Source organism: Actinomadura madurae, assembly GCF_900115095.1.
GTDB classification, from domain to species: Bacteria; Actinomycetota; Actinomycetes; order Streptosporangiales; family Streptosporangiaceae; genus Spirillospora; species Spirillospora madurae.
This window is the reverse complement of the sequence record NZ_FOVH01000002.1, coordinates 395085-509625: the sequence shown is the minus strand read 5'-3', so window position 1 is coordinate 509625 and position 114541 is coordinate 395085. Positions and strand designations below refer to the sequence as shown.

100 protein-coding genes (2 of these 100 only partly in view) are annotated in these 114541 nt (G+C 73.4%); 47 read left to right on the top strand and 53 right to left on the bottom strand.

Features of this window, described 5'->3' with window-relative positions; all coding sequences use genetic code 11:
- The 11 genes from BM339_RS08125 to BM339_RS08075 all read left to right on the top strand — a co-directional run.
- A protein-coding gene (locus BM339_RS08125; RefSeq protein ID WP_075020394.1) for an ABC transporter substrate-binding protein crosses the window boundary here: on the top strand, window positions 1-1175 show its 3' portion. It extends 85 nt beyond the left edge of the window; 1175 of the gene's 1260 nt are visible here — the last part of the coding sequence; its start codon lies beyond the left edge, outside the window; its stop codon occupies window positions 1173-1175.
- A 73-nt stretch (window positions 1176-1248) separates the two neighbouring features.
- Window positions 1249-2532 (top strand): Gfo/Idh/MocA family protein, encoded by a 1284-nt coding sequence (locus BM339_RS08120; RefSeq protein WP_075020393.1) that lies wholly within the window; start codon window positions 1249-1251, stop codon window positions 2530-2532.
- A gap of 130 nt (window positions 2533-2662) precedes the next feature.
- Window positions 2663-2881 (top strand): hypothetical protein, encoded by a 219-nt coding sequence (locus tag BM339_RS08115; protein WP_075020392.1) that lies wholly within the window; start codon window positions 2663-2665, stop codon window positions 2879-2881.
- Complete coding sequence (locus tag BM339_RS08110) at window positions 2878-3960, top strand: AAA family ATPase (protein ID WP_075020391.1); 1083 nt, start codon at window positions 2878-2880, stop codon at window positions 3958-3960. Before BM339_RS08115 ends, BM339_RS08110 begins: the two co-directional genes overlap by 4 nt.
- Window positions 3957-4910 carry a DUF58 domain-containing protein gene (locus BM339_RS08105; protein WP_024936333.1) on the top strand — a complete coding sequence of 318 codons (954 nt, stop codon included), beginning with the start codon at window positions 3957-3959 and terminating at the stop codon, window positions 4908-4910. Before BM339_RS08110 ends, BM339_RS08105 begins: the two co-directional genes overlap by 4 nt.
- A complete protein-coding gene (locus BM339_RS08100; RefSeq protein WP_024936334.1) occupies window positions 4907-5854 on the top strand; it encodes a VWA domain-containing protein in 948 nt (315 codons plus the stop codon). Before BM339_RS08105 ends, BM339_RS08100 begins: the two co-directional genes overlap by 4 nt.
- 57 nt (window positions 5855-5911) lie before the next feature.
- Complete coding sequence (locus tag BM339_RS08095; protein ID WP_083597421.1) at window positions 5912-6889, top strand: S1C family serine protease; 978 nt, start codon at window positions 5912-5914, stop codon at window positions 6887-6889.
- Window positions 6890-6959: 70 nt separating this feature from the next.
- Window positions 6960-7688: a response regulator transcription factor gene (locus BM339_RS08090; RefSeq protein ID WP_075020390.1), complete on the top strand. Its 729-nt coding sequence runs from the start codon at window positions 6960-6962 to the stop codon at window positions 7686-7688.
- A complete protein-coding gene (locus tag BM339_RS08085) occupies window positions 7685-8917 on the top strand; it encodes a sensor histidine kinase (protein WP_218163592.1) in 1233 nt (410 codons plus the stop codon). Before BM339_RS08090 ends, BM339_RS08085 begins: the two co-directional genes overlap by 4 nt.
- A gap of 40 nt (window positions 8918-8957) precedes the next feature.
- A complete protein-coding gene (locus tag BM339_RS08080) occupies window positions 8958-10802 on the top strand; it encodes a bifunctional sugar phosphate isomerase/epimerase/4-hydroxyphenylpyruvate dioxygenase family protein (RefSeq protein ID WP_075020389.1) in 1845 nt (614 codons plus the stop codon).
- 38 nt (window positions 10803-10840) lie between these two features.
- On the top strand, window positions 10841-11503 hold the full coding sequence (locus BM339_RS08075) for a TetR/AcrR family transcriptional regulator (protein ID WP_021594837.1): 663 nt from the start codon (window positions 10841-10843) through the stop codon (window positions 11501-11503).
- Here the strand turns inward: BM339_RS08075 and pqqE are convergent.
- From pqqE to BM339_RS08045, 6 genes are read right to left on the bottom strand one after another with little or no spacing between them, the layout of a single operon-like run.
- A complete protein-coding gene (gene pqqE, locus BM339_RS08070) occupies window positions 11476-12567 on the bottom strand; it encodes a pyrroloquinoline quinone biosynthesis protein PqqE (RefSeq protein ID WP_021594836.1) in 1092 nt (363 codons plus the stop codon). The genes BM339_RS08075 and pqqE overlap by 28 nt on opposite strands.
- A complete protein-coding gene (gene pqqD, locus BM339_RS08065) occupies window positions 12564-12839 on the bottom strand; it encodes a pyrroloquinoline quinone biosynthesis peptide chaperone PqqD (RefSeq protein ID WP_075020388.1) in 276 nt (91 codons plus the stop codon). The genes pqqE and pqqD overlap by 4 nt, the downstream gene beginning before the upstream one ends.
- Window positions 12829-13521 carry a pyrroloquinoline-quinone synthase PqqC gene (pqqC, locus tag BM339_RS08060; protein ID WP_021594834.1) on the bottom strand — a complete coding sequence of 231 codons (693 nt, stop codon included), beginning with the start codon at window positions 13519-13521 and terminating at the stop codon, window positions 12829-12831. Before pqqC ends, pqqD begins: the two co-directional genes overlap by 11 nt.
- Window positions 13518-14408 (bottom strand): pyrroloquinoline quinone biosynthesis protein PqqB, encoded by an 891-nt coding sequence (pqqB, locus tag BM339_RS50610; RefSeq protein ID WP_075020387.1) that lies wholly within the window; start codon window positions 14406-14408, stop codon window positions 13518-13520. The genes pqqC and pqqB overlap by 4 nt, the downstream gene beginning before the upstream one ends.
- Window positions 14409-14419: 11 nt before the next feature.
- On the bottom strand, window positions 14420-14521 hold the full coding sequence (gene pqqA, locus BM339_RS08050) for a pyrroloquinoline quinone precursor peptide PqqA (RefSeq protein WP_021594832.1): 102 nt from the start codon (window positions 14519-14521) through the stop codon (window positions 14420-14422).
- A gap of 55 nt (window positions 14522-14576) precedes the next feature.
- Window positions 14577-16736, bottom strand: a complete 2160-nt coding sequence (locus tag BM339_RS08045) for an outer membrane protein assembly factor BamB family protein (RefSeq protein WP_075020386.1) — start codon at window positions 16734-16736, stop codon at window positions 14577-14579.
- A gap of 191 nt (window positions 16737-16927) precedes the next feature.
- Between BM339_RS08045 and BM339_RS08040 the strand changes: the two genes are divergently transcribed.
- Window positions 16928-17920, top strand: a complete 993-nt coding sequence (locus BM339_RS08040) for a ThuA domain-containing protein (RefSeq protein ID WP_052357918.1) — start codon at window positions 16928-16930, stop codon at window positions 17918-17920.
- Between the two features lie 74 nt (window positions 17921-17994).
- On the opposite strand, the gene BM339_RS08035 is transcribed toward BM339_RS08040, so the two are convergent.
- The 7 genes from BM339_RS08035 to BM339_RS08005 form a co-directional block, all read right to left on the bottom strand.
- Complete coding sequence (locus BM339_RS08035) at window positions 17995-18714, bottom strand: ABC transporter ATP-binding protein (RefSeq protein WP_021594828.1); 720 nt, start codon at window positions 18712-18714, stop codon at window positions 17995-17997.
- Window positions 18714-20552, bottom strand: a complete 1839-nt coding sequence (locus BM339_RS08030) for a branched-chain amino acid ABC transporter ATP-binding protein/permease (protein WP_021594827.1) — start codon at window positions 20550-20552, stop codon at window positions 18714-18716. Before BM339_RS08030 ends, BM339_RS08035 begins: the two co-directional genes overlap by 1 nt.
- Entirely contained in the window at window positions 20549-21418 is an 870-nt protein-coding gene (locus BM339_RS08025; RefSeq protein WP_021594826.1) for a branched-chain amino acid ABC transporter permease, read from the bottom strand. Before BM339_RS08025 ends, BM339_RS08030 begins: the two co-directional genes overlap by 4 nt.
- Window positions 21419-21434: 16 nt before the next feature.
- Complete coding sequence (locus BM339_RS08020) at window positions 21435-22592, bottom strand: ABC transporter substrate-binding protein (protein WP_075020385.1); 1158 nt, start codon at window positions 22590-22592, stop codon at window positions 21435-21437.
- A gap of 62 nt (window positions 22593-22654) precedes the next feature.
- Window positions 22655-24454 carry a thiamine pyrophosphate-binding protein gene (locus BM339_RS08015; RefSeq protein ID WP_083597417.1) on the bottom strand — a complete coding sequence of 600 codons (1800 nt, stop codon included), beginning with the start codon at window positions 24452-24454 and terminating at the stop codon, window positions 22655-22657.
- Window positions 24451-25452 carry a zinc-dependent alcohol dehydrogenase gene (locus BM339_RS08010; RefSeq protein ID WP_075020384.1) on the bottom strand — a complete coding sequence of 334 codons (1002 nt, stop codon included), beginning with the start codon at window positions 25450-25452 and terminating at the stop codon, window positions 24451-24453. Before BM339_RS08010 ends, BM339_RS08015 begins: the two co-directional genes overlap by 4 nt.
- On the bottom strand, window positions 25449-26930 hold the full coding sequence (locus BM339_RS08005; protein WP_075020383.1) for an aldehyde dehydrogenase family protein: 1482 nt from the start codon (window positions 26928-26930) through the stop codon (window positions 25449-25451). The genes BM339_RS08010 and BM339_RS08005 overlap by 4 nt, the downstream gene beginning before the upstream one ends.
- 345 nt (window positions 26931-27275) lie before the next feature.
- On the opposite strand from BM339_RS08005, the gene BM339_RS08000 reads away from it, so the two are divergent.
- The 3 genes from BM339_RS08000 to BM339_RS07990 are packed head-to-tail and all read left to right on the top strand — an operon-like array spanning window position 27276 to window position 30151.
- Window positions 27276-28082 (top strand): IclR family transcriptional regulator, encoded by an 807-nt coding sequence (locus BM339_RS08000; protein WP_075020382.1) that lies wholly within the window; start codon window positions 27276-27278, stop codon window positions 28080-28082.
- A gap of 45 nt (window positions 28083-28127) precedes the next feature.
- Window positions 28128-29345, top strand: a complete 1218-nt coding sequence (locus BM339_RS07995; protein ID WP_021594820.1) for a CaiB/BaiF CoA transferase family protein — start codon at window positions 28128-28130, stop codon at window positions 29343-29345.
- Window positions 29342-30151 carry a citryl-CoA lyase gene (locus BM339_RS07990; RefSeq protein WP_021594819.1) on the top strand — a complete coding sequence of 270 codons (810 nt, stop codon included), beginning with the start codon at window positions 29342-29344 and terminating at the stop codon, window positions 30149-30151. Before BM339_RS07995 ends, BM339_RS07990 begins: the two co-directional genes overlap by 4 nt.
- Before the next feature lie 45 nt (window positions 30152-30196).
- Here the strand turns inward: BM339_RS07990 and BM339_RS07985 are convergent, their stop codons facing one another.
- Window positions 30197-31198, bottom strand: a complete 1002-nt coding sequence (locus tag BM339_RS07985; RefSeq protein WP_218163591.1) for an SMP-30/gluconolactonase/LRE family protein — start codon at window positions 31196-31198, stop codon at window positions 30197-30199.
- Between the two features lie 105 nt (window positions 31199-31303).
- Between BM339_RS07985 and BM339_RS07980 the strand changes: the two genes are divergently transcribed.
- Both BM339_RS07980 and BM339_RS07975 read left to right on the top strand, forming a co-directional pair.
- A complete protein-coding gene (locus BM339_RS07980; protein WP_021594817.1) occupies window positions 31304-31756 on the top strand; it encodes a MarR family winged helix-turn-helix transcriptional regulator in 453 nt (150 codons plus the stop codon).
- 35 nt (window positions 31757-31791) lie between these two features.
- Window positions 31792-32160, top strand: a complete 369-nt coding sequence (locus BM339_RS07975; RefSeq protein WP_021594816.1) for a PH domain-containing protein — start codon at window positions 31792-31794, stop codon at window positions 32158-32160.
- A 12-nt stretch (window positions 32161-32172) separates the two neighbouring features.
- Here BM339_RS07975 and BM339_RS07970 read toward each other — a convergent pair whose 3' ends face one another.
- Both BM339_RS07970 and BM339_RS07965 read right to left on the bottom strand, forming a co-directional pair.
- On the bottom strand, window positions 32173-35196 hold the full coding sequence (locus tag BM339_RS07970; protein WP_075020381.1) for an AAA family ATPase: 3024 nt from the start codon (window positions 35194-35196) through the stop codon (window positions 32173-32175).
- A complete protein-coding gene (locus BM339_RS07965) occupies window positions 35193-36320 on the bottom strand; it encodes an exonuclease SbcCD subunit D (protein WP_075020380.1) in 1128 nt (375 codons plus the stop codon). The genes BM339_RS07970 and BM339_RS07965 overlap by 4 nt, the downstream gene beginning before the upstream one ends.
- A 117-nt stretch (window positions 36321-36437) precedes the next feature.
- Between BM339_RS07965 and BM339_RS49690 the strand changes: the two genes are divergently transcribed.
- Window positions 36438-37124: a RibD family protein gene (locus BM339_RS49690; protein WP_075020379.1), complete on the top strand. Its 687-nt coding sequence runs from the start codon at window positions 36438-36440 to the stop codon at window positions 37122-37124.
- Window positions 37117-37545 (top strand): cytidine/deoxycytidylate deaminase family protein, encoded by a 429-nt coding sequence (locus tag BM339_RS49685; RefSeq protein ID WP_075020378.1) that lies wholly within the window; start codon window positions 37117-37119, stop codon window positions 37543-37545. Before BM339_RS49690 ends, BM339_RS49685 begins: the two co-directional genes overlap by 8 nt.
- A gap of 589 nt (window positions 37546-38134) precedes the next feature.
- On the opposite strand, the gene BM339_RS07950 is transcribed toward BM339_RS49685, so the two are convergent.
- The gene (locus BM339_RS07950) at window positions 38135-38731 is read right to left on the bottom strand and encodes a mycothiol-dependent nitroreductase Rv2466c family protein (RefSeq protein ID WP_075020377.1); all 597 of its coding nucleotides are present in this window, start codon (window positions 38729-38731) and stop codon (window positions 38135-38137) included.
- 117 nt (window positions 38732-38848) lie between these two features.
- Here BM339_RS07950 and BM339_RS07945 point away from each other — a divergent pair, with 117 nt between their 5' ends.
- The 6 genes from BM339_RS07945 to BM339_RS07920 all read left to right on the top strand — a co-directional run bounded on the left by BM339_RS07945 (window position 38849) and on the right by BM339_RS07920 (window position 49827).
- A complete protein-coding gene (locus tag BM339_RS07945; RefSeq protein WP_021598091.1) occupies window positions 38849-40291 on the top strand; it encodes an aldehyde dehydrogenase in 1443 nt (480 codons plus the stop codon).
- 566 nt (window positions 40292-40857) lie between these two features.
- The gene (locus BM339_RS07940; protein ID WP_021598093.1) at window positions 40858-42069 is read left to right on the top strand and encodes a hypothetical protein; all 1212 of its coding nucleotides are present in this window, start codon (window positions 40858-40860) and stop codon (window positions 42067-42069) included.
- Window positions 42066-42749, top strand: coding sequence for a hypothetical protein (locus BM339_RS07935; RefSeq protein ID WP_021598094.1), 684 nt, complete (start codon window positions 42066-42068; stop codon window positions 42747-42749). The genes BM339_RS07940 and BM339_RS07935 overlap by 4 nt, the downstream gene beginning before the upstream one ends.
- Complete coding sequence (locus BM339_RS07930) at window positions 42742-43398, top strand: DprA-like winged helix domain-containing protein (RefSeq protein ID WP_021598095.1); 657 nt, start codon at window positions 42742-42744, stop codon at window positions 43396-43398. Before BM339_RS07935 ends, BM339_RS07930 begins: the two co-directional genes overlap by 8 nt.
- Window positions 43395-46472, top strand: a complete 3078-nt coding sequence (locus tag BM339_RS07925) for a coiled-coil domain-containing protein (RefSeq protein ID WP_083597410.1) — start codon at window positions 43395-43397, stop codon at window positions 46470-46472. Before BM339_RS07930 ends, BM339_RS07925 begins: the two co-directional genes overlap by 4 nt.
- Window positions 46473-46491: 19 nt before the next feature.
- Window positions 46492-49827, top strand: a complete 3336-nt coding sequence (locus tag BM339_RS07920; RefSeq protein WP_075020376.1) for a hypothetical protein — start codon at window positions 46492-46494, stop codon at window positions 49825-49827.
- 3 nt (window positions 49828-49830) lie between these two features.
- On the opposite strand, the gene BM339_RS07915 is transcribed toward BM339_RS07920, so the two are convergent.
- The 9 genes from BM339_RS07915 to BM339_RS07875 form a co-directional block, all read right to left on the bottom strand.
- Complete coding sequence (locus tag BM339_RS07915) at window positions 49831-51198, bottom strand: MFS transporter (RefSeq protein WP_021596316.1); 1368 nt, start codon at window positions 51196-51198, stop codon at window positions 49831-49833.
- A gap of 111 nt (window positions 51199-51309) precedes the next feature.
- Window positions 51310-52194, bottom strand: coding sequence for an ATP-binding cassette domain-containing protein (locus BM339_RS07910; RefSeq protein WP_075020375.1), 885 nt, complete (start codon window positions 52192-52194; stop codon window positions 51310-51312).
- The gene (locus BM339_RS07905; RefSeq protein ID WP_075020374.1) at window positions 52191-53288 is read right to left on the bottom strand and encodes an ABC transporter permease; all 1098 of its coding nucleotides are present in this window, start codon (window positions 53286-53288) and stop codon (window positions 52191-52193) included. Before BM339_RS07905 ends, BM339_RS07910 begins: the two co-directional genes overlap by 4 nt.
- Window positions 53285-54274, bottom strand: coding sequence for a sugar ABC transporter substrate-binding protein (locus BM339_RS07900; RefSeq protein WP_021596319.1), 990 nt, complete (start codon window positions 54272-54274; stop codon window positions 53285-53287). The genes BM339_RS07905 and BM339_RS07900 overlap by 4 nt, the downstream gene beginning before the upstream one ends.
- Window positions 54275-54319: 45 nt before the next feature.
- A complete protein-coding gene (iolD, locus tag BM339_RS07895) occupies window positions 54320-56185 on the bottom strand; it encodes a 3D-(3,5/4)-trihydroxycyclohexane-1,2-dione acylhydrolase (decyclizing) (protein ID WP_021596320.1) in 1866 nt (621 codons plus the stop codon).
- Entirely contained in the window at window positions 56182-57039 is an 858-nt protein-coding gene (gene iolB, locus BM339_RS07890) for a 5-deoxy-glucuronate isomerase (RefSeq protein WP_021596321.1), read from the bottom strand. The genes iolD and iolB overlap by 4 nt, the downstream gene beginning before the upstream one ends.
- The gene (gene iolC / locus BM339_RS07885; protein WP_021596322.1) at window positions 57036-57971 is read right to left on the bottom strand and encodes a 5-dehydro-2-deoxygluconokinase; all 936 of its coding nucleotides are present in this window, start codon (window positions 57969-57971) and stop codon (window positions 57036-57038) included. Before iolC ends, iolB begins: the two co-directional genes overlap by 4 nt.
- The gene (locus BM339_RS07880; RefSeq protein WP_075020373.1) at window positions 57968-58819 is read right to left on the bottom strand and encodes a TIM barrel protein; all 852 of its coding nucleotides are present in this window, start codon (window positions 58817-58819) and stop codon (window positions 57968-57970) included. The genes iolC and BM339_RS07880 overlap by 4 nt, the downstream gene beginning before the upstream one ends.
- Window positions 58816-59826, bottom strand: a complete 1011-nt coding sequence (locus BM339_RS07875; RefSeq protein WP_021596324.1) for a Gfo/Idh/MocA family protein — start codon at window positions 59824-59826, stop codon at window positions 58816-58818. The genes BM339_RS07880 and BM339_RS07875 overlap by 4 nt, the downstream gene beginning before the upstream one ends.
- A gap of 166 nt (window positions 59827-59992) precedes the next feature.
- On the opposite strand from BM339_RS07875, the gene BM339_RS07870 reads away from it, so the two are divergent.
- On the top strand, window positions 59993-61513 hold the full coding sequence (locus BM339_RS07870; protein WP_075020372.1) for a nitroreductase family deazaflavin-dependent oxidoreductase: 1521 nt from the start codon (window positions 59993-59995) through the stop codon (window positions 61511-61513).
- Here the strand turns inward: BM339_RS07870 and BM339_RS07865 are convergent.
- The 5 genes from BM339_RS07865 to BM339_RS07845 all read right to left on the bottom strand — a co-directional run bounded on the left by BM339_RS07865 (window position 61500) and on the right by BM339_RS07845 (window position 66276).
- Complete coding sequence (locus tag BM339_RS07865; protein WP_235206509.1) at window positions 61500-61922, bottom strand: VanZ family protein; 423 nt, start codon at window positions 61920-61922, stop codon at window positions 61500-61502. The genes BM339_RS07870 and BM339_RS07865 overlap by 14 nt on opposite strands.
- A gap of 194 nt (window positions 61923-62116) precedes the next feature.
- The gene (lon, locus tag BM339_RS07860; RefSeq protein ID WP_075020371.1) at window positions 62117-64513 is read right to left on the bottom strand and encodes an endopeptidase La; all 2397 of its coding nucleotides are present in this window, start codon (window positions 64511-64513) and stop codon (window positions 62117-62119) included.
- 104 nt (window positions 64514-64617) lie between these two features.
- Window positions 64618-65613: an NAD(P)-dependent alcohol dehydrogenase gene (locus BM339_RS07855; protein ID WP_075020370.1), complete on the bottom strand. Its 996-nt coding sequence runs from the start codon at window positions 65611-65613 to the stop codon at window positions 64618-64620.
- A 16-nt stretch (window positions 65614-65629) separates the two neighbouring features.
- Window positions 65630-65860, bottom strand: coding sequence for a helix-turn-helix transcriptional regulator (locus BM339_RS07850; protein ID WP_021596329.1), 231 nt, complete (start codon window positions 65858-65860; stop codon window positions 65630-65632).
- The gene (locus tag BM339_RS07845) at window positions 65854-66276 is read right to left on the bottom strand and encodes a hypothetical protein (RefSeq protein WP_075020369.1); all 423 of its coding nucleotides are present in this window, start codon (window positions 66274-66276) and stop codon (window positions 65854-65856) included. Before BM339_RS07845 ends, BM339_RS07850 begins: the two co-directional genes overlap by 7 nt.
- A 326-nt stretch (window positions 66277-66602) precedes the next feature.
- On the opposite strand from BM339_RS07845, the gene BM339_RS07840 reads away from it, so the two are divergent.
- Window positions 66603-67865, top strand: coding sequence for an MFS transporter (locus BM339_RS07840; protein WP_075020368.1), 1263 nt, complete (start codon window positions 66603-66605; stop codon window positions 67863-67865).
- On the opposite strand, the gene BM339_RS07835 is transcribed toward BM339_RS07840, so the two are convergent.
- A complete protein-coding gene (locus tag BM339_RS07835) occupies window positions 67843-68487 on the bottom strand; it encodes a TetR/AcrR family transcriptional regulator (protein WP_024936049.1) in 645 nt (214 codons plus the stop codon). The genes BM339_RS07840 and BM339_RS07835 overlap by 23 nt on opposite strands.
- Window positions 68488-68599: 112 nt before the next feature.
- On the opposite strand from BM339_RS07835, the gene BM339_RS07830 reads away from it, so the two are divergent.
- The gene (locus BM339_RS07830) at window positions 68600-70036 is read left to right on the top strand and encodes a DHA2 family efflux MFS transporter permease subunit (RefSeq protein WP_075020367.1); all 1437 of its coding nucleotides are present in this window, start codon (window positions 68600-68602) and stop codon (window positions 70034-70036) included.
- A gap of 644 nt (window positions 70037-70680) precedes the next feature.
- On the opposite strand, the gene BM339_RS07825 is transcribed toward BM339_RS07830, so the two are convergent.
- From BM339_RS07825 to BM339_RS07815, 3 genes are all read right to left on the bottom strand, one after another.
- Window positions 70681-71604, bottom strand: coding sequence for a bifunctional helix-turn-helix transcriptional regulator/GNAT family N-acetyltransferase (locus tag BM339_RS07825; protein ID WP_075020366.1), 924 nt, complete (start codon window positions 71602-71604; stop codon window positions 70681-70683).
- 72 nt (window positions 71605-71676) lie between these two features.
- Complete coding sequence (locus BM339_RS07820) at window positions 71677-71988, bottom strand: DUF3817 domain-containing protein (protein WP_235206511.1); 312 nt, start codon at window positions 71986-71988, stop codon at window positions 71677-71679.
- Between the two features lie 54 nt (window positions 71989-72042).
- Window positions 72043-72399 carry a hypothetical protein gene (locus BM339_RS07815; RefSeq protein WP_021599811.1) on the bottom strand — a complete coding sequence of 119 codons (357 nt, stop codon included), beginning with the start codon at window positions 72397-72399 and terminating at the stop codon, window positions 72043-72045.
- A gap of 136 nt (window positions 72400-72535) precedes the next feature.
- On the opposite strand from BM339_RS07815, the gene BM339_RS07810 reads away from it, so the two are divergent.
- The 4 genes from BM339_RS07810 (at window position 72536) to BM339_RS07795 (ending at window position 77789) form a co-directional block, all read left to right on the top strand.
- On the top strand, window positions 72536-73906 hold the full coding sequence (locus BM339_RS07810; protein WP_021599812.1) for an SWIM zinc finger family protein: 1371 nt from the start codon (window positions 72536-72538) through the stop codon (window positions 73904-73906).
- Window positions 73903-76539 (top strand): DUF6493 family protein, encoded by a 2637-nt coding sequence (locus BM339_RS07805; RefSeq protein ID WP_075020365.1) that lies wholly within the window; start codon window positions 73903-73905, stop codon window positions 76537-76539. The genes BM339_RS07810 and BM339_RS07805 overlap by 4 nt, the downstream gene beginning before the upstream one ends.
- Before the next feature lie 74 nt (window positions 76540-76613).
- A complete protein-coding gene (locus tag BM339_RS07800) occupies window positions 76614-77156 on the top strand; it encodes a methylated-DNA--[protein]-cysteine S-methyltransferase (RefSeq protein WP_075020364.1) in 543 nt (180 codons plus the stop codon).
- Window positions 77157-77195: 39 nt separating this feature from the next.
- Window positions 77196-77789 carry a TetR/AcrR family transcriptional regulator gene (locus tag BM339_RS07795; RefSeq protein ID WP_024936051.1) on the top strand — a complete coding sequence of 198 codons (594 nt, stop codon included), beginning with the start codon at window positions 77196-77198 and terminating at the stop codon, window positions 77787-77789.
- Here the strand turns inward: BM339_RS07795 and BM339_RS07790 are convergent.
- The 6 genes from BM339_RS07790 to BM339_RS07775 all read right to left on the bottom strand — a co-directional run bounded on the left by BM339_RS07790 (window position 77768) and on the right by BM339_RS07775 (window position 81582).
- On the bottom strand, window positions 77768-78682 hold the full coding sequence (locus tag BM339_RS07790; RefSeq protein WP_024936052.1) for an oxidoreductase: 915 nt from the start codon (window positions 78680-78682) through the stop codon (window positions 77768-77770). The genes BM339_RS07795 and BM339_RS07790 overlap by 22 nt on opposite strands.
- A gap of 131 nt (window positions 78683-78813) precedes the next feature.
- Window positions 78814-79302 (bottom strand): glutathione peroxidase, encoded by a 489-nt coding sequence (locus BM339_RS07785; protein ID WP_021597680.1) that lies wholly within the window; start codon window positions 79300-79302, stop codon window positions 78814-78816.
- A gap of 106 nt (window positions 79303-79408) precedes the next feature.
- The gene (locus BM339_RS49680; protein WP_021597681.1) at window positions 79409-79567 is read right to left on the bottom strand and encodes a hypothetical protein; all 159 of its coding nucleotides are present in this window, start codon (window positions 79565-79567) and stop codon (window positions 79409-79411) included.
- 183 nt (window positions 79568-79750) lie between these two features.
- The gene (locus BM339_RS49675) at window positions 79751-79909 is read right to left on the bottom strand and encodes a hypothetical protein (RefSeq protein ID WP_177287643.1); all 159 of its coding nucleotides are present in this window, start codon (window positions 79907-79909) and stop codon (window positions 79751-79753) included.
- Window positions 79910-79994: 85 nt separating this feature from the next.
- A complete protein-coding gene (locus BM339_RS07780) occupies window positions 79995-80288 on the bottom strand; it encodes a hypothetical protein (RefSeq protein WP_075020363.1) in 294 nt (97 codons plus the stop codon).
- A gap of 121 nt (window positions 80289-80409) precedes the next feature.
- Window positions 80410-81582 carry an LCP family protein gene (locus BM339_RS07775; RefSeq protein WP_075020362.1) on the bottom strand — a complete coding sequence of 391 codons (1173 nt, stop codon included), beginning with the start codon at window positions 81580-81582 and terminating at the stop codon, window positions 80410-80412.
- Between the two features lie 157 nt (window positions 81583-81739).
- Between BM339_RS07775 and BM339_RS07770 the strand changes: the two genes are divergently transcribed.
- Complete coding sequence (locus BM339_RS07770) at window positions 81740-83731, top strand: ABC transporter ATP-binding protein (RefSeq protein ID WP_083597408.1); 1992 nt, start codon at window positions 81740-81742, stop codon at window positions 83729-83731.
- A 7-nt stretch (window positions 83732-83738) separates the two neighbouring features.
- On the opposite strand, the gene BM339_RS07765 is transcribed toward BM339_RS07770, so the two are convergent.
- A complete protein-coding gene (locus BM339_RS07765; protein WP_075020360.1) occupies window positions 83739-87368 on the bottom strand; it encodes an AAA family ATPase in 3630 nt (1209 codons plus the stop codon).
- Window positions 87369-87564: 196 nt separating this feature from the next.
- Between BM339_RS07765 and BM339_RS48500 the strand changes: the two genes are divergently transcribed.
- Complete coding sequence (locus BM339_RS48500) at window positions 87565-87915, top strand: STAS domain-containing protein (protein WP_033333085.1); 351 nt, start codon at window positions 87565-87567, stop codon at window positions 87913-87915.
- Here BM339_RS48500 and BM339_RS07755 read toward each other — a convergent pair.
- From BM339_RS07755 to BM339_RS07735, 5 genes are all read right to left on the bottom strand, one after another.
- Window positions 87912-88685, bottom strand: coding sequence for an SGNH/GDSL hydrolase family protein (locus tag BM339_RS07755; protein WP_420866772.1), 774 nt, complete (start codon window positions 88683-88685; stop codon window positions 87912-87914). The genes BM339_RS48500 and BM339_RS07755 overlap by 4 nt on opposite strands.
- Before the next feature lie 110 nt (window positions 88686-88795).
- Window positions 88796-89416 (bottom strand): GTP-binding protein, encoded by a 621-nt coding sequence (locus BM339_RS07750; RefSeq protein WP_024936053.1) that lies wholly within the window; start codon window positions 89414-89416, stop codon window positions 88796-88798.
- Window positions 89417-89450: 34 nt separating this feature from the next.
- Complete coding sequence (locus tag BM339_RS07745) at window positions 89451-89921, bottom strand: DUF742 domain-containing protein (protein WP_033333087.1); 471 nt, start codon at window positions 89919-89921, stop codon at window positions 89451-89453.
- A gap of 30 nt (window positions 89922-89951) precedes the next feature.
- Window positions 89952-90404, bottom strand: a complete 453-nt coding sequence (locus BM339_RS07740; protein WP_021597692.1) for a roadblock/LC7 domain-containing protein — start codon at window positions 90402-90404, stop codon at window positions 89952-89954.
- On the bottom strand, window positions 90401-93547 hold the full coding sequence (locus BM339_RS07735) for a sensor histidine kinase (protein ID WP_218163589.1): 3147 nt from the start codon (window positions 93545-93547) through the stop codon (window positions 90401-90403). The genes BM339_RS07740 and BM339_RS07735 overlap by 4 nt, the downstream gene beginning before the upstream one ends.
- Window positions 93548-94387: 840 nt before the next feature.
- On the opposite strand from BM339_RS07735, the gene BM339_RS07730 reads away from it, so the two are divergent.
- The 8 genes from BM339_RS07730 (at window position 94388) to BM339_RS07695 (ending at window position 102278) form a co-directional block, all read left to right on the top strand.
- On the top strand, window positions 94388-95368 hold the full coding sequence (locus BM339_RS07730; protein WP_021597312.1) for an ABC transporter substrate-binding protein: 981 nt from the start codon (window positions 94388-94390) through the stop codon (window positions 95366-95368).
- A gap of 21 nt (window positions 95369-95389) precedes the next feature.
- On the top strand, window positions 95390-96199 hold the full coding sequence (locus BM339_RS07725; protein WP_021597311.1) for an ABC transporter permease: 810 nt from the start codon (window positions 95390-95392) through the stop codon (window positions 96197-96199).
- Window positions 96196-97047 carry an ABC transporter permease gene (locus BM339_RS07720; protein ID WP_075020358.1) on the top strand — a complete coding sequence of 284 codons (852 nt, stop codon included), beginning with the start codon at window positions 96196-96198 and terminating at the stop codon, window positions 97045-97047. Before BM339_RS07725 ends, BM339_RS07720 begins: the two co-directional genes overlap by 4 nt.
- Window positions 97044-98648, top strand: coding sequence for a benzoylformate decarboxylase (gene mdlC / locus BM339_RS07715; RefSeq protein WP_075020357.1), 1605 nt, complete (start codon window positions 97044-97046; stop codon window positions 98646-98648). Before BM339_RS07720 ends, mdlC begins: the two co-directional genes overlap by 4 nt.
- A gap of 216 nt (window positions 98649-98864) precedes the next feature.
- A complete protein-coding gene (locus BM339_RS07710; protein WP_021597308.1) occupies window positions 98865-99848 on the top strand; it encodes an ABC transporter substrate-binding protein in 984 nt (327 codons plus the stop codon).
- A complete protein-coding gene (locus BM339_RS07705; RefSeq protein WP_075020356.1) occupies window positions 99845-100621 on the top strand; it encodes an ABC transporter permease in 777 nt (258 codons plus the stop codon). Before BM339_RS07710 ends, BM339_RS07705 begins: the two co-directional genes overlap by 4 nt.
- On the top strand, window positions 100618-101421 hold the full coding sequence (locus BM339_RS07700; protein ID WP_021597306.1) for an ABC transporter permease: 804 nt from the start codon (window positions 100618-100620) through the stop codon (window positions 101419-101421). Before BM339_RS07705 ends, BM339_RS07700 begins: the two co-directional genes overlap by 4 nt.
- Before the next feature lie 56 nt (window positions 101422-101477).
- The gene (locus BM339_RS07695) at window positions 101478-102278 is read left to right on the top strand and encodes an ABC transporter ATP-binding protein (RefSeq protein WP_075020355.1); all 801 of its coding nucleotides are present in this window, start codon (window positions 101478-101480) and stop codon (window positions 102276-102278) included.
- Between the two features lie 73 nt (window positions 102279-102351).
- Here the strand turns inward: BM339_RS07695 and BM339_RS07690 are convergent, their stop codons facing one another.
- Complete coding sequence (locus tag BM339_RS07690; RefSeq protein WP_075020354.1) at window positions 102352-102963, bottom strand: TetR/AcrR family transcriptional regulator; 612 nt, start codon at window positions 102961-102963, stop codon at window positions 102352-102354.
- Between the two features lie 115 nt (window positions 102964-103078).
- Here BM339_RS07690 and BM339_RS07685 point away from each other — a divergent pair, with 115 nt between their 5' ends.
- Both BM339_RS07685 and BM339_RS07680 read left to right on the top strand, forming a co-directional pair.
- Window positions 103079-104464: an MFS transporter gene (locus tag BM339_RS07685; protein ID WP_021597303.1), complete on the top strand. Its 1386-nt coding sequence runs from the start codon at window positions 103079-103081 to the stop codon at window positions 104462-104464.
- 11 nt (window positions 104465-104475) lie between these two features.
- The gene (locus BM339_RS07680) at window positions 104476-105162 is read left to right on the top strand and encodes an SGNH/GDSL hydrolase family protein (RefSeq protein ID WP_075020353.1); all 687 of its coding nucleotides are present in this window, start codon (window positions 104476-104478) and stop codon (window positions 105160-105162) included.
- On the opposite strand, the gene BM339_RS07675 is transcribed toward BM339_RS07680, so the two are convergent.
- The 5 genes from BM339_RS07675 to BM339_RS07655 all read right to left on the bottom strand — a co-directional run bounded on the left by BM339_RS07675 (window position 105144) and on the right by BM339_RS07655 (window position 112214).
- Window positions 105144-106820, bottom strand: coding sequence for a bifunctional 3'-5' exonuclease/DNA polymerase (locus tag BM339_RS07675; RefSeq protein ID WP_075020352.1), 1677 nt, complete (start codon window positions 106818-106820; stop codon window positions 105144-105146). The two genes, BM339_RS07680 and BM339_RS07675, sit on opposite strands and share 19 nt — an antisense overlap.
- 310 nt (window positions 106821-107130) lie before the next feature.
- Window positions 107131-107643, bottom strand: a complete 513-nt coding sequence (locus BM339_RS07670) for a DUF4234 domain-containing protein (protein WP_021598998.1) — start codon at window positions 107641-107643, stop codon at window positions 107131-107133.
- Window positions 107644-107796: 153 nt separating this feature from the next.
- Window positions 107797-109311: a metallophosphoesterase family protein gene (locus tag BM339_RS07665; RefSeq protein WP_075020351.1), complete on the bottom strand. Its 1515-nt coding sequence runs from the start codon at window positions 109309-109311 to the stop codon at window positions 107797-107799.
- Between the two features lie 402 nt (window positions 109312-109713).
- Window positions 109714-110607, bottom strand: coding sequence for a diacylglycerol/lipid kinase family protein (locus BM339_RS07660; RefSeq protein ID WP_075020350.1), 894 nt, complete (start codon window positions 110605-110607; stop codon window positions 109714-109716).
- Between the two features lie 5 nt (window positions 110608-110612).
- The gene (locus BM339_RS07655) at window positions 110613-112214 is read right to left on the bottom strand and encodes an FAD-binding oxidoreductase (protein WP_033333563.1); all 1602 of its coding nucleotides are present in this window, start codon (window positions 112212-112214) and stop codon (window positions 110613-110615) included.
- A 64-nt stretch (window positions 112215-112278) separates the two neighbouring features.
- Between BM339_RS07655 and BM339_RS07650 the strand changes: the two genes are divergently transcribed.
- The 3 genes from BM339_RS07650 to BM339_RS07640 all read left to right on the top strand — a co-directional run.
- Window positions 112279-112887: a TetR/AcrR family transcriptional regulator gene (locus BM339_RS07650; RefSeq protein WP_021599003.1), complete on the top strand. Its 609-nt coding sequence runs from the start codon at window positions 112279-112281 to the stop codon at window positions 112885-112887.
- The gene (locus BM339_RS07645; protein WP_075020349.1) at window positions 112884-114437 is read left to right on the top strand and encodes a glycerol-3-phosphate dehydrogenase/oxidase; all 1554 of its coding nucleotides are present in this window, start codon (window positions 112884-112886) and stop codon (window positions 114435-114437) included. Before BM339_RS07650 ends, BM339_RS07645 begins: the two co-directional genes overlap by 4 nt.
- Window positions 114438-114537: 100 nt before the next feature.
- Window positions 114538-114541, top strand: the 5' end (the start) of a protein-coding gene (locus tag BM339_RS07640; RefSeq protein WP_021600083.1) for a sucrase ferredoxin. The gene runs 902 nt beyond the window's last position; 4 of the gene's 906 nt are visible here — the first part of the coding sequence; its start codon is at window positions 114538-114540; its stop codon lies beyond the right edge, outside the window.

Here is a 114541-nt window from a genome sequence, read left to right as displayed (position 1 = left end):
ACGAGAACCAGATCGTCTTCTCCTACTGGGGCAGCGACTCCCGTCAGAAGCTGACCGAGGCCGCCATCGCCAAGTTCGAGGAGAAGAACCCGTCGATCAAGGTCGAGGGCGACTTCTCCGACTTCGACAGCTACTACGAGAAGCTCGCCACCAAGACCGCGGCCGGGGACGCGCCGGACGTCATCTCCATCGAGATCCGCGCGCTGGCGGAGTACTCCGGCCGGGGCACCATCACCGACCTGACCGGCAAGATCAACACCACCGACCTCGACCAGAGCGTCCTCAAGGCGGGCCAGGTCGACGGCAAGCAGTACGCGATCCCCACCGGTGTCAACGCCTTCCCGATGATCGTCAACAGGAAGGCCGTCGCGAAGGCCGGCCAGAAGGTCCCCGACGACAAGACCTGGACCTGGGACGACTACATCGCCCTCTCCCAGAAGATCACCGAGAGGAACGGCGGCAAGCCCTGGGGCACCGAGTACAACGAGAACCCGGCCTTCCTCCAGATCTACGCCGCCCAGCGGGGCGAGCCGTTCTACAAGGACGGCAAGCTCGGCGTCTCGGAGCAGACCGTCAAGGACTGGTGGGCGCTGCTGCAGAAGATCATCGACACCAAGGCGGGCCCGGGCGCCGCCAAGATGCTGGAGACCGGCACCAAGCCCGACCAGGCGCTGCTCGTCACCAAGGAAAGCGCTTTCGGGAGCTGGTGGAGCAACCAGCTCGACGCGCTGACCAAGGGCTCCGGCGAGGAGCTCGACCTGCTGCGCATGCCGAGGATCCCGGGCGCCGCCACCTCCGGCATGTTCCTGCAGCCGGCGATGTACTACACGATCTCGGCCCGGACCGAGAAGACCGCCGCCGCCCAGAAGTTCGTCGACTTCCTGGTCAACGACCCGGACGCGGGCGCCATCCTGCTCAGCGACCGCGGCCTGCCGACCAACGGCACGGTCATCGCCGCGATCAAGGACAAGCTGACCCCGGCCGACCAGAAGGTGCTGGCCTTCATGGAATCGATCAAGAACGATCTCAGCCCGGTGGTCGTCCCGCCGAAGGGCGCGACGGAGATGGAGGACATCCTCAAGCGCGCCACCGACTCGGTGCTGTTCAAGAAGGCCACGCCCGACGCGGCGGCCAAGGCCTTCATCACCGAGGCCAACAACACCCTGTCCCAGTGAGTTCGTGACGTGCCGTGCGGCCCCCTAGGCGGCCGGGCCGCACGGCACCCCCACCACCCTGGAGTCCCGCACCATGCGATACGCCTTCGTCGGGCTCGGCCACCGGGCGCAGATGTACGTCGACGCGCTGCTCGGAGCGTGGCGCGACACCGGTGAGATCGTCGCGCTCTGCGACCCCAACCGGACGCGCCTCGGCTACCACCTCGACCGGATCGGCCGCGCCGTGCCCTGCTTCGCGCCCGAGGAGTTCGGCAAGGCGCTCGACCTCGCCGACGCCGTCGTCGTCACCACCGTCGACGCCGCCCACGCCGGCTACGTCCTCGCCGCCCTCGACGCGGGCAAGGACGTCGTCGTGGAGAAGCCGCTGTGCACCACGGCCGAGGACTGCGCGGCGATCCTCGCGGCGGCGGAGCGCGGCGCCGGCCGGCTCGTCGTCACGTTCAACTACCGCTACTCGCCGCGCAACAGCGCCGTCCGCCGGCTGATCGCGGACGGCGCGATCGGCGACGTCACCTCGGTGCACTTCTCGTGGGCGCTCGACACCATCCACGGCGCCGACTACTTCCGCCGCTGGCACCGGGACAGGGCGAACTCGGGCGGGCTGCTGGTGCACAAGGCCGCCCACCACTTTGACCTGGTCAACTGGTGGATCGACGACGCCGCCGCCTCGGTCTACGCCCAAACCTCCCTGCGCTTCTACGGCGCCGCCAACGCCCGCGCCCGCGGGCTCACCGACCGTCCCGCCCGCGCGCGGCACGCGCCGGACCTCGGCACGGACCCGTTCCTGCTGGACCTGTCCGCCGACCCCCGGCTGAAGCGCCTCTACCTCGACGCCGAGCACGAGGACGGCTATTTCCGCGACCAGGACGTGTTCGGCGAGGGCGTGACCATCGACGACAACATGGCGGTCCTCGTCCGCTACGAGCGGGGCGCGCTGCTCACCTACTCCCTCAACGCCCACGCGCCCGCGGAGGGCTACCACGCGGTCTTCAACGGCACCGCCGGGCGGCTGGAGCTGGAGGTCGTCGAGCGGGCGTGGACGCCGCCGCACGCCGCGATCGACCCGACCGCGGCCGGCAAGGAGCACGCCGCCGGCGCGTCCGAGCGGCTGGTCCTGCACCGGCACTGGCGGGAGCCGGAGGAGATCCCCATCGAGGGCGGCGCGGGCGCGCACGGCGGCGGCGACGCCCTGCTGCTCGACGACGTGTTCCGCGGCCCGGCGGACGACCCGCTCGCCCGCCAGGCGGGTCACCGCGCGGGCGTCGCGAGCGTGATGATCGGCATCTCCGCCGGCCTGTCCGCGGAATCCGGCGCCCCCGTCGCCCTCACGGCCGGCGGCACGCGCCTGGCCGGCTGATGCCCGGGGAGTTCCCGGGCCTGGCGGAGACCCTCGCGGGTCACCTTTAAGTCCGCTTTCGCCCTCGCCTGTTGTGATCGTCGCGTGCCGTCCCCACGGCGGGCGGCCGGACGACGAAGGGGGAGGGAGCATGGCGCTCCGCCGACGCACGAAGCTGCTCATCATGGCGGTGGGACTCGCCGGGGCCGGCACGGTGGCCGCCGGCGGCGCCGCGATGGCCGATCCCGGGCCGGAGCCGGTCCGCACCCAGTTCCAGATCGTCGAGCACCAGGCGCACGGGACCGCCGGCGCCCCCGGCACCGACTGCCCGGACAAGACGGCCCGGAGCGCGGCCGAGGGGACGCGGTGAGCGGCGGCCTCGACGCCGCCCACGTCCGGCCCGCGGCGAGCACCCTGGCCGAGCGGGCCCTCTTCGAGGTCAAGCGGGTCATCGTCGGCCAGGACCACATGCTGGAGCGGATGCTCGTGGCGGTCCTGGCCGGGGGCCACTGCCTGCTGGAAGGGGTGCCGGGCGTCGCCAAGACGCTCGCCGCGCAGACGCTCGCCACGGTCGCGGGCGGCTCGTTCGCCCGGCTCCAGTTCACCCCGGACCTGGTGCCCGCCGACATCGTCGGCACCCGCATCTACCGCCCGTCCACCGAGAGCTTCGACATCGAGCCCGGCCCGGTGATGGCCAACGTGGTGCTGGTGGACGAGATCAACCGCGCGCCGGCCAAGGTCCAGTCGGCGCTGCTGGAGGTGATGGGCGAGCGGCAGGTCAGCATCGCCGGGCGGACGTTCCCGGTGCCCTCGCCGTTCCTGGTGCTGGCCACCCAGAACCCGATCGAGTCGGAGGGGGTGTACCAGCTGCCCGAGGCGCAGCGCGACCGGTTCCTGCTGAAGATCGACGTGGGGTACCCGACCGAGGCGCAGGAGCTGGCGATCGTCTACCGCATGGGGACGCGCCCGCCGACCGCGAGCCCGATCCTCGGCACCGCCGAGGTGGAGGCGCTGCGGGAGGCGGCGGCGGACGTGTTCGTGCACGACGAGGTGGCGCGGTACGCGGTCCGCCTCGTGGCGACCACCCGCGACCCCGCCGGCCACGGCGTTCCGAAGCTCGCCGGCATGCTGGCCTACGGCGCGGGGCCGCGCGCGACGCTCGGGCTGGTCGCGGCCGGGCGCGCGCTGGCGCTGCTGCGCGGGCGGGAGTACGTGCTGCCGGGCGACGTGCGGGACCTGGCCGGTGACGTGATCGCCCATCGCCTGGTGCCGTCGTTCGACGCGCTCGCCGACGGCGTCGGCGTGCGGCCGATGGTCGACGCGATCGTCGCCGCGGTGCCCGCGCCGCGGATCGCGCCCGCCGAGGCCCTCGACGGGGACGGCGGCGGGGACCTCGACGGCGGGGACGTCCCGGCGCGCCCCGACGGCGGCGAGGGCAGGGCCGCGTGAACGGCCCCGGCCTGCGCGACCTGGCGCCGGAACAGGCGCTGCGCCGCCTGGAACTGACCGTCACGAGGCGCCTGGACGGCCTGCTGCAGGGCGACCACCTGGGCCTGCTCCCCGGGCCGGGCTGGGAGCCCGCGGAAGGGCGCGAGTACGTCGCCGGCGACGACGTGCGCGCCATGGACTGGAACCTCACCGCCCGCATGACCACGCCGCACGTCCGCGACCGGGTCGCCGACCGGGAGCTGGAGACCTGGGTGCTGGTGGACGCCACGGCGAGCATGGACTTCGGGACCGGGCAGCTGGAGAAGCGCGACCTCGCGGTGTTCGCCGTCGCCGCCGCCGGGTTCCTGACCGAGCGGACGGGCAACCGCCTGGGCGCCCGGATCGTCCGCGACGGCGGCACCCGCCACGTCCCGGCGCGGACCGGGCGGGCGCACCTGCTCGCCCTGCTCGGCACGCTGCTGGCGGAGCCGCGCGGCGCGACCGGCCGCGCCGCGCCGTCCCTCGGCGCGGGCGCCGACCTGCTGCGGCGCACCGGGCCCCGGCGGCGCGGGCTGATCGTCGTCGTCTCCGACTTCCTGGAGGGGGTGCGCGAGTGGGAGCGCCCGCTGCGGTTGCTCGGCGCGCGCCACCAGCTCCTCGCCGTCGAGGTCGTCGACCCGCGGGAACTGACGCTCCCGGACGTCGGCATGCTCACCCTCGTCGACCCCGAGACCGGGCGCCGGCGCGAGGTGCCGACGGCGAGCCGCCGCCTGCGCGAGCGCTACGCCGGCGCCGCGGCGCGGCAGCGCGAGGAGATCGCGGCCGGGCTGCGCCGGGCGGGCGCGGCGCACCTGCGGCTGCGGACCGACGGCGACTGGGTGCGCGACCTGGTGCGGCACGTCCTGGCGCAGCGGCGGGTCGCCCTGGCCGCGCCCGCTCCCCCGCCTCCCCCCGCCGGAGGCGCGGCATGAGCTTCCTCGATCCGGTCCGCCTGTTGCTGCTGCTGGCGCTGCCCGTCCTCATCGCCGCGTACGTGGTGATGCAGGTGCGGCGCGGCAGGTACGCGGTGCGGTTCACCAACCTGGCGCTGCTCGACAAGGTCGCGCCCACCCGGCCCGGGTGGCGCCGCCACGTCCCGGCGGCGGCGTTCCTGCTGATGCTGGGCCTGTTCGTCACCGGCTTCGCGCGTCCCACCGCGGACGTGCGGGTGCCGCGCGAGCAGGCGACGATCGTGCTGGCCCTCGACGTCTCCCACTCCATGCAGGCCACGGACGTCGAGCCGACCAGGCTGGAGGGGGCCAAGCAGGCCGCCCGCACGTTCCTGGACCAGGTGCCGGACCGCTTCAACGTCGGCCTCGTGTCGTTCTCGGGGTCGGCGTCGGTCATCGTCGCGCCGACCACCGACCGCCAGGCCATGCGCACCGGCATCGACGGGCTGCGCCTCGGGCCGCGCACCGCGATCGGCGAGGGCGTGCTCGCCTCCCTGGACTCGATCGCCGGGTTCGGGGCGCAGTTCGGCGAGGAGGCGCCGCCGGCGCACGTCGTCCTGCTCTCGGACGGGACGAACACCGCCGGGCGGAGTCCCGAAGAGGCCGTCCAGCGCGCCACGCAGGCCCGCGTGCCGGTGTCGACGATCGCCTACGGCACCCCGGAGGGCGTCATGCACCAGAACGGGCAGGCGATCCCGGTGCCGGTCGACGGACCGGCGCTGGAGCGGCTGGCGCGGGACGCCGGCGGGCGCCACTACCAGGCCGCGTCCGGCGACGAGCTGCGCGGCGTCTACGAGGACATCGGCAGCAGTATCGGCTACCGCGTCGAGCAGCGGGAGATCTGGACCTGGTTCGTCGCCGCGGGGCTGCTCCTCTCGTGCGCGGTCGCCGCGGGATCGCTGCTGTGGTTTTCGCGGCTCCCGTGAACGAACCACAGGGCGGCGGAGTACTGAACGGTGAGAGAGAGCGTGGAGGAGAGCCCCATGAGTTATCCACCGCAAGCCGACCCCCGGTACGGCGGCAGGCACGACACCCTTCGGTACGACCTCGCCGACGACGCCCGGTTCGGGCTGGGCGAGCCGCGCGGCCCCGACTTCCGGTCTCCCCCGCCCCCTCGTACGTGGCCGCCGGACGAGGCGTTCACACGCCCGGCGCCGCGCGACCCGTGGGCGACCCCCGACTACGGCGAGAACCGCCGCGACCGCGGCGGCCGCTCCGGCCGCGCGGTGGTCGCGGCCGTGATCGCCGCGCTGCTGGCCGGGGGCCTGGCCGGCGGCGTCGCCGGACGCGTGACCGCCGGCGACCCGGCGTCCACCGCGCTCTCGCAGTCCGGCGCCGGCCCGGTGAACGGCGGGACCGGCGACCTCAGCGAGGTGGCGGCGCGGGTCCAGGCGAGCGTGGTGTCGATCGAGGTGCGGTCGGGGAACGGGCGCGGCACCGGCTCGGGGTTCGTCATCGACCGGCAGGGGCACGTGCTGACCAACGCGCACGTCGTCGAGGACGGCGGCCAGGTCACCGTGACGCTGGCGGACCGGCGCCGCATCCCGGCGCAGGTGACGGGCTCCGACCCCGCCCTCGACCTGGCGGTGCTGTCGATCCCGGCCGGGCAGAGCCCGGCGCCGCTGACGTTCGGCCGGTTCTCCGACGTCCGGGTCGGCGACCCGGTCCTCGCGCTCGGCTCCCCGCTCGGCCTGCAGGGGACGGTCACCGGCGGCATCGTCAGCGCGCTGAACCGCGAGGTGCGCATCGGCGACGGCGGGGCGAGCACGGCGCTGCAGACCGACGCGTCGATCAACCCCGGCAACTCCGGCGGGCCGCTGGTCAACGCGCGCGGCGAGGTCGTCGGCGTGAACACGGCGATCGCGACGCTGATGCGCGGCGGGGGCGGCGGCTCCATCGGCATCGGGTTCGCGATCCCCGCGGACAGGGCGCGGCAGGGGGCCCAGCGGCTCGCCCGCTGAGGCCGCCGGCCCGCGTACGGTCGTAGCGAGGGCCTTCGGGCCCGCACTGCCAGGAAAGGGGGCGGTCCGGATGCGGGTGCTGGTGGTCGAGGACGAGGAGGACCTGGTCGAGGCGCTGCGGTACGGGCTCGCCCGCGCCGACTACGCGGTCGACTCCGCGGGCGACCTGGAGGAGGCCACGCAGAAGCTCTACGCCTCCGCCTACGACCTGATGATCCTCGACCTCAGCCTCCCCGACGGCGACGGCTTCGACCTGTGCCGCGCCGTCCGCCGCGGTCGCCTGGCCGGCGAGAGCGGCCCGGACCTGCGCATCCTGATGCTGACCGCGCGGGACCGCCTCGCCGACCGGGTCCGCGGCCTGGACGAGGGCGCCGACGACTACCTGGTCAAGCCGTTCGCGTTCCCCGAGCTGCTGGCCCGCGTCCGGGCGCTGCTGCGGCGCGACAGCGGCGGCGGCTCGGCGGTGTGGACGGTCGGCGACCTGCGGCTCGACACCGGGCGGCGGGAGGCCTTCCGCGGGGACCGGCTGCTGCGGCTCACGCCCAAGGAGTACGCCGTGCTGCGCTACCTGATGAGCCGCCCCGGCCAGGTCGTGTCCGCGGAGGAGCTGCTGGAGCACGTCTGGGACGAGAACGCCGATCCGTTCACCAACACCGTCCGGGTCACCGTGGGGACGCTGCGCCGCAAGCTCGCCGCGCCGGACGAGGAGCAGGTCATCGAGACGGTCGTCCGCCACGGCTACCGCCTCCGCGAGAACGGCGCGGTCGCGGCGGCGGCCGGGGAGCGGGGGCCGGCGTGAGCGTCCACTCGATCCGGTTCCGGCTGACGGTCATGTACTCGACGCTGCTGTTCGTCCTCGCGGCCGTCATGCTGGGCGGCGTCTACCTGGCCGTGGCGCGCAGCACCGGCGCCCAGCCGATCACCAAGACGTTCAACGCCGAGAAGATCGTCCAGATGCCGGACGGCACCCAGCAGAGCCTCGGCCAGGTCGAGGTCGTCAAGGTGCAGCACGTCGAGCAGGCCGTCAACTACGAGACGCGGCAGACCATCAAGCACTACTCGCTCATCATGCTGGGCGGGCTGTTCGTGGCGAGCCTCGGCATCGGCTGGGTGCTGTCGGGGCGGGCGCTGAAACCGGTCGGCGCGATCGCCCGCGCCGCCGAGGAGATCCAGGCGACCGACCTGTCCCGCCGGATCCGGCTGGCGGGCCCGCGGGACGAGCTGCGCTACCTCGCCGACACCATCGACTCCATGCTGGACCGGCTCGACTCGGCGTTCCGCGCCCAGCGCCGGCTGATCGACGACGCCTCGCACGAGCTGCGGAGCCCGCTGGCGATCATCCGGGCGAACGTGGACACCGTGCTCAGCGAGCCCGACGCCGGCGCCGAGGACCGCCGCCGCGCCGTGCAGGTGGTCGACCGCGCCACCACCCGGATGACGCGGCTGGTGGAGGACCTGCTGGCCACCGCGCGCCGCTCGGCGCCCGCCCTCGACGACGCCGACGTCGACCTCGGGCTCGCGGCGCGCGAGGCGGCCGAGGAGTTCGACCCGCTCGCCGCGGCGCGCGGGCTGACGATCGAGCGTCGGCTGCGGGACGGGCTGCCGATGATCGGCGACCACGACGCGCTGCGCCGCGCGGTGGGCAACCTGCTGTCCAACGCGGTGCGGCTGGCGCCCGCCGGCACCGCGATCACGGTCGCCGCCGACCGGTCCGGCGGGTGGCAGTGGATCGCCGTCCGGGACGCCGGCCCCGGCATCCGCGCCGAGGAGCAGGACCGCGTGTTCGACCGGTTCTGGCGCGGGACGGAGTCGCGCCGCTCCCGGGACCGCCGCACGGGCCTCGGGCTGGCGATCGTGCGGAGCATCGTGGAGGCGCACAACGGGCACGTCCGGCTGTTCTCCGCACCGGACGCCGGCGCCACCTTCGTCCTGTGGTTCCCGGTCGCCCCCGGCGGTGCCGGACCCGCGGCCCCGCCGGCCGCCGACCCCCTCACCGTGGACGAGGCCCCGACGCGGCCGCTAGGCTAACGTACTAGTTCGTCCATACCGAGGAGGGGCGTGCCGCGCCATGCGCAGATCGATCGCCACGGTGTCGCTCAGCGGCTCGCTGGGCGACAAGCTGACCGCCGCCGGCGGCGCCGGGTTCGACGGGGTCGAGATCTTCGAGAACGATCTGGTCGCCGCCGACCTCGGCCCCGAGGACGTGCGCCGCCGCGCCGCCGACCTCGGCCTCGCGATCGACCTCTACCAGCCGTTCCGCGACTTCGAGGCGGTGCCGCCCGCCGTCCTGGCCGGGAGCCTGCGCCGCGCGGAGCACAAGTTCGCCCTCATGGAACGGCTCGGCGTCACGCTGCTGCTCGTCTGCTCGAACGTCTCCCCGGCCGCCGTCGACGACGACGCCCTCGCCGCCGAGCAGCTCCGTCTCCTGGCCGAGCGCGCGGCCGAGCACGGGATCCGGATCGCCTACGAGGCGCTCGCGTGGGGCACGCACGTCAGCGACTACCACCACGCGTGGCGCATCGTGCGTGAGGCCGGCCACCCGAACCTCGGGCTGTGCCTGGACAGCTTCCACATCCTCGCGCGGGACACCGACCCCTACGCCATCGAGACCATCCCCGGCGAGAAGATATTCTTCCTGCAGCTCGCCGACGCCCCGGCGCTGCCGATGGACGTCCTGTACTGGAGCCGGCACTACCGGTGCTTCCCGGGGCAGGGCGACCTCGACGTGGCGGGGCTGGTCGCGAGCGTCCTGCGGACCGGTTACGACGGGCCGCTCTCGCTGGAGGTGTTCAACGACATCTTCCGGCAGGCCGCGGCCATGCGCACCGCGCAGGACGCCATGCGCTCCCTCATCGCCCTGGAGGAGCAGGCCGGCGCGCGCCTCGGCGGCTCTGACCGGGCGGCGGCGCTCACCCTCCCGCCGCGGCCGGTGGTGCCGAGCGGGTTCGCCTTCGCCGAGCTCGCCACCGCCGACACCGGCCCGCTGGGCCGGCTGCTGGAGGGCCTCGGCTTCACCCGCACCGGGACGCATTCCGGCAAGCCGGTCGAACTCTGGGAGCAGGGGCGGGCGCGGATCCTGCTGAACCGCGGGAGCGCGGAGAGCCAGGACGGCCCCGCCCTCGGCGCGATCGGGCTGGAGTCCCCGGACCCCTCCGCGTCCGTGAAGCGGGCCGAGGCGCTGCGGTCCCCCGTCCTGCCGCGACTGCGGGCCCCGCACGACGCGCCGCTGGACGCCGTGGCCGCCCCCGACGGGACCGAGCTGTTCTTCTGCCGGACGGGACATCCCGACCACACGAGCTGGACGGACGACTTCTCCATCGGGCGGCGGGCGCCCGCGGGCACCGGCGAGATCACCCACATCGACCACGTGGCGCTCACCCAGCCGTGGCATCACTTCGACGAGGCGTCCCTGTTCTACCGCAGCGTCCTCGGGCTGCGCCCGCACGAGAGCCTTGAGCTGCCCGACCCGTACGGCCTGATGCGCAGCCGGGCCGTGTCCACGGAGGACGGCGCCGTCCGGGTCGCCCTGAACGTCGCCTACGTCGGAGCGCACGACGGCGCCCCCGGCGTGGCGTGGCAGCACGTGGCGCTCGCGAGCCGCGACATCGTGGCCAGCGCCCGCCGGCTGCGCGCCGCCGGGCTCACCCCGCTGGCCATTCCGGCGAACTACTACGACGATCTGGAGGCCTGGCACGACCTGGGCGCGGAACGGCACCGGCTGCTGCGCGAGCTCGACCTCCTCTACGACCGGGACGAGAACGGCGAATTCCTCCATTTCTATACCGCCACCACCGGGCGGATGTTCATCGAAATCGTGCAGCGGATCGGCGATTACCGCGGATACGGCGCCGTCAACGCGCCGGTCCGGCTCGCCGCCCAGCACGCGCGCGCCCATCGCGCGCCGTCGCCATAAGATGAGTTCCCCTTCGCTGATCGCCTCCGTGGAGTCACATGTCGTCGCAGCCCGCCACACCCGCCGCCGGAGAACGTCAGCGTGACGCCGACAGGACCCGGGCGGAGATCCTGGACGTCGCGCAGCGCGAGTTCGCGCGGCACGGATTCGCCGGCGCCAGGGTGGACGAGATGGCCGCGCTCATGCGCACCACCAAACGAATGATCTATTACTACTTCGGCGGCAAGGAAAAGCTGTACATCGCCGTTCTGGAAAAGGCCTACGGCGAGGTCAGGGCGCTGGAGTCGACCATCGACGTGCACCATCTGGCACCGGTCGAGGCCATCCGGACGCTGGCCGAGCTGACCTTCGACCACCACGAGGCGCACCAGGACTTCATCAAGCTCGTCAGCATCGAGAACATCCACCAGGCCGAGCACCTGCGCAAGTCGGAGCTGCTGGTGAACCTCGGCGGGCCGGTGTCGGACCTGATCTCCCAGATCCTCGCCGCCGGCCGCGCCAACGGCGACTTCGTCGTGGACGTCGACGCCATCGACATGCACATGATGATCAGCGCGTTCTGCTTCTTCCGCATCGCCAACCAGCACACGTTCGGCGCGCTGTTCGGCCGGAACATGATCGCGCCCGAGCACCGGGCCAGGCACCGCGAGATGATCGGCGAGATGGTCGTCGCCTACCTGACCGGCGGCGGGCGCCGGTAGTCGAACGCGGCCCCGGCCTCGCGGCCGGCGGCGATCGCGGGCTCACGCACCAGGTGGTGGTCGGGTGAGAGGCCGCAGGCGGGATCGGTGCGCGCGGCGTCCCCGGTGAGGGCGTACGCCTGGCAGCGGCAGCCGCCGAAGTCCGTCTCCCGCCGGGGGCACTCCCGGCACGGGCCGGTCATCCAGCCGGTTCCCCGGTAGGCGTTGAAGGCGGGCGACTCCGCCCAGATCCAGGCGAGGGAGTGGTCGCGGACGTTCGGGGGCGACAGGTCCGGCATCGCGTACGCGGCGGGGCACGGAAGCGCGGTGCCGTCCGGGCCGACCGTGATGGAGCGGGCTCCCCATCCACCCATGCAGGGCTTCGGCACGCCCTCGTGGTAGTCGGGCATCACCCACACGATCTCGGGCTTCGGTCCCGGCCGCTCCCGCCACGCGGCGACGGTCTCCCTCGCTCGGTCGAGGTGCTCCCGCGCGGGCAGCAGGGCGGCGCGGTTGCGCAGTGCCCACCCGTGGAACTGGGTGTTCGCCAGCTCGATCCGGTCGGCGCCCCAGCGGGCGCCGAGGTCGAGGATCTCGTCCAGGTGGCCGAGGTTGTGCCGGTGCAGCACGACGTTCAGCCCGAACGGGAGCCCGGCCGCGGTGATGACCCCGGCGGCGCGTTCCTTCGCCCGGAAGGACGTCCGGCCGGCGATGAGGTCCGAGGACTCCGGGCGGGCGTCCTGAACCGAGAGCTGCACGCTCTGCAGCCCCGCCTCGACCAGATCGTCCAGGCGGCGCGCGGTCAGCCCGAGCCCGCTCGTGACGAGCTGGGTGTAGACGCCGGCCTCGTGCGCGGACTCGACGATCCGTACGATGTCTCGGCGCAGCAGCGGCTCGCCGCCGGACACGTGCGCCTGGACGACCCCGAGACCGGCCGCCTCGGCGAACACGCGTGCCCACGCGGCGGTGTCCAGCTCGGCGTCCCGCCGGATGAGTTCGAGCGGGTTGGAGCAGTAGGGGCAGTGCAGCGGGCAGGCGTGGGTGACCTCCGCTAGCAGGGCCCACGGCGCGGGCACGTCCGTCATCGCAGCCATCCTTCCGCCCGGATCCGGTCGAGGAACCCTGGCACGTCGTCGGCCAGCGGCGCGCCCGGGTAGGCCGCGCCCAGCTCGGCGATGATGTCGCCGACCGTCCGGCTGCCGTCGCAGAGGCGCAGGATGGCGCCTCCGGTCTCGCTGAGCCGCACCGCACGCTCGGGCATGAGCAGCAGGTCGGCGCCGCGTACCGTGTCGTGCCGCAGCACGATGGAGCGCGCGAGGGCCGGGCGCCACTCCCCTTCCGGCCGGTCAGCGGGCATGGACGGCCTCCTCGGTACGGGACGCGTGCTCGACCGCGTCCAGCAGCGACCAGAGGACGTCGCACTTGAAGGTGAAGGCGGCCAGCGCCCGGTCCTCGTCCTCCGGGGTGCGCGCCCATTCACGGACGAGGGCCAGCGCCTCGGCGGCGTCCCGGCGTCCCTGCGACACCCGGACCTGGAAGTAGCGCAGCCCTTCCGGCTCTATCCACGGGTAGTGACGCTCCCAGGAGCCGATCCGGGTGACCATCAGGTCGGGGGCGAACAGTTCGGTGAGCGAGGACGCCACGGCCTCAAGGCGCGAGCCGTCCCGGCAGAAGTTCACGTAGCCGTCCACGGCGAACCGCACCCCGGGGAGGACGCCCTCACCGGACAGGAGAAGCGTCCGGTCCAGGCCGACGGCCTCGCCCAGGCGGAGCCACCGCTCGATGCCGCCGTCCTCTCCGGGCCGGCCGTCATGGTCGTGGATGCGCCGGATCCAGCTCTGCCGCAGTTCGCGGCTGCCGAGCTTGGCGAGGATGTAGGCGTCCTTGACCGGGATGTGCCGCTGGTAGTGGAACCGGTTGAGCACCCAGCGGCGCAGCTCCTCCGGGGACAGCAGCCCCTCGTGCATGCGCGCGTTGAACGGGTGGCGGTGGTGGTAGCGGTCGGCCGCGAGCACGCGGAGCCGGTCTTCCAGGTTCACAGTTCGATCACCGCGCCCTCCGGGGCGACCTCGATCCCCAGGGCGGCCAGCGCGCGGTGCCCGTCCGCGTCCGGGTCGACCAGGGGGTTGGTGTTGTTCAGGTGGGTGTACAGGCGCCGCGTGGCGGGCAGCGCGGCGAACCTCTCGGACGTGCCGTTCGCGCCGGTGATCGGCAGGTGGCCCATCTGCGTCGCCGTCCGCTCGGAGCAGCCGGAGCGGCGGGGTTCCTCGTCGTCCCAGAAGGTGCCGTCGAGGAACACGCAGGCGGCGCCGCCGAGCGCGTCGTCCAGCTCGGCGGGCCATCCGGCCAGGCAGGGAGCGTAGACGGCGGTCCTGCCGTCGCGGCGGTCGGTGACGCGCAGCGCCACGGACCAGGCGTCACCGTGGCCGTCGAGGCCGGCGGCGTAGCGGGGGCGCTTCCCCGAGACCCGGACGGTGCGGACCTCCAGCTCACCGAACACCGCGGGCTCCTTCTCCGGCAGTTCCGTCCAGGTCAGGGCCGCGTAGGGGGCGAGGACGGCGTCGAGGCGCAGGCCGTCGGCGAGCGCCCGCCGCACCGTGGCGGTCGCGAGGACGTGCAGGCTCGGCGCCTCCCGCAGCCGCGGCAGCCCGAGGACGTGGTCGAGTTCCGCGTCGGTGAGGACCACGCCGGCGGGCGGGCTCCGCCGCGCGCCCGGCCCCGCGCGCGGCTCCGGGCTCGCCTCGATCTGCTCGGCGATGTCCGGTGTCGCGTTCACGACGAGCCACCGGCCACCGGCCTCGACGGCGATCGAGGCGTGCCGGCGGCGCAGCCCCGGGCGGGCACGGGCGGCGGCGCACCCGGTGCAATCGCAGTTCCACTGGGGAACGCCGCCGCCCGCCGCGGTGCCGAGAATCCGCAACCGCATGCGCGCCCTTCTCAGTCCTCGGCGCGGTAATAGGCGGTGACCTCCAGGGAGGTCTCGATGATCTCGTAGTCGGGCTTCACCCAGTGGGTCGCCTGCTCCTGCGACGCGGCCATGCGTGCTCCTTTCCCTCGTTGCGGAACGATCCGGTGCCGCTTGCTCACCGGAAACTCACTGAACGACGATCTTTCCGGTGCTCTGCGGGAAGACCGGGTCGTTGTAGAAGAACTCGCCCTTCTTGGTGAAGGTGTGCCGGAACGACTCGCCGGGCTTCAGCCGCCCGGTGTTGAACTCGTGCTCGAAGAACGACGCGGCGCCGTGCGAGTGCTCGTTTCCAGACGGGTTGACGAACGTCACCTCGGTGCCGGCCGGAATCGTCATGTTCTGCGGCGACATGGCGTTCTGGGAGACGAAGTTCTCCTCCTCTCCCGGGGCGCCCTTCGAGGCGTCCCAGATCCGGCCGAGGGTGACGGTGTTGTCCGCGGTGGCGCCCGTGACCGCCGCCGCGCGGATCTGGTTGCGCTTGGACGGCGGCTTGGGCGCGGGCGCGGGCCCGACCTTGCCGTGCAGCTTGAACGCCCACAGGTGGTCGCCTTTGGGGATGTCGGGGTAGGGCAGCCAGCTGCCGCCGGCGAGGACCGCGACGTACTGCTCGCCGTCGATCTCGTAGGTGATCGGGCTGGTGTGCACGCCGGCGCCGCACTGCCACGTCCACAGCTCGCTGCCGTCGGTGTCGTCCATCGCGACGAGCACGCCGTCCGGCCGTCCCTGGAACATGACCCGCCCGGCCGTGGTCAGGATCCCGTTGCCGTGCGCCAGGGACCATTCGCCCTCCCTGCGCCACGCGGGCTTGTTGGTGCGCGGGTCCACGGCGACGATGCCGCCGGAGAAGTACTCGCCGAGGGGGCGCGCGGTGTTGACCCGTCCGCCGTTGGTGTTGGAGTAGGCCGAGTTGACGAGCCCGTACCCGACGTAGACGAACCCGGTGTGCGGGCTGAAGGACAGGTACGACCAGTCCGCGCCGCCGCCCGCGCCGGGGAAGAGAATCGTCGCGTCGTCCCAGAACGGCGTGTAGATCTCGCCGGTCGGGTAGTACGGGACGGGCCTGGTGGTGTCGCGGTAGCTCGGCGACTGGTGGACGAACGGCTCGCCGCCCGGGAACGGCTGGGTGGGCCACGTCTTCTGCCGCGGCTCCTGCGGGACGGGCCGCTCGGTCATGCCGTGGACGGGCTTCCCGTTCTCCCGGTCGAGGATGTAGTACATCCCGGTCTTGCTGCCGTACACGACGACCTTGCGCCTGCGGTGCCCGATCCGCAGGTCGCACAGCACGGGCGCCATCACGTTGTCGAAGTCCCAGATGTCGTGGTGCACCGACTGGAAGTGCCAGCGCCGCTTCCCGGTCTTGGCGTCGATGGCGACCAGGCAGTTGGAGAACAGGTTGGTCCCGCCGCGGGTGGAGCCGTTGGTGCGCGGGTAGGGGTTGCCGAACGTCCAGTAGACGAGGCCGAGCTCGGGGTCGATCGCGGGGTGGATCCAGCAGACGGCGCCGCCCGTCTTCCAGGTGTCGCCCTCCCAGGTGTCGTTGCCGAACTCGCCGGGGCCGGGCGGGCCCCAAAAGGTCCAGGCGACCTCGCCGGTCCGCGCGTTGAGCGCGTACCCCCGGCCGCGCGCCCCCGCGGTGCTGCCCTCGGTGCCGACGTAGATCAGGCCGTCCCAGTAGACGATGGCGCCGGCGAGCCCGCCGCGGTTGCCGCCGCACTGCCCGGTCTGCGGGTCGCAGTCGGGGTCGCCCTCACCCGCGATGAGCAGTTCCCGCTGCCAGACGACGGCGCCCGTCCGCTGGTCGAGCGCGTAGACGATGTTCGCGCCGGACGTGGTGAAGACAAGCCCCTCCCCGAGCCCGACGCCGCGCATGTTGGTCTGCTCGGAGCCGACGTTGGTCTTCCACTTGACCTCGCCGGTGCGCCCGTCCACGGCGAAGACGTTCTGCTGGACCGTCTGGACGTACAGCACGCCGTCCTGGGCGACGATCGTGCTCTGCTGGGAACGCCCCTGGGTGCTGCCGCCCTCCAGGTTGACGTGCCACGCGCCGCCGAGGTGCCGGACGTTGCCGCGCGTGATCTCGTGCAGCTCCGAGTGGTTCTGGTTGCCGTAGTCTCCGCCGACCTTGGGGAAGTTCCGGGCGGCCCGGCCGAGGCGGCGCGGCTGCTCGGGCACCGGGAGGGCGAGCCGGGGGCGGGCCGCCGCCTCGGCCTCCGGCGCGCGGAGCGGGGTGAAGGCGGCCGTTCCGCTGATGACGGCGGCACCGGTCAGGAAGTTCCGACGTTTCATGCTGCTCCCAACTCACGGTCCGCTAGATGGACGCGTTGGTCCGAGTAACGGACGACACGGTAAGCCGCGGCAGCGGAATTGACAAGGGTATTGCCGCTTCGTCGTCCTCGTGAGATCGTCCTACAACCTCTGCGCGGTACATCTGGACCGCTAGATGGACCAGAGCGCTAGCATGTCAGGGAGGAACCCCCATGAGAAGACCCTCGTCCCACCTGGTGACCGCGGTGACGGCGGCGACCGGGACCGCCGCCGCGCTGGTCGCGGCCACGCTGCTCACCGGCCTGCCCGCCTCGGCCGGCGGCACCCACGCCAAGCCGGCGAACCGCGGCGCGCAGCAGCTCGGCGACCCGGAGTACGGCGTCTGCCGGGGTACCGACCCGCGCTGCTACCACGACTGGGGCAACTTCGACCCCGCCCAGGGCTACCGGGTGCTGGTCTACAGCCGGACCGCGGGGCCGCGGCACGCCAACCTCGGTCCCGCCCTCGCCGCCGGGCTGAACCCGCCGCTCGCCGACGCGAACGTCGCCCAGAAGGCCCTGGTCAAGATGGGCGAGGACAACGGGTTCGGGGTCGACTGGACCGAGGACGTCACCCAGTTGTCCAGCCCCGGGAAGCTGTTCCGGTACAACGCCGTGATCTTCATGAGCAGCACGCGCGACACCCTGGACGACGCGGCCCAGACGTCGCTGCGCCAGTACGTCCGGGGCGGCGGCGGGTTCGTGGGCGTGCACAACGCGTTCGGCACCGAGTACAACTGGCCGTGGTACGAGGGGCTCCTCGGCGGCGCGAACTACTACGACCACGGGCACGCGCAGACCGGGACCGTCCAGACCGTGGACCACAAGGACGTCTCCACCGCCGGCCTGCCGAACCGCTGGACGTTCAGCGACGAGTGGTACAACCTCGTCCCGTTCCCGTCCAAGGTGCGCTTCCTCGCGACCGTGGACGAGAAGTCCCTGGCGGAGGGCGCCGAGGGCGGGCAGGGGCACCCGGGCCACGGGTCCTTCCATCCCGTCGCCTGGTGCCAGTACTACGACGGGGGACGGGCCTGGCTCACCACGCTCGGTCATGACGCCAAGGCCTTCACCGACGACGGGACGAACTTCGCCGGCGCCCCGCGGTTCCGGAGCCTGCTGCTGAACGGCATCGAGTCGGCCATGGGCAAGAAGCCCTTCTGCCGGTGACGGTGGTTCCGATCGCGGGCCACGCCCGCCGGCGGCCGGGGCCTCCCCCGGCCGCCGGCGGGCGGCGCCGCCCGCTACAGCCCCAGGTAGATGCGCCGGACCTGGACGTCCTCGCGCAGCGCCCGGGAGGTGCCGGTCATCGCGACCTCGCCGTTCTCCATGACCACGCAGTCGCTCGTGGCCTCGAACGTCAGCTTGGCGTTCTGCTCCACGAGGAGCAGGCTCAGCCCCTCCTCGCGCAGCCGCACCAGCACCGCGAGGATGTCCTCGACGAGCTTGGGCGAGAGCCCCATGGACGGCTCGTCCAGCAGGATCAGGCGGGGCCGCGACATCAGCGCGCGGCCGACGGCCAGCATCTGCTGCTGCCCGCCGGACAGCGCCCCGGCGAGCCGGGACCGCATCTCCTTCAGCACCGGGAACAGCTCGTACACCTCGGCGAGCGCCTCCCCCGTCTCGGCGCCGCGCCACGACCGGGCGTAGGCGCCGAGCATCAGGTTCTTCTCGACGGTGAGGCCGGGGAAGACGTGCCGCCCCTCGGGGACGTAGCCGATCCCGTGCCGCACCACGTCGCGCGCCTTGACCCTGGTGAGGTCGGTGTCGCCGAACCGGACCCGGCCGCCGCTGCGGGGCACGAGGCCCATCAGCGCCTTGAGCGTGGACGTCTTGCCGGCCCCGTTGGCGCCGATGATGCCCACCGACTGCCCCGGCGCCACCGTGAACCCGATCGACCGGACCGCGCAGACGCCCCCGTAGTGGACGGAGAGGTCCTCCACCGTGAGGGTTTCCGCCTTCATCAGCTCACCTCCGTGGTGTCCGGCAGCGGCATGTCCGCCATGGCCGAGTCGCCGAGGTAGGCCTCGATCACCGCGTGGTCGCCGGCCACCTCGGCGGGCGTGCCCTCCGCGATCACCTCGCCGCCCGCCAGGACCGTCACCCGCTCGCACAGCGACATCACGAGGCCCATGTTGTGCTCGATGAGCACCACGGTGACCCCGCTGTCGCGGATGGACCGGACGATCTCCGACAGCTGCCGGACCTCCTCGCCGTTCAGCCCCGCCGCGGGCTCGTCCAGCAGCAGCACCCGCGGCGAGCCCGCCATGGCGCGGGCGATCTCGATGCGGCGCTGGATGCCGTAGGGCAGCGAGCCCGGCGGCGCCCCGGCGAACTCGCCGAGCCCGAACCGGTCGAGCAGCTCGTCCGCCCGGACGTGCAGCCGGCGCTCCTGCCGCCAGATCCCGACCGGCCACAGCACGTACCGCCAGATGGCGTACGTGCGCGACCGGTCGAGCGCGACGAGCAGGTTGTCCCGGACCGACAGCTCCCCGAACAGGCGCAGGTTCTGGAACGTGCGGGCCAGGCCGAGCATGGACAGCCGGTAGGGCCGTCCGCCCGAGACGACCCGGCCGTCCATCAGCACCCGCCCGCCGGACGCCTTGTAGAAGCCGCTGATGACGTTGAACAGCGTCGTCTTGCCCGAGCCGTTCGGCCCGACGATGCCCCGGATCTCACCGCGCTCCACGGTGAGGGAGACCTCCTTCAGGGCCTTCAGGCCGCGGAACTGCTTGGAGACGCTCTCGATCTCCAGCATCGGCCGCCCGTCCGCCTTCGTCCCCGCGTCCCCGCCGGGCTCGTACGGCTGGAACGGCCGCAGCACGGCGCGGTCCACGGACCTGCCGCGGCGCCGGTCGACGACGGCCTTCACCCTGGCGGGGACGCCCGCGAGGCCGGTCGGCGCGAAGACCACCATGAGCACCACGACCACGCCGAACCCGAGCTGCGCGTAGGTGGGGTAGTCCACCAGCTGCTCGCGGATCAGCGTGAGGCCGACCGCGCCGACGACGCAGCCGGTCAGGCTCTGCCGGCCGCCGATCACGACCATCGCCAGCAGCAGGAACATGTTGGCGATGTTGAAGGTGTCCGGCGCGATGTAGCGGATCAGCCCCACGTACAGTACGCCGGCGAGGCCGCCGAACACGCTGGACAGCATGAACGCCGTCATCCGCAGCAGCGGGATCTCCGCGCCGACCGCGCCCGCGGCCAGCGGGTCGTCCCGCATCGCCATCATCCGGCGGCCGAGGCCGGTCCGGACGACGAACTGCCCGAACAGCAGCGCGAGCGCGAACACCACCACTTCGAGGTAGTAGTACAGGTACTCGCTGGACAGGTCGATGCCGAACATCGGCGGGACGGGGATGGCCGAGATGCCCTCCGCGCCGCCGGCGATCTCGGCGTTGGTCGTCCAGTTGATGAACCCGAGCGCGAGCCCGAGCGTGACGATGCCGAGGTAGTGCGACTGCATCCGCAGTGCCGGGATGCCGACCAGCAGCCCGATCACCGCGGACGCCAGCATCGCCAGCGCGGCGGCCGGCCAGAACCCGAGCCCGTTGTGCGTGGTGAGGATCGCGGTCGCGTAGGCGCTCACCCCGAAGAAGGCGACCTGCGCGAGGTTGATCTGGCCCGCGATGCCCATGGCCAGGCCCATCCCGATCGCCAGCAGCGCGAACACCAGCGCGATGTTGACGACGTGGATCGCGTAGCTCCCGACCTGGTACGGCAGGATCCAGGCCGCGACCACGAGCACCGCGATCCCGCCGAGCCGCGGGGTACGGGGATGTTTGAGCAGGTCCGTCATGCGCGGCTCACCGTCATCTCGCCGAACAGCCCGGTGGGCCGGATCATGATCGCCACCGTGAACACCAGGAACACGACCAGCTCGGAGTAGCCCTGGAAGTGCCCGGCGGCGAAGGAGTCCAGGACCCCGATGGCGAAGCCGCCGGCGATGGCGCCGGGGATGTTGCCGCAGCCGCCGAGCATGGCGGCCGCGAACCCCTTGATCCCGATCGTCCCGCCCATCGTCGGGTTCACGTACAGCAGCGGGCCGACCAGCCCGCCCGCCAGCGCGGCGAGACCCGCGCCGATGGCGAACGCGATGGCGTTGCTGCGGCCGACGTGGATGCCGACGGCGGTGGCCGCCTCGTGGTCCATCGCGACCGCCTGCATCGCGGCGCCCATCTTGGTGCGCTGCAGGAACCCGACCAGCAGCACGACCGCGACGGCCGCGATCAGGAGCACGACCAGGTCGTAGGTGCGGACCCGCAGCCCGGCGAACTCCAGCGGCGCGCCGCCCACCGGGGACGACACGGCGCGTCCGGTCGCGCCCCAGATCAGCACGGCGACCGCCTGCAGGACCATCCCGAAGCCGATCGTGCCGATCAGCATCAGCGTGAAGTCCTTGTTCTCCAGCGGGCGCAGCACCCGCTCGATGAACAGGCCGATGAGCCCGGTCACCGCGATGGCCAGCGCCATCGCCAGGGCGAACGGCAGCTTGGTGGACATGTAGAAGGTGGACGCGGCATAGGCGCCGATCATGAGCACGTCGGCGTGCGCGAAGTTGACCAGCCCCATGGTGCGGTAGACCAGGCTGAACCCCATCGCGACCAGCGCGTAGATGGCACCGAGGCTCAGCCCGCCTATCAGCGTCTGAAGGAAGACCTGCATCGTTCCGCTTCCCCGGTCAGCCGCCGGCCTTGACGAGCTTCCCGTTCTTGATGATGCCGATGGAGGTGGTCTTGATGCCGACCCCCGTCTCGTCGTAGGCGAAGTTCCCGAGCAGCCCCTGGTACCGCACCGCCCGGATCGCGTCGGCCAGCTTCCTCCCCTTCGCGACATTGCTGTTCTTCAGCGCGGTGAGCAGGATCTGCGCGCCGTCGTAGGCCTTGGCGCCGTGCATCTCGGCCTCCTCGCCGTAGGCGGCCTTGTACGCGGCGGCGAACTTCTTGGACGCCTCGCTGATGTCGTTGCCGAGGTAGGGCGAGCTGACGATGGTGCCCTCGGCGTTCTGCGCCCCGGCGGTGTCCAGGTAGACCGGGGTGCCCTGGGGCGCGGCGCCGGCGAACGGCGCGTCGATGCCGAGGTCGCGGGCCTGCTTGACGATCAGCCCGGACTCGACCTCCTCGGCGCCGAGGAAGACCACCTGCGGCGACTTCTGCCGGATCTTGGTCAGCTGGGCGCTGAAGTCCTTCTGGTCGGTGGTGACGACCTGGTCGGCGACCGGCTTGACGCCCCGGTCCGACAGCGCCTTGAGGAAGGCGTCGTGCTCGCCCTTCCCGTACGCGCCGTTGTTGGTGATCATCGCGACCTTGGTCAGCTTCTCGTCGTCCACCACGTACTTGGCGAGCGTCTCGTCGTAGGTGGTGCTGGTCGGCCCGTTGAGGAACAGGAACGGGCTCTTCAGCGCCACCATCCCCGGCGACTGCCCGGAGGCGATGTTGGGGATCTCGGCCGTGCGCAGCGTGGGCGCCATCGCGATCGTGACGGCGCTCTCCGCCGTGCCCAGCATCGCGATGTAGTCCTGGCTGTCGATCTTGCGGGCGATGTTGGTCCCGACCGTCGGGTCGCCCTGGTCGTCGAACACGTCGAGCTGGACCGTCCGGCCGCTGATCCCGCCGGCCTTGTTCCACTCGTCCACGGCGAGCTTGGCGCCCTTGTACTCCCACTTGCCGAGCGAGCTGAGCTGGCCGCTCTGCGCGTCGACCAGGGCGATCTTGATCGGGCCGGTGCCGCCGGAGCCGGAGTCCTCCGACTCGCCGGGGGCTGCGCAGCCCGCGGCGAGGCCGGCGGCGAGCGCGCCGGCGGCGAGCGCGGACAGGCGGAGTCTGGAACGGTTTCGCATGATGTCACCTCGGGGGGTGGAACAACGGGGTGGGCGGTGTCGGAGAGGGCGGGGCGCGCGGGTCATCGCGTCCCCTGTTCCGGGAAGACACCCTGGTAGATGTCGTTGATGTTCCAGTGCCCGGGTGTCGGCACCGGCTCATTGACCATGGGCACGTCCAGCACGGCGGGTCGCCGCCTGGCCGCCGCCGACCGCAGCGCCGGCAGCAGGTCCGCCGGCGCCGGGACGTCGTATCCGTCGGCTCCGCACGCCCTGGCGAGGGCGGCGAAGTCCGGGCTGTAGGGGCGTCCGGCGGGGTCCCGGAACTCGCATCCGTAGCTCGCGCCGAAGTTGGCCGCCTGCAGGTCGGCGATCGTGCCGTGGGCGCGGTTGTTCATCACCACGAAGATCACCGGCAGGCCGCGCTCGACGGCCATCGGGACGGCCGGGAGCTGGGCGCTCATGCCGCCGTCGCCGACGAGCGCGACGACGACGCGGTCCGGCTGCGCGATCTGGACGCCGACCGCGGCGGCCGGCCCGAAGCCCATCGTCGAGGCTCCGCCGGGGGTGATGAAGCGGCCCTCGGCGGGCAGCTCGTAGCACTGGGCGACGCCGTTCTTGTTCCAGCCGACGTCGGTGACCAGCACCGCTTCGGCCGGGAGGGCGTCGCGCAGGTCGGCGAGGATGCGCTCCGGCCGGAGCGGGAAGTCGTCGCCGCGGCCCCGTTCGCGGCTCTCGGCGAACAGGCCGGTGCGGGCGGCGCGGATCCGCTCGCGGAGGGCCGGGCGGTCGGCCGGCGGGGCGGCCCGCACCTGCGTGGCGATGGCCTGCACGGCCAGCGTCACGTCGGCGACGGCGCCGATCTCCACCGGGTAGTTGCGCCCGATCTCGGCGGCGTCGATGTCGATCTGGATCAGCCGGCCGGACGAGGGGCCGCCACCGAGGTTCCAGGTGTACCGCTCGTCCCACGAGCTGGCGTCGGTCTCGGCGAACCGGGTCGCCAGCGCGAGGACGACGTCGGCGTGGCGGGCGTAGTCGTTGGTGGCTTCCAGCCCCCAGAAACCCGGCATCCCGAGCAGCAGTGGGTGATCGTCGGGGACGGCGCCCTTGCCCATCAGCGAGTGCACGATCGGGATGTCCAGGTGCTCGGCCAGGGAGAGCAGCGCGTCGCGTCCCGGCCCCTCGCGGAGCCCGCCGCCGAGGTAGATCAGCGGCCGCTCGGCCTCGGCGAGCATGCGGGCGATGCGTCCGGCGACCGGCGCCGGGAGATCGGGCGGCGCCGTGCTCGCCGGCAGCGGGTGGTCGTCCGGCGCGACCGTGCGGGAGAACAGGTCCATCGGGACGTTGAGGAGGACCGCACCGGGACGTCCCGACGTGGCGGTCCAGAAGGCCCGCTCGGTGAACCGGGACAGGTCCTCGGCGCGGTGCACGTGCCAGGCGCGCTTGACGAACGGCCGGTAGATGGCGGTCTGGTCCGCGTCCGCGTGGAGGTTGACCTCCTGGTGCGGGTGGCGGCCGTGGTAGTAGGACGGCACGTCGCCGGAGATCGCGACGAGCGGGACCGAGTCCATCGCGGCCGTGGCCACGCCGGTCACGGCGTTCATCATCCCGGGCCCGACGTGCAGCAGCAGGACGCCGGGCCTGCCGGACGCGCGGGCGTAGCCGTCGGCGGCGTGCGCTGCGGCCTGCTCGTGCCGGGCGATGACGAACTCGATGGGGCTGCGGCCGAGCGCGTCCAGCAGCGCGATGTTGGTGTGCCCGCAGGTGCCGAACACGTACTCGACGCCGAAGGACTCCAGCCGGCGGACGAGCGCCTCGGCGGCCGGCACCGGCGCGGCCCCGTCCGGCGCCTGGTCGGTGCGGGGCTGGGCGTCCACGGTCATGAGGCCATCTCCTCTGCTCGGGGCAGGCTGATCCAGGTCTTCCCGGCGATGTCGGCGGCGCGGGCGAACGCGCTCGGCGCCTGGTCGAGCTCGAAGCGCTCGCGCAGCACCTGGCCGGGCCGCAGGTCGTGCTCGCGGAGCGTCGCGATCGTGTGGGCGAAGCCCGCGGGGTGGTCGTAGATGAGGCATCCGCGCAGGGTCAGCCGCCGCTGCACGAGCGCGAAGGTGGGCAGGCGGGCGGGGCGGGTGTTCTGGCCGACGGCGATCAGGGTGCCGCCGTCGGCGGTGCGTTCCACGGCGCGCTCGAACGCCTCGGGCACGCCCGAGGTCTCGATCACGACCGGGAAGGTGGTCCCGTCCGGGAGCGCCGAGGCGTCCTGCGCCCCCATCCGGAGGGCGAGCGTCCTGCGGCCGGCCTGCGGCTCGGTCACGAACGGCACCCCGCCGGCGTGCAGAACGGCCAGGGAAACAAGGAGGCCCTGCGAGCCCGCGCCCACGACGAGGCAGTGGTCCCCGGGGGCCAGCCCGCTCATGCGGACCGCGTTGAGCGCGACGGTGAACGGCTCGACGCAGACGACGTCGGCGTCCTCCCACAGTTCGGGGACGGGCCAGGTGAAGCGGGCCGGCACCGCGGCCCGCTCCGTCAGCAGGCCGGGCTCGGAGATCCCGACGACCCGACGGTTGCGGCAGCCCGCCGTGGCGCCGGTGCGGCAGGGGCCGCAGGCCAGGCACGCGTAGTTCGGCTCGACGACGACCCGCTGGCCGGGCGTGCGGTCGGTGACGCCGGCGCCGACGGCGAGGACGATGCCGAACGCCTCGTGCCCGAGCACCCAGGGCAGCGCCGGGACCTTGCGGCGGCCGGAGACCACCGCGAGGTCGGAGCCGCACAGCCCGACCCCGTGCACCTCGACGATGACGTCGCCCGGCCCGCACGACGGCTCGGGCCAGTCGTCCACGACCGCCACGGTGTCCGGCGAGACGAGCGTGACGGCCCTCATCCGCGCGCTCCCCAGAGCGGGGTGCCGCGCAGCAGCATCGTCTTCACGACCGTGAAGTCGTCGATCATGCAGCGCGGCGACTCCCGGCCGAAGCCGGAGTCCTTCATCCCGCCGAACGGGACGTGGTCGAGACGGTAGTTGGAGGAGCCGTTGACGATGAGCCCGCCGACGTCCAGGTCCCGCCAGGCGGTGATGATCCGGTCGAGGTCGCGGGTGAACAGACCGGCCTGCAGGCCGTACCGGCCCTCGTTGCAGTGCTCGATCACCTCGGAGAGGTCGTCGAACGGCAGCACCGCGACCAGCGCCCCGAAGATCTCCTCTATGACGACCGAGGCGTCCCGGGGCGCGTCGGCCACGATGGTCGGCGCGGCCGTGGCGCCGTCCCGCTTCCCGCCGAGCAGGACGCGCCCGCCCCCCGCCGCGGCCTCCGCGCTCCAGCGCACGACCCGCTCGGCGGCCTCCTCGTCGACCATCGAGCCGACGTCCGTCGCCGGGTCGAGCGGGTCGCCGACGGTGAGCGCCGCGACCTGCCCGGCGAACAGGTCCAGGAACTCGGAGTACCTGGAGCGCTGGACGTAGACGCGCTGGACGGAGATGCAGCTCTGGCCGGAGTTGCTGTACCCGGTGCGGGCGCAGACGCGGGCCGCCTCGGCGATGTCGGCGTCCTCGCACACGATCGTGGCGGCGTTGCCGCCGAGCTCCAGGACCAGCCGCTTCGCGCCGGCGGCGCGGGCCACCGCGGCCCCGGTGGCGGCGCCGCCGGTGAAGCTGATGACCGCGACCTCCTCGGCCGCGCACAGGGCCGCGCCGACGGAGCCGTCCCCGTGCAGCAGCTGGACGGCCTCGACCGGCATCCCGGCGTCGACCAGCAGTGCCACGACGGCGGTGGAGACGGCGGGTGCCTGCGGCGGCGCCTTGACGATCGTGGTGTTGCCGGCCGCGAACGAGGCGCCCAGCTTGTGGGCGAGCAGGTTGGCCGGCGCGTTGAAGGGCGTGATGGCCAGCGCGACGCCCGCCGGGGCGCGGTAGGTGAAGGCGGTGTCACCGGCGCCCCGGGCCCATCCGGCGACGGGGAGCGTCTCGCCGCCGATCTGCCGTGCCTCGGCCGCGCAGATGGCGAAGGTGTCGGCGACCCGGTCGATCTCACCGCGCCCGTCCTTGACGGGCTTGCCCAGTTCCAAAGCGAGCAGGCGGGCCAGGTCCTCGCGGTTCTCGGACGCGGCGGCCGAGGCGCGCTCCAGCACGTCCGCCCGGACCGCCGGGGCCAGCCGCCCGACCACCCGCGCCGACGTGCGCGCATAGGCCCTGACGGCGGCGATGTCGGCCGGGGACGCGGCCGGCGCCCGGCTCACCGGACGACCCAAATATGGTCCGATCCGTTCACTCTGCGGACCATCCGTAACCCATCGGCCACCGATGAGCGCCGCCGCATCAACCGGTCTGACCTCGGCTGCGGATGCGAGCAAGGCGTCCAGCATCAAGCTCCTCCAGGACCACTCAGCGGTCTTTATGTTCCGTCATGTGGACTGCGAGTCAACGTACGGGGCGGTCCGGGACGCTGACAAGGGGCCGCGGCCGGAAAAGTTTCGATCGATCCGGCGGCGCGCCCGCCGCGGACGCCCGTCACCTCCACCGATCCGCCTCCGCTCCTAATGTTCGAACCAGTGAGTTAGTTATAGGTGACCTCGCTCACCAGGGGAAGGGCAGACGGGCGATTTTCCGGCCGATGAGGGCGACAGACCGACTGACGGTCCAACTAGACCACTGTGTGGACTGCGTGTAACGTACGGACCGCAGCCGCCCGAGCACGAGAGCGAGAACCAGTGAGTCCAGCGAAGCGACCGGAGACCGAGACCCCCGGCACCCCGCCGTCCGGCGACGGCCAGGGCGTTCGCAGTGTTCAGCGCGCCATCGAGATCATGTCACTGCTGAGCGAGGAACGTCCCGTCGTCTCCATCCGGGACATCGTCGAGGCGACCGGCCTGGCGAAGACGACCGTCATCCGGCTCGTCCAGACCCTGGAGCAGAACGGCCTGCTGTGGGCCGCGCCCAACGGCTACCTGCCGGGCCCCGGCCTGTGGCGCTGGGCGCACCTGGCGCGCAGCAGCTGGGAGCTGCCGCCCGAGACCCGCAAGGCCATGCGCGACCTCGGCGCGCGGCGCCGGGAGACGGTGAACCTCTACATGCTCCGCGACATCTACCGCGTCTGCGTCGCCCAGCAGGAGAGCCCGCAGCCGCTCCGCCACGTCGTGCACGTCGGGGACGAGCTTCCCCTCTGGGCCGGCGCGTCGTCCAAGGCCCTGCTGCGGGACGCCCCCGACGCGCTGCTGCGGCGCGTCGCCCTCAGCTCCCCCTACGGAGAAGGCCACGTCAAGAGGCTCAAGGAGTGGATCGACGAGGCCGCCCATCAGGGCTGGGCGGTCAGCCACGGGGAACGTGAGGACGGCCTGTCCGCCGTCGCCGTGCCCGTCCTCGGCCGGTCGGGCACGGTCGTCGCGGCGCTGTCGCTCAGCGGCCCCACCGTCCGGTTCCCCGACGACACCGTCCGGGAGTACGCCGACGACCTGCGGCAGGTGGCCCGGGAGATGTCCGAACGCGGCTTCGACCACCCGCTCAGCCCCACGCACTGACCACGCGCCCGGCCGTCCGCGCGGCGGGGCAGAAGGAGCACGCGCATGCAGGAGCGACCGCTCAGCGGCATCCGGGTCCTCGACCTGACCAACGTTCTGGCCGGGCCGTACTGCAGCTACCAGCTGATGCTGCTGGGGGCCGAGGTCGTCAAGATCGAGGTCCCCGGCCAGGGCGACCTCGCCCGGCACCTCGGCCCGGACCCCGAGCTGAACCGCGGCGGCCTCGGCGCCTCGTTCCTCGCCCAGAACGCGGGGAAGAAGTCCGTCGAGCTCGACCTGAAGGACCCCGCCGACCGCGCCGACTTCGCGTCCATGGTCCGCGGCGCGGACGTCCTGCTGGAGAACTTCCGGGCCGGCGTGCTCGACCGGCTCGGCTTCGGGTGGCCCCGGCTGCGGGAGCTGAACCCGCGGCTCGTCTACTGCGCCATCTCCGGGTTCGGGCAGACCGGCCCGATGAGCCAGGCGCCCGCCTACGACCAGATCATCCAGGGGCTGTCCGGGATGATGAGCATCACCGGGACGAAGGAGACCGCGCCGCTGCGGGTCGGCTTCCCCGTCTGCGACACCATCGGCGGCCTCGCCGCCGCCCTGCACATCGCCGCGGCCCTCGCCGGCCGGTCCCGCACCGGCCGGGGGACGTTCCTGGACGTGTCCATGCTGGAGGCGGCCGTCTCGGCGATGGGCTGGGCGGTCTCCAACTACCTGGTCAGCGGGGTCGCGCCCGAGCCGATGGGCACCCAGAACGCCACCGCCGCGCCGTCCGGCACGTTCGAGGCCGCCGACGGGCCGCTGAACATCGCCGCCAACCGGCAGCGGCAGTTCGAGACGCTCTGCGACCTGCTCGACCGTCCCGACCTCCTCGACGACCCCCGGTTCGCCGACCGCGAGGCGCGCAAGCTGCACCGCGACGAGCTGACGGACGAGCTGAACCTCGCGCTGCGGAACCGGACCGCGGCCGAATGGGAGGAGCTCCTCTGCGCCGCCGGCGTGCCCGCCGCCCGGGTCACCGACGTCCCGCAGGCCGTCCGGCTCGACCAGCTCGACCACCGCGGCTTCTTCACCGACCTCCCGTTCCCGGACGGCTCCGGGCGCGTCCTACGCGTCGCCGGCAGCGGGATCCTGCACGACGGCGAGGCGCTGACGCCGACCGCCCCTCCCCCGACGCTCGGCCAGCAGAACGACGAACGCGCGAGCCTCATGGCCCGCTGGAACGGCCATGACGACGACACCGTCATGAACGGCACCCGGCGGGAGGCCCCGTGAGCGGCACCGACATGAGCGGCACCGACCCGACGGGTGCCGTCGGCGAGTGGTGGGCCACCGGCATCACCCGCATGGAGCCTGGCGTCATCGAACTGCGCGGGCGCCCCGTCCAGGAGCTCATCGGCACCACCGGCCTCACGTCGATGATCTGGCTGATGCTGCGCGGCGACCTGCCCGGCCCGCGGCAGGCCGCGCTGCTCGAAGCGGCCCTCGTCGCGGCCGTGGACCACGGCCCGCAGGCACCGTCGATCGCCATCGCCCGGATGGCGGCGACCTGCGGCGTCGGCCTCAACGGCGCCGTCGCGAGCGCGGTGAACACCCTCGGCGACGTCCACGGCGGGGCCGGGGAGCAGTGCGTCCGGCTGCTGGAGGAGATCCTCGTCCGGGAGGCGGAGGGGGTGGACCTGGACGTCGCGGCGGCGGAGGTCATCGCGGCCTGGCCCCGCTACCTGCCGGGGTTCGGCCACCGGTTCCACCCGGTGGACCCCCGCCGCGACCCGCTGCTGTCGCTGGTGGAGGCGGCCGTCCGGGACGGGGTCGTCCCGGGCGGCCACCTGCGCGCCGGCCTGGCGGTGGAAGCCCACCTGGCGAAGGGCCGCGAGAGGCCGGTGCCGATGAACATCGACGGCGCCACCGCCATCATCTACGCCGAACTCGGCTTCCCGGCTCCCCTGGCCCGCGGCCTCTTCGTGCTGAGCCGCAGCATCGGGATCCTCGCGCACGCCTGGGAGGAGACCCAGAGCGGGCAGCGCAACAAGGGGCCGATACCGCGCTCGGTGCTCCCCGCCTACCACCCTCCGTCCTGACCGGCCAGAGCCGCCCGCGGGGGACGCCCGGGTCGCTCCCGCCTTTCAGAGCCCCCGGACGGCGGCGATGGTGAAGGGGATCTCCGGGGTGCCCTCGCCGAGCGGGCCGCCCTTGTCGAACTGCGAGCGGACCACGTAGAGGGTTCCGCCGCGGCGGACGAGCGTCGTCGGGACCTGGAGGGACGGGTCCGCCAGCGTGCGCTCAAGGCGGGCCCGCGTCCCGTCGGCGGCGACACGCCAGCGGGTGACCTCGTTGTCGAGGTTGTCGGCCGTCCAGAGCCGCCCGTGCTGGAGTTCGAGCCCATCGGTGTTGTGCATGTCGCCGCCGTACAGGGCGACCTTGCGGACGGCCCCGGTCCCGATGTCCAGCCGGTAGAGGTCGCCGCCGCGCATGTCGTCGGTGAGCAGGAACCGGCCCGTGGGGTCGGCGACGATGCCGTTCAGCGTGAAATCGCCGGGCTCGTGCGGTTCGAGGACGCCGTCCAGGTCGAACCGGGTGGTCAACGTGGCGTGTCCTCCCCGGGCGTCCGCCAGGTCCTGGGGCGTGACCTGGTAGACCACCGCGCGGGACGTGTCGGTCAGGTAGGCGGTGCCGTCCGGGGCGATGGCGAGGTCGTTGACGAACCGGGCCCCGTCACCGGGGACGGTGAACCGCGCCAGCAGACGGCGGCTTCGCGTGTCGTACGCCGCGACGCCGGACGTGGAGTCGGTCACCCAGAGCCGTCCGGCACGGTCGACCTTCATCCCGTTGGCGGTGTGGCGGCCGTCCGCGCCGGCCGGGAGGAACACCTCGGCCACGCGGTGGCCCGGACGCATCCGGTAGACGGTGCCGTCCTCGAAGGAGCCCGCGTACATGGCGCCACCGCGGGGATCGGCGGCGATCCCCTCGGGGTACACGCGGTCGCCGGGCAGGACATGGGCCGTTGAGATCGATACCCGCTGTTCCCGTGCGGAGGCAGCGGACGCTGCCAGGGCCACGGACGCGGGGAGCACGGCGACGGCGAGGGCGGCGGCCATCGCCGCGGAGGAGCGCTGGATGCGCGACATGGGCGTCTCCGTTCGAGTTAACTTCTTAGAACGCGTCCATACGATAGTTAGAACTCTAATGCTCGTCAACGACCTTCCCCTTGGACGGCTCGATATCATGCGGGAATGACCTCGATGCCCGTCCCGGAGCGGATCGGCTCCCACCTCAAGCGCGCGGAGCAGGCGCTCAACGGGGCCAAGCACGCCGCACTGAAGCCGAGCGGGCTGACCGTGCCGCAGTACGCGGCGCTGCTGCACCTGTCCGACCACCCGGGCATGTCGGCCGCCGCCCTGGCGCGGGCGTGCGCGGTCACCCCACCGACGATGAACACCGTCCTCAAGAACCTCCAGGAGCGCGGGCTGATCGAGCGCACCCCGCACGAGTGGCACCGCAACATCCTGGAGACCCGGCTCACCGCCGAGGGCGAGGCGGTGCTGCGGGCCGCCGACGACCGGGCGGTCCGGGTCGAGCGGGGGCTCGCCGCCGAGTTCACCGACGCCGAGCGGGAGACGCTGATCGAGCTGCTGGGCCGGTGCGTCGGCTTCCTGGAAGCCGCGCGGTCCGCCCCCGGAGGCTGAGACACTCCCCGGGGAACCGACAATCGGGAGGAACCATGGGCGACCGGATCGAACACGACAGGTCGGGCCAGCTCAAGCAGATCGAGAGCGGGCTGCTGCCCGGCGAGCAGATCATCGCCGTCTACGACGCCATCGGCGCCGGCACCGGGTTCATCGGCCTCACCGACCGCCGCGTGATCGTCCAGGACAAGAGCTTCGCCGGCAAGCGGTACGCCATCACCAGCGTGCCCTACTCCAAGATCACCTCGGTCAGCGTGGTCAGCAACAAGTCATGGGCCGGGTCCTACTTCTCCACCGGGTCGATCGCGATCAACGTCGGCACGCACACCTACGAGGTCGAGTTCCGCGGCGCCGACAAGAGCCACCACGTGCACAACGTGATCCTGCAGTACATCTCGGGCTGACCCCGCCGCGGGTCAGGCGACGACCGTGGTGGTGGAGCCGGCGCGGTCCTTGGTGACGCGGAGCTGCGCGGGGACGCGGGCGCGCAGTTCCGCGACGTGGCTGACGATGCCGACCGTCCGGCCGCCGTCGCGCAGGCCGTCCAGGACGTCCATGACCTCGTCGAGCGTCTCCTCGTCGAGCGTGCCGAAGCCCTCGTCGACGAACAGGGTGCCGATCTCGGTCCCGCCCGCCTCGGCGGTGACCACGTCGGCGAGGCCGAGGGCGAGGGACAGCGAGGTGATGAACGACTCGCCGCCCGACAGCGTCACCGGGTCGCGTTCCAGGCCCGTCCAGGCGTCGGCGACCCGCAGGCCGAGCCCGCCGGCGCCCTTGGTGCGGTCGCCCGCCGCCTTCTCGGTCGTGTGGACGAGCGCGTACCGGCCCCCCGACATCCGGCGCAGCCGCTCGTTCGCGGCGGCGACCACCTGTTCGAGGCGGGCCGCCAGCACGTACGCCGACAGCGCCATCGCGCGCCGGTTCGCCGCGTGCTTGCCCGACGCCAGTCCGGCCAGCCGCTCCGCCACCTCGTACCGCCGCGCGGCCGGACGCCACGCGCGGACGGCCCCGTCCAGCTCGGCGCGCAGCTCGGCGAGCCGGTCGCAGCGGCGCCGGGCACGGGCGGCGGCGTTCGCGGCCTCGGTGCGCGCGGCCTCCGCCGCCGCCACCGTCGCCTCCAGGCCCGGCAGGTCGGGGGCGGGCTCGGCGGCGGCCGCCTTCAGCGCCGGGTCGCCCAGCAGGGCGCGGACCTCGGCCTCCTCGTCGTCGAGCCGCCGGATCCTGTCGCGCAGGTCGCCCTGGTCCTCGTCCGGGAGCACGGCGGCGAGGACCTCCTCGGGGGTGCGGAACCCTTGCTCCTCGCCCCCTTGCCTTGCCTTCGCCCGCGCGGCGGCCAGCTCCCCGTCGGCCCGCGCGTACACGCGCAGCGCCTCGACGGCCTCGGCGAGCGCGTCGGCCTCCCCGCCCAGCCGGGCGATGCGCGCTTCGAGCGTCGGGTCGTCGCCGCGCGCCTCGTCCAGCTCCGCGGCCAGCCGGTTCTGCTCGGCGGCCAGCTCCCCGTCCTGGACGCGGTTCGCGGTGAGGTCGCGCGACACCCGCTCGTGCTCGGAGCGGACCTGGTCGAGTTCCCGCTCGTGCCGGTGAAGGGCCGCCTCCAGGCGTTCGGCCTCCGCGGCGCGGGCCTTCGCCGCCTCCCACTCGCGCTCGGCGTCGGCGAGTTCCGCCGCGAGGACACCGGCGGCCGTCTCCCCGGCGATCTCCAGGAGCTTGTCGCGCTCGGTGCGCAGCTCCCCGACGAGCGTCCCGGCCCGCTCGCGGACGTCCTGGGCCGCGTCGGCCTCGTGCTGCGCCCCGTCCACCTGCTCCTCGGTCGGGATCAGGGCGAGCGACGTGACCGGCGCCGGATGCTCGGTGGAGCCGCACACCCGGCACGGCTCGCCGTCCTCCAGCTCCTCGGCGAGCACGGCCGCCATCCCGTCCAGGCGCGCCTGCCGGAGGTCGAGGACGCGCTGCCGCGCGTCCTGGGCCGCATCGACCGCCGCGCGGTACTCCGCCTCCGCGCCGGCGAGCCGCTCCACCACCTGGTCGCGGCGCAGTGCCGCGTCGAGCCGGCGCCCGGCCTCGTTGACCGCGGCCTCCGCCCCCGACCGCGCCGCCGCCGCGAGGTTGGCCTCCTCCAGCTCGGCGCGGCGGGCGTCCACCACTCCCGGCAGGTCCGCGAGCGCCGCCGCGAGCCGCGCCTCCTCCGGCTCCAGCCGCCGCAGGTCGTCCGCCAGCCTCTCCCGGTCGCGCCCGATCTGCCGGAGCCTGGCGGCGGTGCCGCGCCTGCCCTCCAGCGCCGCGGCCTCGTTCCGGCGGTCGCGCTCGGCCTTGGCGATCACGTCCTCCGGCGCCTTCGGCGGCAGCAGCGCCGCCACCCGGGACCGGGTCTCCTCGGCCCAGCGGCGCGCCCGCACCGCCTCCCCGTGCCTGACCTCGACGTCCCGCACCAGCGGGGCGACCCGGTCGGCGCGGGCGGCGGCGTCGAGCCGGGACGCGAGCCGCGACTTCTCCTCGGCCCGCTCCGCCAGCGCGTCCCGCCTGGCGACGGCGGCGGCGTGGCGGCGCTGCCGCTCGGCGAGCCCCTTCGCCTCTTCCAGCGCCGCGCGCACCCCGCGCAGCGTCTCGCCGACATCCGCCGCCAGCTCCTCCACGACCGCGCGGACGTCCTCGTGCCCGCCCGCCAGCTCGGCGGCCCACGCGGGCAGCACCGCCACGTCGCCGAACGGCTCCACGACCGGCTCCCCGCGGCGCGGCGCGGGAACCAGTGAGGGCGCCTCGCGCGGCGTCGCGGCACCGGTCGTCTCGGCGATCCGGTCCGCGATCGAGAACGTCCGGGCGCCCAGCTCGGCGGCCTCCCGCCCGGTCGCCGCGCGCCGGTCGGCGAGCCACTTCTCGACCTGCGTGAACACCTCGGCCGCGAAGAGCCGCTCCAGCACCTTGCGGCGCTCGTCCGCCCCGGCGCGCAGGAACCCGGCGAACTCGCCCTGCGGCAGCATCGCCACCTGGCAGAACTGGACCGCGTTCATCCCGAGCATCCGCGACACCAGATCGCCGGCCTCGTCCAGCCGCGTGGTGAGACCGACCCACTCCCCGTGCTCGCACTCCTCCAGGACGACCTTCGCATGCTCGGTCGTCGTCCCGGACCCGCGCAGCTTCGGCCGCTCCCAGGCCGGCGACCGCGTGATGCGGAACCGGCGGCCCCGGATCGTCGTCTCCAACACCACACGCGGCCCGGCCCCGGGCGGCGCATGGTCACTGCGCAGCCCCTTCACCGCGTTCCGGGCACCGGGCACCTGGCCGTAGAGCGCGAAGCACACCGCATCGAGGATGCTCGTCTTACCCGCGCCCGTCCGCCCCTGGATGAGGAACAGCCCCGCCTCCGACAACGCGTCGAAGTCGACGACCTCCACCCCGGAGAACGGCCCGAACGCCGCAACCTCCAACCGATGCAACCTCACGCCAGGGCCTCCTTCTGGCGGCAGGCCTCGAACGCCTCGTGGAGGAGGGCGCGCTCGGCGTCGGTGGCGGGGGCCTCGGTGACCTCGGCCACGAAGTCGCCCGCGATGTCGAGGGCGCTGCGCTCGCGGACGCGGTCGGTCCAGGTGCGGGTGTTGTCGGTCCCGCCGCCTTCGGGGTCGTAGCCGAGGACGAGCGTGTGCGGGAACCGGCGGCGCAGTCGTTCCATCGCGGCGGACGGGCGGCTTTCGTCGGTCAGCGTGATCTGGAGCCAGCGGTCCTCGTACTTCTCGTAGGCCGCGCCGGTGAGCAGGTCGTCGAGGCGGCCGCGGACACGGGCGAGGCGGCGCGGGACGGGGGCCTCCACGAACTCCGCCGACACGCCGTCCGCGTGCAGGTCGATGAGCCAGGACCCCTTGACGTGCCGCTCCTCCGAGAACGAGTACGCCAGCGGCGAGCCCGAGTAGCGGACCCGGTCGGTGACGGGCCAGGCGCCGTGCAGGTGGCCGAGCGCGGCGTAGTCGACGCCCTCGAAGACCGATGCCGACACCTGCGACGACCCGCCGACCGAGATGTCGCGTTCGCTCTCGCTCGACTCGCCACCCGTGACGAACGCGTGTGCCAGCACGACCGAGTGCTCCGGCCGGGTGGCCGCGTCCTCCCGGACGCGCCGCATCGCCTCGGTGAGTGCGGCGGCGTGGCTGCGCTCGTCCAGGTTCCACGGGTGCCGGACGAGTTCGGGCTCCAGGTACGGGATGCCGTAGAACGCGGCGTCCCCGATGACGACGGGCTCCCCCGCACTCGCGAAGTCGGTGCGGACGTGCACGCCGGCGGCGTCCATCAGCGCCGACCCGAACCCGAGGCGGCGCGTCGAGTCGTGGTTGCCGGCGATGAGCACCACCCGGGTGCGTTCGGCCAGCCGCCGCAGCGCCTCGTCGCACAGCCGGACGGCGTCCACAGCGGGCAGCGCCCGGTCGTAGACGTCCCCGGAGACGAGCACGCACTCGACCCGCTCCGCCGCGACCGTCTCGACCAGGTGGTCGACGAACGCCGCCTGCGCGGCCAGCAGGTCCTCGCGGTGGAACGATCTGCCGAGATGCCAGTCGGAGGTGTGCAGGAGTCGCATGTCGCAGCAACCATAGGCACCCCCTCCGACACATCCCGCGCAGAAACGCCGGGGCGCCCCAGACGATCTTCCGGGATCGGGAGATCGCCGGCTCGCGCGCTCCCGTAGGGTTGCGACGTGAGCGAGCGTCCCTACGTGCTGCTGAGCTGCGCGATGTCCGCCGACGGCTATATCGACGACGCGACCCCGGAGCGGCTCCGGCTGTCCAGCGCGGCGGACTGGGACCGGGTCGACGCGGTGCGGGCGAGCTGCGACGCGATCCTCGCCGGCGCCGGGACGCTGCGCGCCGACGACCCCCGGCTGCTGATCCGGTCGGCGGTGCGGCGGGAACGGCGGGCGGCGCGGGGCCTGCCCGCCGACCTGACCAAGGTGACGCTGACCTGGAGCGGCGACCTGGACCCGGGCGCCCGGTTCTTCACCACCGGCGAGGCGCCGAAGCTCGTGTACGCGCCGTCCACCACGGCCGTCGAGCTCGCCCCTCGGCTGACCGGCGTCGCCGAGGTCATCGACGCGGGCGACCCGCTCGACCTGTCCACGGTGCTCGGCGACCTTGCGGCACGCGGCGTCCGTCGGCTGATGGTCGAGGGCGGCGGCGGCGTGCACACGCTGTTCCTCACGGCCGACGTGGTGGACGAGATCCAGCTCGTCGTGGCCCCGTTCTTCATCGGCGACCCCTCCGCGCCCCGGTTCGTCCGGTCCGGGGTGTTCCCGCAGTCGCCGGAGCGGCCGATGCGCCTGGACGAGGTGACCCGCATCGGCGACCTCGCGCTGCTCCGCTACCTGATCGGAGCCGCGCGTGGATGACCTCGGCTGGCTGGCGCTGGCGTGCGACCTGGCGGAACTGTGCCCGCCGTCCGGCACGGCGTTCTCCGTCGGGGCGGTCATCGTCGGCGAGGACGGGCGGGAGATCGCGCGCGGCTTCTCGCGGGAGAAGGACCCGCACGACCACGCCGAGGAGGCCGCCCTGGCCAAGGCCCCCGTCCGCCTCGAAGGCGCCACCGTCTACAGCTCACTCGAACCGTGCGGCCACCGCGCGTCCCGCCCGCGCACCTGCGCCGAGCTGATCGTGGCCTCGGGCGCCCGCCGCGTCGTCTTCGCCTGGCGCGAGCCGGTCCTGTTCGCCGAGGGCGCCGGCGCCGAAATCCTAGCGGCGGCGGGCATCGAACTAGTCGAACTCCCAGACCTGGCCAACCGCGCCCGCCACCCAAACACCCACCTCCTCTAACCCCCGCACGCAACAACCCCTTAACTCGTAAAAGCCGGGAACCTCCCGCAACGAGAAGAGTCCGTCTCGAAGCCTCCCGCCTCCTCGCCTGGCGGAATCCACAAGAACACCGGACCGAAACCGAGCACCGCGTGCGGTCGCCCCTCCAATTCCTGGAAGCCGAGCGTCCCCGCAACAGGAAGCGTCCCGTTCCACACAGCCATCCCGCCTCCTCCCCGCGCGAAACCCGCGAGAGCACCAGACCGAAGGCGGGCGCCGCGTGGAGGTGGCCCTTGAGCTCGTGGAAGCCGGGTGGCTCACAACGAGGAGCAGGCCGCCACATAGCCGCTTGAACGCGCAGCTCCTTGAGCTGGCGTCAGCAGCAGTTGGGGGGCGGTGGCGGCGGCCCTTGAGCTCGTGGAAGCCGGGTGGCTCGCAGCGAGGAGTGGGCCGCCACATAGCCGCTTGATCGCGCAGCTCCTTGAGCTGGCGTCAGCAGCAGTTGGGGGGCGCGGTGGCGGCGGCCCTTGAGCTCGTGGAAGCCGGGTGGCTCACGACAAGGAGTGGGCCGTCACCAAGCTGCTTGAACGCGCAGCTCCTTGAGCTGGCGTTAGGTGACGTTGGGAGTTGTGTGTGGTGGGCCCTTGAGTTCGTGGAAGCCGGGGGTTTTTGTGACGAGGAGGGTTCCGTCCCATAGGCGTCCTGCCTCTTCGCCGTGTGGGATTTGTGAGATGACCGGGCCGAAGTATGCTCGGTCGCCGACCTCGATCACGGGGGTGCCGATGTGCGGGCCCACCTTGTCGACGCCCTCGGTCGTTGACGCGCGGATCGCGTCGTCGTGGTTCGGCGTGTCGGCTGCCGCGGCGAGGCTCTCGGGCAGGCCGGCCTCGGCGAGCGCGTCCTGGAACGTCCGCGGTCCCATCTCGCCCCGCTCGTGGACGCGGGTTCCGAAGGCCGTGTAGAAGCGCCCTAGCGCCTCCTGCCCCGCCGTCGCGGCCACGGCGGCGCAGACGCGGGCCGGCAGCCAGACGTAGCCGCCGGGGTCGTCCTCCGGGTCGTCGTCCCGGTCCTCGTTGAGGGCGGCCAGGCTCAGCAGGTGCCAGCGCGGTTCGATCGGCCGGACCTTCGCCGCCTCCAGGAGCCATCGGGACGTGATCCAGGTGTACGGGCAGGACGGGTCGAACCAGAAATCGGCGATCTGGGACATGTTCCGGGTTATATCGGAATTGGATGAGACGCGAGTCTCATTGCTCTTGCCAACGCCCCGGGACGGCATGCGATGCTGTGCCCAAGCAAGCATTCGGTCAGCGGGAGGCACGGCAGCATGCGCGAGCACGATCGGCTGTTCATCGGCGGCGAGTGGACCGCTCCGGCCGGCACCGGCACCATCGACGTCATCTCCCCGCACACCGAGGAGGTCATCGGACGGGTGCCCGAGGGGACCGAGGGCGACATCGACGCCGCGGTCGCGGCGGCGCGGCGCGCGTTCGACGAGGGGCCCTGGCCGCGGATGTCGCCCGCGGAGCGCGCCGAGATCGTCGGGCGGCTGTCGGCGATCTACGCCGAGCGGCAGCAGGAGATGGCCGACCTCGTCACCGCCGAGATGGGCTCGCCGATCATGTTCTCGGTGTTCGGGCAGGCCGCGATCCCGCAGATGGTGCTGCAGTACTACGTCGACCTCGCCGGCACCTACGCGTGGGAGGACGAGCGGCAGGGCATGCTGGGGCCGGTCACGGTCACGCAGGAGCCCGTCGGCGTCGTCGCGGCGATCGTCCCGTGGAACGTGCCCCAGTTCACGCTGATGCTCAAGCTCGCGCCCGCCCTCATCGCCGGGTGCACGGTGGTCGCCAAGCCGTCTCCGGAGACGCCGCTCGACTCCTACCTGCTCGCCGAGTGGATCCGCGAGGCCGGGCTCCCGGAGGGCGTCGTCAACATCGTCCCGGCCGGGCGGGAGGTCGGCGCCTACCTGGTCGCGCACCCCGACGTCGACAAGGTGTCGTTCACCGGCTCCACCGCGGCCGGCCGCAAGATCGGCGCGGTCTGCGGCGAGCAACTCAAGCGGGTGACGCTGGAGCTCGGCGGCAAGTCGGCCGCGATCATCCTGGACGACGCCGACCTGGGCTCGGCCGTCGAGGGGTTCAAGCTGGCGTCGCTGATGAACAACGGCGAGGCGTGCGCCGCGCAGACCCGCATCCTCGCCTCCCGGCGCCGCTACGACGAGGTCGCCGACGCGCTCGCGACCATGGTCGGCGGCCTGAACGTCGGCGACCCCGCCGACTACGGCACCGAGATCGGCCCGCTGGTCGCCCAGCGCCAGCAGGAACGCGTGGAGAACTACATCCGGATCGGCCAGGACGAGGGCGCCAAGCTGATCACCGGCGGCCTGGACCGGCCGCGTGACCGCGGCTGGTACGTGGCCCCGACCGTGTTCGGCGGCGTCGGCAACGACATGCGCATCGCCCGCGAGGAGATCTTCGGCCCGGTGCTGGTCCTCATCCCCTACGAGGACGAGGACGACGCCGTCAGGATCGCCAACGACAGCGACTACGGCCTCGGCGGCTCGGTCTGGACGTCCGACGTCGACCACGGCGTCGACGTCGCCCGGCGGATCCGCACCGGAAGCTGCGGCGTCAACATGTACACCCTCGACCCGAACACCCCGTTCGGCGGCTACAAGAACAGCGGTCTGGGCCGCGAACTCGGCCCTGAGGGCCTCCACGCCTACCTGGAGCACAAGTCCATCCCCCACCCGGCCCCCACCAACTGACCCCGTCGGCCTACCCATAAGCGGCACGCGCCCGCCCCACGCGCCAGTCCGGCGGCACCAGCACGACGTCGCGGATCTGGCGGGCGGCCATGGGCGTGGCGGCTGCGCGCACCCGGGCCTCCAGCTCCCCTGCGGCCACTCGGATGCTTGGTCGCCGCGGCGTGCTGGATGCCGTCGGAGAAGGCGGTGAGCTGGCGCGGCTACTTGGTTGTGCCGTTTAGCCGCCGCTGCGCGGCGCGGTGATGTCGGCGGCTCCGGCGACCCGGCGCCAGCCGACCTGAGTACCGTCGTCGTGCCGTCCCACCTCCTAGATGGGACGGCACGCCCAATACCGACCTCACCCTCAGCGGCACGTCTCCCAGCCCTTGCCAGGAACGACTCACCGGCGACAGCCCTCATCCTCACCGAGCCCTCCACTGAGACGGCCCAGCGGCGATGGCCCTGGTCCCTGGGACGGCGTGGCGGTACCCGGCCTCGCTTGGGGTGGTGTGTGGTGCCGCGGTGGCGGGGTGAGGGGTCGTGGTCGATTCCACGTTGGGGGCGCGGGGGCCGTACCGTAGTGCGCCGTGTCCCCCACCTCCGAGAACGCACCCGCCAGTCTCGACGACGTCCTGGTCGGCGAGGCCGTGCTGGGCGTGTACCGGCAGATGTTCGCCGCGCTGGCCCGCGACAGCGGTGCCGTGGTCGACGACCCGGAGCTGGTGGACGTCGCCGAGACGCTGCTCGCCGCCTTCGCCGACGCGGGCGAGGACGGGCTGAGCCGTGAGCAGATGCGGTACGTGTGCCGCCGCTACCCGGCCGAGGTGTTCGAGAACCGGCTGCGGGTGCTGAAGGGGCTCGGCGCCGTCCGCGAGGTGTTCCCCAAGCCGAACCAGCTGCGCTACCGGGCGTCGTTCACCAGCGTGGTCGGGTTGATGTTCGTCCGCCGGATGATGCTGGACGGCGGCCAGAGCGAGATGCACCGGCTGCTCGCGCTGGAGCAGCTCAACGTGGCCGACCCGCGCATGACGCCCGAGCAGGCCCGGGACGGCGCGGACGGTCTCGCCCGCGCGTTCCGGCTGTGGAGCGTCGAGCTGGTCACGCTGACGAACGGGACCATCGAGGAACTCCGCGAGCAGGCGCCGAAGCTGTGGGGCACCGAGGAGATCCTGCTGCGCGCCGAACGGCTGCACGGCGCGATCCTGCGCCGCTGGCCGCAGCTCGACCGCACCTGCACCGACCTGCGCGCCGCGATCTACGCCTACGGCGACGCGTCCAGGCGGGCCGCGGCGCGGCTGTCGGACTCGGCGGGCACCACCCGGAACCTGACCCTCCTGCCGCCGGAGACCTGGCGGACCTTCACCCGGACCGCGTCCCGCGAGGACCTCGCCGCCGTGCTGGACGGGTTCGTCTTCGACGCGGCGGCGCCCTGGCACGAGCCGTCCGCGGTGGTCACCGCCGTGGAGGACGGCCCGCGCGCCACGCCGCCCCGCCCGGCCCCGCCGCGCCCGTCCGTGCCCGACCCCGGCCTGTCGGGCGACACCGGCTCGGACACGGCGGCGGTCGAACGGCTCCGCGGCATCGCCGAGCAGATCCTCCGCGGCGCGGACCGGGTCGCGGTCGAGGACGTTCTCGCCCAGGACTGGACGACCGCCCGCCGCGTGCTGGCCGACCTGTCGTCTGTGCATCTGCACCCGGAGCTCCCCTATCGCCTCACGTGGTCGGACGGCCTGACCGTGCGCCCCGAGGGCACCCCGACGTGGGTGTCGCCGGGCTGGTTCGAGAGGACGGGCGCGTGACCGTCGACCCGCACGTGCTGGCCCGCGCACGCGCACGCGTGCTGGGCGGGCCGTCCGTCTCCGCGTCCGATCCCGTCCCGCCGGGCCTGGCGGCGGCCACGGACGGCACCCGCGTCTGGCTGCTGCCCGAATGGCCGGACGGTGCGACGCCCGCGCTGCTGGAGGAGTACGAGACCGCGCCCATGCCCCTGGACCGTGCGGGCCAGGCCCGCCGCGTCCTCGCCGCCGCCCTGCGCTGCTGCTGGACGCGTCTGGACGACGCCCCCTGGCCGGGATCTGCGTCCACCGTCGCGGACGTCCTGGAGGTCTACGCGAACATGTCGCGCGGCGATTCGGACCTGGCGCGCCGCTGGGCCACCGGGGAACTCCGCCGCCTGTCCGACACCGGCTGGCTGCTCCTGGACGAGGCCGAAGGCACGGTCCGCCCCGGCCCCCGCGTCGCCCTCTGGCCGGAAGGATCGCTGGCGTCCCTGCGGGACCTTCTCCACCGCCTCCCCGAGCCCCCGCGCCCGGACCCCGCACCGGCCGAACCGAGCGAACCTGTCCCGTCATCGCTGCCTCCCGCAGATCCCGGCTCCGACGTCGAGAGCAACTCTGCCGAGGCGGCCGGGGACCCCGCCGCCGATTCCGAACCTGTGGATAACTCACCCGACCCGTCTCGGGAGGGGCCCGGTGAGTGAGCTGTTCGAGCCGCTGCTGCGGTCCTATGACGAGCGGCGGCGGGCGGAACTCGTCGCGGCCTACATGGCGGTGGAGCACGCGGCCGAGCCGGTCTCGGAGGTGCGGTTCGCGGCCCTGCGGGAGCCGGCGCTGCGCAGGACGGTCGAGGCGATGCTCGCGCTCAACGGGCGGACCCTCGTCCGGTCGGAGCGGAAGCACTGGATCTCCGGATACCGGGACGACGTCGCGGCGGAGCTGGCGAAGGAACCCGGGTGCGTGCCGCCGGCGCGGGAGCGGGCCGTGCTGACGCTGGTGCTGATCCACTCGGTGGCGATCCCGAGGGCGGCGGGGCTGCTCGCGGACGACTCGTGGCTGTCGCCGCACCCGACACCGGTGGACGAGCTGCGCCGCCGCACCCAGCTGCCCGTCGGGGAGCTGGAGGCGTCGCTGCGGCGGCTGCGGCTGGCCGGGCTCGTGTCGCAGGTCAAGGCGGGCGCGGACGACGCCGGGGGCTTCGTCCCCGGGCCGCAGTTCCACCGGCTGACCGATGCCGCCCGGAGGCGGCTGCAAGAGGAGCTGATCCTGGCCGCCGGGCCGGACTCGCCGCTCGCCGCGGCGATCCGGGCGCGGCGCAGGGGCCGGGAGCGCGAGCAGGGGGAGAACACGTGACGGCCGTCCTCGAACCGATGGTGACCGCGCGCGACACCGAGAACGTCGTCGGCGACCGGACGCTGGTGGCCGTGCAGGCGGTGAACATCTCGCGGCTGTCGACGCATCCGGTGCCGACCGTCCCCGGCACGCTCATCGTGGTGGCCGGGCAGGGTCCGAAGGACTCCAACGGCGCGGGCAAGTCGTCGTTCATCGCGGCCATCACCGCGCTGCTGGGCGACGAGCAGTGGCGGTTCGCGTCGGGTGCGCGGGCCGTGGCGGAGCTGCTGTTCAACGCGGAGCTGGCCGCGCAGGGCGACAGCCAGTGGGCGAGCGCCGACCACGGCTACATCGTGGGCGTCTTCGACTACGCCGAGCCGGTGGAGGAGGACGGCGAGACGGCCGTCACCGTCTGGCTCCGGGTGAACGCGGACGCGCCGCATCTGGAGATCCGGTGGCGGCAGGGCGTCTACCTGGCGTCGGCGCCGTCCGAGGCCGATCGGGTGTCGCTCGCCGACCGGCTCTGGGCGAGCCTCCCCCGCAGTGCGGGGCGCCGCGACCTCGTCGCGAAGGATCTGTCCCGCGTCCTGTACGGCGGGCAGGTCAGGTGCGTGTCGTTCCTGTCCACGTCGGTGCGGTCGAAGGTCGCGACGAACCTGCTGTCCCAGCCGCTGAACGAGATCAGCCCCGAGCGGATCTTCAGCGCGATCGCGGCGCTGACCGGGCTGGACCGGGAGCTGGAGGCCGAGCGCACGTCCCGCGCCGAGGAGCACCGGGAGCGCGCCAAGGCGGCGGAGGCCGCCGAGCGGCTCGCCGAGTGGGAGCGCGAGGCGGCGGTGCTGCTCAAGACGTTCGACCGGCGCGACCGGGCCCGCGACGAGGTGGCGGCGGCCCTGCGGCACTGGCGGACGCGGCAGGCCCGCCTGCTGGTGGACGCGGCCGAGGCGGACGCCGCGCACGCCGCCGAGCAGGAGCGGCTGCACCGGGAGGGCGAGGAGCTCGCCGCGGCCGCGAAGGCCGCCGAGCGCGAGATCGACCAGCTGACCGGCGGTGCCCTGGACGAGCAGCTGCAGGAGGCGGGCGCGGTGCTCGCCGAGCTGAAGGGGCAGGCGGCCCAGCTCGGCGCGGACAAGGCCGTCGCCCGCGACCGCCTGGACGAGCTGCGCCGGCGGGTGTCGGCGCTGGAGGACCGCCGGCGGGAGGCGGACGGACGGGACGCCGGGAAAGCGCGCGCCGAGCTGGCCGAGGCCGAGGCCCTCCGGGACGAGGCGCAGCAGGAGTACGGGATGGCCAGGGGCGCCGTCGCGCGGGCGGAGCGGTCCCTGGCCGAGGCGGAGGCGGGCGAGAGCAGCGCCCCCGCGCAGATCCGCGCCCTGGCGGCCGAGGGGATCGCCGCGGTCGGCCTGCTGGACGCCGTGGAGCTCGCCGAGGACGTCCGGGAGCGCTGGGAGGCCGCGCTCTGGCCGTACCGGGAGGCCGTCGTCGTCGGGACGGACGATCTCGACGCCGCGGTCGCCGCGCTCAAGGACCTGCCCGGATCGATGATCGTCCCGGCGGACGGCGACGGCGCCCTTCCCGAGGGCGTGGGGTGCGAGCGGCCGCTCGGCCGGTTCTTCGGCGCCCTCGGCGGCGACGGCGCGGGCGTCGTCATCGTCGGCGGCTTCAGGGAGCCCGTCACCGGGCGGGTGGCCCGCGTCCAGGCGGCGAGGGCCGCGGTGGAGGCCGCCCGGGAGGCGCTGGAGAGCGCCCGGCGGGCCACGTCCGACACCGCCGCCGAGGTGGCGCTCGCCGCGCGGCGGCTCGCGGGCGCGCAGGCCGCCGCCGAGCTGGACGAGGTCCGCGCGGCGATGACGGAGCTGCGCGAGGGCCTGGAGGAGCTGGCGGGCAGCGAGTCCCGGCTCGGCCCGCGCCTCGGGTCGGCGGAGCAGGCGCTGCGGCGCCTGCAGGCGAAGGCCGACACGCGGGCGCTGGAGACCGACCGGCTGCGCGGGAGGCGGGAGGCGCACGAGCGCGAGCGGGACGCGATCCGCCGCACCTCGTCGGAGCTGGCGGACAGGCGTGCCGCGCTCGGGATCGGCGAGCTGGAGCAGGAGTGGGGCGGGTCCCGCGAGGGCGCCGCCGAATGGCTGTCCGGCCTGGACGACGACGAGGCCACGTGGACGCCCGCCGAGTGGTGGCACACCGCCGAGAAGCACCTGTCGGAGGCGCTGCGCCGCGTCTTCCCGGACGGCACAGCCGACGAGGACATGCCCGAGGAGGTGCGCTTTCTGCTGCGGCAGCGCGCCGAGGGCGAGGGACGCCGCACCGACCGGGAGCAGGCGACGTTCCCCCGGCTGGTCAAGGCGATGGAGGGCTACCTGCGGCAGCAGGAGGACTACGAGAGGCACCAGCGGCGGCAGATCGAGGTGCAGCTGTCGGCCCGCCGCGCGGACCTGGAGAAGGCGCAGAAGGGCGCGACGGAGGCGGCGGGCGCCGCGGAGGCGCACCGGACGGCGCTGACGGCCGCGATCCGCAGCCGGCTGCAGCGCGTGTCGGAGGAGTTCGAGAAGCTGGACGTGACGTACGGCGGCTACGGCGCGACGCTGGAGTTCCCCACACCGGAGCAGCCGGGCGATCCGGAGCAGGAGTGGCGCTGGCGCGTCACGCCGAAGTGGCGGCGCTCGGACGGACAGCGCTACGTCCCGTACAACCGGCGCGCGAACACGGCGCTCATGGACGAGAAGGCGGTCAAGCTGGTGTGCGCGGCGGCGCTCGCCAGCTCCGGCGGGGGGCGGCTCTGCCTCGTCCTGGACGAGCTGGGCCGCAACCTCGGCAAGGAGCACCGCAAGGAGGCCGTCGCGCTGTTCCGCAAGATCGGCGAGACGCACGGCATCACCGTCATCGGCGCCCTGCAGGACGACATGGAGCCGTACGCGATCGACGCGTGCGGCCAGTACGTGAAGCTGCGCCGCTCGTCCGACACGATGCCGTACAACGAGCCGCCGGTCGTGGTCGGCTACGACGAGCACGAGGCCCGCGTCCGCAAGCTCGCCGAGCAGGTCACGGCCGCGCGCCCGGAGCCCGCCCCCGGCAAACCGGATGAAAGCGGATCCTGATTCCGGCAGGATGCCCGCCATGCGCGCGGATGATCTGCTGACCGAGATCGAGCCGCTGGCGTTCCGGGACCGCTGCCGACGGCTGGCGGACCTGCGGCGCCACGCCGGCGACCCGGCCCTGGCCGCCCTGCTGGACGAGCTGGGCGGGCGCGGCCACTACGAGCGGTCGGTGGCGCTGTTCGTCGCCTCCGCCGTCCGCGACGAGGCGTCGGTGGCGCACCTCGCGGGCGCCATCGGCGATCCGGACACCGAGCTGGCCTGCCGGGCGATCACGCTCGCCGTCCGGTACGGCGCGGCTCCGCGGCCGTTCCTCGACGGGCTGGACGACGCCCCCGAAGGGGTCCGCAGGGCGCTGTACGACGCCGTCCGCAGGTGGCGGCCCGCCGGGCTCGCCGACGCGCTCATCGGCAGGGTCGCGGAGCGGTGGGGCGACCAGGAGGCGGCGGCGCTGCTGCCCGCCTGCGCACCGGAGACCGTCGCCGGGAGGATCGACGCGCTCGCCCACGCCGTCGGGAACTGGGCGTCGCTCGGGCACGCCCACCCGCGGGCCGTCCTCGACCACGCGGAGCGCGCCCTGGCCGCGCTGCCCGACGGCATGTGGAGCACCTGGTGGTTCCGGCACGAGCCCGGTGTCGCGGCGGCGGTGCGCCACGATCCCGGCCGGGTCGTCGGGCTGCTGGAGCGCCACTGCGCGGCCGCCTCCCTCCCGCACGGGCTGTACCCCGCCGCCGGGGCGCTGATGGACGCCGAGCCTGAGCGCATGCTCCGCCTCCTGCTCGCCGAGGCGCACCGGGCCGACCTGTGCGCCCTGCTGAACCGCAGGTCCTTCCGCGACCGGCTGGCGAGGTTCGGCGACGGCGACCTGACCGCCGTCGCGCGCGCCGTCCGCGAGGACGACCACGCGCTGTGCCTGCTGCTGAAGGCGTTCCCGCCGGGCCGCCGCGCGGCGGTGTTCGACGCGGCGATGCGCGGCGTCGACCTGGGCACCGCCGAGCTCGGGGAGCCGCTGCTGGACGTCCTGCCGCGCGAGGTCCGGACGCGCGAGGCCCGCCGGATGCTCGGGCTGCGCAGGGTCGCCGCCTCCCCCGAACGCGTGCGGAGCGTGACGGCGTTCCTGCCCTTCGAGGAGGCGCGGCCCGTCCTGGAGGAGCTGACCCGCAGGCCGGACGCCGACGAGCGCGCCACCGGGTACGCGCTCCTGATCCGGTGCGCCGGGCGCGAGCGCACGCCCGCCGCGCTGGCCGCGGCGCTGGAGTCGTCCGGGCGGCTCCGCAACGAGCAGGACCCCGTCCGCCTGAGCGCGCTGGACGCGCTGGCGTCCGTCCCGGAGGGCCTGCTGCGCGCCGAGCACGGCGCGGCGATCGCACGGCTCGCCGAGGACGCGCTCGGCGCCCGCGACTCCTCCCCCATGACTCGCTACGAGCTGGCCCGGCTCGCCTCCGCCCTCTGCCGCCAGGGCGCCGTCCGCGACGACGCCGCCCTGCTGGAGTCGGGGCTGGAGTTGATCGAGCGGCTGGCCGGCGGCACCGGGACGGTCCACCTCGGCCGGCTCGACCGCGCGCTGCGGCGCGGGCGGGAGCACCGGCTGGCCGAGCTGCTGGCGCCCCGCCTGGCGGCGGCGGCGCGCCGCGACGACCACCGGCTCGCGCTGATGCTCGTCCGGGCCCTCGGCCGCCGCGCCCACCGCGTCCCGATCCTGCAGGACGGCCTGGAGGCGGCCCTGGACGCCCGCGAGGACGCCGTGATCCGCGAGGCGATCAGGCTGTGGCTCGCCCCGCCCGGAACCCGCGCCGAGCGGGTCGGCCGGGTCGTGGCCCGGGATCCGTCGGCGGTCGCCGTCCCCGCGGTCCTCGCCGCCGTCGCCCGCGAGCGCACCGACCTGCTCCACCTCGTCCTGACCCGCGACACCCCGCCCGGACGGTTCCACCGCGCCGACGTCGTGTACGTGCCGCGGATGCGCCGGTCCTGGATGCGCCGCTGGACGGCCCGGCAGCGCGACGCCTACCTGGACCTCCTGGAACGGGCCGCGGCGGACGAGGAGGCGCCGAGCACCCAGCGGGGCGGTGCCGTGTCCGCCATGGCGGAGGTCCCCGGCATCGACGCGGCCCGGCTCCGCCCCCATCTCGCCTCCGGCGATCCCCACCTGCGCAGGAGGGCGCTCACCGCGCTCCCGTGGACCGCCTCCCCGCAGGACGTCCTGCCGGACCTGCTCGCCCACGCGGGCTCCGACGACGCGCACGTCGCCGTCTACGCGGCGGCCCGCGCGGCGCGGTTCGTCCCGCCGTCGGCACTGGCCGCGGCGCTCGGCCCCGTCCTGCGCGACGGCAAGATCACCGCCAGGAAGGAGGCCGTGCGGATCCTGCTGGACAACCGGGTCCCGGACGCCCTGGCGATCATCGCGGCGGCCTGGGACGACCCGGGCCAGCACCGCGACGTGCGCGCCGCGATCGCCTCGGCCGTCCGCGCCCGGCTGGACGACCCGGTCGCCCGCCGCATCCTGGCCGAGGCGGCGGAGGGTCCGCGCGACCTGGCCCGGCAGGTGCTCGGCACGCCGCCCGCGCTCGTGGAGGAGCGGTTCCGGGGCGACTACGCCGCGCTGGTGATGCGCGTGGTGCGCTCCCCCGATCCGGAGGCCCGCGACGCGGCGCTGTCCAGCGTGCCCCTCTGGGCGCGCTGGGCACCGGACGCGCCCGCGCTCCTGGCGCGCCTCGCCGGCGATCTCGGCGAGACGAGCGCGTGGCGGCCGGCGCTGTACGCCCTCGTCCGCTGCGTCACCATGGGGACCGGCGCCGCCGAACTCGGCGCCGCCGTCGCCGCCCTGGCCGCCGGGCCGGACGAGCCCGACGCCGGCCCGGAACGCGACCTGCCCGCGTCCCAGCGGCTGACCGCGCTGCTCGGGACCGTCCGGGAGTTCACCGCCCGCAACCGGGCGCTCGGTGAACGCGCCGTCCGGGCGGTGGAGGACCGGCTGCCCGAGCCGCTGGCGAGCGAACTCGCGGCGGCGACCCTCCGCTGGGACGATCCCGGAGCGGCGGACGCCGTCGACGCCCTGGCCGACCGGTGCCGGGGCGGCGGCGTCCTGAGGGCGCGGCTCGTCGCGGAGGCGCTCGCCGCCGGCCCGTCCCCGGCCGCGCTGTGGACGGCCCCCGACCCGGCGGACGTGCGCCCGCACGCCGCCCGGCTCGCGGCGCGCGGCGACCTCGCCGGCGGCCTGTTCGCCTGCGCCCTCACCGCCGCGCACGCCCCGCGGGCGGGGTGGCCCGAGGAGTGGCGCGCCCTGCTGCGCGCCCTCCGCGCCCACGCCGACCAGGACGTCGTGTTCACGGCCCGCGGGATGCTCACCGCGGGCGAGTGACCGTCAGGCCGGGATCCGCGCGTCGAGGGCCCGCCGGTCGAGGGTGAACCGGCTCTGGAACGCGATGGCGACGGCCATCAGGGCGGCGGGGATGAGCGTGACGCCGATGAGCAGCGCCAGCAGCGCGGAGTCCGACTGGGCGATGCTGCGGCCCTCGGTGGTGGACACGAAACCGCCTACGGCGAGGGCGGCGGAGTACACGTACGGGCCGATGGCCGTGCCGGTCGCGTCCGTCGCGGTCCACACGCCGGTGTAGGCGCCCGCGCGGGCCGTCCCGCGCTCCTCGGCGGCGGCGACCACGTCGGGGATCAGCGAGAAGGCGAAGAGCTGGAGGCCGCCGAAGGCGGTGCCCAGCACGGCGATCACCGCGACGGTCGGGAGCACTCCCATCGCCTGGCCGGGCCACAGGGCGAGCGGCCCCACCACGAACGTGAGCTGGCACAGCAGGAGGGCGCGCTGCTTGCCGGTCCGCCGCGACACCTTCGCCCAGACCGGGCCGGCGATCGCCGCGGGCACCAGGAACGCGCCCATGAACACCGCCGTCAGCCCCTCGTCGTCCATGACGTGCTCGGTGTAGAAGGGCACCGCCGCGAGGAACAGGTGCGCGGTGATGCTCGTGAACAGGTACGACAGGACCAGCGTCCGGAATTCGCGGTCCCGCCAGGCGATCCGGAGGTCGTCGAGGACGGAGTGGGCGTGCCCGTCCGGGATCCGGAATCCGCATCGCTCGGTCAGCCGCCGGACGTACACCAGGGCGACCAGCCCGGTGGCGACCAGCACGCCGGCCAGCAGGACGGCCATCCGGGCGTAGTCGTCGCGCCCGCCCTCGGACACCAGCGCGGGCGCCGCGACACCCGCGCCGAGCAGGCCCACCGTCAGCAGCAGCATCCGGTACATGAACACCCGGGTGCGCTCGTGGTAGCCGATCCGCAGGTCGGACGGCGTCGTCAGGTACGGCACCTGGAAGCACGCGTACAGCATGTTCCCCGCGATGTAGAAGGCGCCGATCCACAGCGCCGCCGACCAGCCCGACACGCCGGACGGGACGGCGAACAGCCCGATCCAGGCGAGCGGGAGGAGCAGCCCCCAGCGCAGCATGCCGCGGCGGTGCCCGGCACGGCGCGCCCGCCGGTCGGACAGCGTCCCGAAGAGCGGGTGGACGACGGCGTCGAGGATCTTCGGCAGCAGCAGGGTGAGACCGGCGAGCGCCGGGGAAACGCCGAGCGTGTGCGTCATGAAGTAGAGGAGCAGCAGCCCCGGGACGGTGACCCACACCCCCATCCCGAGCGACCCGGCCGCGTACCCGGTGAGGTCGCCGACGCGGGGGCGGGCCGCCGCCTCGCCCGCCCGCGCCGACTCGGTCGTGCTCATCGGCGGCCCGCGAGGCTCATGGGCGTACTCCCTGGTTGCGAGGATCCAACCCTAGATCCCTTTCCTGTAAGAGGACATGGGCCCCGGCCCGCGCACCGCCGCCGGGAGTGATCAACCGTCGGTCAGCCCCAGGTGCTCGGCCTCCTCGGCGAGGCGGCCGGCGGCGGCCCGGGAGCCCGCCGCGTCCAGTTCGTGGGCCAGTTCCTCCAGCTCGCCGCCGCCCGCCATCAGGCCGGTCAGCTCCTCGCGGGTGATCTCGTCCTTGGTGTGGTAGCCGATGCTCCGGCCCCGGTTGAGGATCAGGAAGCGGTCGCCGACCGGGTAGGCGTGGTGCGGGTTGTGGGTGATGAACACGACGGCGAGGCCCCGCTCCCGCGCCTGGACGATGTAGCGCAGCACCACCCCGGCCTGCTTGACGCCGAGGGCGGCGGTGGGCTCGTCCAGGACGAGGGCCCTGGCGCCGAAGTAGACGGCGCGGGCGATCGCCACGCACTGCCGCTCGCCGCCCGACAGGGTGCCGATGGGCTGGTTGACGTCGCGCAGGTCGATGCCCATCGCGGCCATCTCGGCGTGGGTGGTGGACCGCATGAACTCCACGTCCAGGCGGCCGAGGCCCTTGCGCTTCTCCGAGCCGAGGAAGAAGTTGCGCCAGACCGGCATCAGCGGGACGACCGCGAGGTCCTGGTAGACGGTCGCGATGCCGAGGTCGAGGGCGTCCCGGGGCGAGCCGAACGCCACCGCCCGGCCCTCGACCTCGTAGGTGCCGGCGTCGTGGCGGTGCAGCCCGGCGACGACCTTGATGAGCGTGGACTTGCCCGCCCCGTTGTCGCCTAGCACGCAGGTGACCTCGCCGGCGGACGCCTCCAGGGTCACGTCCCGCAGCGCGATGACGTTGCCGTAGCTCTTGCCGACGCGGGTCAGCCTGATCAGCGGCGCCTCCCCAGCGGGCTTCGCGGGCTCGTCCGCGGGCTTCGCGGGCTTCTTCGCGTCCGTCATGACGACCGCTCCACTCTGCGCCGCACGATCAGATTGACCACGGTCGCGATCAGCAGCATCGCGCCGAGGAAGAACCGGAACCAGTCGGGGTTCCACTCGGCGTACACGATGCCCTTGTTCGTCATGCCGAAGATGAACGCGCCGATCGCCGCGCCGATCGCCGACCCGTAGCCGCCGGTCAGCAGGCAGCCGCCGATGACCGCGCAGATGATGTACAGGAACTCGTTGCCGACGCCCTCCCCCGACTGGACGGCCGCGAACGCGAACACCAGGTGCATCCCGGAGAACCAGGCGCAGAACGCGACGGCCATGAACAGGCCGATCTTCACGCGGGCGACCGGGACGCCGACCGCGCGGGCGCTGCCGGCGGCGCCGCCCGCCGCGAAGATCCAGTTGCCGGTGCGGGTGCGCAGCAGGATCCAGGTCGCGATGGCAACGAACAGCAGCCACCAGAACACCGTGATCTTGACCCGGAAGGCCGGGGGGTCGAGGTCCGCCCAGTAGATCATTTTGGCGGCGAGGCCGGGCACGTCGATGTCGGACGCGAAGACCGCGCGGGCGCTGTCGAACCCGTCCATGTCGCGGACTGAGTCGCTGGCGACGTTGCCGGTGAGCGCCTTCGTCACGCCGAGGTTCAGGCCCGCGAGCATGAAGAACGTGGCGAGCGTGATGATGAAGCTCGGCAGCTTCGTCCGGACGTACAGGACCCCGTTCACCATGCCGAGCGCCAGCGTGAGGACGAGCGAGATGACCACGCCCGCCCACACGTTGAGCGTGAGCTGGTAGGCGGTCAGCGCCGCGATCAGCGCCGCGGACGTCACCATCACCCCGGCGGACAGGTCGAACTCGCCGCCGATCATCAGCAGCGACACCCCCACCGCCATGATCCCGAACGTCGAGCTGGCGTACAGGACGGTGGAGAACGAGCTGGTCCGCAGGAACGCGTCCGCGACGACCGAGAAGAAGACGAAGAGCGCGACCGCGCCGAGCAGCGCCCCGAGCTCCGGGCGGCCCAGCAGCCGCCGCAGCGGCGACCGCCGGGCCAGGCGCTCGTCCGGGCCGGCCACCGGCGGCCCGGCCACGGCCTGGGTCATCGCGTCCCCCGGTTGGCGAACGCCTCCAGCTGCGCGGCGTTCTCCTTGGTGACGATCGCGGGACCGGTCAGCACCGGGCGCCCGCCGCCGAGCACGTTGCCGTTGTTCTTCAGCAGCCACAGCTCGTCGACGGCCTCGTAGCCCTGCAGGTAGGGCTGCTGGTCGACGGCGAACTGGATGGCGCCGGAGGTGATCGAGGAGATCAGGTCCTTGTTCAGGTCGAACGTGCCGATCTTGGCCTTGCTGCCGGTCTCCTTCACCGAGTCGACGGCGGTCGCGGCGAACGGCGCGCCGAGCGTCAGGATCCCGTCGATGCTCTTGTCGGCCTGCAGCTTGGCGGTGATGGACGACTTCACCTCCGGCATGTTGGTGCCCTGCACGAAGAGGTTCTGCAGGTCGCCGCCGAACGTCTTCTTCGCGCCGGCGCAGCGGTCCTCCAGGCCGACGTTGCCCTGCTCGTGGATGACGCAGAGCGCCTTCTTCGCGCCGATCTCCGCCAGCTCGGTGCCGGCCGCCTCACCGGCGATCGACTCGTCCTGCCCGAAGTGCGCGATCGCGCCGAGCTTCGCCGACTCCGCCGCGCCGGAGTTGATCGACACGACCGGGATCTTCGCGGCGGTGGCGCGGGCGAGCACGTCCTTCATCGCCTCCGGCTTGGCGAGCGTGACGATGATGCCGTCGACCTTCTGGTCGATGGCGGCCTGGACGAGCTGGGCCTGCTTGCCGCCGTCCGGGTCGGCCGAGTACAGGAACTCGACGTTGTCCTTGGCGGCGGCGGCCTTGGCGCCCTTCTGCACGATGTCCCAGAAGGTGTCGCCGGCGCCCGAGTGCGTGACCATGGCGATCTTCAGCCGCGGACCGGCGCCCTCGGGCGTCTCCTCGGACTTCTTGCCGCCCTCGCTGCTGCAGGCGCTCAGCGCCAGCAGTCCCGCGGCGGCCAGCACCGCGAGGCCCTTGGACGATCCCCGCGCGAAAACGCCTCTCATCGGATGCTCTCCGTTTCTCCCCGAGTGGCCGATCAGAGAAGTGGATCACAGATGGTAGCGGCGTATGCGCCGATCCTGCTCATAGCGGGCACGAGCCTTCCGGGTGGAGTCCAGCGCCGACACCTCCGCGACCGGGACGTCCCACCATGCCGCGCTGCCGGGGGCGGCCGCCAAGGGGTCCGTCTCGACGTGGACGAGCGTGGTCCGGGCGGACTTGCGGGCGGCGGCGAGCGCGTCCCGCAGATCGCCGACGGCGGCCGCGCGGATCACGTCCGCGCCGAGGCTGGCGGCGTTGGCGGCGAGGTCGACGGGAAGCGTGGCGCCGTCCAGGCCGGTCGGGGTGCGGGCGCGGTGGCCGGTGCCGAACCGCTGCGCGCCGACCGACTCCGACAGGCCGCCGATCGAGGCGAACCCGTGGTTCTGGACGAGGACGACGACGAGCTTGACGCCCTCGGCGACGGCCGTCGTCAGTTCCTGGGCCATCATCAGGTACGAGCCGTCCCCGACGAGGACGAACACCTCTCGGTCGGGGGCGGCCATCTTCACGCCGAGGCCGCCCGCGATCTCGTAGCCCATGCAGGAGTACCCGTACTCGACGTGGTAGCCCTTCGGGTCGCGCGTCCGCCAGAGCTTGTGCAGGTCCCCTGGCATCGAACCGGCCGCGCAGACCACGACGTCCTGCGGCTCACTGGCATCGTTGACCGCGCCGATGACCTCCGCCTGAGTGAGCAGCTCACGGTTCTGCGGTGCAAACGCGCGGTCGACCGTGGCGTTCCATTCGGCCGTCAGCGTTCTGGCCTCGTCACGGTAGGCCTCGGAGACGCGGTAGCCCGCGAGGGCGGCATCGAGGCCGCGGACGGCTTCCCTGGCGTCGGCAACCACGGCCGTGCCTGCGAGCTTCACCGCGTCGGACCGGGCCACGTTGACGTTGACGAAGCGGACGTCCGGGTTGGCGAACAGACTGTGGGACGCGGTGGTGAAGTCGCTGTAGCGGGTGCCGATCCCGAGCACCACGTCCGCGCGGCGCGCGAGGGCGTTGGCGGCGGTGGTGCCCGTCGCGCCGATGGCGCCGACCGAGCATTCGTGATCCCAGGGCAGCGTGCCCTTGCCCGCCTGCGTCTCCGCCACGGGGATGCCGGTGCGTTCGGCGAACGCGCGGAGGTCGCCGGTCGCGCCCGAGTAGATGGCGCCGCCGCCCGCCACGATGAGCGGGCGTTCCGCGGCGTTCAGGAGGGCGGACGCCTCGTCGAGCGCGGCGGGCTCCGGCACCGGACGGCCTATGCGCCACACCCGGCGGTCGAACAGTTCGTCCGGCCAGTCGTACGCCTCGGCCTGGACGTCCTGCGGGAGCGCCAGGGTGACCGCGCCCGTCTCCGCCGGATCGGTGAGCACCCGCATCGCCGCCAGCAGCGCGCTGGGAAGCTGCTCCGGACGGTTGACGCGGTCCCAGTACTTCGACACCGGCTTGAAGCAGTCGTTGACGGAGACGTCGTAGGAGCGAGCGTCTTCGAGCTCCTGCAGAACCGGGTTGGCGGTACGGGACGCGAAGATGTCGCCGGGCAGCAGCAGAACGGGCAACCGGTTGACGGTCGCGAGCGCCGCCCCGGTCACCATGTTCGTCGCGCCAGGCCCGATGGACGTCGTGCAGGCGAACGTGGACAGCCGGTCGTTCATCCGGGCGTAGCCGGACGCCGTATGCACCATCGCCTGCTCGTTGCGCGCCATGTAGTAGGGGAGGTCGTCGGCGCCCTCCAAGAGGCTCTGTTCCAGGAGGGCCTGCCCGAGACCGGCGACGTTGCCATGACCGAAGATGCCGAAACAGCCTGCGAAGAAGCGCCGCCGCTCCCCGTCCCGCTCGCTGTACTGCGCCGCCAGGAAGCGGATGACCGCCTGTCCCACGGTGAGCCTCATGACCGTCCCTCCGCCGATGTCAGCGGGAGCCGGGGATCGACCGGCTGGTCCGCCCAGGTGTCCCGGACCCACGCGTGCGCCGGGTCGTCGCAGATCCGCCAAGCCCGCTCCGGCGAGGGCCCGGCCATCACGTTCAGGTAGTACAGGTCGTGCCCCGGCGGGGCCATCGACGGGCCGTGCCAGCCGTGCGGGATCAGGACGGCGTCACCGCCGCGAACCTCCGCCAGCACGTCGATCGGGCGTCCCGGAGAACCGTAGACCCGCTGGTAGGCCATGCCGTCCCGGGCGACCTCGAAGTAGTAGATCTCCTCCAGCACGGCCTCGTCCGGCGTCTCCTCGTCGTGCTTGTGCGGGGGGAACGACGACCAGCAGCCGCCCGGCGTCAGCACCTCGCACGCGATCAGCTTCTCGGCGAACGGGAACCCCTCCGGCGTCCCGAAGTTGTTGACCTGGCGGCTCGCCGCGCCCGCGCCCCGCAGTTCCACCGGAACGTCCTCGGCGGGCCCGTAGCGGGGTCCGCGCCGGCTCTCGCAGCGGGCGCCCGCCAGCGCGAACCGCCCGCGGCCCTGGAGCGTCACCCGCGCGTCGCGCGGCACGTACGCGAAGTCGGTGACCCGGCTGAAGACGTCGTCCCGCCCCCGCAGCTCGAACCGCTCACCCTCGCAGTCGACCGCGCACGACCCGGCCAGCGGCAGGACGATCGTCTCGAAGGCGCCCGTGGCGAACTCGTGCGCACCGCCGTCCGGCAGGTCGAGGACGCGCAGCGACGAGTACGTCCATCCGGCCGACTCCGGCGTGACGACCAGGCCGTACGGCTCCCCGGCGGCCGTTCCGGCGGGCAGGTGGTACTTCATCGGCCCTCCTCCAGAAGCCGGTCGACCTCGTCCTCGCCGGGCATCGCGTCGGAGCAGGCGATGCGGGACGCGACGATCGCCCCGGCGGCGCCCGCGAAGTCGACGAGCCGCCGCAGCCCCCATCCGGCGAGCAGGCCGTGGCAGAGCGCGCCGCCGAACGCGTCGCCGGCACCGAGCCCGTTGACGACGTCGACCTTGACCGGCGGCACCTCGACCACCTCGTCCGCCGTCGCGGCGAGGACCCCCTCCGGCCCCCTCTTCACGATGGCGAGCTCCGGGCCGCGGGCGAGGATCGCGCGGGCGGCGGCACGCGGCTCCCGCTCCCCCACGGCGACCTCGCACTCGTCCAGGTTGCCCACCGCCACGGAGGCCCGTTCCAGCGCGAGACCGGCCCAGTGCGGCGCCTCGCTCGGATCGTGCCAGAGCATCGGCCTGTAGTCCAGATCGATGACGGTCCGGCCAGGATGCTCGGCCAGCGCGGTCAGGGTCGCCTCGCGGCTGGGCTCCTGGGAGAGACCCGTGACCGTCGCCCAGACGATGCGCGCCGCACGGATCGCGTCCAGATCCAGCTCGTCCGGACGGATCTCCAGATCGGGCGCCTTGGGATAGCGGTAGAAGTACAGCGGGAAGTCGTCCGGCGGGAAGATCTCGCAGAACGCCAGTGGCGTCGGAAGGCCCGGCACGGCCGTGACGAACCGGTCGTCCACGCCGTAGCCCTGGAGCGTCTTGTGGACGAACCGTCCGAACGGGTCGTCTCCGGTACGGGTGATGACCGCGGCGCGGCGCCCGTACCTGGCCGCGGCCACGGCGACGTTGGTCGGGCTGCCTCCGAGGTACTTCCCGAACGACTCGACGTCCTCCAGCGGAACGCCCACCTGGTCCGGGTAGACGTCGACGCTGACCCGTCCCATCGTGATGAGGTCGAACGTCATCGGGCCACCCCGGCGAGGAAGTCCAGGCTCCGGCGTACGTCGTCGAACGGGCCGCCGCCCTCCGCGGGCTCCTCGGCCAGGACGGTGTCCTGTTCCATCACCCACCAGCCTCCGTAACCGGCGCCCTCCAGAGTGCGGATGATGGCGGGAATGTCAATGTCGCCGTCCCCGAGCGGCCGGTACAGACCGTCCCGGACCGCGTTCGTGTACGTGACGCCGCCGTCGAGCACCCGCTGGGCGAGCGCCACGTCCACGTCCTTCAGGTGGACGTGCGCTATGCGCGCCGCCGCGAACCGCGCCAGCCACACCGGATCGGTGCCGCCGACCAGCAGATGTCCCGTGTCGAGGCACAGCGGGACGCTGCATCCGCCGAGCACGCGCTCCACCTCCGCACGCTGCTCCACGACCGTCCCGACGTGCGGATGAAGCGTGGCGAGCCGGCCGCGGGCGGCGGCCCGCGCGGTGATCGCGTCCAGGTTGGCCAGCAGGGTCGACCACGCCTTGGTGTCCAGGACGGGACGCTCGTCGTACCCGTCCAGCCCGGTGGCGGCGGCCAGCACGAGCACGCCGTCGACGCCGGCCAGGGCCCGGTCTATCGCCGGCAGGGGGTCGTGCGAGGGATCGTGCAGGACGAGCGGCACGAACGCCCCGACGAGACCCAGCCCGTGGGACGCCAGCAGATCGTCCCGCTCCTGCGCGTCACCCGGAAGGAACCCCTCGGGGCCCAGCTCGGTCGCGGCGAGGCCGGCGTCGCGCATCTCGGCGAGCACCCGTGCGGGCTTCATCTGGTGGCCCCAGCCCGGCACCTCGCACACGCCCCACGAGATCGGCGCGCCCGCGACCTTCATCGCCGCACCTCCTCGGTGCCGACGATCCGCCCTTGGCGCATGGACAGCTCGCACGCCTCGGCCAGGTAGAACGCCTCCAGCGCGTCCTCCGGCGGGCACGGGTTGGCGCGGCGGCCGGCCACGACGTCCACGAAGGCCCGCAGCTCGGCGTCGTAGGCGTCGGAGAACCGGTCCATGAACCCGCTGTAGGCGGGCTCCGGTTCCTCTCCCCGCTCGGGCAGGGCGGTCACGGGCGTGCGGCCGTCCAACCCGGTGACGATGCTGTCCTTGGACCCGAACAGTTCGAGCCGGGCGTCGTACCCGGCGGCGTTGTAGCGGGTGGCCGAGACCTGGCCGAGCGTCCCGTCGTCCAGGACGAGCAGGGCGGAACCGGTGTCGACGTCGCCGTACTCGCGGAAGAAGTCGTCCCCGCGGTTGGCGCCCGCCGCCATCACGCGGACGACCTCGCGTCCCGTCACGAACCGGATGAGGTCCAGGTCGTGGATGACGCAGTCCCGGAACAGCCCGCCGGACGACGGGACGTACCCCGGAGGCGGCGGCGCCGGGTCGAAGCTGCAGGACCGGACGGTGTGCAGCCAGCCGAGCCGCCCGGACGCGAGCGCCTCGCGCGCCGCCGCGTTCCCGACGTCGAACCGGCGCTGGAAGCCGACCTGCACCGGCACGCCCGCGGCGGCCGCGGCTCGCACGATTTGGAACGTTCCATCAAGATCCGACGCGAGCGGCTTCTCGCAGAACACGGGATTTCCGGCGGCCAGGGCCCGCTCCACCAGGCCGGCGTGCGCGTCCGTGGCGGCTGCGACGACCAGCCCGTCCAGGCCGGCGGAGAAGAGCGCCTCGACGCCGTCCAGGGCGGTGGCGCCGCGTCCCGGCGGCAGCCGGCCGGCGAGGTCGCGCGCGCGGCCGGGGTCCGCGTCGGCGATGACCAGCGCGTCCACGTCGGGCAGTTCACACAGGGCGGCGGCGTGGCGCGCACCGATGCGCCCCGCGCCGGCCAGTCCGATCCTCATCGATCCCCTCCCGGTCGGCGGTCAGGTGACTCACGAGTGTGATGGAGCGTTCCAGTACCGTCAACGACAGGCTGTCCGCCTACCGGTAATGGAGGTGTCCGAAATCGCGGCGGTTACTCTGGGCCGCGGCCGCCACCGGAGTCTTACCAAGCGCTAGTTTGTCACCATGCGGATCTTCGTCACCGGCGCCTCGGGGTTCGTCGGGTCCTTCACCGTCCGCGCGCTCCTCGCCGCCGGGCACCGCCCGCGGGCGCTCGTGCGCGACCCGGGCAAGGCGGCGAAGGTCCTGCGCGCGATCGGCGTCGACCCCGAGGACGTGGAGCTCGTCCGCGGCGACATGCTGGACGCGGACGCGGTGTCCGAGGCGCTCGCCGGCTGCGACGCCGCGATCCACGCCGCCGCCGCGATCGGGGTGACCGGCGCCGCGGGCGACCTGGTCGATGTCAACGTGCGGGGCACGCGCAACGTGGTCGGCGGCGCGGTCGAGCAGGGCCTCGCCCCGGTGGTCCACGTGTCGACGGTCGGCGTGTTCGTCCCGCCCGCCGGCCGCGTCATCACCGCCGGGGACGCCCTCGCGAGCCCCCGCACCGACTACGGCAGGTCCAAGCTGGCCGCCGAGCGCTACGTGCGGAGCCTCCAGGCCGACGGCGCGCCGGTCACGATCGTCTACCCGGGCGGGGTGTGCGGCCCGGACCAGCCGTCGCTGGACGCCCTGCTGGAGGGGCTCACCGCCGCGCTCGGCAAGGTGTGGCCGCTCCCGGGCGGCGGCGTCTCGGTGATCGACGTCCGCGACCTGGGCGAGGCGCTGGCCCGGTCGGTCGAGGCGCGGCAGGGGCCGAGCCGCTGGGTGCTCGGCGGCCACTACCTGACCTGGCCGGAGTGCGCCGACCTCTGCGACCGCCTGACCGGCGTGAAGTGCCGCCGCGTCCGCGTCCCCAGCCGCCTCATGCTCGGGCTGGGCTCCCTGCTGGACGCGGCCAAGCGCGTCCACCCCTTCGACTACCCGCTCACCCGCGACGCCGCCGAGTTCATGGTCACGCTCGTGCCGACCGACGACCGCCCCATCCTGGAGGCGCTGGACCTCACCCTGCGCCCGGTGGAGGAGACGCTCGCCGACAGCCTGCGCTGGCTGGCCGAGACCGGCCATCTCAGCCCGCGGCGGGCCGGGCGGCTCGCCCCCGAGAGGACCGCCGCCGGGGAGGCGCCGACCCTCGTGCAGCGCACGCTCGGCCCGGTGTTCCACCGGGTCTCGGGCTCGGAGTGGTTCTCCAAGGTGGGGCCGAAGGTCGTCCCGCCCGTCGACCGGACGCTGCACGGCCTCAGCGGAGGCCGGCTCATGCTCGGGCAGCTCCTCGTCCCGAGCCTCGTCCTGACGACCACCGGAGCCGTCAGCGGCCTCCCCCGGAAGACCCCGCTCGCCTGCCTGCCGGCGCCCGACGGCGGCTGGTACGTGGTCGGCTCGAATTTCGGACGCGAGAAGCACCCCGCCTGGACGGGCAACCTCCTCAAGAACCCCGACGCCGTGGTCGGCTTCCAGGGACGGTCCGTCCCCGTCACCGCCCATCTCCTGGACGACGCGGAACGCAAGGAGATCTGGCCCCGCCTCACCGCCGTCTGGCCCGTCTACGACCGGTACGTGGAGCGGACGGACCGCCAGCTGCGGGTCTTCCGCCTCACGCCCCGCTAGTCCCGCGCAGGGTTCTCGACAGGCGGCGGCCGAGGAGCAGGTACGCGACGACCACGCCGGCGACGTTGAGGATGACGTCGTCGATGTCGAAGGCCCGCCCCACCACGACGGTTCCCTGGACCGTCTCGATGGCCAGGGAGAGCAGGCCGGTCAGCAGGGCCAGCCTCACCGGACCGCGCAGGGACGTCCAGACGAGGGGCAGCAGGACGCCCAGCGGGGCGAGCAGCGCCAGGTTGCCGCCGACCTGGAGGAGCGCCTCCTTCGTGGGACGGTCCATGTAGAAGCGGAGCGAGCGGCCGGGGTCGGTGTTGCCGCCCGCCTGCCCGTTGTCGTGGACGGGCGTCAGGGTGAGCCTGAAGGCGAAGTAGAAGAAGACCCCCAGAAAGCCCAGCGCGACGACCACGACCACGGCGCGCAGAAGGATGATGTACCAAGGAACCCGTTCGCCCGATGCCGCGGGCTGCCACATTGCCACCAACACCCGGCGCGGTGTCCCCCGCCCTGCCCGCCCCACGCGGGAGGACGCGATTCGGAACGACCGAATCCCCGGTTGACGGCGAAACGCCCGCACCGGAATGAATCCGGTGCGGGCGTTCGCGCGGGTCAGGCGGCGACCACGGTGGTGGCCGGCTCCAGCGCCAGGTCCAGCACCTCGCGGACGTCGCTGACGGTGAACACCGTCATGTTCTCCAGCACCTCGGCCGGCACGTCCTCCAGGTCCGGCTCGTTCCGCTTCGGCACGATCGCGGTGGTGATGCCGAGCCGGGAGGCCGCCAGCAGCTTCTGCTTCAGGCCGCCGATCGGCAGCACCCGCCCGGTCAGCGACACCTCGCCGGTCATCGCCACGTCCGCGCGGACCGGCCGCCCCGACAGCAGCGACGCCAGGGCCGTCGTCATCGTGATGCCGGCGCTCGGGCCGTCCTTCGGGATCGCGCCCGCGGGCACGTGGACGTGCACGCCGCGGTCCTTCAGGTCGCCGACCGGCAGCTCCAGCTCCGCGCCGCGCGAGCGCAGGTAGCTCAGCGCGATCCGGGCGGACTCCTTCATGACGTCGCCGAGCTGCCCGGTGAGCGTCACGCCGGTGTCGCCGGTCTCCCGGTCGGCCAGCGACGCCTCGATGTAGAGCACGTCGCCGCCCGCGCCGGTCACCGCCAGGCCCGTCGCCACGCCCGGCACGCCGGTGCGGCGCTCGTTCCTGCTCAGCTCCACCTCGGGGGTGAACCTCGGCCGGCCCAGGTAGGCCTTCAGGTCGTCCGCGCCGATCCGGGTCGGCAGCGTCGCCTTCTCCAGCGCGACGTTCGCGGCGACCTTCCGCAGCACCCGCGCGATCGAGCGGTCCAGGGAGCGGACTCCGGCCTCGCGGGTGTACTCGGCGGCGAGCAGCCGCAGCGCGTCGTCGCCGAACTCCACCTCGGACGCCTCCAGCCCCGCCTTGTCGAGCTGGCGCGGCAGCAGGTGGTCGCGGGCGATCGTGACCTTCTCGTGCTCGGTGTAGCCGTCCAGCTCCACCAGCTCCATCCGGTCGAGCAGCGGCCCGGGGATGGCCTCGACCACGTTCGCGGTGGCGAGGAACAGCACGTCGCTCAGGTCGAGCTCCACCTCCAGGTAGTGGTCCCGGAAGGTGTGGTTCTGCTCGGGGTCGAGGACCTCCAGCAGCGCCGCCGTCGGGTCGCCCCGGTAGTCGGCGCCGACCTTGTCGACCTCGTCCAGCAGGACGACCGGGTTCATCGAGCCGGCCTCGCGGATCGCCCGGACGATCCGTCCGGGAAGGGCGCCCACGTACGTACGGCGGTGGCCGCGGATCTCGGCCTCGTCCCGGACGCCCCCCAAGGCGACACGCACGAACTTGCGCCCCATGGCCCGCGCCACCGACTCGCCGAGCGAGGTCTTGCCGACACCGGGAGGACCGGTCAGCGCCAGGACGGCACCGCTCCTGCGTCCGCCCACGACTCCAAGGCCGCGTTCCTCACGCCGCTTGCGCACGGCGAGGTACTCGACGATGCGCTCCTTGACGTCGTCGAGGCCGGCGTGGTCGGCGTCCAGGATCTCCCGGGCGCCCGCGATGTCGTAGGCGTCCTCGGTCCGCTCGTTCCACGGGATGTCGAGGACGGTGTCCAGCCAGGTGCGGATCCAGCCGCCCTCCGGCGAGGCGTCGGACGACCGCTCCAGCTTGTCGACCTCCTTCAGCGCCGCCTCGCGCACCTTCTCCGGGAGGTTCGCGGCCTCGATCCGGGCCCGGTAGTCGTCCTCCTCGTCGGCGGGGTCGCCGTTCAGCTCGGCCAGCTCCTTGCGGATGGCCTCCTGCTGCTGCCGGAGCAGGAACTCCCGCTGCGTCTTCTCCATGCCCTCCTGGACGTCCTTGCGGATCGTCTCCGCCACGTCCAGCTCGGCGAGGTGGTCGCGGGTCCACCCGATGACCAGGGTGAGCCGCTCCACCAGATCGACGGTCTCCAGGACCTCGATCTTCTGCTCGTCGCTCAGGTACGGCGCGTACCCGGCGTTGTCGGCCAGCGTCGACGGGTCGTCGATCTGCTGGACCACGTCCACGACCTGCCAGGCGCCCCGCTTCTGCAGGATCGCGCTGACCAGGCCCTTGTACTCCTTCGCCAGCTCCTGGGCGCGCCCGGACGCCGGCTGCGTCTCGATCAGGGTCCCCTCGACCCACAGCGCCGCGCCCGGCCCGGTCGTCCCGGTGCCGATCCGCACCCGCTGCACGCCGCGGACGACCGCGCCCGGCTCACCGCCGGGCAGCCGCCCCTCCTGCTCGATCACGCCGAGCGTGCCGACGGCCGCGTACTGGCCGTTCAGCCGGGGCACCAGCAGCACCCGCGGCTTGGCCGCCGACCGGATGCCCGGCCCCTTGGACTGCGCCACCGCCCGCGCGGCCTCGATGGCGGCCCGGACCTCACCGCTCTCGGACAGGTCCAGCGGCACCACCATGCCGGGCAGAACGACCCCGTCCTCCAGGGGCAGCACCGGCAGCGTCAGGGTCTCGCTCATGCTCAGCTCCAAGTCCGTAGGTCGACCCAACCTCAAGTTGAGTCATACACACTCAAGAAAACGGAGCAACATTTTGTTTCCGCAGCAACGTTCGCTCTCAGCGATCACTCCTCCGCCCCACCGGGGTCGGGGACGTCGAGGGTGATGACGGTCTTGCCTCGGGCGTGACCTGTTTCTATGTGGTGGAGTGCGGACGCGGTTTCGGAGAGTGGGTAGGTCTTGCCGACCACCGGGGACAGCTCGCCGGATTCGAGGAGGTCGGCCAGGTAGGCGAGGTCTCGGCTCTTGGGCGTGGAGACATAGCGGCGCAGGTTCTGGCGGATGAACGGTGACAGGAGGAGCGGCCGGACGAGCCGGACCATTCCGCCGAGCCCGCCTGCTCTGGTGCCGCTGTTGAGGATGAGCGTGCCGTCGGGGGTCAGGGCGCGCCTGCACTCGGCGGGCGAACGGTTCTCGATGTTGTCGAGGATGACGTCGTAACGGTGGTCCCCGGAGGCGAAGTCCTGCCGGGTGTAGTCGATCACGTGGTGGGCGCCGATCGACCGGACGGTGTCCACGTTCGCGGTGCCGCACACGCCGGTCACCTCGGCTCCGAAGGAGACGGCGAGCTGGACGGCGAAGGTGCCGAGGCCGCCCGAGGCGCCGTTGATCAGTACTCGCCGTCCCGGCTCCAGCCGCGCGGTGTCGCGGAGGGCGTGGAGGGCGGCGAGGGCGGAGGTCGGCACGGCCGCGGCCTCGTCGAAGGTGAGCCGGGCGGGCTTGGGAACGAGGTGGTCCGCCGCGGTGGCGACGTATTCGGCGCAGGCGCCCTTGCAGGTGCCGAAGACCTCGTCTCCCGGCCGGAAGCGCGTCACGGCGCGGCCGACCGCTTCGACGCGGCCGGCCACATCGAAGCCCGGGACACCGTGCTTCGGCTTGAGCAGGCCGGTCGTCAGCCGGATCGGAAGCGGCCTACCTCGGAGGGCGAAGCTGTCGCCCACGTGCAGGCCTGCAGCGTGGACCCGGACGAGGACCTCGCCGTCTAAGGGCGCCGCCTTGCCGATGTCTCTGAGTTCCAGGGTGTCGGGTGGGCCGTACTTGTCGTGGACGATGACTCGCATCGGGTCTCCTTGTGCTTCAGCTGTCCGAGGGGTCGCCGGGGTATTGGAAGACCTCGTCCAGCCGCACGCCGAACACCTGCGCTATCTGGAACGCGGTCTCCAGGGAGGGCGAGTAGCGGCCCTGCTCGATGGCGATGACCGTCTGCCTGGTCATGCCGATGCGTTCGGCCAGTTCCGCCTGCGTCATCTGGCCGTTCGCGAACCGCAGGGCGCGGATCGTGTTGGTGACCCGGGTGGGCTTCACCATGACTGGAAGCCCCGGCGGTAGGCGAAGATCTTGGCCACCGAGCCGAGCACCGCGGAGAGCGCGAACGCCAGGTAGATCACGTTGGCGATCCAGAAGTGGTCCGCCTCGGCGAGGGCCAGGACGAGCGCGGCGAGCGCGCCGATCACGAGGAACGACTGGCCGATGTGCTCGCCGACCCGGTTGATCTCCCGGTCGCGCTGGTCCTTCGCCCGGTCGGCGGCGGGGATCGCGACGGCGATGTTCAGCGCGATCGACACCGCGACCGCCGCGCCGACGCTCCAGAGCAGCGTCGCCGCGTACGGCTCGTCGGCGAGCGAGCCGAACCCGGTCCGCCCGAGGACGGCGATCAGATAGGCGGCGTACGCGCAGACCGAGACCGTCAGCATGATCCACGCGCGCTTCTCCTCCAGCGCCATCGCACCTCCTGGTAAAGCAAACCTGACATCTCGCAATGTAAAACAGGGCAGACATGATGTCTAGTTTTCTTGACTTGGCGGTGGCCGGGAATCCCCTTGCGCGGGGCGGGGCCCTGTGTGAGAGTCGGCGCGATGTTCCGGATGCGGTTCAGGAGGCTGCCCGTGTACACCGTCACCGCCACGACAACCGGCTGCTCGGCGGTGGAGCGCGCGGCGGCCTAGCCGGCACCACGCTCCACGACGCCGAGGCGAGTCCCACGCGGGGATCGTCCCGCCAGACCTGCCTGCGCGAGGCGTGCGCCGGTGTCGAACCACATGGAGCATCCGTGTCGTCTTCTGTACAGCCGGCGGCCTTCCCCGGCCGCTGGGTGATCTTCATTCTGGCGTTGACCTGCGGCGTCGCCGTGGGGAACATCTACTTTCCTCAGGCGGTCAGCCCGCTGGTGGCGGACGGCCTGGGCGTCTCGCCGGACTCGGCCGCGCTGGTGGTGACCGCCGCGCAGTTCGGGTACGCGGCCGGGAACTTCCTGCTCGTGCCGCTCGGGGACCGCTTCCCCCATCGCACGCTGATCGTCGTCATGCTCGGCGTGACCGGCGCGGGCCTGCTCGGGGCCGCCGGCGCGCCCGGGCTGCCGGGGCTCGTCGGGGCGAGCGCGCTCGTCGGGGTCACGACCGTGGTCGCGCAGGTGATCGCGCCGATGGCGGCCGGGCTGGTGCCGGACGACCGGCGCGGCGCGGTGATGGGGACCCTGCTGGCCGGGTCGATCGGCGGCATCCTGCTCGCCCGGACGTTCGGCGGCCTGGCCGGCGAGTGGCTCGGCTGGCGGGCGCCGTACCTGATCGCCGCCGTCGTCGCGCTGGCGATCGCCGCGGCCCTGGCGTTCGCCCTGCCGGCGACCGCCCCGCCGTCGCGGCAGCGGTACCCGGCGCTGCTGGCCGCGCCGCTCCGGCTGCTGCGCCGGGAGCCGGAACTGCGCCGCTCGTGCTTCTACCAGGCGACGATCTTCGGCGGCTTCCAGGCCGTGTGGACGGGCGTCGCGCTGTTCCTCACCGGCCCGGCGTACGGCCTCGGCGCGCAGGCGGTCGGCGTCCTCGCGCTGGTCAGCGCGGGCACCATGGTCGCGATGCCCGTCGCGGGACGGCTGGTCGACCGCGCGGGGTCCGACCCGGTGAACCTCGCCGCGATCCTCGGGACCATCGCCGCCGCCGCGGTGCTCGCGCTCGGCGCGCTGGGCGGCGCGGCCGGGCTCGTCGCGCTCGGCGCCGGGACGCTGCTGCTGGACGTGGCGATGCAGTCCGGCATGGTCGCCAACCAGGCCCGGATCCTCGCGCTGCGCCCGGACGCCCGCAGCCGCGTCAACACCGCCTACATGACCTGCGCGTTCCTGGGCGGCAGCACCGGCTCGTGGCTCGGCGCCACCGCCTACACCCGGTCCGGGTGGACGGGCCTCTGCGCGCTGGTCGCCGTCCTGGCCGGCCTGGCCCTGGCCCGCCACGTCCTCCACCGCCGCACCGCCGTGGCGGTGCGGGCCGGCGGGCAGGCCGGCCCGGCCCGCGACCGGCCGCTCAGGGCGCCGCGAAGGCCTTGAGGAACGTGTCGACGGCCCCCAGGGCGACGGCGCGGACCTCCTCGTCGGCGATGTCCCTGGTGCCCAGCTGGGTGCGCTTGTCGAGCGGCGCCCCCAGCAGGGCCGCGAACTGCTCGGCGGCGGCGACCGGGTCGGTGACGCGCAGGCGGCCGGCGAGGGCCAGCCGCGCCAGGCGGTCGGCCAGGGCCTCGATCACCCGGTCGTTCACCTGCCCGTAGACGACGCCGATCAGGTCGGGGAAGCGGCCGAACTCGGCGAGCAGCAGGCGGCGCAGCGTCCAGGAGCGCTCGTCGCAGTAGCAGTGGGCGAGGCTGAGGCCGACGTCCTCCAGGAGCTCGCGCAGGTCGCCGCCGGTGTCGGTCAGGCGCTCGACGGCGGCCAGGTTCTGCGCGAGCGCCTGCTCGGCCAGGAGCGCGACCGTCTGGCGGAGCACGGTCTCCTTGTCGCCGAAGTGGTTGTACACGGTGGCCTTGGCGACGCCCGCCTCGGCGGCGATCGCGTCCACCCCGGCCTGGACGTACCCCTCCCGGGCGAAGACGGCGAACGCCGCGTCGAGGATGGCCTGCCTCTTGTCGATGCGCCCCCGCGACCCGGTGAGATCCGCTGCTCCCGCTGCGCTCATGCTCACGAGTCTAGCCCGGATTGGACTCATGAGTCTGGTCCAGTGGACCGACAAAGACAAGTATGTCTAGTCTTCTTTTCCAGACTGATGAGTCTAATTTTGGAGGCGAAGCATGAATGGAACCGACACCGGCCGGTTCGACCCCGCGCTGCGGTGGCTGATCGCGGCGGTCCTGCTCGGCGGGATCATGGGCATCCTGGACGGGACGATGGTCGCCGTCGCGGCGGACACCCTCGTCGCCGGGTTCGGCACCTCGCTGGGCGCGGTCGGCTGGGTCTCCACCGCCTACCTGCTGGCCCTGACCATCGCGATCCCGGTCACCTCCTGGGCGGTGGACCGGGTCGGCGCGCGGCGGCTGTGGCTCGGCGGGCTGACGGTCTTCCTCGCCGGCTCGCTCGCCTCGGCGCTGGCGTGGGACGTGGGAAGCCTGATCGCCTTCCGCGTCCTGCAGGGGCTCGGCGCCGGGATCATCGACCCGCTGGTGCTGGTCCTGCTCGCCCGCGCCGCCGGACCCGCCCGCGCGGGACGCGTCATGGGGCTGATGGGCCTCATCCTGTCCCTCGGCCCGGTCGCCGGTCCCATCGTGGGCGGAATCGTGCTCGACGCGCTCGGCTGGCGGTGGATGTTCCTCATCAACCTGCCGGTCGGCGCGGCGGCCCTGCTGCTGGCGCGGCGCGTCCTGGCGGCCGGCCCCCGGGATCCGGACGCGCCGCGCACCCCGCTCGACGTCACCGGGCTCGCGCTTCTGGGGCCCGGGTTCGCCGCCGGTGTCCTCGCCCTGTCCAGGGCGGTGGGGCAGCCCGCCTGGCAGCCGCTCGTCCCTTTGGCGGCCACCGCCGTCCTCCTCGCCGCCTACGCCGTGCACGCGCTGCGGGTCCGCCGGACGCCGCCGCTCATCGACGTCCGGCTGTTCGCCCGCGCGTCCTTCACCGCCTCCGTCGCCGTCATGACGCTGACCGGGCTCGGCACCTTCGCCGCCCTCTTCATGCTGCCGCTGTACTACCAGCAGGCCCACGGGCACGGCGCGCTCGCGGCCGGCCTGCTGGTCACGCCCGTCGGGCTCGGCGGCGCCCTCGCCATGCCGGTGGCGGGACGGCTGTCCGACCGCGCCGGGTCCCGGGCCCTCGCCCAGGGCGGCGCGGCGCTGGCACTGCTCGGCATGCTGGCCTTCACGCGGGTGACGGCCGACGCCGGCGAGGTCTGGACATCCCTCGCCGCGTTCGCCGTCGGCCTCGGGCTCGGCTGCGTCGGGGCGCCGACGATGGGCGCGCTGTACCGGACGCTGCCGCCCGCGCTCGTCCCGCAGGGCAGCTCGGTGCTCTACATGCTGAACCAGCTCGGCGCCTCGGCCGGCATCGCGGTCGTCGCGCTGATCGTCCAGCACGCCGCCGGCGGCCCGCCCGCGGCCGGATACCACGGCGTGGCCTGGTTCGGCGCCGCCGCCGCGGCGGTGATCCTGGCCGGCACCGCCGCGCTGCCCGGACGGCCCCGGGAGGCCCCGGCCCTCCGTTCCGGCAATGCCGGGGTAAAGGACGCTTCGCGATCTTGATTCTTTGCGCCGGGGCCGGTTTACACGCGCATGACGTGCGGGTACTTAACGCAACGAGATAGTGACACACAGTGAACGAATGATCCTCGGGGTGGCAAAAGCCCCAGGTCGAGAGACGGGAGGCGGCGGATGATCCGCACGGAGAGTGAGATGCGGTCCGCCTCCCCGTCCCCTCCCCCGCGCGGGCCGGTCCGTACGGCCGAGGGCGTTCACCGCGCGCCGCACCGCGGCCGGACCCGCCCCCCAGCGGGTGCCGCGGGCCCGGCGCGCGGCGACACACCTCGGGTCCTCGGCCGTACCGGACCGGTGCCGCGCCGACGTCCTCCCCAGGGCCCGGTGCCGCCCGCCCCCGCGGCACCGGCGTCCCCACGGCCGGACCGGCGGCCGGCGGCACCGGACCCTGCCGCCGGTCCGGCCCCGGGCATCCGGGCGCCGTCGTGGCGCCCTCTCCAGATCGCCGGGCGATCGCCCGCGCCCGGCACACGACGGGAGGGAGGTGGGAGCCAGCCCCGAGAAGAACCGGCGCCGCGCCGGTGAACACAGGCGGCCGGCACTTCGTCCGACCCCCGTCCCGGCCGCCGACGCAGTAAGGGATCGCTGCGGAACCGGCCCGTGGAGGAGCGACACCCTCCACGGGCCCCGGTTCACAGCTTCAGGCGCCAGACCTGCCCGTGCACGACGTCCCCGAACCGCTCCACCGGCGGCTCCTCCTCGGTGAGGACGAACCCGGCCCGCTCGTAGAGGCGGTGCGCGGGACGCTGGAGCGCCGTGGTCCACAGCATCATCTCGGCGTAGCCCGCCTCGGTCGCGAACCGGACGCACTCGGCGACCAGCGCGGCCCCGACCCCCGTCCCGCGGGCGTCGGGCTCCACGTGCAGCAGCCGGAGCTGCGCCACGTCGTCCTCGCGCCGCACGCAGAACACCGCGCCCACCCGGACGCCGCCGGATTCGGCGATCCACGCATCCTCCCGCTCCGGGTCGTGGCCGCGCACGTAGTCGGCGACGACGGAGGCGACGAGGGCCTCGTAGGTGCGGTCCCAGCCGCATTCCTCGTCGTAGAGGGCGCCGTTGCGCTCCACCACCCAGCCGAGGTCGCCGGGACGCAGCGCGCGCAACGTGAACCCGTCGCCGCGCGTGCGGTCCCCGAGGATCTCCTGGATGGAGCGCATCGCCGAGACGAGACGGCGGCGGCCGGCGGGGTCCAGCCCGTCCAGTAAATCGCGGATCTCGGCGACGGAGCGCTCGTCCAGCATGGCGAAGACCTCGCGGCCCCGCGGGGTCAGCCGGACGACCTGGCGGCGCGCGTCACCCGCCGCGCGCTCGCGAACGACCAGGCCGTCGGCCTCGAAGCGGGCCAGCATCCGGCTGAGGTAGCCCGCGTCGAGGCCGAGCGCGCGGCGCAGGGCGAGGACCTCGGAGTCCTCCCGCTGCGCCAGCTCGAAGATCACCCGCGCCTCGGTGAGCGAGTACGGCGACCGGACGAGGCCCTCGCCGAGCACGCCGATGACGCCGGTGTAGAAGCGGTTGAACGCGCGGACCGTGCCGACGTCCTCCGGGGTCACCGCCATGACCGCCTCCCAACGTTTGACTCGGTCAAACATTAGGGGATCAACACGGCGGGACACCAGTCCCGGGAGGGATCAGGCCTTCGCCTCCGCTTTGGCGGGCGGCAGCGCCCGCGCGTCGTGCACGATCCTGCGCTCGACGAAGAAGGTCATCAGCGGGACGATGCCGCCGAGCACGATCATCACCATCCGGCCGAGCGGCCAGCCCGTCCGCCGCCACAGGTCGTAGGCGGCCACCAGGTACACCATGTAGAGGAACCCGTGGACGGGCGCGACGATGCCCGCGAGCGCCGGCATGTCGGTGGGGCCGTACTTGAGGACCATGCCGATCGTCAGCAGCACCAGCAGCGTGCCGACCACGAGCGCCAGGATGCGGTACCTGGTCACCGCGCCTTCCACAGGAGTCACACCTTTCGTCCGGACGTAGCGGCGAGGGCGGGGTCAGCCGCGCCCGCGGCTCTGCGCGTTGAGCCGCGCGAGGTAGCGGTTGTAGGCCGCGAGTGCGGGGTCCTCTTCCTCCTGCTGCCGGATGATCTCCTTCTTCACCTCGGCCTCCGCGGGCTCCTCGATCACCTTCGGGGCCGGCTGCACGCCGGCCCGCTCGTCGCGGATCATCTTGACCCACATCACCACGACGAAGATCGCGAAGATCGGCCACTCGAACGTGTACGCCCAGCTGCGGTCGTTGCCGGACTGGGCGCGGTCGAACTGCCACCAGCCGAAACCGAGGAACGCGCCGCACAGCACGATCGCGAGCGCGTGCAGCCCGAGCCAGCCTGGGGTGAGGAACCGTCGCACGTCCCCGAGCCTACCCGCGGTCCACCGGACCGCGACCGCGACCCCGCCCGTCGCGGCGGCCGCGCACCCTCCTCTTCCCAGACCAACTCCACTAGATCACCCGAAACTGTCACGGGTTGCCCTTACGTTGCCGGGCATGGCGAGCAGCGTGGCGGCAGGGACCGCACAGGCGTACACGTACACACGGCCGTCCGGGCTGGGCGAGGGCCTGCTGGGCCTTTCCACGTCCGGTGGGACGACCGGCAGCGGGCCGCAGGCGCACCCGTACTTCTTCAGCGGCGTGCTGACGCAGGCGGCGCCGGCCGCGGCGTCCCTGCTGGCCCTGGCCGACGTCGCCCAGACGCGGTACTTCCAGCCGCGGCCGACGTCGTTCCGGGATCCGGTCGTCACGTGCAACGGCGACCGGATCCGGATGGAGTCGTTCTCGGCGTGCGGCGGCGTCTACGCGCGGCTGGACGTCCTGGAGCCCGCCCTGGACGGCGAGGTGCACGAGCGCGGCACGACGAACGTGGACGTCAACGGGCCCCTGCGGGAGGCGCTCGCCCGCGTGGGCGGGTCGGACCCGCTGCATCTGGCGGTCGGCGCCGACGAGCTGGCGGTGACCACGATGGACGGCGCCGTGGTGGAGAAGAAGGTGCCGCTGCCCGACCGGTGGCTCCGGGGGTTCGCCGAGGTCCAGGTCATCACGGCGGGGTTCGATCTGCGGGGCGAGCTGAAAGGGCCCGACGCGGTGCGCTTCCTGCGGTCCCTGCCGCGCGGCTCGCGCGGGCCGCTGTGGGCGGTGCCCGCCGGGCGGACGCTCCGGGTCGCGTCCCGTCCGGCCGCCGGGGCGGTGTGCCTGGCCGGGCCGGACCGGCTGCGGACGATGCTGCCGCTGCTCCGCTTCGCGCGGGCCCTGCGCGTTTACGGACCGTCCGCCGCCGATGGCGGCGGGCCCGTGTCGAGCGTGTGGGAGCTGGAGATGCCCGGCATGCGGTACGTGCTGACGCTGTCCCCTCAGCATTCGCGCGGCTTCTCCGGCGAGGGGGCGGTGCTGGACGCCCTCTCGACCGACGAGGCAGCAGGGGACGCCGATCTGGTGGGCGCCCTGCTGTCGTTCGAGCCGCGGGTGGAGCCGGACCTTCTGGCGGAGCGATCTGGCCTCACGCTGGAGCGGACGAAGGCGGCGCTGGTCCAGCTCGGGACGTCCGGACGCGTCGGGTTCGACGCGGCCGAGGCCGCGTTCTTCCACCGGGAGCTGCCCTACGACCCGGCGCGGGTGGCCGACCTCAACCCCCGGCTGCGGTCCGCGCGCAAGCTCGTTCAGGACGGTGCGGTCCGGTTCACGGGCGAGGACGCCGCCGTCGTGGTGAGCAACGGCGGAGAGCGTCAGGTCCGTTTCGAGGGCGACCGCGTCACGTGCACCTGTCCGTGGTGGTTCGACCATCGGGGCGAGCGCGGACCGTGCAAGCACGTCCTCGCCGCCCGGACGGTCCGCCGCGAGACGGCCGTGGAGGCGGCGCGATGAGCACCTGGGACGACGTCCAGAAGGCCATCGACGACCATGATGTCGACCGGACCGCGCGCCTGGTCGCCGGGCTCGGCGAGGACGGGCGCCGCGAGATCGCCAAGGATCTGCCCGGACGGCTGAAGGCGATGCGCGCGGCGTCGGAGTACGGGTTCCTCGACCGCGGGGTCCTGGAGCCGCTGATGGTCGCGGGCGCGGGAACGATCGGCGGCCCGGCGGGCGTGGCCACGTGGCTGTGCCGCAGGGAGATGCGGCTGTGGTGGAGCGCGGACCGCTACGCGCGGCTCTGCGCGGCCCTCGACGCCGTCACGTCGCACCGTCCCGCCGAGTGGCGCGCGGAGGTCGCCCGGCGCGTCGCCGACCGCATCCGCGCCTCGGACGGCGAGTGGGCGTTCTGGTACATCGCGGCGGCGTTCACCCGGTCGGCGGGTGCCGCTCCCCCGGAGTCGGACGGGTTCGTCGTCGGGTGGGTGACCGAGACCGTCCCGCAGCGGCTCGCCGACGACCCGTTCCTGGACGCGCTCGTCCCGAGGCTGTTCGAGGCGGAGGGCGTGGGAGCCGCTCTCGCCGACGACGAGGCCAGACTGAAGTGGGACAAGACCCGGATGAGCACCTGGGCCGCGGCCATCGCCGCTCTCGCGCACACCGGGCGGCTCGACCGCGCGCTCCTCCTCGACGGCTGCGTGAGGCGTTTCCTGCGCGGCGGCACTCCCCATAACCTGCGCTGGTTCGTCCGGCTGCACGACGCCCTGGAACCCACCGAGGACGAAGTGGTCGAGCGCGTGCGCGACTACGTCCGGCTGCTGCCCGCCGCACCCTCGACCGTCGCCGACCTCGCCCTGCGCCAGGTGCGGCGGGCCGACGAGCTCGGACGCCTCGACGGCGCCCTGTTCGAGGAGGCGGCGGACGCCGCGCTGTTCCGGACGGAGAAGAAGCTCGTCCGGAACACGCTGGGCTGGCTCGACAGGTCGGCGCGCAAGCGCGGCCGGGTCGATGTGACGCTCCGGGCCGTCGCCGCCGTCTTCACCTCCGACGCGCTCGACCTCCGGGAGCGCGCCGTCAAGATCGCGGTCCGGCACGCCGGCCACGCGGGCGAGGCCGTCCGCGAGGAGGTCCGCGGCGCCGCGGCCGACCTCCCGCCCGTCCCGCGCGACCAGATCGCGCAGGCGTTCGGCGAGGTCGACGCGGGGGCCGAGCCCGAGCCGCCCATGGCGCCGCCGCCGTTCGTCCCGCGCGAGGCGCCCGCGCCGATCGGGTCCCTCACGGAACTGGCGGAGGAGTTCGCCGGCCTTCTGCGCGGCATGGAGGAGGACTGGCGCGCGGCCGAACGGTTCCTGGCCGCCCTCATCGGCTTCGCCCACCGCGACCCGGAGGGGACGCGCGAGGCGCTGAGGACGCCGGCCGACGAGAACGCGCCATGGATCACCAACCCCGACGCCTACACGTACATGCACGGGGCCGCCCGGGAGAGGTGGGCCCAGTTCCCCGTGCAGACCCTGCTCCGCCCGGCGACGCCGCCCCGCATGTACCGCACCCTCGCCGCCCTCATCAAGGGCCGGTCCCGTGCGGCGGACTCCGCCCCGCAACTGGAGCGTTTCCTCACCCTGCGGAGGCACGAGATCGCGTCGGCGGTCGGGACGGTGCCCGTCCTGCTCGCGACGCCGACGGAGGGCGGCGGCCACGTCGACCCCGACGTCCTGGTCGGACGGCTCGAACGGCTGGAGGAGGCGGGCATCGAGCCCGGCCGTGCCGAGCTCGCGCAGGCGATGCTCCGCGTCCCCCGCGAGATCGACCCGGCCGCCGCGGCGCGCGCGAAGGGGCTGGCGTCCGAGGCCGGGCAGGCCGTCGCGGCCTGGCTCGCCCAGGGCGGCCTCGCCGACCCCGCCGTCACGTGCGAGCTGCTCGACGAGCCGGTCGCGACGGTCGGCGGCCGGGTGCGGCGCCTGCCGTCCCGGGTCCTGTCCACGGTGGACGTGCCCGGCGACTCCGACATCGCCCACCTGTGCGCCTTCCCCGAGGAGGGCTGGACGGGCGTCGGGACGGACGCCTACGGCCTGTCCACGGCCTTCTGGCCGTCCGTCCTGCCGTCCCACCGCGAGGTGGCCGCCGCGCATCTCGTCCCCTACCTGGGCGACGAGGGATGGGGCCAGGGCGCCCTCCTGCTCGACCTGGCCGAGGCGGACGGGCCCACCGGCGCGGCCACCGGGACGCTGCTGGCCTTCGCGCTCGGCAACCCGCGCCCGGACGAGCGGACGAGCGTCGTCGAGGCGGTCCTCGCCTTCAGCGCGCAGGGCGCCCTCCCGGCGGCCGAGACCGGCGCGGCCCTCGGGAGGCTGGCCGCGCTGAAGCGCGTCACCCCCTCGCGCGCCGTGAAGGCGCTCACGGCCGCCGCCGACGCGGGCGCCCACGCCGACGTCTGGACGATCATCAGGGCCGCCCTCCCGGACGCGCTCCCGGCCCCGGGCGAGCGCGCCGCCACCGGGGTGCCCGACCTCATCGCCCTCGGCACCCGCATGGCCGAGAGCACCGGGGCGAGGGGCCCGATCCCCGAGGTCCGGGCGGTGGCGGACCGCGGCGGGTCCAGCCGGCTCGTCAAGGAGGCCGAGCGGCTCGACCGGGCCCTCGCAACCTGAGCGGGCGTCCCGGTGTTGCCAGGAGTGTCGGTCCCGTATGGGACGCTGAGATCCGCCGGAAGGAGCGCTGGACGATGACCGAGACACTCGCGTTCGGCACGGTCGACACCGTGCTCGGCCGCCTGCTCGTCGGCGAGACGGAGACGGGGGTGATCTCGCTGCACTTCCGCGACACCCCCGCCCCCCGCGCCCGCGTCGCCAAGGCCGCCGGGCTGCCGGTGGTGGAGGCCCCCGGCCGGACGGAACCCGTCCTGTCCGCACTGCGCGACTACTTCGCCGGCGATCTGAAGCACTTCGAGACCCCGGTCGACTGGCGGCTCACGTCGGACGTCCAGCGGCAGGTGCTCTCGACGCTCTACGCGTCCGTCCCGTACGGGAAGGTCGTCACCTACGGGGAGCTGGGCGACCGCAGCGGCACCGGCGTGCACGCGCAGGTCATCGGCCAGGTGATGGGGAGCAACCCGATCCCGCTGATCGTCCCCTGCCACCGGGTCGTCGCCTCGAACGGCCTCGGCGGCTACAGCGGCGGCTCCGGCGTCGAGGTCAAGCGCTGGCTCCTCACCCTGGAGGGCGCCCTCCCCGCCACCCTCGACTGGGACATCACCCGCGCACCGTGACGTTTACCGACGGGAAGTCGGAAAACCTAGAATGGGCGGGTGCCGAAGATCAGTGAGGCGACCGTCGCCGAGCATCGGGCGCGGCAGCTGCGCACCCTGCTGGACGCCGCGCGGGCGCTGGTGGCCGAGGAGGGCATCGAGGCGCTCTCGCTCGCGGCGCTGGCCCGCCGGGTGGGGCTGTCACGGCCGAGCCTGTACGAGTACTTCCGGTCGAAGGACGACCTGGTCGCGGCCGTCCTGGAGCAGGAGCTGCCGCGCTGGGCGGAGCACGTCGAGCGGGCGCTGGCCGGGGCGCAGACCCTGGACGGCAAGGTCGAGGCCTACATCAGGGCACAGCTGGAGGTCATGACCGACGGGCGGCACGCCGCCGCCGTCGCGCTCGTCGAGCACGCCCTCGCCGAGCCGGCGCTCGAACGCATCCGGGTCGGGCACGCGCAGCTACTGCGCCCGCTCGCCGCCGCCCTGGACGCCGGCGGCGTGCCCGAGCCGGCCCTGCGCGCCGAGCTGATCCAGGGGCTCGTCGACGCCGCCGCCCGCGTCGCGCAGCGCGACCCGGCCGCCGCCGGGACCGTCGTCGCCGCGGCGCTCGCCCAGGCGACCGGGGGCCTGGGTCAGGCGGGCTCCTGCGCGTAGGTGACGCCGGTGAGGGTCTCGGAGACCTCCCAGAGGCGGTCGCCCAGGCCCGGCCGGTCCGCCTGCGGGGGCGTGACCACCTCGGTCGGGGAGCCGCGGTACTGGAGCAGGCGCGGGCCGTAGCAGCCGCCGCCCTTGGCGTCCGGCGCCGTCGCGGCGTACAGCGACGGGAGGGCGCCGGCGGCCGCGGACTGCGCCATCAGCGCGTTGCCCACGCCGGTGACCTTCTCCATCAGGGAGTTGCCCTGCATCCTCGGCCCGGTCTGCTGCAGGTTGGTCGCGGCGTAGCCGGGGTGGGCCGCGACGCTGGTCACCTCCGGGACCCGGCGGTCCAGCTCCTTGGCGAAGACGAGGTTGGCGAGCTTGGCCTGGCTGTAGGCGGACCATTTGCGGTAGCCGCGCTCGCCCTGCAGGTCGTCGAAGCGGAGCCGCCCCGACCAGGCGAACGCCGAGGTCACCGTGACGACGCGGGCGGACGGCGCGGCGCGCAGCGCGGACAGCAGCAGGCCGGTGAGCGCGAAGTGGCCGAGGTGGTTGGTGCCGAACTGCATCTCGAACCCGTCGGCGGTGGAGCGGCGCGGGATGGCCATCACGCCCGCGTTGTTGACCAGGATGTCCAGGGGCGCGTCGCCGTGCCGGGCCGCGAACGTCCGGACCGACGACAGGTCGGCGAGGTCCAGGGAGCCGAGGGCGACGTCGGCGCCCGGGACGGCGACCTTCACCCGGTCGAAGGCGGCCTGGCCGCGCTCGGCGCTCCGGCACGCCAGCACCACGGAGGCGCCGTGCTTCGCCAGCTGGAGGGCCGTGTGGTAGCCGATGCCGCTGTTGGCGCCGGTGACGATCGCCCGCCGGCCGCGCAGATCGGGGATGTCGCCGGCCGTCCATCCGCCCATGGGGCACCTCCACGTCATATCGCGAGTCTCACAAGTTAGACGGGTGCTCGAATAGCGGCAACGGATCCGCGATGTGGCGCGATTCACAGCGGGGGCGCGCCCACCTCGGCGGAGCGGGCGCGCCGCTCCGCTCAGGCGGGGAGGTGCTTCTCGATGGCGGCGACGACCTCGGCCGCCTCCGGCTCGGTCTGCGGCGCGAACCGGGCCGCGACCGTGCCGTCCCGCGCGACCAGGAACTTCTCGAAGTTCCACCGGATGTCGCCGGTGTGGCCCTCGGCGTCCGGGGTGCCGACGAGCCCCCGGTACAGCGGGTGCCGGCCGTCCCCGTTGACCTCGATCTTCTCGGTCATCGGGAACGTGACGCCGTACGTCGCCGAGCAGAACTCGGCGATCTCGTCCGCGGTGCCGGGCTCCTGGCCCATGAACTGGTTGCACGGGACGCCGAGGACGGTGAAGCCGCGCCCGCCGTACCTCTCCTGCAGCCGCTCCAGGCCGGAGTACTGGGGGGTGAGGCCGCACTTGGAGGCGACGTTGACGATGAGCACGGCCTTGCCCTGATACTGCCCGAGGTCCGCGGATCCGCCCCGCAGACCGTCGATCTCTACGTCGAAGACAGACATGAGGCCGATCCTAGGAGATCACTCCCGATGACCGGCCGGGTCCTCGTCCCTGCCCTCGCTCCTGCTCGGCCGGCGCCGGACGGGAGGCCCCGCCGCCGGCGGCGGTTCACGTGCCCAGGGCGTCCACGAAGGCGGCGAGCTGGTTGCCGGCGTTGCCCAGCTCGCTGATGGCGTTGTTGACCACGCCCGCCGCGGCCGTCGGAGAGCTCAGCAAGTAGAAGATGACGAAGGCGATCGCCACATAGCGGAGGTTCTTCTTGTTCATCCTGCGCCCGTCCCTCGGTTGTAGCGCGCGACACAAATGACCCGATCCAATTGTGCCCAGCCGCGTCTGTCCGCAAAGCGCGATTTTACTGTGACGCGGCGGCAACCGCTTGGTGGCCCCGATCACGCCGCGGACGCCAGGAAGCCCCGTACCGGCGGGGGTACGGGGCCAGGGAGCCGACCGTCAGTTCGGGATCGCGCTCATGAACTGCGACAACGACTCGGCGGCGTTGCCGAGCCCGCTCAGCGCGTTGTTGACGAGGGTCGCCGCCCCCTGGGGCCTGCTGATGACGTACCACGCCACGAAGGCGATGCCTGCGATCTTCATATGCTTCTTGTTCACTTCCACCACCCTCTGAAGTCAGTTGCCTACGCAGTGTAGTTCCCCTGGGCGGTGGAAGGGAGAGCAAGGGGAGGCAAAGAGCGGGTCAGGTCCCCTTGGCGTTCTCGGAGAGGTACTCGATGTAGAAGGGCCGCAGAGCGTCGGCGAGGTCGCCCTCCCCCGCGTGCGTGAACTCCTCCAGCAGCGACAGACCGTGGAGGAGATCGAACTGCGCGCGGTCGACCTCCCCCCTGGCAGCGGCGGCGGCCGGGATCGCGCGCAGCAGGTCCCACAGGAAGCCGACGTCACGCCGCTCCCTGGCGAGGCTCATCGCGCGGTCGTGCAGTTCCTTGGACGACAGCTCGTCCAGCTCCGCGCCCTCGGGCGTCACATCGGACATGGTCCGACTGTAATCGAGCCCCCGGCCGGTCACATCCTGACGACGTGACCGGTCACTTCGCGACGGATTCACCGGTCACTTCATGTCGAAGCCGTTGGTCACTTCGTGACGCAGCCGTTGGTCACTTCGTGACGACGTCCTGCGGGATCGGCTGGTCGCTCTTCAGCGCGCCGAAGAGCTTGGCCGACTTCGACCTGTCCCACGTGATGTACGCGCCCGCGGACGCCGAGCTCCCGCTGCCGCCGATCGGGACGGTGGTCGTCACGCCGCTGCCGCCGCTCACGCCCTTCATCGCCCACATCATGCGGACGAGGTCGTACAGGTGGTCGTCGTCGTCCACGAGGAAGTTGCTGGTCGCGTTCATCGCCAGCGGAACGCTGCGGAACGGGTTGAACATCGTCCCCGGGCTCGTCGCCTTCTTCATCAGCGCGCCGAAGAACTGCCGCTGGTGCTCGACGCGTTCGAGGTCGGCGCGGGCGAACTTGCGGGTCCGGACGTAGCCGAGCGCCTCGCCGCCGGTGAGCGTCTGGCAGCCCGCCTTCAGGTCGAGGCCCGCCTTGGGGTCCTTGATGTCGTCCTTGACGCAGATGTCGACGCCGCCGACCGCGTCCACCACGCCCACGAAGCCGCCGAACCCGATCTCGGCGTAGTGGTCGATGCGCAGGCCGGTGGCCTTCTCCACGGTCTGGACGAGCAGCTTGGGCCCGCCGAAGGCGAACGCCGCGTTCAGCTTGTTCGACCCCTTCCCGGGGATCGGGAGGTAGGAGTCGCGCGGCAGGCTGATCAGGGACGTCCCGCCCGAGCCGTAGTGCAGCAGCATCATCGAGTCGGTCCGGCGGCCCCCGGCGAACCCGGTGGCGAGCCGCTTCTGGTCGGACTTCGACAGGCCCTCGCGGCTGTCGGACCCGACGATCAGCCAGTTCGTCCCCGGGGTGTCGGCGACCCGGCCGGGGTAGTCCACCAGGACCGACTCCCGCTTCAGCCGCGAGTCGAGGTAGAAGTAGCCCGCGATCGGGACGATCAGGAGCACGACCACGACGACGGCGAGCACCCGCGGCCAGCGCCGCCGGCGGCGCCTCCGGTAGGGGACCCGGTCGCCGGGGCCGCCCCGGTCCATCCCGCCCCCGGCGAGCTGGTCGCCGGCGTACGGATCGTCGTAGGGGTCGTAGGGATCCCCGTGCGTGTCCCGCCCGTAGGCGGCCTGGTGGTGCTCCGCCCGTACGGAGTGGTCCCTGCTGCGCCCCACGCGGTCGCCCTCCTTGCGTGTCCAGCCCTCCGGCCAGCCGTCGGTCATGCGTAGACCTTAGACAAGTCACGGGGTCCGCCGCGTCCGACCGGCGCATGATTGTCCACAGCCACAAATCACCGCGCTATGTGACACATGAAGCGGACACTCTCCCTCTCAAGGCGCACACTGCCCCTGGCCGGACAGGACGCGCGGAGGGCGGCGCATGGGAGCAGGACGGCGTTTCGCCAGGCGACTCGCACAACGCAGGACGGACCGCCGCCGCGGCGGCAGGGAGCAGGCACCGCCCGACCCCGGGTTGCCCGAGGTGATTCTCTCCTGGCACGCCAGGAACGAGGAGCTGACCGAGACGGGCATGGTCACCATGGCGCGGCGGCTGCCGGCCACGATCGCACAGGCGGCGGGGCTGGCCTGGCGGGCGAGCCGGGCCGACACGGTCGCGACCATCTCCCTCAACCTCGCCGCCGGGTTCTTCACCGCGTTCTGGCTGCTGGCGACGACCGGCGTGCTGACCGCGCTGTTCAGCTCCGCGCCGACGCCCGCCCGGGTCCGCGAGGCGCTGCCGGCGCTGGCGCTCGTCGCGGCGGCGGTCACCCTGCGGGCCGGGCTGCAGGCGGCCGCGGGCTGGGCGCAGGCGCGGCTGGACCCGCAGGTCGAGCGGCTGGTCGAGCTGCGGCTCTACGAGACGACGACCGCGGTGGACCTGACCGCGCTCGACGACTCCGACTTCCTGGACGACCTGAAGCGCGCCCAGGGACGCGGCATGATGGCGGCGCCCATGGTCGTCCAGCACGCCGTGGACGTCCTCACCGGCGCCATCGGCATGATCGCCGCCGCCGGGACCCTCGGCGTGCTGCACCCGATCCTGCTGCCGCTGCTCCTCCTCACCGCCGTGCCCGAGGGGTGGGCGTCCGTCCGCGCCGCGCGGATGCGGTACCGCATGGTGCTGTCACTGGTCGGGGTGACCCGGCGCAAGTGGATCCTCTCCGACCTGATGGTCGACCGGCGGCACGCCGCCGAGGTGCGGTCGTTCACCATGCGGCGGTTCCTGCTGGACCAGTACGACCGGTCCGCCTCCTACCAGCGGAGGGTCGAGCTGGACGTGGCCCGCCGGCAGACCCTCGTGAAGATCACCGGTGACGCGATGAAGGGCGTCGCGACCGCGCTCGTCTACATCGCGCTCGGGTTCATGCTGTGGAAGGGCACCGTGCCTCTGGCGGTCGCGGGCACGGCGGTGCTGGCGATCCGGTCGGGGCAGACCTCCCTCGTCAACCTCGTCTACGCCGTCAACCGGTGCTACGAGGAGGGCCTCTACTTCAACGACTACATCGAGTTCTGCGCCGCGGCCGAGAAGCGGGTCCCGCGCCGTGCCCTGCCGCCCGCGCCCCTGGAGAAGCGCGAGCGGCTCCCGGACGACTTCGCGTGCATCCGCGTCCGGGACGTGACCTTCACCTACCCCGGCTCGGACGCGCCGTCCCTCAGAGGCGTCTCCCTGGACCTGCGCAAGGGCGAGGTGGTCGCGCTCGTCGGCGAGAACGGGTCCGGCAAGACGACCCTCGCCAAGATCATGGCGGGCCTCTACGACCCGGACCGCGGCGAGGTCCGGTGGGACGCGGTGCCGCTGTCGGCGGTGCCGCCGCAGGAGGTGTGGGAGAACATCGCCGTCATCGCGCAGGAGTACACGCACTGGCCGATGACCGCGCGGCAGAACATCACCATGGGCCGCGGGCGCGAGCACGTCGACGGCGACGCCGAGGACCCCGAAATGCTCGCCGCCGCCCGCGCCGCCGGGGCCGACGAGGTCGTCGGGGAGCTCGCCCACCGGTACGGCACGCTGCTGGACCGCCGCTTCAAGGGCGGCGCCGAGCTGTCGGGCGGGCAGTGGCAGCGGCTCGCCGTCGCCCGCGGCTTCTACCGGGACGCGCCGCTGCTCATCTGCGACGAGCCCACCGCCGCGCTCGACGCGCGCGCCGAGCACCAGCTGTTCGAGCGGATCCGCACGCACGCCGACGGCCGGACCGTCCTGCTGATCACGCACCGGCTCGCCAGCGTCCGCCATGCCGACCGGATCTACGTGCTGGAGCACGGCGAGGTGACCGAGGAGGGCGACCACGCCTCGCTGATGGCGCGCGGCGGCCTCTACGCCGACCTGTACTCGCTCCAGGCGGCGGCGTACGGGGCGGGCACCTCCGGCTAGACGCCGGCTAGATGTAGGCGCCGAAGCCGATCGAGGGCTCGCGGGGCGGGGCGTCCGGCAGGTCGGCGGAGCGCAGCAGCCGCACCTCGGCGACGTCGACCTCCCCTCCGGAGGTGATGCGCAGCGCCTGCCGGGAGATCGCCGCCTCCAGCAGGTTGCGGACGAGCCGGGCGTTGCCGAACGAGGCGTCCCGCCGGTGCGAGGCGACCAGCCCGCGGAGCGCCTCCACGACGCCCTCGGCCAGGGTGAACCCGGCGTCCGCGGCCATCACCTCGAAGATGGTGACGAGCTCGTCGTCGGAGTAGTCCGGGAAGCGCAGCACCTTCGGGAAGCGGCCCCGCAGGCCCGGGTTCGCCTTGAGGAAGTCCTCCATCTCGGCGTCGTAGCCGGCGACGATGACGACCAGGTCGCCGCGGTGCTCCTCCATCAGCCGCAGGAGTTCGGAGATCGCCTCGTGGCCGAAGTCGCGGCGATCCCCGCCCGCTGTCGTCAGCGCGTACGCCTCGTCCAGGAACAGCACGCCGCCGAGCGCCCGCTCCACCACCGCCCTGACCCGGGGCGCGGTCTGGCCGACGAACTCGGCCACGAGGTCGGCGCGGGTGACCTCGACCAGATGCCCGGACGACAGCAGCCCCAGCCGCGCGTACACGGCGGCGATCAGCCGGGCGATCGTCGTCTTGGCCGTGCCGGGGTTGCCCATGAACACCATGTGCCGCGCCGGGGCGGCGGGCACGATGTCGGCGTCGCGGCGCAGCCGGTCGGCGCGGGCCTCGGCGGCCAGCCGCGCCACCTCCTGCTTGATCTCCGCGAGGCCGACCAGCCGCTCGATCTCGGCGAGCGGGTCGCCCGGCACGTCGCCGGCGCCGCGGGTGAGCGTGTCCGGGACGTCCGCCAGCAGGATCTCGTCCAGCGACTCGGTCTCGTCGACGATCCCGTCGGCGAGGACGCGGCGGCCCTGCAGCGCCACCGCGCGGTCGAGCAGGGCGACCATCGCGCGGGCGTTGCCGGCGCCGTGCTCGCGCGGCGCCGACTGGGCGAGCGAGCGGACCTTGTCCAGCACGCCCGGGGCGAGCGCGAACCCGGCGTCCTCGGCCTTGCCCGCGAACACCTCCGCCATCTCGTCGGGCGTGAGGTCGGGGAACCGTACGGTGCGCGGGAAGTACGCGGCCAGGTCGGGATGCGACTTCAGCAGCCCGTTGAGCTCCGCCTCCGGGCCGGTCAGCACCACCACGAGGTCCTCGGGGTGCGCCTGGACGGTGCTGAGCAGCACGTCGAGCGCCTCGCGCCCGCGCACCAGGTCGGGCGCCGCCGAGACCAGCGTGTGCGCGTCCCGGACGACGAGGACCCCGCCGTGCGCCTGCTCCACCGTCCGGCGGACCCGCTGGACGCTCTCGCCGGCGTAGTCGCCGAGCAGGTCCGCGCGCTCCACCTCGACCAGGTGCCCGGTCGCCAGCACGCCGAGGTCGGCGTAGATCCGCCCGATGATGCCGGCGACGGTGCTCTTGCCCGTCCCGGGGTTGCCGGCGAACACCAGGTGGCGGGGCCGCCAGGTGGCCGGCATGCCCGCCTCGCGGCGCAGCCGCACCGCCTTGGCCTCGGCGACCAGCGCCTCGACCTCGCGCTTGACGGGCTCGATGCCGACGCAGGCGGCCAGCTCGGCGAGCGGGTCGGCCTCGGCGGGCCGGCCCGCGATGAGCCGCTGCGGGAGGTCGGCGGCGGTGACCTCCACCGGGCCGCGGGGTCGCTGCGCCTCGGTCTCCTCGCCGGGGGCCTCGCCGGATTCGAGGACCTCGCCGGATTCGGGGCCCTCGTCCCCCGGGGCCGCCGCCCGGCGTTCGGCCGCGGCGAGGGCCTGGCCCGCCATCTGCTCCACGAGCCTCGCCCCGCGCAGGTTCAGCAGCGGCGGAGTGCGGCGCAGGATGCCCGCGGCGGTCGCCGCGACCTCGGGCGCGGCCTTCCCGCCGCGCCGGTCGACGGCCAGCGTGAACAGCTCGGCGAGGTCGTCCTCGGCGAAGTCGCGGGTGCGGGCGACGTCGAACGCCCGGACGAGCGCCGGGTTGGCCTCGAACAGCCGCCGGTCGCCGCCGGGACGGCACAGCGCGATGACGTTCAGGGACGGCGACCGCGCCATGAGCCGCCGCAGCTCCTCGGCGGCGGCGGCGCCGCAGCGCTCGTGGGCGGCGAGCTTCTCCAGGTCGTCCACGACCAGGAGCATCCGCCCCTCCAGGCAGTCGCGGACGCGGGCCTGCAGCCAGAGCACGGCGTCGCTCACGCCCAGCGACGCGAAGACCTGGTCGGAGATCCACAGCGACTCGCGGACGGCGCCGCCCTTGGCCAGCAGGCTCTCGGCGATCTCGGCGGCGGTGCCCTTCCCGGTGCCCTCCGGGCCGGCGACCAGCAGCCGGACGGCCCGGACACCGTCGAGCCGGGCGGACACCGCGTCCAGCAGCAGGCGGGACAGCTCCGGCTGCCCGACGAGCGGCCTCCCGTCCGCCTCGGGCCGCGCCGGGCTCTCCTTCGCGTCACCGCCGGCGGCCCCGCCGGACCCGAACGCCAGCGTGTTGAAGACCCGGCGGACCGTGAACAGGCGCCGCAGGTCGGCCTGGAACGGGCGCACCGGAACGCGGCAGCGCGGGCTGACCGGCGCGTCCGGCAGGCCCTGCACCGCGCCGGTGACGCGCACCGCCATGTCCAGCCAGGCGCGGGCGGCGTCCGCCTCCCCCGCGACCAGGCCCCGGGCGAGCCAGGCGCGCACCTCGTACTGCCACGCCTCGGCCGAGTAGCCCTCGCGCGCCGCGCGGAACCGCTCCTCCACGTTCTCGTAGCGCGCCGTCCCGAGCACCACCGCGAGCTCGGCCGGGACGACCGGCGCCTCGGCGGCGAGCAGCAGCCGGGCGAGCGCCGTGTCCGGCTCGTCGCCGTCGGCGACCGTCCCGGCCAGGCGCTCGTGCGCGGTGTCCAGGCCGCCGACCGCCCACCCCAGGTAGCCCACCGGGCCGGAGAGCTCGGGCAGGACGGCCAGCTCCTCGTCGGTCAGGCCGGAGACCCAGGCGTCCTCCAGCCGGCGGTTGGGGACGGTCATGTCGATCTCGCGCAGCTCCGGGTCGGCGGCGCGCCGGTCGAACAGGTCCATCAGCGCGCGGCGGCGGCGCTCGATCGGCTCCAGCCCCTCGAAGACGTCCAGGCCGTCCCGTGCCAGCTCGAACATCACGGCGCGCCGCTCGCGGTCGTCTCCGGCGGGCTCGGGGAGCCACAGGCCCGGCGGGCGCCACCGCCCGCCCTGGGTGAACCACGCCGCCGGGTCCCGGACCGCGGACTCGGGCGTCGCCAGGAAGTCCGACAGCAGTTCGTAGTCCACATCGCCCCGCGAGCCGCCCCGGACCGCGGAGGCGCCCAGCAGGAAGGTCAGCAGCGACCACTGCTCCGCCCCGGCGGCGCTTGTGTCGCTCCCGTAGAAGTCGCTGAGCTGCCTCGTCAGCACGACGGCGCGCTGGTCGGTGTTGTAGGCCACCGCCCGTTCGCGCATCTCCTCGTACAGACCGTCGGGCACGCGCCAGGGGCCGTACGCGTACACGTCGAGCACGGGCTCCTCGGTGAGCAGCACTTCGAGATGGTCCGGCAGCCGGGGGGAACTCACCTGGGGTCGTCTCCTACACAGCGGATCGAGGCAATCACATCCGACAAGCACCCTACGACCCGGCACGATCAGGCACACCCTTGTTGCGCCTCGGGTTGGCAGGCGGCCCGCCGTCAGCGATAGTTGTCGGACGGAAAGTGTCCGGCGGACGGCCGTCCGCCGGTGCCTTCACCCACAAGAGGGGAACCCCCCCCCCGTGTCGCCTTTGGAAGTCACCACGCGGCCGGACGGCGGGCGCGCCGTCGTCCGGGTGTGCGGAGAACTCGATATCGCCTGCGCGGACGACCTGCGCGGGTACCTGAACGAGGCCCGCCGCGAGCACGGCGAGCACCTCGTCCTGGACCTGGCCGCCCTGGAGTTCATGGACTCCGGCGGGCTCTCGGTGATCGTGGCCTGCTACAAGGCGGTGACCGCGGCGGGCGGCAGCCTCGTCCTCGCGGCGCCGCGGCCCATCGTCCGCCGCGCCCTGGAGATCACCGGCCTGCACCGCCGCATCCCCGTCACCGAGACCCTGGAGGACGCCCTGGCCCAGCCGGACCCCGCCTAGAGCGGCAGCGCGGTGGGCCGCTTGGGGCCCCGGCCGTCGCCCGACGAGCGGCCGGTGGCCCGGCGGCCGATCCACGGGAGCAGGTACGTCCTCGCCCAGTGGACGTCCTCGCGCCGCAGGGTGATCCAGTCGGTGCGGTCCGTCGGCGGCCAGGGCTCGCGCCAGTCGCCCTCGGCGGGGACGCCGAGGGCCTCGGCCACGAACAGCGCCATGCGCCGGTGCCCCTCGGGCGACAGGTGCAGGCGGTCCTCGAACCAGGCGCGCGGGTCGTCGAAGATCCGCAGCGACCACAGGTCCACCACGGTGCAGTCGCGCCGGTCGGCGATCGCGCGCAGGTGCATGTTGTAGGTCGCGGCCCGGCCCCGGATGCGGGCGCCGCTGCGCAGCCCGCGCGGATCGAACCCGGTGAAGACCACGACGCGGGCGCCGGTGCCGCGCAGCCGGCGGACCGCGTCGTCGAACACCACCGCGGCGGCGTCGGGGTCGGCGCCCGGACGGATCATGTCGTTGCCGCCCGCGCAGAGCGTGACCAGGTCGGGGTCGAGTTCCAGGGCCGGCGGCACCTGGTCGTCCACGATCTGCCGGACGAGCTTGCCCCGGACGGCGAGGTTGGCGTAGCGCAGGCCCGGGTTCACCTCGGCGATGTGCTCGGCGAGCCGGTCCGCCCAGCCGCGGAAGACGTCGTCCTCACCGGGGTAGGGATCGTTGAGGCCCTCGGTGAAGCTGTCGCCAATGGCCACGTACGTCCGGATCTGCTCCATTTCCCGCATCGCTACCCCTTGCACGATTCATGGTCGAAAAGCGAATCAATCATGCATCGTGCACACAAGCTACGCGACCGTAGCCCGGCGGGCCGCGGGCGGGGCGGCCTCCGCCCCGGCTACGTCCAGCTCGGCGACGTGGTGCCGAGCTGGCCGCCGGGGGCACCGGGCGGCTGCGCGGGCGCGGCGGCGTGCTGCCCGCCCGAGTGCACCGTCATCGCGTGCTTGACGAGCATGATCAGCACCTGCTTGGTCGACTCGCGGCTGCGCGCGTCGCACTGCACGATCGGCACGTGCGAGCTGATCGACAGCGCGTCGCGGATGTCCTCGACGGCGTACTGGAACTCGCCGTGGAACCCGTTGACGCCCACCACGAACGGCAGGCCGAGCTCCTCGAAGTAGTCCACCGCGGCGAAGCAGTCCTCCAGCCGGCGGGTGTCGACCAGCACGACGGCGCCGATCGCGCCGCGGACCAGGTCGTCCCACATGAACCAGAAGCGGTGCTGCCCGGGCGTGCCGAACAGGTAAAGGATCAGCTCGCTGTCGAGCGACACGCGCCCGAAGTCCATCGCGACCGTGGTGGTCGTCTTGTCCGGCACGGCCGACAGGTCGTCCACGTCGGCGCTGGCCGCGGTCATCACCGCCTCGGTGGTGAGCGGCATGATCTCCGAGACCGAGCCGACGAACGTGGTCTTGCCGACACCGAAGCCACCGCCGACGACGATCTTGACCGAGGTCAGCTCGGCCTCCCCGCCGTGCGGCCCCGGGACCTGGTCAGAGCTTCCGAAGGCCACTGAGCACCCTTTCTAGCAAGCGGAGGTCCGGCTGTCCGCCGGCGGTGGTTGCGGGCTGCGACTGGTGGAGCCGCAGCAGGCCCTCGACGGCCATGTCGGCGACCAGCACGCGCGCCACCCCGAGCGGCAGGCGCAGCAGCGCGGAGACCTCGGCCACCGAGCGGGCGGACCGGCACAGGTCCATGATCGCCCGATACTCCGGCGTCAGCACGGCGACGTCCCGCGGCGGATACGGCGCCGCGGTGACCAGGGCCTCGATGGCCAGGTCGTAGCGCGGCTTGGTCCGCCCGCCGGTCACCGCGTAGGGGCGCACCAGCGAGCTGGTGTCGCTCTCCTCGCGTGCGGGGCGTCCCGGCGGGGGGACCCGGCCCTGGTCACCCGGCCAGCGCCCGGGCCCCCCCGGGACGCCGGGTCCTCCGGGACCGCCTCCGAAGGGACTGCCTCGATCCATGTCGCCGACCTCCGTCAGAGTCAGTCACGGTCAATAACGGGCGGGCCCGGCGCCCATCTCGGTCACGGGAGGCCCCGAGTACGGGGGCTGCTGCTGCTCCTGGGCGCGCAGCGCGGGGGTCAGCACCCGACCCACCCGCTCCACCAGCAGCGTCATCTCGTAGGCGACCAGCCCGAGGTCGCAGTCGGGCGCCGCCAGCACCGCGAACACCGATCCGTTCGTGATCGACATGACGAACAGCAGCCCGCGGTCCATCTCCACGACGGTCTGGTTCACCCCGCCGGCGTCGAAGATCTTCGCCGCCCCCTGGGTGAGGCTCATCAGTCCCGAGGCGATCGCCGAGAGCTGGTCCGCCCGCTCGGGCGGGAAGCCCGACGAGTACGCCATCGGCAGTCCGTCCGAGGAGACCACGACGGCGTGTGCGACCTTCGCGACACGGTCCGCGAAGTTCGTCACCAACCAGTTGAGATCCTGCCCGCTCACCGGGTGCCTCCTGTCTCGCCGTCACCCTGTGACGGCGCCTCACCTGACGTGCCTGCGCCGCGTGCCTCGTTGCGTCCACGGTGGACACCGCGCTGCAGGCTCGCGAAGCGGTTGCGTACGACGTCGGCCGACTGGCCGAAACCCTGACCCTGCTGGCCCTGCACCTGCTGGTCCTGCGGCGGCCGCGGCGGCGCGGCCTGCCCCGGGGCGCCCCCGCCCGGCGGCGGTCCCGGCGGCGGTCCCGCCGGGGCCTGCGGCGCGTCCTGCGCCGCCCGGCCGACCGCACCGGGGATGCGGTTCTTGCCGGGCACCCGCTTCGGCAGCCCGACGCTGGTGCGCGACGTCGCCACCGGCTCGCGGGCGGCCTCCGCGGCGCGGAAGCCCGCGTCCGCCGGGGACTCCCAGCCCTTCACCGGGTCCTCCCCGGAGGAGCCTCCTGATCTGCGCTGGAACCACTCCGACTGCATCGCGTCGAAGATGGGCGAGCGCTCGGGCAGCCTCGGCGGCGCCGCCGGCTCCGCCTGCGCGGCCGGCGCCGCGGCCCGCACGGCCGGTTCGGGGACGGGTGGTGGTTCCTGAATGAGGCCCTCCGGCGGGTGGGGAGCGGACATGGCGGGCGGCGACGGGTCACCGACCTGCTCCAGCGGCCCCGTCTCCCAGGGGATCTGCCGGGCGCCGGGGTCGGGCACCATCGGCTGCGCCTCGGGGACGACCGGCTGCGGCCCGGTCCGCCCGCCGGGCCGGTAGGTGCCGTTGCCGCCCTCGGTGTCCTGCCGGCGCTCGTTGCGCGGCTGGAAGAGGCCGTTGGAGGAGCCGCCGTCGGACGGGCGGCCCTGCAGGTGCGTGCCCGGCTCGCGCACGGGCAGCTCGCCCGGCCGGCGCGGCTGCTGCCGCTCCCCCGTCTCGTACGGGTCGTCCACCGGCTGCCGCCGGTCCCGGGGCGGGCGCCGCTCGATGGGCGGCGGCGCCACCGGGTGGGAACCGGTGCCGTAGGGGTCGTGCCCGCCCGGGGCGCCGGCCGGGATCGGCCCGGTCTCGCCGAGGCCGGGCTGCGGCCCGGTGCCGCCGCGGACCGGCCGGAGCGGGCCGGTGCCGCCGACCATCGGGTGGCCGCCGCTGCCGCCCGGCAGGGGGGCGGCAGGGCCGTAGTCGTCCTGCCGGAACCCGCCCGCGGGGGGCTCGGCGGCGGTGGTCAGCGCGGCGAGCTGGCCGTGCGACCCCGCCTCGCGCGGGGCGAGACCGGGACGGGTGCCGATGCCGCCGGACTCGCCCGGCGTGATGACCGCGTCGGGCAGCACCACGAACGCGGTGAGCCCGCCGCCCTGGGCGGCCCGCAGCTCGACGCGGATGCCGTGCCGGACCGCCAGGCGGCCGACCACGAACAGGCCCATGCGGCGGGCCGCGGAGAAGTCGATGACGGGCGGGTTCGCGAGCCGCCAGTTGGCCTGCTCCAGATCCTCGGCCGACATGCCCACGCCGTTGTCGGTGATCTGCAGCATGGCGCCGCCGCCGCTGAGCATCTGCCCCGAGACCGTCACCTTGGTGTGCTCGGAGGAGAACACCGTCGCGTTCTCCACCAGCTCGGCGAGCAGGTGGACGAGGTCGTTGACGACGGGGCCGGCGACGGTCATCTCGCCTTGAACCCGCAGGGCCACCCGCTCGTACTGCTCAACCTCGGACAGCGAGGCGCGGACGACGTCGATCAGGGGGACCGCCTGGTTCCACCTGCGCACCTGCTCCTGGCCGCCGAGGACGAGGAGGTTCTCGCAGTTGCGACGCATGCGGGTGGCGAGGTGGTCCAGCCGGAAGAGGTTTCCGAGCTGCTCCTCGTCGCGCTCGCTCTGCTCCAGCTCCTCGATCAGGCGGAGCTGGCGCTCGATCAGCGACTGGCTGCGGCGGGAGAGGTTGACGAACATCGCGTTGATGTTGCCGCGCAGGACCGCCTCGTCGGCCGCGAGCCGGACCGCCTCGCGGTGGACCTCGTCGAAGGCGCGCGCGACCTGGCCGATCTCGTCGGTGGAGTCGATCTCGATCGGCTTGACCTCGATGCCGCCCGCGGCGGCCTCGGGATCGCGCAGCCGGTCCACCAGGCCCGGCAGCCGGGTGCTCGCCACGTCCAGCGCGCCGGACTGCAGCCGGCGCAGCGGCCGCACCAGCGAGCGGGCCATCACGATCGTGATCAGCAGGACGATCAGCAGCAGCGCCGTCACGATGGCGCCGTCGATCATCGCGTCGGTGCGCGCCGCGGAGACGTTGTCGTCGCTCTGCTCCTTGATCGCGTCGGCCAGCTGCTTCTCGACCGCGCGCATCTTGTCGATCATGTCGGTCATCGCCGCGCGGATCCCGTTGGCCGACCGGGCGGTGCCGAGCGAGCGGGGCAGCAGGCCGCCGCTCGTGCTCGCCGCCTGGAGCACCCGCTGCCGCAGGTCCTTGCCCTGGTCGACCTTGGTGCCGACGACGGTGTCCTCGAACCGCTGCGCCTGGTCCAGGGACGCCGAGCCGCGGAAGGCCGCGAGCTCGCCGTCCTCCTGGGCGCGGGCGGCGCTCAGCTCGTTCAGCTCCTGCGGGGTCAGCTGCCGCACCCGCGCGCCGATGAGGAGCACGGCCCGCTGCCTGGAGACCGCCTCCTTGGCGCGGGCGAGCGCGCCGAGCGCACGGCTGGACTCCGCCAGAGTGTCGTCGGCCACGTTCTGCGAGATTCCGTCGAGGACGGCGACGAGCTCCTGGGCCGGCTCGGTGTACTTCTCGAGGACGATGAAGGCCGGGACCTTGGTGCCGACCACCAGGGAGCGCAGCGCCCTGAGCCCGCTGATGCGGCTCGTGACCGTCGCGGCGTCGCGGACGGCCTCGGTCCCGTAGGAACCGTTGATGCGGGAGGCCGCCGCCTGCACCTGCCTGACCACGGAGTCGGTCTGCCGCTGCTGCGCCTCGAGCTCGGGGCGCAGGGCCTCGGGCCGGCCGGCCGCGATGTACTCCACGGCCCGGTCCCGTTCGGCGGTGAACTCCTGGACGAACCCGGTGATCCCCTGCCCGAGCTCCGCCATCCGCTCGACGCGCCCGTACGACTCCGCCTCGCTGACGGAGCCGGAGATGCGCAGTCCTGAGAGCACGACCGCGGCGACCGTCGGAACCAGGATCAACACGATGAGCCGCTGAGGCACACGCCAGTTCCGCAGGCTCAGTCTGCCGCCCGACCGTGTCGAATGGTCCGACCCCACCTCGACGTCACCAGGCCGAGGATGGTCGCGACCTTCGTCGCTTGGTTGCATCCGCCGTTTACACCCTCTCCCTCACGATGCCGCACTCTCCGTGACCTCGCTGCCGCGAAGGGTCAATACAACATCGTCTCCACCTCCGGCGCACGACATTGCAGCACATCCACGGATAGGCCGCAAAGGACCATAGGCGAGTCGATATCAGCCAATGCCGGGATCACGACTTTATGCCCATATGTCCGATTCAACGAGTACGGACGGTCACACTCCGTGCCGATGCATAACGTCATCATCCGAACACGTCGGGTAACAGATCCAGCTTGCCCTCGCCGCCCGACGAACACGCCGCCCCGCGGCGGCGCCCGGCGGCCCGCGGACCCTCACGCTGCGAATTGGTCCGGCGATCGACCGTCACCAATGGGCTTAACACCATTGCAACAACGGCGAAATCCCATTGGACGGAAGGTCTTGTACGGCGCGATATCGCTTATCCCGCAGGGCCGGCGGCGCCCGCGGCGGGCCCGCCACCGGGGAGAACGCCCCGTCGTCACCATGCGTGCCATCCGCCGCACGGGACGCATAGGACACAAGAGAGTCACACAATTCGGTTGGAAACCGTCCAAGCCAGGCAGCCCGCGATACGCTCCCGACGCAACTGATCTTCAGGCGCGGCGGGTGTCGTGGCTACAGTCGTACCCCCTGGCTCGGATGCCTTGGGCCCCCCAAGCCCTGCCGAAGCAGCTTCCCCATCGAGTTAAGGAGTGCCGAATGCGGCAATCCCTACGTCTATCCGCGCTGGTCAGCGCGTTCGCCCTGGTCGCCTCAGTCATCGCGGGCTGTGGAGACTCCGATTCCTCCGGCGGCGGCAAGGGTCTCGAAACCGACACGATCAAGGTGGCGTCGCTTCCCCTGGTGGACGGCGCGGCCCTCTACGTGGCCCAGAAGGCCAAGCTCTTCGAGGCCGAGGGCCTGGACGTCAAGATCGTGCCGGTCCAGCAGAGCATCCAGGCGCTGCCCGCCCTCACCAAGGGCGACGTGAACGTCATCGCCGGCGCCAACTACGTCTCGTTCCTGCAGGCGAACGAGAAGGGGACGCTGAAGCTCAGCATCCTGGCCGAGGCGGCGACGCTCACCTCCAACATGATGAACGTCCTGGTCATGCCGGATTCCAAGATCAAGACGGCCAAGGACCTGGAGGGCAAGAAGGTCGCGGTCAACATCCTGAACAACATCCAGTCGCTCACGCTGGACGCGATCCTCAAGGCGAACAACGTCGACCCCAAGAAGGTCAAGTACGTCCAGGTGCCCTTCCCGCAGATGGCCACCGCGTTGCAGAAGGGGCAGGTCGACTCCATCCACACGGTCGAGCCGTTCCTCTCCGACACCGAGAAGAAGCTCGGCGCCCGCGTCGCCGTCGACGGCGGCAGCGAGCCGGTGACCGACCTGCCGATCAGCGGTTTCGTCACCACGCAGGAGTGGTCCAAGAAGAACCCGAAGACGGCCGCCGCGTTCCAGCGCGCCATCATCAAGGCGCAGAAGATGGCCACCCAGGACCGCAAGAAGGTCGAGGAGGTCCTGCCGAGCTACGCCAAGATCGACCCGCAGGTCGCCTCGGTCATCACGCTGCCGGGCTTCCCCACCTCGCTGAGCAAGACCCGCATGCAGCGGGTCTCGGAGCTGATGTCGACCTCCGGCCTGCTCAAGGAGAAGCCGGACCTGAACGCCATCCTCTTCCAGCCGACGTCGTGACGGCGGGACACTGATCACCTCATGGCACACGAGTCGACGCCGCCCCGCGGCCTCTCGCGCCCAGGCATCTGGGTGCGGGGGGCCGCCGGGGTGGCGGTCCTTTTCCTGGCGAGCGAGCTTCTCGGCAGGTCCGGGATCGTGGACCGTTCCTATCTGCCCCCCGCGTCCACCATCACCGCGCGCGCCTTCGAACTCGCCGGAGATCCGGACTTCCTGTTCAACGTCCGCGTCACCATCACCGCCTGGGCCCTCGGGCTGCTGATCGCCGTCGCGATCGCGGTCCCGCTCGGGCTGCTGTTCGGCAGCGTCCCCGCGGTCAACACCGCGGTCCGGGCGATCGTGGAGTTCCTGCGCCCGATCCCCTCGGTCGCGCTGATCCCGCTGGCCGCCCTGCTGCTCGGCTCCGGGCTCAAGATGGAGGTGCCGCTCATCGTCTACGCCTCCAGCTGGCCCATCCTGTTCAACACCATCTACGGGCTGGACGACGTCGACCCGACGGCGAAGGAGACGCTGCGCAGCTTCGGCTTCGGCCGGCTGCAGGTGCTGCTGCGCGTCTCGCTGCCGAGCGCCGCCCCGTTCATCGCGACCGGCGTGCGGCTGGCCGCCTCGATCGCGCTGATCCTGGCCGTCGGCACCGAGATCCTGTCCGGCTTCGGCGACGGGCTCGGCATGTTCATCGCGCAGGCCGGCAACGTGCCCGACGGCAACATCGACGTCCTCGCCGGTACGGTGTGGGCCGGGTGCCTCGGCCTGATCATCGACACGGTGCTCGGACAGGGCGAGAACCGCCTGTTCCGCTGGCACCGGGCCCAAGGAAGTGGTGTCTCGTGACGGCGGCGACCTTGACCGCGGGCTCCGCCCGGCGGCGCGCCGGCCTGGCCGGCCGGCTGGCCGGGGGCGCGCTGCACCAGCTGCTCCCGCTGGCGCTCCTCATCGCCGGCTGGGAGGCGGCGACGCGGATCTCGCAGAGCCCGTTCTTCCCCCCGCCCTCGGAGATCGTCCAGCGGATGCGGGACATGTGGCTGTCCGGCCCGGCCGACCACCTGTACTTCAGCGCGAAGGCGGGCTACTCCATCGTGCCCAGCCTCAGCCGGATGTTCCTGGCGCTGGCGCTGTCGGTCGTGGTCGGCGTGGTCGTCGGCATGGCGCTCGGCCGCTCGCAGAAGGCGCTGGCCTACCTGCAGCCGCTGCTCCAGTTCGCCCGGGTGATCCCGCCGCCCACCCTGGTGCCGGTGTTCATCGTCCTGTTCGAGCTCGGCACCCAGATGCAGGTGGCCTCGATCATCTTCAGCGCCATCTGGCCCGTCCTGCTGAACACCGCGGACGGGGCGCGCAGCGTCGACCGGATGCAGATGGAGACGGCCGAGTCGTTCCGGTTCTCCGCGTTCGACCGGATGCGGTTCGTCATCTTCCCGTCCGCGCTGCCGAAGATCTTCGCGGGGGTGCGGCTGGCGCTGTCCCTGTCGCTCATCCTGATGGTCTTCTCCGAGCTGCTCCCCGGCACCTCCGACGGCCTCGGCTTCGAGCTGACCAACGCGCAGAGCCAGTCCGACCTGCCGACCATCTGGGCGGTCATCGTGCTGCTCGGGATCCTCGGCTACCTGTTCAACTCGATTCTCCTCGCCGTGGAGCGCCGGGTCCTCGCCCGCCACCGCGGTGCACGAAAGGCGGATGCATGACCTCCGAGCTCACCGTCCGGGAAGCCTTCTTCGACTTCTGCCGGAGCGTGGGGATGACCACCCTCTTCGGCAACCCGGGCTCGACCGAGCTGCGGATGTTCCGCGACTTCCCCGCGGACTTCGAGTACGTCCTGGCACTGCAGGAGACGGTCGCGGTCGCGGCGGCCGCGGGCCACTCGCTCGGCACCGGCAACGCGACCCTGGTCAGCCTGCACTCCGCCGGCGGCGTCGGGCACTCCCTCGGCGCGGTCTTCAACGCCTACCGCGACCGGGTGCCGGTCGTCGTGATCGCGGGCCAGCAGTCCCGCGCCATGCTGCCGCACCACCCGTTCCTCGGCGCCGACGAGCCGGCGCAGTTCCCCCGCCCGTACGTCAAGTGGAGCCGGCAGCCAGAGCGCGCCGAGGACGTGCCCGCCGCGCTCGCCGAGGCGTACCGGGTGGCGATGACGCCGCCGCGCGGGCCGGTCTTCCTGTCCGTTCCCGAGGACGACTGGGACCGGCCGGCCGAGCCCGTCCCGCACCGCGAGCTGCGGACCTCGTTCGCCGCGTCCCCGGCCGTGCTCCGGGAGGTGGCCGACGCGCTCAACGAGGCCGCGAACCCGGTCGTCATCGTGGGCGCGGGCGTGGACGACGAGGGGGCGCTGCCCGGCGTGGTCAGCCTGGCCGAGCGGATCGGCGCGCCGGTGTGGATCAGCCCGCTGTCGGGGCGCTCCGGCTTCCCCGAGGACCACGCGCTGTTCCGCGGGTTCCTGCCGCCCGTCCGGGAGCAGCTCTGGCGGCGGCTGGAGGGCCACGACGTCATCCTCGCCCTGGGCACGCCGATCTTCACCTACCACGTGCACTCCGAGGGCCGCTTCATCCCGGACGGCTCGCGGCTGTTCCACCTGGACTGCGACCCCGCGCAGGCCGCGTGGGCGCCGGTCGGCACCAGCGTCCTCACCACGATCGACGCCGGCGTGTCCGGGCTGCTCGACCTCGTGGAGAAGGCCGACCGCCCGCTCCCCGAGCCGCGGGCCGCGCTCGCCAGGCCGCAGGCCGCCGACCCGATCGACCCGGCCTTCGTCGTCGAGACGCTGAAGGAGCGGCTGCCGGAGGACGCCGTCATCGTGGAGGAGGTCCCGAGCTACCGGGAGATGCTCCACGCGCGGCTGCCGATCACGCGGTCCGGGGGGTTCCTGACCACCGGGAGCGGGGCGCTCGGCTGGGGGCTGCCGGTCGCGGTCGGGCGGGCGCTCACCGGATCGGGCGAGCGCGTCGTCTGCGTCATCGGCGACGGCTCGATCATGTACTCGGTGCAGGGGCTGTGGACCGCCGCGCAGCACCGGGTCCCGATGACCGTGATCGTCCTGAACAACCAGGGCTACGGGGCGGTCAAGGCCCTCGGCCGCCGGATCGACCTGGAGACCGTTCCGGGCACCGACCTTCCGGGCATCGACTTCGTGGCGGTCGCCGGAGGGCTCGGCTGCCCCGGCCGCACCGTCACGACGGCCGCGGAGCTGGACGCCGCGATGGCCGAGGGCCTCGGCCACGACGGGCCGTTCATCATCGACGTCCGCGTCACTCCGGACGACGCCGCCGCCTACCAGCCGGAGGCGGACTGACCGCACCGACCGGACGCGGGGAGAGGCGAGGGCCGTTTCTGGCGGCGAAAGCGGCCGCCCTCGAAACGGTGAGGAAATATCACAATTTGTTCACACCTCTTCACGTAAGTGAGCACTGAGCTCCCGCCTCTCCCGGAGCGTGGCCTTCGTGCGCTACGCTCCCCGCGCGTTCAGGGTTGACCCCCAGCGATTTCCCCCGTCCATGGAGCGTCGCTCATGTTTGCTTCCCACTCCCGAGCCGCCTTCGCCGGCGTGCTCGCGCTCACGGTTGCGCTCTCCACGGCCTGCGGCGGTTCCGACGAGAAGACGTCGGCCAACGGCCTGGAAGAATCGCAGATCACGCTCGGCACCATGACGGTCGCCGACACCGCACCCGTCCAGATCGCATTGTCCAAGGGGCTGTTCAAAGCCGAGGGCCTGACCGTGAGAACTCAGGTCATCCAGGGCGGTGCCGCCGGAATCCCGCTGCTCAAGAGCGGCCGGCTCGATTTCAGCTTCGGCAATTACGTCTCGCTGCTCACCGCCGGGACCAAGGACCCCGGCTTCAAGCCGAAGATCGTCGCGGAGGGATTCCGGGCCGCGTCCAAGACGCACACCCTGATGGTGCGGGGCGACTCCCCGTACCGGACGATCAAGGACCTGGCGGGCAAGAAGATCGCCGTCAACACCAAGCGCAACGTCAGCACGATGCTGGTCCGCGCCGCCGCCCAGCCGCAGGGCGTCACCTTCGACGAGGACAAGAACTTCGTGGAGGTCGCCCCGCCCGCCATGGAGCAGGCGCTGAAGTCCAAGAGCGTCGACGCCGTCCAGGCGATCGAGCCGTTCGGCACCCAGATGGGCACGTCGATGGGCGCCCGCATGGTCGCCGACCTGTCCACCGGCCAGGCGGCCGACCTGCCGATCGCCGGCTACGCCGTCACCGAGAAGTTCGCCGAGGAGAACCCGAAGACGGTCGCCGCGTTCCAGCGCGCGCTCCAGAAGGCGCAGGGGATGGCCGCCGCCGACCAGAAGGCCGTCCAGACCATCCTGCCCAGCTACGCCAAGGGGATCGACGCGAAGGTCGCGGGCTCGATGAGCTACGGGACGTACCCGACCTCGATCGACGCCGCCAAGCTGCAGCGCGTCGCCGACCTCATGAAGGAGTTCGGCTACGTGGACAAGGCGATCGACGTCAAGACGTTCCTCGCGTCGACTTCATGAGCCCTCGCCGCATCGGTCTCGGCGCCGCCGGGGTGATCGGCGTGGCCGCCGTCATCGAGGTCCTGAGCCGCACGGGCCTCGTCGACGAGACCGCGCTTCCCCCGGCGTCGACGATCCTGCGGGAGGCCGGGAGGCTGGCCGCCGACCAGGAGTTCCTCGTCGACGTCGGGGCCACCCTGCGGGCCTGGTTCGGCGGGCTCGCGCTCGCGGTGCTCGTGGCGGTCCCGCTCGGCGTCCTGCTCGGCTCGGTGCCGCTGCTCGGGACCGCCGCGCGCGCCCTCGTCGAGCTGCTGCGCCCCATCCCGTCGGTCGCGCTCATCCCGCTCGCCATCATCCTGTTCGCGGACCCGACGCGGATGAAGATGTCGCTGATCTTCTACGCGTGCCTGTGGCCGATCCTCATCAACACCCTCTACGCGCTCCGCGACGTCGACCCGCTGGCCAAGGACAGCCTGCGCGCCTTCGGGTTCGGGACGCTGTCGGTGCTGTGGCGCGTCTCGCTGCCGAGCGCCGCGCCGTTCATCGCCACCGGCGTCCGGATCGCCGCCTCCGTCGCGCTCATCGTCGTGATCAGCACGGAGCTGTTCGCCGGCGGCGTCGACGGGGTCGGGATCTATCTCAGCGACACCCAGTCCGGCGGCGGGCGCCCCGACCTGCTGCTGGCCGGAGCGTGCTGGGCCGGTGTCCTCGGCCTGCTGGCCAACATGGGCCTGCTCGGGCTGGAGCGGATCGCGTTCCGCTGGCACGGCGCCCAGGTGGAGGGGGCCTCATGAGGGGCCTCAGAGCGACCCGGGCGATCGCCGAGCGCGGCTGGCTCGTGGCGCTCGCCGCCGTCCTGTGGGAGCTGCTCACCCGGGCGCTGGACGAGACCTACTTCCCGCCGCCCACGACGATCCTCAAGGCCCTGCACGAGCTGTGGTTCTCCGGCCCCGCGTCCCAGCTGTTCCTCTCGGACAAGGCGGTGGACGACTTCTCCACGAGCCTGACCCACCTGTTCATCGGGTGGGCCGCGGCGGGCGCCGCCGGCATCGCGATCGGCGCGGCGATCGGCCGGTCCCGGGTGCTGGACGATTTGTTCAGCCCGGTGCTGGAGTTCCTGCGGGCGGTGCCGCCGCCGACGCTGCTGCCGTTCTTCATCATGGTCTTCCAGCTCGGCGCGACCATGCAGGTCGTCACGATCGCGTTCGGCGTGGTGTGGCCGGTCCTGCTGAACACCGCCGACGGCGTCCGCACGGTGGAGCCGCTCCAGCTCGACACGGCGCGCGTGTTCGGCATCGGCCCGGCGCGCCGGCTGCTGACGATCGTGCTCCCGGCGGCGGCGCCCAAGATCTTCGCGGGGCTGCGGGTGGCGCTGTCGTTCGCGCTGATCCTGATGGTGCTGTCGGAGCTGTTCGGCAGCACCGCGGGCATCGGCTCCGAGCTGATCGGCGCGCAGCGCTCCTTCGAGCTGCCGCGGATGTGGGCGGGGATCGTGATGCTCGGGATCCTCGGATTCCTGTTCAACGCCGCGTTCCTGCTCTTGGAGCGGCGGCTGCTCGCCTGGCACGCCGGCGCGCGGAGGCTCGCCGGTTGACCGAAACCCCCCTTACCAACGATTTTGTACGCACACACACAGATAAGGCGGCCGACATGCTTCAGATATCCGGCCTCACGCATTCCTACGCGGACGGCCACCTGGCCCTCGACGGCCTCGACCTCACCGTCCCGGACGGTCAGCTGGTCAGCATCGTGGGGCCGTCCGGCTGCGGCAAGTCCACGCTGCTGCGCTGCATCGCCGGGCTGATCACCCCCACCGGCGGGAAGCTCTCCCTCGACGGGACGGCGATCAACGGCGTGCCGGACGACCTCGCGGTGGTCTTCCAGGACTACAGCCGCTCGCTGTTCCCCTGGCTGACCGTCCGCGACAACGTGGCGCTGCCGCTGCGCCGGCGCGGCAAGTCCCGCCAGGAGCGGCGCGCCGCGGCGCAGGAGGCGCTGGAGTCCGTGGGCCTGCCGGACGCGGGCCGCAAGTACCCGTGGCAGCTGTCGGGCGGCATGCAGCAGCGCGTGTCGATCGCGCGGGCGCTGGCGTACCGGCCCTCGCTGATGCTGATGGACGAGCCATTCGGGTCCGTCGACGCGCAGACCCGGGAGGACCTGGAGGACCTCGTCCTGCAGGTGCACCGGACCCAGAAGATTACGATCCTGCTGGTCACCCACGACATCGACGAGAGCGTCTACGTCGGTGACCGGGTGGTCGTGCTGAACCGCTCGCCCGCCCGGGTGCACGCCGACCTGCCGGTCGGGCTGCCGGCCACTCGCGACCAGATCGAGACCCGGGGGCTGCCGGAGTTCGTCCAGCTCAGGGCCGAGGTGGGGCGGCTCGTCCGGGGCGGCGCCACGGTGGCGGGCGCGGCGCCCGCCGCGTCGGGATCCTCGCGCGACAAGTAGAGCAGCGGACAGAGACCGAGGCGGACGGGGCACCACGCCCGTCCGCCCCGGCCATCTTCCAGCCGCGCTGGGCCTAGCCGGTGACGACCGCTTCCAGCCGGGTGGTCATCGCCCGCGTGGCCCGGTCGAACAGGGACGGGTCGTCGTACAGGAGCGCGTGCGCGGCGCCCGTGCGGCAGGCCGCCTCCAGCTCGAAGGCGAGCTGCGGGACGTCGGTGGACGCGTCGATCTCCCCGAGGTCCCGCGCCTCGCGCAGGCAGCGCTCCAGGAAGGCGCCCCAGTCGCGCTGGGACGCGGCGATCGCGTCACGGACGCGGCCGGGACGGGCGTCGAACTCGGCCATCGTGGAGTGGAAGAAGCAGCCGCCGGGGAAGACGGGCTCGCGCTGGTAGCGCTGCCAGGCGTCCAGCAGCGCGCGGACGCGCCCGAGCCCCGCCGGGGCGGCGAGGGCGGGTTCGACCACGTGCTCGCGGAACACCTCGACCGCCTTGCCGACGGTGGCGAGCTGCAGCTCCTCCTTGGAGCCGAAGTGCGTGAACACGCCGCTCTTGCTGATCCCCAGCTCGGTGGCGAGCCGGCCGATCGAGAGCCCCTCCAGGCCCTCCGCAGAGGCGATGTCGGCGGCCCGGCAGAGGATCACCCTGCGCGTCTGCGCTCCCTTGAGGAGACGTCCGTCAGTGCTCACGGGTCTTAATCTGCACGACCGTTCGTTCTAAGTCAATCCTCCCCTCCCCTTGACGCGGGGCCTCCGGATAGAAGATTGTACGACCGTTCGTTTATTTTTCTGGAGGCCCAGACCCATGACCGCCGAGACCACCGCGGCGCCGCCCCGCGCGGCCGGAGCACGGCGGGACGTGCCCTGGCTGGCGGCCGGGGCGACGTTCCTGGCCATGCTCGACGCCACCGTCGCCAACCTGGCCGTCGCCGACCTGCACGCCGACTTCCCGGGCACCTCGCTGTCCGGGCTCACCTGGGTGATCACGCTGTACGCGGTGCTGTTCGCGGCCCTGCTCGCCCCCGCCGGCCGGCTCGCCGACCTCGTCGGGCGGCGCTCGCTCTACCTGTGGGGCACCGGGCTGTTCACGCTGGCCTCGCTGGCCTGCGCGGTCGCGCCGAACGTGCCGGTCCTGCTGGTGACGCGCGGCGTGCAGGGCGCCGCCGCGGCCGCGCTGATCCCCGCGTCCCTCGCGCTACTGCTGAAGGACACGCCGCCCGAGAGGCGCGCCCGCAGCATCGGGCTGTGGAGCGCGGCGGGCGCGTTCGCCGCCGCGATCGGCCCCGGCCTGGGCGGGGTGCTGGTGGACCAGCTGGGCTGGCGGTCGCTGTTCGTCATCAACCTGCCGTTCGGCCTGGCGATGCTGCTCGGCGGGCTGCGCCTGCCGCGCGCCGAGGGCGCCGCGGGGCGGCTGCCCGACCTCGCCGGGACCGTCCTGCTCGGCGCCGGCGTCGGCGGCGTCGCGCTGGGCGTGACCCGGTCCCAGGACTGGGCGTGGACGGACGCCCGGACACTGGCGCTCCTGCTCGGCGGCATCGTCCTGGTCGCCCTGGCGCTGTGGCGGTCGGTGCGGCATCCGGTGCCCGCGCTGGAGATCTCGCTCTGGCGCGACCGGCAGTTCGCCGTCGCCAACGCCGCGTCGTTCCTCTACGGGACGGCCCTGTACGCGTGGCTGCTGCTCGGCGTGCTCTACCTGACCGGGGAGTGGCACTACTCGATCCTCAAGGCGGGCCTCGCCTCGACGCCCGGGGCGTTCACCGCCACCGCGGCGGCGATCGTGATGGGCCGCCTCACCGCCCGCACCGGCGTCCGTCCCGCGGTGGCGGGCGGCGCGCTGATCATGATCGTGTCGGGGGTGTGGGCGGTCGTCTCGCTGCCCGCGGAGCCGCACTTCCTCACGTTCTGGCTGCCGGTGGGCCTGCTGGTCGGGACGGGGATGGGGATGGTGACCACGGGCACCGCCTCGGCCGCCGCGCTGTCGGCCGGCCCGCTGCGGTTCGCCGGCGCGACCGGGCTCAACACGACGGCCCGCCAGCTCGGCGGCGCCCTCGGCATCGCCGTCCTCGCCGCGCTCCTGCCGGGCCGCGCGGCGCACGGCGACTACACCGCCGTCTATCTGTTCTGCACGCTCGCCGCCGCGGGCACGGCCGCCGCGGGGATGCTCCTCGCCGTCCGTCCCGCGAGGTCCTGAGAGGAGAGACGATGATCGAGACGACCCTGTCGGAGTGGACGGACCCGTCCGTGCTCCCCGCCGCGGAGGCCGCGGCACTGCTCGCCGACGCGCCCTGGACGAGGATGGTGACGATCGGCGACAGCGTCGCCGAGGGGATCCGGGAGCCGGTCCCGGGGTACCGCGACCTGTCGTGGACCGACCGCGTCGAAGAGGCGCTCGGCGCGGTGGCGCCCGGGTTCACGGCGCTGAACCTCGGCCGCCGCGACCTCGTCGCCGCCGAGGTGGCGGCCGGGCAGCTCCGGCCGGCGCTGGAGTTCGGCCCCGACCTGGCGTTCGTGGTGGCCGGCGGCAACGACATGCTCCGCCCGCGCTTCGACGCCGCCGGGGTGCGGCGGGAGCTGTCCTCGATGGTCGCGGCGTTCCGCGCGGCCGGGGCCGACGTGGTCACGATCGGCCTGCTGGACATCACGGCCGCCGGCCTCGGCATGTCCCGTTACCGGGAGGTGATGTCGGCGCGGACGAAGCGGCTGGCCGCCCTGACCGCCGAGGTCGCCGCGGAGCACGGCGTCTGCCACGTCGACAACCCGCACGGGCATCCCGTCGCGGCCGACCCGGGCATCTACAGCGGCGACCAGCTGCATCTCAACGCCCGCGGGCACGCGTTCGCCGCCGCCAACACGATCCGCGCCCTGGCGGCTCACTTGGCGTCGCCGTAGCGGTCCACCACGGCGATGTCCATGGGGAACACGACCGGGGTGTCGCCGAACAGGAGGCGGCGGGCCTCGTCCGCCGAGGCGCGCACCGCGGCGGTGACGTCGGCGGCCAGCTCGGCGGGGGTGTGCACGATGACCTCGTCGTGCTGGAAGAACACCAGCCGAGGGCGGCCGAGCGCGGTGAGGCGGCGGCGCAGCGAGCCGAGCAGGGCCAGCGCCCAGTCGGCGGCCGTCGCCTGCACGACGAAGTTGCGGGTGAAGCGGCCCCGGCCGCGCAGCGCCTGCGCCGCCTGCCCCTGGCGGGGGCCGGCCGCGTCGTCGTCGCCCGCCGCGGTCAGCTCGCGCCATCCGGCGGACGGCGGCGGGCACGTGCGGCCGAGCCGGGACCGGACGAGCCGGCCCCGCTCCCCCGCCCGCGCGGCGGCCTCCACGTACTCGAAGGCGTCGGGGAACCTGTTCTTCAGGACGGCGAGGAGCTGCACCGCCTCCCCCGTCCCGCCCCCGTACATGGCGGACAGCAGGGCGAGCTTGGCCTTGGCGCGGGCGCTCAGGCCGCCGTCGCCGTCGTCGTGGAAGGCGTCGGAGAGCGCCGTGTAGAGGTCGCCGTGCGCGGCGGCGTCGGCGAAGGCCCGGTCGCCGGCCAGCGCCGCCAGCACCCGCGGTTCGAGCTGCGCGGCGTCCGCCACGACCAGCGACCAGCCGGGATCGGCGACGACGGCCCTGCGCAGGACGCGCGGGATCTGCAGGGCGCCGCCGCCGCTCGTCGCCCAGCGCCCGGACACCACGCCGCCGACCACGTACTCGGGCCGGAACCGGCCACCGCTCACCCACGTGTCGAGCCACGCCCACCCGTGCGCGGTGTGCAGGCGGGAGAGCTCCTTGTACTCCAGCAGCAGCGGGACGGCCGGATGGTCGAGCCGCTTGAGGACGTGCGCGCGGGTGGACGGGATCGGCAGGCCCGCCGACGCGAACGCCTTGAGGATCTGTGCCGGAGAGTCGGGGTTGACGTGCGCCCGAGGGCCGAACGCGGCGTTGATCCGGTCGGCGAGGTCCTGCAGCCTGCGGGGGCGCAGGCCGCCCGAGGGGCGCGGCCCGAGCAGTTCGGTGAGCAGCGCGTCGTGCTCGTCGGCCGACCAGGGCAGCCCATCGCGCGCCATCTCCGCCGCGACCAGCGACCCGGCCGACTCCGCCGCCGCGAGCAGCGCGAACCCGCCGAGCCCGGCGATGGCGCGCTGCTGCTCGGCGTGCACCGCGACGATCTGCTCCAGGTCGTCGGCGGGCTCGTCGCGTGCGGCGTCGTCGAACAGCGACGCCTGCGCGGGCTCCTCGCGCGGCGGGCGGTCGGCCGGCACCGGCTCGCCGCGCAGCCGCGCCCAGGCCGCCCGGACGGAGCGCGGCTCCCCGTACCGCCCGGCGTGCCCGAGCAGCAGGCTCTCGACCAGTTCGAGGTCGTGGCAGCGCCCCACCCGCACCCCGGCGTCCAGCAGCCGCGGGTAGAGCCGCGCCGTGGCCCCCCACACCCACCGCGGCGACTCCCCCCGCTCCCGCTCCGCGATCGCCGACACCAGGTCGGGTACGACTTCGACCGGCCCTGCCGGACTTCCGTCCTCGGTCAAAGGCCGCAGTGATCCCCCATCCCCTGTTCCAGCGGCAACCGCCATCCTCACGAACCCATTGTCCCGCCGACCACCGACAGAACCGGGCACGCAGAAGGCCCCTCCGGGGGTAACCGAAGGGGCCTTCCACGAACCGGTTCAGCAGGCCAGGGCCGCGGCCCGCTGCTCAGAGCGTCTGAACCTCGACCACCGACGACCTCAGCCGCTGCGATCGCGTCCGAAGGCAGGTTCAAGCGAAGCGAGAACCTGATCGCGCAGCGAGCCGCAAGGCGAGCCGGAGCGATGCCAGCGATCGCGCGCGTTTCTCGACGATGGAGGCCCGCCAGGGCCGAAGGAGGAGAGGAACGCAAACAAACTACGCGACCAGGGAGACCTGCTGGCCCGCGGGGGTGTCGCCGTAGCGGTCGGTGACCTTGTTGAGCTGGAGCTGGTAGTACAGGACGCCGAAGCCGAGGATGCCGAGCAGGAAGCCCATGCCGCCGCTGCAGCTGGGCTGGAGGCCGGCGGCGCGCTGGGCCTGGGCGATGCGCCCGGCGAGCTTGACCCACATGATCAGGGGCCAGATGCCGAGGGTGATGCTGCCGAACAACAGGGACAGCAGCGCGTTGACGGCGGCGTTGTCGATGCGACGGTCGTACTCGTGCAGCTCGTTGTGGACCTTGAAGAACCAGACGAGGCCGTAGATGCCGAAGGTGATGATCGGCAGGCCGAGCCAGGCGCCGATCGGGTTGCGGCGCTTCATGTTCTGGCCGGCGCCGCGGGCGGTGGGCGCCTGCTGCTGCGCGGGGGCGGGCGCGTAGCCGCCCTGGTAGGCCTGCTGTTGCTGCTGAGGGTGCTGCTGGCCCTGACCCTGCTGGGGGTAACTCATTGAGAAGCTCCTGAAGGACGCGGTCGTTTTCCGGCCGACCGTCCGTTACCGTTCACCCGTGTGGTGAGCCACGACTGTAACGGTATTCGAGCACGTCGCGAGCCAAGATCACCGACTTTCCCGGCATTCCTGGCCGATCCTCCAAACCACCCGCTATCGCAGCGCGATCGTCACCTCGTCCTCGCACGGCGGCGCCGTCTCCTGGTCGCCGCAACCGGTCGCCGCGTAGCAGCGGATGCGGAGATGCGACTCGGTGACGTCCAGGCGCAGGAAGCTCTTGAAGAAGGGCGGCGCGTCCCAGTCGGCCAGTTCCGAGCGGAACCGCTGCGGCAGCTTGTGCATGGGCAGCCGCAGGAACCGGGGACGGCGGCGGCCGTCGCGCGGAACGCCGAGCACGGCCGCGACGAAGCGCGCGCGGCGGGACGGGTCGGGCCCCTTGTACCCGCGGCCGGGCCGGATGCCGAGCCGGTGCCGGACGGCGGCCGTGGCCTCCTCGGGGGTGAGATCGAAGAGCTTCGGGAGCCGCAGCCACCGGCCGTACAGCTTGCTGTAGCGCGAGAGGGAGTCGCCGCGCAGCGGGTAGCAGCGGAACTCGTTCTCCTCCACCACGCGCGTGCGCGGGATCGTGTGGGTCGCGTGCATGAAGGCGCCGCCGCCGCCCGCGACGATGTACTGGATCGTCCGGCCGTCGGCGGTCCGCACCGGGTAGCGCTGGTAGTTGTGGATGTCCCCGCCGATCGCGGCCACGTAGTTGTGCGCCGGGTCCCGGACGATCTCGTCGACCGTCCCGCCGCCCTCGATCCGCCCCGGACGGCGTTCGTCGTCCACGTACAGCGGTTTTCCGGTCACGAGCAGCTTGGGTTTCGGCCCACCGGACACCTCCCGCAGCCAGCGGGCCTGCTCGCGGTCCAGGGCGCCGGTGATCCCGGTGTCGATGCCGACGACGCGCAGCGAGGGCGTGTCGATCGCCCAGTACGGTCCCGGCTGGACGCCCTGCTGGCCCGGCGCGCCCCGGTACGTCCGGCGGGCCTCGGCCAGCGCGTCGGGGTCGACCGCCCCGGAGTGCCGCCACAGCAGGCGCGGGATGAACGAGAGGGGACCGCGCCAGGGCGGGGGCGAGCAGTCCGCGTCCAGGTCGCAGAAGACGTGCAGGAAGCCGCGCAGGCCGTCGTACCAGTCGTGGTTGCCGGGCACGGCGAAGATGGGGGCCGGGTAGTCCTTGTAGGGGCGGAAGAGCTTCTCCGGGTACTCCCCCGCGTCCCCGGCGGGGTAGATCACATCACTGGCGATGATCATGAAGTCGGTGCCGGCGGCGGCGTGCAGCAGCGGCGGCACCACCGCGTACTGCGACCGGTCGCCCTCGCCGGTGTCGCCGAGCAGCGCGAACGAGAACTCCGGCGCCGAGCGGTGGACGGTGAAGGCGGCCGGCGTGCCCCGCTCGCGCAGCGCGGCCACGCAGCGGCGGCGGATCGTGTTCGACGGGTCGCCGAACAGGCGCGCGACCACGTCGTTGCGGGACCGCCACAGCACCGACGGCCGGCGCCAGGAGAAGTCGGGGACGCGCTCGGGCAGCAGGTCGTTGAAGGTGCCGGGCTTCTGGCAGACCCATCCGGCGCCCGCCTCCGAGGTCCGCGAGTTGTCGGGTTCGGGGGAAACCTCGGCACACACAGAACGCCTCCGGCCAGGGGGTGAGGGGATGCGCACAGCCTGTACGGAGGCGCCCGCGACGTCAAGCGAACACGGCGGCGGGCGGAAAGCGGGCGGAAGGCCGGCGGACAGGACGATCGGGCCGCGCGGCGCACGGCCCGATACCGGGTGATGGAGCGGGATTCAGCTACACGTGGTGGCCACCGGCGCCACCCCCAGAGACGCCGGCGCCACCACGATCCGGGCGCCCGCGGTCATCATGAGTCCCCCCAGAACGGCGAGCTCGTGGTCGCCTTCCCATGATGACTCCACAGACGGCCCCTTGGTCCCGAAAGCGGGACGTAAACGACGCTATCCGGGTGGCCGTAATGGGGGCGTAAACCGGCCCAAACGCGGGACCAAAACCTCGGCGGGATCCGGGGATCAGGGGGCCAGGACCCGCAGGGCCCCCGGGAGGACCCGCGCCGTGACCGGCAGCACGCCCGGCAGCTCCCCGTCCGCGCCGTACGGGAGCGTCCGGCCGGCGGGGCCGGCCAGCTCGATCCGGACCTCCCGGCCGCGCATGACCTCCACCTCGGGCCGCCGGACGTGCGCGCCGCTCTCCAGCTCGCGCATGACGGAGAAGAACAGGGTCTTCGGCGCCTTCCGGATGAGCACCACGTCGAGCAGCCCGTCGTCGACGCGGGCGTCGGGGGCGATGTGCCGGCCGAAGCCGTAGTAGCCGGAGTTGGCGGCGACGACGGTGTAGCCCTCGCGGCGGTGCTCCTCGCCGTCCACGGTGATCAGGTAGTCGGCGTGCCGCCACGAGACGATCGCGCGCAGCGCCCCCACGTAGTAGGCGGCGGACCCGCGCAGCAGGCGCGTCCGGTTGGCGTTGTCGTTGGCCACGGCGTCCACGCCCGCGTAGACGCTGCCGAGGACGGCCGTCCCGTTGGCGTCGATGGCGTCCACGGCCCGCGGCTCGCCCTCCAGCAGCAGCCGCGCGAGCTCGTCCGGGCCGGACGGGACGCCGAGCTGACGGGCGAAGTCGTTGCCCCGGCCGGCGGGCACGATGCCGAACAGGGCGTCCGCGCCCGCGTCCATCTCGGCCAGGGCCCCGCCGACGCAGCCGACCATGCCGTCCCCGCCGACGCCGAGGACCACCCGCCCGGCCTCCGCCGCGGCCCGCGCGGCGGACGCGGCGTGCTCCATGCCGCGGCTGTACTCGACGTCGACCTCGGCGCCCGCGGCGCGCAGCAGCCGGCCCAGCGGGATCACGCGGGAGGCGGCCGCGGAGCCGCCCGCCGCCGGGTTGACGATCGCCGTGAAGGCGCGCATGGCGGCTACTCCTCCGGGGCCGGCGGGACGAGGACGCCCGGGTTGAGGATCCCGGCCGGATCGACCCGGTCCTTGACGGCGCGGAGCACCGCGGCGCCCAGCGGCCCGATCTCCCGGGCGTACCAGTCGCGGTGGTCGGTGCCCACCCCGTGGTGGTGGCTGATCGTCCCGCCCGCCCCGGCGATCGCGTCGTTGGCCGCGCGCTTGGCCCGGTCCCAGTGCTCGACGGGATCCTTGCCCTGCGCGGACACGACGGTGAAGTAGAGGGACGCCCCGGACGGGTACACGTGCGAGATATGGCACATCACGAGCGGTGGCGTACCCGCCCCGGACAGCGTCCCGATCAGGGCGTTGCGGACCGCCTCGTACAGCGCGGGGACGTCCGACCAGAACGCCGCGGTCTCCAGCGTCTCGACGAACGCGCCCACGTCGAGGAGGGAGTCGCGCAGGTAGGGGGCGTCGAAGCGGCCGTGCCGCCACTTCTCCCCCGGCCCGGTGCCGAGGGGTTCGCCGCCCGCGTCGCGGAGGGCGTCGGCGGCCGCCGACCCGCGCGCGGCGACCTGCGCCGGGGTGCCCTCGAACCCGAGCACGGCCAGGCACCCGGCGGCCGACGACCCGCCGCCGATCGCCGCCGGGTCGGCCAGCCCGACCATCGTCTCGGCCTCGTCGGACAGCCGGAGCACGGCGGGCACCGGGCCGTCCTGCGCGAGCCGCCGGAGCGCGGCGGCGCCCTCGGCGAACGAGGCGAACCGCCAGCCCTCGTACTCCCGGGCCTCCGGGACCGGATGGACCCTGACCCGCACGGAGGTGATCACTCCGAGGGCGCCCTCGGAGCCGAGGACGAGCTGCCGCAGATCCGGCCCGGCGGCCGACCTGGGCGCCCGGCCGAGGTCCAGGGACCCCTCGGGGGTGGCGACGGTGAGGCCGGCCACCATGTCGTCGAACCGGCCGTATCCGGCGGACGCCTGCCCGCTCGACCGGGCCGCCGCGAAGCCGCCGACCGTCGCCCACTCGTACGACTGCGGGAAGTGGCCGAGGGTGTAGCCGCGCTCGTTGAGCAGCGCCTCCGCGGCCGGGCCGCGCAGCCCCGGCTGGAGCACGGCCGTGCGCGAGACCTCGTCGAGCGAGACCAGCCGGTCCATGCGCCGCAGGTCGAGGGCGATGAAGGCGCGCGCGCCGCGTCCGGTGAGCCGGGGCGCGAGGCCGCCGACGACCGAGGTGCCGCCGCCGAAGGGGACGACCGCGACACGGCGCTCGGCGCACGCCTTCAGCACGGCGAGGACCTCCTCGTGGGAGCCCGGCAGCACGATCGCGTCCGGGGTGTCGGAGGTGTCCCCGGCGCGGATGCGCAGCAGGTCGGGCGTCGACTTGCCGCGCGTGTGCCGGACGCGCGTCTCGGCGTCGGCCCGGACGCCGCCGTCCCCGACGATGCCGGCGAGCGCGGTCAGGTCGTCCCCGGACAGCCGGGGCTCGGCGACCGCGACGTCCGCCAGCGCGACCGGCGGCGCCTCGGCGGGCCGCACGCCGAGCAGGTCGCGCAGCAGCCCGACCATCGGCTCGGGCAGCGGCGCCGCCCTGGAGGGGTCGCCCCAGCCGCTCCACAGCATGTCCCGCGCCTGCACCCTGTCTCCGGTCACCGGGCCTCCCGTCCGTGTGCTTACACTGTGACACATGACGTCGAATCGTCACAACAGGAACGGCGGGCGGACCGACGACGACGCCGTGCTCGACGCGGCGCGCGACTGCGTGCTGGCCGTCGGGATGCGCCGCACGACGCTGACCGACATCGCGCGCCGGGCCGGGGTGTCCCGGATGACCCTGTACCGCCGGTGGCCGGACGTCCGCACGATCGTCGCCGACCTCATGACCCGCGAGTGGACCGGCATCGGCGCGGCACTGCAGCCGCCCGACGACGGCCGCCCGGTCCGGCCGAGGATGGTGGACGGCCTGGTCACCGGCGTCCGGACGCTCCGGGAGCACCCGCTGCTCCGCAAGATCATCGAGGTGGACCCGGAGCTGCTGCTGCCCTACCTGCTGGACCGCCGCGGCGCCAGCCAGCAGGCCTTCCTGGCGTGGTTCGAGGAGGCCATCGCCGCCGGCCACCGGGACGGGACGATCCGTCCCGGCCACCCCGGCCGGCAGGCCCGCGCGCTGCTGCTCGTCGTCCAGTCCTTCGCGCTGTCCGCGCCGATCATGATCGACGCGGACGACCCCGCCCTGGACGCCGACGCGCTCGACGCCGAACTGCGCCACATCCTGGAGAGGACGCTCGCGCCATGAACACCACCGGACCCGACCCGCGGACCTCGCTCAACGCGGCGCGCCGGGAGCGCGACCTCGCCGCCCTCCCCGGCGAGGTGGTGGACGTGCTGGTCGTCGGCCTCGGCGCGACGGGGGCGGGCGCCGCGCTGGACGCCGCCTCGCGGGGGCTGTCGGTCGCCGCGATCGACGCCCGCGACCTGGCGTTCGGCACGTCCCGGTGGAGCTCCAAGCTGATCCACGGCGGCCTGCGGTACCTCGCGCAGGGGCAGGTGGACGTCGCGCACGAGAGCGCCGTCGAGCGCGGCGCGCTGATGCGGCACACAGCCCCGCACCTGGTGCGCGCGCTGCCGTTCGTGCTGCCGCTGACCCCGCTCGTGCCGCGCTCCCAGGCGCTGCTCGCGGGCGGCGGGATGCGGGCCGGGGACCTGCTGCGGTTCGCCGCCCGCACCCCGCGCTCGGTGCTGCCGGGCCCGCGCCGGCTGTCGGCGGTCGAGACGCTCCGGCTCGCGCCCGCGCTGCGCCCCCACGGGCTGCGCGGCGGGCTGCTGTCGTGGGACGGGCAGCTCGCCGACGACGCCCGGCTCGTCACGGCGATCGCGCGGACCGCCGCCGGGCACGGCGCCCGGGTGCTGACCCGGTGCCGCGCGATCGGGCTGGCCGGCGACGGCGCGCTCGTCCGGGACGAGCTGACCGGCCGGGAGTTCGCGGTGCGGGCCCGCTCGGTGGTGAACGCGGCGGGCGTGTGGGCGGGCGGCCTGGTGGACGGGGTGCGGCTGCGCCCGTCGCGCGGCACCCACCTGGTGATCCGGGCCGAGACGCTGCGCGGGCTCACCGCCGCGATGCACGTCCCGGTCCCCGGCGCGAGCAGCCGGTACCTGCTGGTGATCCCGCAGGGCGACGGCCGCGTCTACGTGGGCCTCACCGACGAGCCCGCGGACGGGCCCATCCCGGACGTCCCGGAGCCGACGGAGGCCGAGATCGGCTTCCTGCTGGACGTCCTGGACTCGGCGGTGGACGTCCCGGTGCGCCGCTCCGACGTGATCGGCGCGTTCGCCGGCCTGCGCCCCCTCCTGGACAAGGGGGACGGCGGCGACACCGCCGACATCTCCCGCCGGCACGCGGTCCTGACCTCACCGGACGGCGTCGTCACGATCGTCGGGGGCAAGCTGACCACCTACCGGCGCATGGCGCAGGACGCCGTCGACGCGGTCGTGCGCGCCCGCGGGCTGCCCGCCGGGCCGAGCCGGACCGCGCGCCTCCCCCTCGTCGGCGCCGCCCCCCGCGCCCGGCTGGACGCGCTGGACGCGCCGGCCCGCCTGGTCCAGCGGTACGGGACCGAGGCGCCGCTGCTGACCGCGCTCGCCGCGGAGGACCCGGCGCTCCCGGAGCCGGTCGTGCCGGGACTGCCGGTGACGGGGGCGGAGCTCGCGTGGGCCGTCCTGCACGAGGGCGCCCTCGACGCGGACGACCTGCTTGACCGGCGCACGAGGATCGGTCTCGTCGCCTCCGACCGGGAGGCCGCGCTGCCGGCGGCGGAGGCGCTCGTGTCCCGGGCGGCACATCACTGAGACCTCCGTCACCCCTCGGGTCTCACCTTTCATGGTTTGGACGCGGTTTATTAGGTTACCCTTACCTAATCGCATCCAAGATCAACGGGGGGGACCAGGGGTGA

Coding starts and splice junctions, on each gene's coding strand:
- BM339_RS08120 (WP_075020393.1), top strand. CDS start 1,249: ATGCGATACGCCTTCGTCGGGCTCGGCCACCGGGCGCAGATGTACGTC.
- BM339_RS08115 (WP_075020392.1), top strand. CDS start 2,663: ATGGCGCTCCGCCGACGCACGAAGCTGCTCATCATGGCGGTGGGACTC.
- BM339_RS08100 (WP_024936334.1), top strand. CDS start 4,907: ATGAGCTTCCTCGATCCGGTCCGCCTGTTGCTGCTGCTGGCGCTGCCC.
- BM339_RS08095 (WP_083597421.1), top strand. CDS start 5,912: ATGAGTTATCCACCGCAAGCCGACCCCCGGTACGGCGGCAGGCACGAC.
- BM339_RS08090 (WP_075020390.1), top strand. CDS start 6,960: ATGCGGGTGCTGGTGGTCGAGGACGAGGAGGACCTGGTCGAGGCGCTG.
- BM339_RS08080 (WP_075020389.1), top strand. CDS start 8,958: ATGCGCAGATCGATCGCCACGGTGTCGCTCAGCGGCTCGCTGGGCGAC.
- BM339_RS08075 (WP_021594837.1), top strand. CDS start 10,841: ATGTCGTCGCAGCCCGCCACACCCGCCGCCGGAGAACGTCAGCGTGAC.
- pqqE (WP_021594836.1), bottom strand. CDS start 12,567: ATGACGGACGTGCCCGCGCCGTGGGCCCTGCTAGCGGAGGTCACCCAC.
- pqqD (WP_075020388.1), bottom strand. CDS start 12,839: ATGCCCGCTGACCGGCCGGAAGGGGAGTGGCGCCCGGCCCTCGCGCGC.
- pqqB (WP_075020387.1), bottom strand. CDS start 14,408: ATGCGGTTGCGGATTCTCGGCACCGCGGCGGGCGGCGGCGTTCCCCAG.
- pqqA (WP_021594832.1), bottom strand. CDS start 14,521: ATGGCCGCGTCGCAGGAGCAGGCGACCCACTGGGTGAAGCCCGACTAC.
- BM339_RS08045 (WP_075020386.1), bottom strand. CDS start 16,736: ATGAAACGTCGGAACTTCCTGACCGGTGCCGCCGTCATCAGCGGAACG.
- BM339_RS08040 (WP_052357918.1), top strand. CDS start 16,928: ATGAGAAGACCCTCGTCCCACCTGGTGACCGCGGTGACGGCGGCGACC.
- BM339_RS08035 (WP_021594828.1), bottom strand. CDS start 18,714: ATGAAGGCGGAAACCCTCACGGTGGAGGACCTCTCCGTCCACTACGGG.
- BM339_RS08030 (WP_021594827.1), bottom strand. CDS start 20,552: ATGACGGACCTGCTCAAACATCCCCGTACCCCGCGGCTCGGCGGGATC.
- BM339_RS08025 (WP_021594826.1), bottom strand. CDS start 21,418: ATGCAGGTCTTCCTTCAGACGCTGATAGGCGGGCTGAGCCTCGGTGCC.
- BM339_RS08020 (WP_075020385.1), bottom strand. CDS start 22,592: ATGCGAAACCGTTCCAGACTCCGCCTGTCCGCGCTCGCCGCCGGCGCG.
- BM339_RS08015 (WP_083597417.1), bottom strand. CDS start 24,454: ATGACCGTGGACGCCCAGCCCCGCACCGACCAGGCGCCGGACGGGGCC.
- BM339_RS08010 (WP_075020384.1), bottom strand. CDS start 25,452: ATGAGGGCCGTCACGCTCGTCTCGCCGGACACCGTGGCGGTCGTGGAC.
- BM339_RS08005 (WP_075020383.1), bottom strand. CDS start 26,930: ATGCTGGACGCCTTGCTCGCATCCGCAGCCGAGGTCAGACCGGTTGAT.
- BM339_RS07995 (WP_021594820.1), top strand. CDS start 28,128: ATGCAGGAGCGACCGCTCAGCGGCATCCGGGTCCTCGACCTGACCAAC.
- BM339_RS07985 (WP_218163591.1), bottom strand. CDS start 31,198: ATGTCGCGCATCCAGCGCTCCTCCGCGGCGATGGCCGCCGCCCTCGCC.
- BM339_RS07980 (WP_021594817.1), top strand. CDS start 31,304: ATGACCTCGATGCCCGTCCCGGAGCGGATCGGCTCCCACCTCAAGCGC.
- BM339_RS07975 (WP_021594816.1), top strand. CDS start 31,792: ATGGGCGACCGGATCGAACACGACAGGTCGGGCCAGCTCAAGCAGATC.
- BM339_RS07965 (WP_075020380.1), bottom strand. CDS start 36,320: ATGCGACTCCTGCACACCTCCGACTGGCATCTCGGCAGATCGTTCCAC.
- BM339_RS07950 (WP_075020377.1), bottom strand. CDS start 38,731: ATGTCCCAGATCGCCGATTTCTGGTTCGACCCGTCCTGCCCGTACACC.
- BM339_RS07945 (WP_021598091.1), top strand. CDS start 38,849: ATGCGCGAGCACGATCGGCTGTTCATCGGCGGCGAGTGGACCGCTCCG.
- BM339_RS07920 (WP_075020376.1), top strand. CDS start 46,492: ATGCGCGCGGATGATCTGCTGACCGAGATCGAGCCGCTGGCGTTCCGG.
- BM339_RS07915 (WP_021596316.1), bottom strand. CDS start 51,198: ATGAGCACGACCGAGTCGGCGCGGGCGGGCGAGGCGGCGGCCCGCCCC.
- BM339_RS07910 (WP_075020375.1), bottom strand. CDS start 52,194: ATGACGGACGCGAAGAAGCCCGCGAAGCCCGCGGACGAGCCCGCGAAG.
- BM339_RS07905 (WP_075020374.1), bottom strand. CDS start 53,288: ATGACCCAGGCCGTGGCCGGGCCGCCGGTGGCCGGCCCGGACGAGCGC.
- BM339_RS07900 (WP_021596319.1), bottom strand. CDS start 54,274: ATGAGAGGCGTTTTCGCGCGGGGATCGTCCAAGGGCCTCGCGGTGCTG.
- iolD (WP_021596320.1), bottom strand. CDS start 56,185: ATGAGGCTCACCGTGGGACAGGCGGTCATCCGCTTCCTGGCGGCGCAG.
- iolB (WP_021596321.1), bottom strand. CDS start 57,039: ATGAAGTACCACCTGCCCGCCGGAACGGCCGCCGGGGAGCCGTACGGC.
- iolC (WP_021596322.1), bottom strand. CDS start 57,971: ATGACGTTCGACCTCATCACGATGGGACGGGTCAGCGTCGACGTCTAC.
- BM339_RS07880 (WP_075020373.1), bottom strand. CDS start 58,819: ATGAAGGTCGCGGGCGCGCCGATCTCGTGGGGCGTGTGCGAGGTGCCG.
- BM339_RS07875 (WP_021596324.1), bottom strand. CDS start 59,826: ATGAGGATCGGACTGGCCGGCGCGGGGCGCATCGGTGCGCGCCACGCC.
- BM339_RS07870 (WP_075020372.1), top strand. CDS start 59,993: ATGCGGATCTTCGTCACCGGCGCCTCGGGGTTCGTCGGGTCCTTCACC.
- lon (WP_075020371.1), bottom strand. CDS start 64,513: ATGAGCGAGACCCTGACGCTGCCGGTGCTGCCCCTGGAGGACGGGGTC.
- BM339_RS07855 (WP_075020370.1), bottom strand. CDS start 65,613: ATGCGAGTCATCGTCCACGACAAGTACGGCCCACCCGACACCCTGGAA.
- BM339_RS07850 (WP_021596329.1), bottom strand. CDS start 65,860: ATGGTGAAGCCCACCCGGGTCACCAACACGATCCGCGCCCTGCGGTTC.
- BM339_RS07845 (WP_075020369.1), bottom strand. CDS start 66,276: ATGGCGCTGGAGGAGAAGCGCGCGTGGATCATGCTGACGGTCTCGGTC.
- BM339_RS07835 (WP_024936049.1), bottom strand. CDS start 68,487: ATGAGCGCAGCGGGAGCAGCGGATCTCACCGGGTCGCGGGGGCGCATC.
- BM339_RS07830 (WP_075020367.1), top strand. CDS start 68,600: ATGAATGGAACCGACACCGGCCGGTTCGACCCCGCGCTGCGGTGGCTG.
- BM339_RS07825 (WP_075020366.1), bottom strand. CDS start 71,604: ATGGCGGTGACCCCGGAGGACGTCGGCACGGTCCGCGCGTTCAACCGC.
- BM339_RS07810 (WP_021599812.1), top strand. CDS start 72,536: ATGGCGAGCAGCGTGGCGGCAGGGACCGCACAGGCGTACACGTACACA.
- BM339_RS07805 (WP_075020365.1), top strand. CDS start 73,903: ATGAGCACCTGGGACGACGTCCAGAAGGCCATCGACGACCATGATGTC.
- BM339_RS07800 (WP_075020364.1), top strand. CDS start 76,614: ATGACCGAGACACTCGCGTTCGGCACGGTCGACACCGTGCTCGGCCGC.
- BM339_RS07790 (WP_024936052.1), bottom strand. CDS start 78,682: ATGGGCGGATGGACGGCCGGCGACATCCCCGATCTGCGCGGCCGGCGG.
- BM339_RS07785 (WP_021597680.1), bottom strand. CDS start 79,302: ATGTCTGTCTTCGACGTAGAGATCGACGGTCTGCGGGGCGGATCCGCG.
- BM339_RS49680 (WP_021597681.1), bottom strand. CDS start 79,567: ATGAACAAGAAGAACCTCCGCTATGTGGCGATCGCCTTCGTCATCTTC.
- BM339_RS07780 (WP_075020363.1), bottom strand. CDS start 80,288: ATGTCCGATGTGACGCCCGAGGGCGCGGAGCTGGACGAGCTGTCGTCC.
- BM339_RS07775 (WP_075020362.1), bottom strand. CDS start 81,582: ATGACCGACGGCTGGCCGGAGGGCTGGACACGCAAGGAGGGCGACCGC.
- BM339_RS07770 (WP_083597408.1), top strand. CDS start 81,740: ATGGGAGCAGGACGGCGTTTCGCCAGGCGACTCGCACAACGCAGGACG.
- BM339_RS07755 (WP_420866772.1), bottom strand. CDS start 88,685: ATGCGGGAAATGGAGCAGATCCGGACGTACGTGGCCATTGGCGACAGC.
- BM339_RS07745 (WP_033333087.1), bottom strand. CDS start 89,921: ATGGATCGAGGCAGTCCCTTCGGAGGCGGTCCCGGAGGACCCGGCGTC.
- BM339_RS07730 (WP_021597312.1), top strand. CDS start 94,388: ATGCGGCAATCCCTACGTCTATCCGCGCTGGTCAGCGCGTTCGCCCTG.
- BM339_RS07725 (WP_021597311.1), top strand. CDS start 95,390: ATGGCACACGAGTCGACGCCGCCCCGCGGCCTCTCGCGCCCAGGCATC.
- mdlC (WP_075020357.1), top strand. CDS start 97,044: ATGACCTCCGAGCTCACCGTCCGGGAAGCCTTCTTCGACTTCTGCCGG.
- BM339_RS07710 (WP_021597308.1), top strand. CDS start 98,865: ATGTTTGCTTCCCACTCCCGAGCCGCCTTCGCCGGCGTGCTCGCGCTC.
- BM339_RS07705 (WP_075020356.1), top strand. CDS start 99,845: ATGAGCCCTCGCCGCATCGGTCTCGGCGCCGCCGGGGTGATCGGCGTG.
- BM339_RS07700 (WP_021597306.1), top strand. CDS start 100,618: ATGAGGGGCCTCAGAGCGACCCGGGCGATCGCCGAGCGCGGCTGGCTC.
- BM339_RS07695 (WP_075020355.1), top strand. CDS start 101,478: ATGCTTCAGATATCCGGCCTCACGCATTCCTACGCGGACGGCCACCTG.
- BM339_RS07685 (WP_021597303.1), top strand. CDS start 103,079: ATGACCGCCGAGACCACCGCGGCGCCGCCCCGCGCGGCCGGAGCACGG.
- BM339_RS07680 (WP_075020353.1), top strand. CDS start 104,476: ATGATCGAGACGACCCTGTCGGAGTGGACGGACCCGTCCGTGCTCCCC.
- BM339_RS07675 (WP_075020352.1), bottom strand. CDS start 106,820: ATGGCGGTTGCCGCTGGAACAGGGGATGGGGGATCACTGCGGCCTTTG.
- BM339_RS07670 (WP_021598998.1), bottom strand. CDS start 107,643: ATGAGTTACCCCCAGCAGGGTCAGGGCCAGCAGCACCCTCAGCAGCAA.
- BM339_RS07660 (WP_075020350.1), bottom strand. CDS start 110,607: ATGCGCGCCTTCACGGCGATCGTCAACCCGGCGGCGGGCGGCTCCGCG.
- BM339_RS07655 (WP_033333563.1), bottom strand. CDS start 112,214: ATGCTGTGGAGCGGCTGGGGCGACCCCTCCAGGGCGGCGCCGCTGCCC.
- BM339_RS07650 (WP_021599003.1), top strand. CDS start 112,279: ATGACGTCGAATCGTCACAACAGGAACGGCGGGCGGACCGACGACGAC.
- BM339_RS07645 (WP_075020349.1), top strand. CDS start 112,884: ATGAACACCACCGGACCCGACCCGCGGACCTCGCTCAACGCGGCGCGC.